Source organism: Geminicoccus sp. (assembly GCF_035556675.1).
Classification (GTDB): domain Bacteria; phylum Pseudomonadota; class Alphaproteobacteria; order Geminicoccales; family Geminicoccaceae; genus Geminicoccus.
In genome coordinates this window covers 1-91,491 of record NZ_DATMFZ010000067.1, presented here as the reverse complement: position 1 = coordinate 91,491, position 91,491 = coordinate 1, and the positions used below count along the sequence as shown (strand labels likewise).

Annotated in this window: 81 protein-coding genes and 2 pseudogenes; 35 read left to right on the top strand and 48 right to left on the bottom strand. The window is 69.1% G+C overall.

All coding sequences use genetic code 11. The annotated features are described in order from the left end of the window. From VNS22_RS05415 to VNS22_RS05360, 12 genes and pseudogenes are all read right to left on the bottom strand, one after another. Positions 1-527, bottom strand: a 527-nt coding sequence (locus tag VNS22_RS05415) for an NAD(P)-binding protein (RefSeq protein ID WP_325730376.1), incomplete at its 3' end; no start/stop codon positions are given. Next, positions 524-2,170, bottom strand: a complete 1,647-nt coding sequence (locus VNS22_RS05410) for a squalene/phytoene synthase family protein (RefSeq protein ID WP_325730374.1) — start codon at positions 2,168-2,170, stop codon at positions 524-526. The genes VNS22_RS05415 and VNS22_RS05410, both read right to left, overlap by 4 nt. Further along, entirely contained in the window at positions 2,167-3,303 is a 1,137-nt protein-coding gene (locus VNS22_RS05405) for a glycosyltransferase (RefSeq protein WP_325730373.1), read from the bottom strand. Before VNS22_RS05405 ends, VNS22_RS05410 begins: the two co-directional genes overlap by 4 nt. Continuing rightward, positions 3,300-4,037 carry a lysophospholipid acyltransferase family protein gene (locus VNS22_RS05400; protein ID WP_349261711.1) on the bottom strand — a complete coding sequence of 246 codons (738 nt, stop codon included), beginning with the start codon at positions 4,035-4,037 and terminating at the stop codon, positions 3,300-3,302. The genes VNS22_RS05405 and VNS22_RS05400 overlap by 4 nt, the downstream gene beginning before the upstream one ends. 50 nt (positions 4,038-4,087) lie before the next feature. Continuing rightward, positions 4,088-5,593 carry a phytoene desaturase family protein gene (locus tag VNS22_RS05395; RefSeq protein WP_325730369.1) on the bottom strand — a complete coding sequence of 502 codons (1,506 nt, stop codon included), beginning with the start codon at positions 5,591-5,593 and terminating at the stop codon, positions 4,088-4,090. Between the two features lie 13 nt (positions 5,594-5,606). Beyond that, a complete protein-coding gene (locus VNS22_RS05390; RefSeq protein WP_325730367.1) occupies positions 5,607-6,020 on the bottom strand; it encodes a DUF2141 domain-containing protein in 414 nt (137 codons plus the stop codon). Next, positions 6,017-7,579: a phytoene desaturase family protein gene (gene crtI, locus VNS22_RS05385; protein ID WP_325730365.1), complete on the bottom strand. Its 1,563-nt coding sequence runs from the start codon at positions 7,577-7,579 to the stop codon at positions 6,017-6,019. The genes VNS22_RS05390 and crtI overlap by 4 nt, the downstream gene beginning before the upstream one ends. Before the next feature lie 256 nt (positions 7,580-7,835). Next, a complete protein-coding gene (locus VNS22_RS05380) occupies positions 7,836-8,984 on the bottom strand; it encodes a sulfotransferase (RefSeq protein ID WP_325730363.1) in 1,149 nt (382 codons plus the stop codon). A 106-nt stretch (positions 8,985-9,090) separates the two neighbouring features. Next, the gene (gene copM, locus VNS22_RS05375) at positions 9,091-9,501 is read right to left on the bottom strand and encodes a CopM family metallochaperone (protein ID WP_414653317.1); all 411 of its coding nucleotides are present in this window, start codon (positions 9,499-9,501) and stop codon (positions 9,091-9,093) included. Between the two features lie 361 nt (positions 9,502-9,862). Beyond that, positions 9,863-10,276, bottom strand: a complete 414-nt coding sequence (gene copM, locus VNS22_RS05370) for a CopM family metallochaperone (protein ID WP_325730359.1) — start codon at positions 10,274-10,276, stop codon at positions 9,863-9,865. A 241-nt stretch (positions 10,277-10,517) separates the two neighbouring features. Next, positions 10,518-11,018 (bottom strand): annotated as a pseudogene (locus VNS22_RS05365) (exopolysaccharide biosynthesis protein); the annotation flags it as partial. 174 nt (positions 11,019-11,192) lie between these two features. Then, positions 11,193-12,107: an NAD(P)/FAD-dependent oxidoreductase gene (locus VNS22_RS05360; RefSeq protein WP_325730357.1), complete on the bottom strand. Its 915-nt coding sequence runs from the start codon at positions 12,105-12,107 to the stop codon at positions 11,193-11,195. Positions 12,108-12,450: 343 nt separating this feature from the next. On the opposite strand from VNS22_RS05360, the gene VNS22_RS05355 reads away from it, so the two are divergent. After that, positions 12,451-13,188 (top strand): DUF4336 domain-containing protein, encoded by a 738-nt coding sequence (locus VNS22_RS05355; RefSeq protein ID WP_325730355.1) that lies wholly within the window; start codon positions 12,451-12,453, stop codon positions 13,186-13,188. 10 nt (positions 13,189-13,198) lie between these two features. On the opposite strand, the gene VNS22_RS05350 is transcribed toward VNS22_RS05355, so the two are convergent. The 6 genes from VNS22_RS05350 to VNS22_RS05325 are packed head-to-tail and all read right to left on the bottom strand — an operon-like array spanning position 13,199 to position 19,285. Next, positions 13,199-14,335: a Gfo/Idh/MocA family oxidoreductase gene (locus VNS22_RS05350; protein WP_325730353.1), complete on the bottom strand. Its 1,137-nt coding sequence runs from the start codon at positions 14,333-14,335 to the stop codon at positions 13,199-13,201. Between the two features lie 4 nt (positions 14,336-14,339). Continuing rightward, positions 14,340-15,086, bottom strand: coding sequence for a sugar phosphate isomerase/epimerase (locus VNS22_RS05345; RefSeq protein WP_325730351.1), 747 nt, complete (start codon positions 15,084-15,086; stop codon positions 14,340-14,342). Between the two features lie 32 nt (positions 15,087-15,118). Then, positions 15,119-16,198 carry an ABC transporter ATP-binding protein gene (locus VNS22_RS05340; protein ID WP_325730350.1) on the bottom strand — a complete coding sequence of 360 codons (1,080 nt, stop codon included), beginning with the start codon at positions 16,196-16,198 and terminating at the stop codon, positions 15,119-15,121. A gap of 5 nt (positions 16,199-16,203) precedes the next feature. Continuing rightward, entirely contained in the window at positions 16,204-17,088 is an 885-nt protein-coding gene (locus VNS22_RS05335; protein ID WP_414653320.1) for a carbohydrate ABC transporter permease, read from the bottom strand. 8 nt (positions 17,089-17,096) lie between these two features. Then, positions 17,097-18,044 carry a sugar ABC transporter permease gene (locus VNS22_RS05330; RefSeq protein ID WP_325730346.1) on the bottom strand — a complete coding sequence of 316 codons (948 nt, stop codon included), beginning with the start codon at positions 18,042-18,044 and terminating at the stop codon, positions 17,097-17,099. 5 nt (positions 18,045-18,049) lie between these two features. Further along, complete coding sequence (locus tag VNS22_RS05325) at positions 18,050-19,285, bottom strand: ABC transporter substrate-binding protein (protein WP_325730345.1); 1,236 nt, start codon at positions 19,283-19,285, stop codon at positions 18,050-18,052. 91 nt (positions 19,286-19,376) lie between these two features. On the opposite strand from VNS22_RS05325, the gene VNS22_RS05320 reads away from it, so the two are divergent. Beyond that, positions 19,377-20,477: a LacI family DNA-binding transcriptional regulator gene (locus tag VNS22_RS05320; protein ID WP_325730344.1), complete on the top strand. Its 1,101-nt coding sequence runs from the start codon at positions 19,377-19,379 to the stop codon at positions 20,475-20,477. Positions 20,478-20,481: 4 nt separating this feature from the next. Here the strand turns inward: VNS22_RS05320 and treY are convergent, their stop codons facing one another. Genes treY through glgX form a run of 3 tightly spaced genes read right to left on the bottom strand, consistent with a single transcriptional unit; the run spans position 20,482 to position 27,323 of the window. Beyond that, a complete protein-coding gene (gene treY, locus VNS22_RS05315) occupies positions 20,482-23,262 on the bottom strand; it encodes a malto-oligosyltrehalose synthase (RefSeq protein WP_325730343.1) in 2,781 nt (926 codons plus the stop codon). Between the two features lie 15 nt (positions 23,263-23,277). Continuing rightward, positions 23,278-25,080, bottom strand: a complete 1,803-nt coding sequence (gene treZ / locus VNS22_RS05310; protein WP_325730341.1) for a malto-oligosyltrehalose trehalohydrolase — start codon at positions 25,078-25,080, stop codon at positions 23,278-23,280. A gap of 2 nt (positions 25,081-25,082) precedes the next feature. Next, positions 25,083-27,323 carry a glycogen debranching protein GlgX gene (glgX, locus tag VNS22_RS05305; RefSeq protein WP_414653319.1) on the bottom strand — a complete coding sequence of 747 codons (2,241 nt, stop codon included), beginning with the start codon at positions 27,321-27,323 and terminating at the stop codon, positions 25,083-25,085. 163 nt (positions 27,324-27,486) lie between these two features. Here glgX and VNS22_RS05300 point away from each other — a divergent pair, with 163 nt between their 5' ends. From VNS22_RS05300 to VNS22_RS05290, 3 genes are read left to right on the top strand one after another with little or no spacing between them, the layout of a single operon-like run. Next, on the top strand, positions 27,487-28,395 hold the full coding sequence (locus tag VNS22_RS05300) for a DnaJ C-terminal domain-containing protein (protein ID WP_325730338.1): 909 nt from the start codon (positions 27,487-27,489) through the stop codon (positions 28,393-28,395). Further along, positions 28,395-28,727 (top strand): hypothetical protein, encoded by a 333-nt coding sequence (locus VNS22_RS05295; RefSeq protein ID WP_325730336.1) that lies wholly within the window; start codon positions 28,395-28,397, stop codon positions 28,725-28,727. The genes VNS22_RS05300 and VNS22_RS05295 overlap by 1 nt, the downstream gene beginning before the upstream one ends. 21 nt (positions 28,728-28,748) lie before the next feature. Beyond that, positions 28,749-29,711, top strand: a complete 963-nt coding sequence (locus VNS22_RS05290) for a glutathione S-transferase family protein (RefSeq protein WP_325730334.1) — start codon at positions 28,749-28,751, stop codon at positions 29,709-29,711. A gap of 3 nt (positions 29,712-29,714) precedes the next feature. Here the strand turns inward: VNS22_RS05290 and VNS22_RS05285 are convergent, their stop codons facing one another. Together VNS22_RS05285 and VNS22_RS05280 are read right to left on the bottom strand one after the other, a co-directional pair. Continuing rightward, positions 29,715-31,049: a HAMP domain-containing sensor histidine kinase gene (locus VNS22_RS05285; RefSeq protein WP_325730332.1), complete on the bottom strand. Its 1,335-nt coding sequence runs from the start codon at positions 31,047-31,049 to the stop codon at positions 29,715-29,717. Next, positions 31,046-31,729, bottom strand: a complete 684-nt coding sequence (locus VNS22_RS05280) for a response regulator transcription factor (protein ID WP_325730330.1) — start codon at positions 31,727-31,729, stop codon at positions 31,046-31,048. Before VNS22_RS05280 ends, VNS22_RS05285 begins: the two co-directional genes overlap by 4 nt. A 117-nt stretch (positions 31,730-31,846) precedes the next feature. Here VNS22_RS05280 and VNS22_RS05275 point away from each other — a divergent pair, with 117 nt between their 5' ends. The 4 genes from VNS22_RS05275 to VNS22_RS05260 all read left to right on the top strand — a co-directional run bounded on the left by VNS22_RS05275 (position 31,847) and on the right by VNS22_RS05260 (position 36,639). Further along, on the top strand, positions 31,847-33,835 hold the full coding sequence (locus VNS22_RS05275) for an LTA synthase family protein (protein WP_325730328.1): 1,989 nt from the start codon (positions 31,847-31,849) through the stop codon (positions 33,833-33,835). Further along, positions 33,832-34,548 carry a phosphatase PAP2 family protein gene (locus tag VNS22_RS05270; RefSeq protein ID WP_325730327.1) on the top strand — a complete coding sequence of 239 codons (717 nt, stop codon included), beginning with the start codon at positions 33,832-33,834 and terminating at the stop codon, positions 34,546-34,548. Before VNS22_RS05275 ends, VNS22_RS05270 begins: the two co-directional genes overlap by 4 nt. Continuing rightward, positions 34,545-35,450, top strand: a complete 906-nt coding sequence (locus VNS22_RS05265) for a diacylglycerol/lipid kinase family protein (RefSeq protein ID WP_325730326.1) — start codon at positions 34,545-34,547, stop codon at positions 35,448-35,450. The genes VNS22_RS05270 and VNS22_RS05265 overlap by 4 nt, the downstream gene beginning before the upstream one ends. A 76-nt stretch (positions 35,451-35,526) precedes the next feature. Beyond that, positions 35,527-36,639: an endonuclease/exonuclease/phosphatase family protein gene (locus VNS22_RS05260; RefSeq protein WP_325730325.1), complete on the top strand. Its 1,113-nt coding sequence runs from the start codon at positions 35,527-35,529 to the stop codon at positions 36,637-36,639. 27 nt (positions 36,640-36,666) lie between these two features. On the opposite strand, the gene VNS22_RS05255 is transcribed toward VNS22_RS05260, so the two are convergent. Then, positions 36,667-37,701, bottom strand: a complete 1,035-nt coding sequence (locus tag VNS22_RS05255) for a sulfate ABC transporter substrate-binding protein (protein WP_325730323.1) — start codon at positions 37,699-37,701, stop codon at positions 36,667-36,669. Positions 37,702-37,975: 274 nt separating this feature from the next. Here VNS22_RS05255 and VNS22_RS05250 point away from each other — a divergent pair, with 274 nt between their 5' ends. After that, positions 37,976-38,425 (top strand): Rrf2 family transcriptional regulator, encoded by a 450-nt coding sequence (locus tag VNS22_RS05250; RefSeq protein WP_325730321.1) that lies wholly within the window; start codon positions 37,976-37,978, stop codon positions 38,423-38,425. 187 nt (positions 38,426-38,612) lie between these two features. Next, on the top strand, positions 38,613-40,028 hold the full coding sequence (locus tag VNS22_RS05245) for an FAD/NAD(P)-binding protein (protein ID WP_325730319.1): 1,416 nt from the start codon (positions 38,613-38,615) through the stop codon (positions 40,026-40,028). A 4-nt stretch (positions 40,029-40,032) separates the two neighbouring features. Here VNS22_RS05245 and VNS22_RS05240 read toward each other — a convergent pair whose 3' ends face one another. Genes VNS22_RS05240 through VNS22_RS05230 form a run of 3 tightly spaced genes read right to left on the bottom strand, consistent with a single transcriptional unit; the run spans position 40,033 to position 43,416 of the window. Then, positions 40,033-42,759, bottom strand: a complete 2,727-nt coding sequence (locus VNS22_RS05240; protein WP_325730317.1) for a sensor histidine kinase — start codon at positions 42,757-42,759, stop codon at positions 40,033-40,035. Continuing rightward, positions 42,756-43,034: a hypothetical protein gene (locus tag VNS22_RS05235; protein ID WP_325730315.1), complete on the bottom strand. Its 279-nt coding sequence runs from the start codon at positions 43,032-43,034 to the stop codon at positions 42,756-42,758. Before VNS22_RS05235 ends, VNS22_RS05240 begins: the two co-directional genes overlap by 4 nt. Beyond that, entirely contained in the window at positions 43,024-43,416 is a 393-nt protein-coding gene (locus tag VNS22_RS05230; protein ID WP_325730312.1) for a response regulator, read from the bottom strand. The genes VNS22_RS05235 and VNS22_RS05230 overlap by 11 nt, the downstream gene beginning before the upstream one ends. Positions 43,417-43,586: 170 nt before the next feature. Between VNS22_RS05230 and ettA the strand changes: the two genes are divergently transcribed. Next, positions 43,587-45,269, top strand: a complete 1,683-nt coding sequence (gene ettA / locus VNS22_RS05225) for an energy-dependent translational throttle protein EttA (RefSeq protein WP_325730310.1) — start codon at positions 43,587-43,589, stop codon at positions 45,267-45,269. A gap of 28 nt (positions 45,270-45,297) precedes the next feature. Here the strand turns inward: ettA and VNS22_RS05220 are convergent, their stop codons facing one another. From VNS22_RS05220 to VNS22_RS05210, 3 genes are read right to left on the bottom strand one after another with little or no spacing between them, the layout of a single operon-like run. Next, complete coding sequence (locus VNS22_RS05220; protein ID WP_325730308.1) at positions 45,298-46,047, bottom strand: trypsin-like serine peptidase; 750 nt, start codon at positions 46,045-46,047, stop codon at positions 45,298-45,300. After that, positions 46,044-46,544, bottom strand: a complete 501-nt coding sequence (locus VNS22_RS05215) for a DinB family protein (protein ID WP_325730306.1) — start codon at positions 46,542-46,544, stop codon at positions 46,044-46,046. Before VNS22_RS05215 ends, VNS22_RS05220 begins: the two co-directional genes overlap by 4 nt. Before the next feature lie 46 nt (positions 46,545-46,590). Further along, a complete protein-coding gene (locus VNS22_RS05210) occupies positions 46,591-47,919 on the bottom strand; it encodes a PLP-dependent aminotransferase family protein (RefSeq protein WP_325730304.1) in 1,329 nt (442 codons plus the stop codon). Between the two features lie 171 nt (positions 47,920-48,090). Between VNS22_RS05210 and VNS22_RS05205 the strand changes: the two genes are divergently transcribed. From VNS22_RS05205 to VNS22_RS05190, 4 genes are read left to right on the top strand one after another with little or no spacing between them, the layout of a single operon-like run. Further along, positions 48,091-48,654: a class I SAM-dependent methyltransferase gene (locus VNS22_RS05205; RefSeq protein WP_325730303.1), complete on the top strand. Its 564-nt coding sequence runs from the start codon at positions 48,091-48,093 to the stop codon at positions 48,652-48,654. A gap of 50 nt (positions 48,655-48,704) precedes the next feature. Beyond that, positions 48,705-49,544, top strand: a complete 840-nt coding sequence (locus tag VNS22_RS05200) for an MBL fold metallo-hydrolase (protein WP_325730301.1) — start codon at positions 48,705-48,707, stop codon at positions 49,542-49,544. Continuing rightward, positions 49,541-50,341 (top strand): class I SAM-dependent methyltransferase, encoded by an 801-nt coding sequence (locus VNS22_RS05195; RefSeq protein WP_325730299.1) that lies wholly within the window; start codon positions 49,541-49,543, stop codon positions 50,339-50,341. The genes VNS22_RS05200 and VNS22_RS05195 overlap by 4 nt, the downstream gene beginning before the upstream one ends. A gap of 13 nt (positions 50,342-50,354) precedes the next feature. Next, the gene (locus tag VNS22_RS05190; RefSeq protein WP_325730297.1) at positions 50,355-51,002 is read left to right on the top strand and encodes a DedA family protein; all 648 of its coding nucleotides are present in this window, start codon (positions 50,355-50,357) and stop codon (positions 51,000-51,002) included. Positions 51,003-51,013: 11 nt separating this feature from the next. Here VNS22_RS05190 and VNS22_RS05185 read toward each other — a convergent pair whose 3' ends face one another. The 7 genes from VNS22_RS05185 to VNS22_RS05155 all read right to left on the bottom strand — a co-directional run bounded on the left by VNS22_RS05185 (position 51,014) and on the right by VNS22_RS05155 (position 57,840). After that, on the bottom strand, positions 51,014-51,802 hold the full coding sequence (locus VNS22_RS05185; protein ID WP_325730295.1) for an SDR family NAD(P)-dependent oxidoreductase: 789 nt from the start codon (positions 51,800-51,802) through the stop codon (positions 51,014-51,016). A 242-nt stretch (positions 51,803-52,044) separates the two neighbouring features. Then, positions 52,045-52,431: a RidA family protein gene (locus VNS22_RS05180; protein ID WP_325730293.1), complete on the bottom strand. Its 387-nt coding sequence runs from the start codon at positions 52,429-52,431 to the stop codon at positions 52,045-52,047. 295 nt (positions 52,432-52,726) lie between these two features. Next, positions 52,727-53,167, bottom strand: coding sequence for a hypothetical protein (locus tag VNS22_RS05175; RefSeq protein WP_325730289.1), 441 nt, complete (start codon positions 53,165-53,167; stop codon positions 52,727-52,729). A gap of 216 nt (positions 53,168-53,383) precedes the next feature. Continuing rightward, a complete protein-coding gene (locus VNS22_RS05170; RefSeq protein WP_325730287.1) occupies positions 53,384-54,325 on the bottom strand; it encodes an ABC transporter permease in 942 nt (313 codons plus the stop codon). Then, a complete protein-coding gene (locus VNS22_RS05165; RefSeq protein ID WP_349261710.1) occupies positions 54,322-55,368 on the bottom strand; it encodes an ABC transporter permease in 1,047 nt (348 codons plus the stop codon). Before VNS22_RS05165 ends, VNS22_RS05170 begins: the two co-directional genes overlap by 4 nt. After that, entirely contained in the window at positions 55,349-56,869 is a 1,521-nt protein-coding gene (locus VNS22_RS05160) for an ABC transporter ATP-binding protein (RefSeq protein ID WP_325730283.1), read from the bottom strand. Before VNS22_RS05160 ends, VNS22_RS05165 begins: the two co-directional genes overlap by 20 nt. Then, a complete protein-coding gene (locus tag VNS22_RS05155) occupies positions 56,866-57,840 on the bottom strand; it encodes a BMP family protein (protein WP_325730281.1) in 975 nt (324 codons plus the stop codon). The genes VNS22_RS05160 and VNS22_RS05155 overlap by 4 nt, the downstream gene beginning before the upstream one ends. A 274-nt stretch (positions 57,841-58,114) precedes the next feature. Between VNS22_RS05155 and VNS22_RS05150 the strand changes: the two genes are divergently transcribed. Then, complete coding sequence (locus tag VNS22_RS05150; protein WP_325730279.1) at positions 58,115-60,937, top strand: S53 family peptidase; 2,823 nt, start codon at positions 58,115-58,117, stop codon at positions 60,935-60,937. Between the two features lie 18 nt (positions 60,938-60,955). Here the strand turns inward: VNS22_RS05150 and VNS22_RS05145 are convergent, their stop codons facing one another. Together VNS22_RS05145 and VNS22_RS05140 are read right to left on the bottom strand one after the other, a co-directional pair. Further along, entirely contained in the window at positions 60,956-62,509 is a 1,554-nt protein-coding gene (locus tag VNS22_RS05145) for a M10 family metallopeptidase (protein WP_325730277.1), read from the bottom strand. A gap of 121 nt (positions 62,510-62,630) precedes the next feature. Then, entirely contained in the window at positions 62,631-63,620 is a 990-nt protein-coding gene (locus VNS22_RS05140) for a CAP domain-containing protein (RefSeq protein WP_325730275.1), read from the bottom strand. A 722-nt stretch (positions 63,621-64,342) separates the two neighbouring features. On the opposite strand from VNS22_RS05140, the gene VNS22_RS05135 reads away from it, so the two are divergent. The 6 genes from VNS22_RS05135 to VNS22_RS05110 all read left to right on the top strand — a co-directional run bounded on the left by VNS22_RS05135 (position 64,343) and on the right by VNS22_RS05110 (position 70,408). Further along, positions 64,343-65,440: a sugar ABC transporter substrate-binding protein gene (locus VNS22_RS05135; RefSeq protein WP_325730273.1), complete on the top strand. Its 1,098-nt coding sequence runs from the start codon at positions 64,343-64,345 to the stop codon at positions 65,438-65,440. A 75-nt stretch (positions 65,441-65,515) separates the two neighbouring features. After that, a complete protein-coding gene (locus VNS22_RS05130) occupies positions 65,516-66,499 on the top strand; it encodes an ABC transporter permease (protein WP_325730271.1) in 984 nt (327 codons plus the stop codon). Next, positions 66,496-68,022, top strand: coding sequence for a sugar ABC transporter ATP-binding protein (locus tag VNS22_RS05125; protein WP_325730269.1), 1,527 nt, complete (start codon positions 66,496-66,498; stop codon positions 68,020-68,022). Before VNS22_RS05130 ends, VNS22_RS05125 begins: the two co-directional genes overlap by 4 nt. 16 nt (positions 68,023-68,038) lie before the next feature. Further along, positions 68,039-68,989 carry an ABC transporter permease gene (locus tag VNS22_RS05120; RefSeq protein WP_325730267.1) on the top strand — a complete coding sequence of 317 codons (951 nt, stop codon included), beginning with the start codon at positions 68,039-68,041 and terminating at the stop codon, positions 68,987-68,989. Positions 68,990-69,128: 139 nt separating this feature from the next. After that, entirely contained in the window at positions 69,129-70,019 is an 891-nt protein-coding gene (locus VNS22_RS05115; protein ID WP_325730265.1) for a cation diffusion facilitator family transporter, read from the top strand. A gap of 17 nt (positions 70,020-70,036) precedes the next feature. Further along, positions 70,037-70,408: a hypothetical protein gene (locus tag VNS22_RS05110; protein ID WP_325730263.1), complete on the top strand. Its 372-nt coding sequence runs from the start codon at positions 70,037-70,039 to the stop codon at positions 70,406-70,408. A gap of 16 nt (positions 70,409-70,424) precedes the next feature. Here the strand turns inward: VNS22_RS05110 and VNS22_RS05105 are convergent, their stop codons facing one another. Next, complete coding sequence (locus VNS22_RS05105; RefSeq protein WP_325730262.1) at positions 70,425-71,123, bottom strand: TetR/AcrR family transcriptional regulator; 699 nt, start codon at positions 71,121-71,123, stop codon at positions 70,425-70,427. A gap of 168 nt (positions 71,124-71,291) precedes the next feature. Here VNS22_RS05105 and VNS22_RS05100 point away from each other — a divergent pair, with 168 nt between their 5' ends. The 6 genes from VNS22_RS05100 (at position 71,292) to VNS22_RS05075 (ending at position 77,959) form a co-directional block, all read left to right on the top strand. Next, positions 71,292-72,155 (top strand): sugar phosphate isomerase/epimerase family protein, encoded by an 864-nt coding sequence (locus VNS22_RS05100; protein ID WP_325730260.1) that lies wholly within the window; start codon positions 71,292-71,294, stop codon positions 72,153-72,155. Between the two features lie 196 nt (positions 72,156-72,351). Then, positions 72,352-73,407: an aldo/keto reductase gene (locus VNS22_RS05095; RefSeq protein ID WP_325730259.1), complete on the top strand. Its 1,056-nt coding sequence runs from the start codon at positions 72,352-72,354 to the stop codon at positions 73,405-73,407. A gap of 384 nt (positions 73,408-73,791) precedes the next feature. Then, the gene (locus VNS22_RS05090; RefSeq protein ID WP_325730257.1) at positions 73,792-74,601 is read left to right on the top strand and encodes a carbohydrate ABC transporter permease; all 810 of its coding nucleotides are present in this window, start codon (positions 73,792-73,794) and stop codon (positions 74,599-74,601) included. A gap of 24 nt (positions 74,602-74,625) precedes the next feature. Continuing rightward, a complete protein-coding gene (locus tag VNS22_RS05085) occupies positions 74,626-75,897 on the top strand; it encodes a sugar ABC transporter substrate-binding protein (RefSeq protein WP_325730255.1) in 1,272 nt (423 codons plus the stop codon). A 106-nt stretch (positions 75,898-76,003) separates the two neighbouring features. Further along, complete coding sequence (locus tag VNS22_RS05080) at positions 76,004-76,885, top strand: sugar ABC transporter permease (protein WP_325730253.1); 882 nt, start codon at positions 76,004-76,006, stop codon at positions 76,883-76,885. Positions 76,886-76,888: 3 nt separating this feature from the next. Then, positions 76,889-77,959 carry a sn-glycerol-3-phosphate ABC transporter ATP-binding protein UgpC gene (locus VNS22_RS05075; RefSeq protein ID WP_325730251.1) on the top strand — a complete coding sequence of 357 codons (1,071 nt, stop codon included), beginning with the start codon at positions 76,889-76,891 and terminating at the stop codon, positions 77,957-77,959. A 12-nt stretch (positions 77,960-77,971) separates the two neighbouring features. Here the strand turns inward: VNS22_RS05075 and VNS22_RS05070 are convergent, their stop codons facing one another. Both VNS22_RS05070 and VNS22_RS05065 read right to left on the bottom strand, forming a co-directional pair. Beyond that, entirely contained in the window at positions 77,972-78,745 is a 774-nt protein-coding gene (locus tag VNS22_RS05070) for a 3-ketoacyl-ACP reductase (protein WP_325730249.1), read from the bottom strand. Then, complete coding sequence (locus tag VNS22_RS05065; protein ID WP_325730246.1) at positions 78,742-79,884, bottom strand: acyl-CoA dehydrogenase family protein; 1,143 nt, start codon at positions 79,882-79,884, stop codon at positions 78,742-78,744. Before VNS22_RS05065 ends, VNS22_RS05070 begins: the two co-directional genes overlap by 4 nt. A 152-nt stretch (positions 79,885-80,036) precedes the next feature. Here VNS22_RS05065 and VNS22_RS05060 point away from each other — a divergent pair, with 152 nt between their 5' ends. The 3 genes from VNS22_RS05060 to VNS22_RS05050 all read left to right on the top strand — a co-directional run bounded on the left by VNS22_RS05060 (position 80,037) and on the right by VNS22_RS05050 (position 84,729). After that, the gene (locus VNS22_RS05060; RefSeq protein WP_325730244.1) at positions 80,037-81,209 is read left to right on the top strand and encodes a benzoate/H(+) symporter BenE family transporter; all 1,173 of its coding nucleotides are present in this window, start codon (positions 80,037-80,039) and stop codon (positions 81,207-81,209) included. Between the two features lie 341 nt (positions 81,210-81,550). Then, complete coding sequence (locus VNS22_RS05055) at positions 81,551-83,089, top strand: acyl CoA:acetate/3-ketoacid CoA transferase (RefSeq protein ID WP_325730243.1); 1,539 nt, start codon at positions 81,551-81,553, stop codon at positions 83,087-83,089. A gap of 38 nt (positions 83,090-83,127) precedes the next feature. Beyond that, positions 83,128-84,729, top strand: coding sequence for a GMC family oxidoreductase (locus tag VNS22_RS05050; RefSeq protein ID WP_325730241.1), 1,602 nt, complete (start codon positions 83,128-83,130; stop codon positions 84,727-84,729). Here the strand turns inward: VNS22_RS05050 and VNS22_RS05045 are convergent. After that, positions 84,668-85,438, bottom strand: a complete 771-nt coding sequence (locus VNS22_RS05045; protein WP_325730239.1) for an HAD family hydrolase — start codon at positions 85,436-85,438, stop codon at positions 84,668-84,670. The genes VNS22_RS05050 and VNS22_RS05045 overlap by 62 nt on opposite strands. Beyond that, positions 85,435-86,616, bottom strand: a complete 1,182-nt coding sequence (locus VNS22_RS05040) for an MFS transporter (protein ID WP_325730237.1) — start codon at positions 86,614-86,616, stop codon at positions 85,435-85,437. Before VNS22_RS05040 ends, VNS22_RS05045 begins: the two co-directional genes overlap by 4 nt. A gap of 339 nt (positions 86,617-86,955) precedes the next feature. On the opposite strand from VNS22_RS05040, the gene VNS22_RS05035 reads away from it, so the two are divergent. From VNS22_RS05035 to VNS22_RS05025, 3 genes are all read left to right on the top strand, one after another. Continuing rightward, positions 86,956-87,870: a hypothetical protein gene (locus VNS22_RS05035; protein WP_325730236.1), complete on the top strand. Its 915-nt coding sequence runs from the start codon at positions 86,956-86,958 to the stop codon at positions 87,868-87,870. Between the two features lie 73 nt (positions 87,871-87,943). Further along, positions 87,944-88,516, top strand: coding sequence for a helix-turn-helix transcriptional regulator (locus VNS22_RS05030; RefSeq protein ID WP_414653318.1), 573 nt, complete (start codon positions 87,944-87,946; stop codon positions 88,514-88,516). A gap of 84 nt (positions 88,517-88,600) precedes the next feature. Next, positions 88,601-88,921, top strand: a complete 321-nt coding sequence (locus VNS22_RS05025) for a Dabb family protein (protein WP_325730232.1) — start codon at positions 88,601-88,603, stop codon at positions 88,919-88,921. Between the two features lie 15 nt (positions 88,922-88,936). On the opposite strand, the gene VNS22_RS05020 is transcribed toward VNS22_RS05025, so the two are convergent. From VNS22_RS05020 to VNS22_RS05005, 4 genes and pseudogenes are all read right to left on the bottom strand, one after another. After that, complete coding sequence (locus VNS22_RS05020; protein WP_349261709.1) at positions 88,937-89,371, bottom strand: DUF488 domain-containing protein; 435 nt, start codon at positions 89,369-89,371, stop codon at positions 88,937-88,939. A 100-nt stretch (positions 89,372-89,471) separates the two neighbouring features. Continuing rightward, positions 89,472-90,296, bottom strand: coding sequence for a carbohydrate ABC transporter permease (locus VNS22_RS05015; protein ID WP_325730228.1), 825 nt, complete (start codon positions 90,294-90,296; stop codon positions 89,472-89,474). Further along, the gene (locus tag VNS22_RS05010; protein WP_325730226.1) at positions 90,293-91,228 is read right to left on the bottom strand and encodes a sugar ABC transporter permease; all 936 of its coding nucleotides are present in this window, start codon (positions 91,226-91,228) and stop codon (positions 90,293-90,295) included. Before VNS22_RS05010 ends, VNS22_RS05015 begins: the two co-directional genes overlap by 4 nt. Next, positions 91,225-91,491 (bottom strand): annotated as a pseudogene (locus VNS22_RS05005) (sugar ABC transporter substrate-binding protein); the annotation flags it as partial. The gene VNS22_RS05010 and the pseudogene VNS22_RS05005, both read right to left, overlap by 4 nt.

The window sequence follows — 91,491 nt, the reverse complement described above, 5'->3', positions numbered from 1 at the left end:
CGCCGCAGCACCCTGCTGAGCAGGGCCGCGGAGGCGGCAGTGCCTGGCGTGTTCAGCACCGCCACCGCCATCAGGTCGAGCAGCCGGGCCAAGCCCGGCGCGTCGCCGGCAGCGGCTGCGACCGACCGGCGGCCCGGAAGTGTCGCGATCCGGGCAAGGCGCAGCAGGTCGCGCGGTGCTAGACCTGCCGGCCGGCTCTTGGGGCGCAGCCACGACCAGGACGCCAAGGTCACCCGGTCGAGCCGGCCGCTTTCCAGATCGAGCACCGGCAGGCCGTCCGGCTCGGGCTCGACCCAGCATTCGGTCGCGCCCACGGCGGCGAGCAGCCGGAGCGTTGCCCGGTTGGCGCTCAGGAGGACATGGGTGCCGTTGTCGTGACGGAGATTGCCCCGCCGCACCGTCCGGCAGCGCCCGCCCGGCTGTGGTGCCGCCTCGTGCACGACCGGCCGCCAGCCGGCGCGCATGGCCAGGACCGCGGTGGCCAGCCCGCTGATCCCGCCGCCCACCACGTGCAGCCGCCCGCTCATGCCGGCACCTGGGTCGCCAGCCAGGCGAGCCTCGCCTTCTCGGCCATGCGCAGGCAGGGCCGCGGCGCGTGCGGCTGCCAGCCGGTCCGGCGCATCCGATCCAGGAGCGGCCGGTAGCTCCACATCATCAGCAGGGCTGGCCGCAGCACCTGCCGGTCCTGGCCTTCCAGCAGCCGGTCGGCCTGCGCGAACGCCTGGACCGCCTCCGCCGCCAGCTCCGCCCAGGCGCGGGCGAAGCCCGGTGCCGCAATGATCGCCTGGGCCTCCGCTTCGGCCACGTCCAGCCGCGCCAGCCGGGTCCCCGGCAGGTAGACCCGGTCGCGCGCCGCGTCCTCGCGGACGTCGCGCAGGATGTTGACCAGCTGCAGGGCGCGGGCCAGGGCCAGGGCGAACGGGTCGGCTGCCGGGGCGCCGAAGATCCTCACCGACAGGATGCCCACCGAGCCCGCCACGGCCCGCCAGTAGAAGGCCAGCTCCTCCTCCGTGCCGATCCGCAGCCGGTCCACCGCATCGATCGACAGCCCGTCCAGCAGGAGGCGCAGCTCGGCCTCCGGCAGGTCGAAGCGGCGCACGGCCAGCGCCAGCTCGCGGCCCACCGGGGTCGTGGGCGTGCCGCCCAGCCGGTCGAGCTCGCGGCGCCAGCCATCCAGGAAGCGCTGCCGTTCGGCCGCGGGTGCGGCACCGTCCGCCAGGTCGTCGGCCAGCCGGCAGAAGGCATAGACCGCGTGCATCGCCCGGCGCCGCTCGCCCTCGAGCATGCGGATGCCGAAGCGGAACGAGCTGCCCGAGCGGCGCACGATGTCGGCAGTGACCTGGGCATCGGTGCGGTCGGAGGCGAGTGCCGCCGGCAGGATCCGGCAGAGCCGGTCGGTCCGGGTCAGGCGCACCCGGCCCAGCGCCGGGTCGGCCAGGCGCAGCCGCCGGGTCAGGGCATGGCCGGCCGCGAGCGTCAGCCGCGCCTGCACTCGCAGCCGCCGGCTCCCCAGGCGGGAGGGCAGGCAGGCCGCCTCGTCCAGCAAGGACTCCACCTGGTCGAGCGCAGCATCCAGCACCGCACGGCGCGGCGGATGCGGCCGCCTGTCGAAGAAGCGGTGCTCGCCGCCGGCGGCTTCCAGCCAAGGCAGCGGCAGGTAGACTCGCCCGAGCAGCACGCGGTCGTCCGCCAGGTCCTGGAGATGATTCAGGATCTGCAGGGCGGTGCACAGTGCGTCGGCGGGCGGATCGGCGGGCGGGCCTTCCCCGTGCAGGCGCAGGAGGAAGCGGCCGACCGGCACCGCGGACAGCCGGCAATAGGCCAGCAGCTCGTCCCAGTCCCGGTAACGGTGCTGGCGGACGTCCTGGACGAAGGCCTGGAGCAGCTGGCGGGCCTCGGCGGGCCCGGTGCCATGGCGGTGCCCGACGTCGTGCAGGGCGGCGACCAGCGGGTCGGTCGTCCGCGGGTCGTCCAGCCGGTCCGAGAGCTGCGCCAGGATCTGCAGCCGGTCCGTGGCCGGCAGGTGCGGCGCGTCGGCAATGTCGTCGGCTTGGCGCACGAACCGGTAAAAGCTCAGGACCGCGCGGCGCAGCGAGGGTGCGAGTGCCAGCGAGGCCACCGGGAACTCCTCGCTTGCGGCGGTCTTGGCCGGCGGCAAGGCGATGCTCATGGTGCCGCCCCGCTCGGATAGCTGCGCCCCTTCCAGCCGACCTGGCGGCCGGTGCCGCCCCGGATCAGCGCGTCCCACTGGATCGCCAGCGCCACGAGCACGGTGAGCGGGTGCAGCGGCACGCTCGCCAGAGGCTCGCGCGCCAGGAAGGTCACGGCCAGGCGCATGCCCAGCGAGAGGAGCAGCGCCAGCAGGGCGGGCACCGGCGAGCCCCATCCCAGCAGGGCCAGCACCAGGAGCAGCCAGGGCAGCACATGGCCGCCCAGCAGCAGGAACGTCCAGATCGGCAGCGCCGCCGGGGTCGCCATGCCTTCCCGCGCGTTCTTGACGAAGCCCTCCCAGGCGGAACGCAGGCCGTCATACATCCGGCAGGTCGCGAGCGGGGCGCCGTCGATCAGGTCGGTGGCAATGCCGCGGCGGCGCAGGTGCCGGGCGAGCTGCAGCCCGTCATGGCGGCTCCAGCGTACCGCGGCATGGCCGCCGGCCCGCTGGTAGGCGCTGCGCTCGAACAAGAGGAGCTGGCCGCAGGCGGCCGCAAGCGAGGGATCGGTCGGCTTGCGCCGCATCATCGGCACCGGCAGGTAGCCGTGGATCAGCAGGTTGATCATCGGCACGGTCAGGAGCTCGCCCAGCGTCGCCATGAGCTGGCGCGGCACGCCACTGACCAGGCCCATCCCATGGCGGCGGGCATGGTCGGCCAGGACCAGGGCAGCGTCCGGCGCCAGCCGGACATCCGCGTCCACGAACAGGAGCCAGTCGCCTGATGCCTGCTCGGAGAGGCGCTGGCAGACATGGGCCTTGCCGCCCCAGCCGGCCGGCAGTGGCGGTGCCTGGAGCAGGCGCACCCGCGGATCGCGCCCGGCATGGTCGCGCACGATCGCGGCCGTGCTATCGGTCGAGCCGTCGTCCATCACCAGGATCTCCAGCCGGACTCCCTGGCTGGCCCGGGCCGCATCCAGCGCCGGCCCGATATTGGCCGCCTCGTCGCGGGCCGGGATCAGGATCGAGACATGGAGCGGCGCTGGATCGGCCGAAACCGGTACTGGGCGCCGCGCCAATGCCCAGCGGTTGACCAGGCAGAGCACCGCCGGCAGGGCGGCGAGCAGCACGGCTAGCCAGCCCGCTACGGTCATGGCCGCTGCTCCAGATGGCCCGGCTGGAACCGCTCGCCATGGAGCCGCGCGCGCAGGCGGCGCCAGAGATCATAGACTCCGCCCACCCCCTGGCGCCCCTCGACCAGTGCGCGGAACCGTTCGCGCTCGCGGCTGATCGCATCGGCGGCGAGCTGGTCCATGGTGGTGCCCAGCGCCTGCTCCAGCCGCGCCAGCCGCTCGGGCCTGGTCAGCGTGGCGAGCTCGGCGGCGGCAAGCGGCGGGCCGAACGCCACCAGCGCCTCCGCCCCGCGCTCGCTCCAGAAGCAGTAGTCGATCGCCAGCGGCACGAAGATCGCGTCCGCGGCATGCTCGGGCAGGTGCGCGATGCCCGGCCGCAATGCCAGGGGCCGGGCGCGCACGTCCTGGAAGCTGCCCTGCGCGGTGATCCACAAGGCATGTTCCGGCTGGGCCAGGATCGCGCGGGCCCGGCGCAGGAACTCGACCGCACCCCGCCGGCTTTCCAGGTCCAGGCCGAACGCGCCGATCCGGGCGAAGAACCGGTACTTTTCGAGCATCGCCGCGTCGATCGGCGCAAACGAGGCGTAGCCGGGCAGCACGGTGCGGGCCAGGACGATATAGAGCACCGCATCCCACCAGGAGGGGTGGTTGCTGTAGATCACCAAAGGCCGGCCGTCCGCGACGAGTTCGCCCCAGCGCGCCACCCGCAGCGCGTTCAGGTGCCGCCCCAGATAGGCGGTGAACTGCCGCGCCATGACCCCCCAGAGGAAGGGCGAGCGCCGGGGCAGGTCCTGGGCGGGAGCCGTCACGGCGCCCGGCCCCTGGCGTCGCTGTCCAGCGCGTCCGCGGCGATCCAGCCGGACATCATCACCATCGGCATGCCGGGGCCCGGATGGGCGGCCCCGCCGGCGAGATAGAGGCCCTGGACCTGCCGGCTGCGATTGCCGGGCTTGAAGGCGCCCAGGAACTTGCCGTGGCTCGCCAGCCCGTAAATGGCGCCGTTCAGCACCTTGTAGCGGTCGTGAATGTCCTGCGGGGTCAGGTGCCGCTCGACCACGATCCGCTCCTCCAGCCCGGCCATTCCGGCAGTGCGCTCGAGCTTGTCGAGGATCACCTTCCGGTAGGACGGGAACATCTCCCGCCAGTCCTGGCCGGGCCGCAGATAGGGCGTATGCACCAGGACATAGAGCGCCTCGCCGCCCGGCGGCGCCACGCCCGGCTCGGTGACGGCGGGGGCCGCCAGATAGCAGGTGGGGTCCGGTGCCGGCCGCCCCTGCCGGTAGATATGATCGAACTCCTCCTCGGGGTCGCGGGAGAAGACGAAGTCGTGGTGGGCCAGCTGCTCGTAGCGCCGGTCCAGGCCCAGATAGAGCACCACGCCCGAGCAGGCCGGCTCGAACCCCTTGCGCGCGTAGTGCCTAGCCGCCTGCCCGCCCACCAGCTCCTGGTAGGTGCGAATCGCGTCCATGTTGGATACCACCGCGTCGACCGGCTCCACGCCGCCGGCCGTGCCGACCCCCCGCACCCGGCCACCGTGGATGTCCAGCCCAGTTACTTCCTCACCCAGCCGGAACCGGCAGCCGAGCGAGGCCGCGAGTTCCTGCAGGGCGGTCGCCACGGCCCTTGTGCCGCCCATCGGGTACCAGACTCCGTCGGCTGCCTGCATGTGCCCGATCGCGCACAGCACCGCCGGCGCGCCATAGGGCGAGGAGCCGACATACTGGGTGAAATGGTCCAGCATCTGGGCCAGGCGCTCGTCCTTGACCTTGCCGCGGATGGTGCCGGCGACCGACTGGCCCATGCGCAGAGCCAGGACGTCGCGCAGGGTGGCGGGGTTCAGGTTCTCCTTGAAGTTCATCGTGTCGAACAGGTCTTCCACCGACTTCCAGAAGAAGAACCGCTCGGAGATCCCATGGAGGTTGGCGGCCAGGTCCTGGAAGGCGCGGTAGCCGCGCCCGGCCGAGGTGCCGGGCGCGAACGCGTCCATGGTGGCGGCCATGGCGCCCACGTCCTCAAGGAGGTCGATCCGGCTGCCGTCGTCGAAGAAGCAGCGCCATTGCGGGTCGAGCCGCACCAGCTCCAGATGATCGGCCAGCTTTCGCCCGGCCTCGGCGAAGATCCGCTCCAGCACCCGGGGCACGGTCAGGATGGTCGGCCCCATGTCGAAGCGGAAGCCGCCTTCCTCCAGCAGCGCCGCCTTGCCGCCCGCCCAGTCGTTCTTGTCGAACAGCACGACCTCGTGGCCCCTGGCGCCCAGCACGCAGGCTGCCGCCAGTCCACCCAGTCCGCCGCCGATCACCGCAACCTTCATCACCCGTCCCCGCCTAGCCGCCGAACAGAGGCCTGACCCTGATCTCGATCGTCCGATCGCCCGACAGCTCGAACAACGCCCCGGAGAAGCTCGGGGGTGCGATGCGGCCGACATCATTGCTGAAGCCATAGGGCTCGGTCGGCAGGCCCAGCCCGTTGCGGTTGAGCTCGCCGCTGCCGTCCAGGTCCTGGTAGACCGCCACCGCATAGCTGCCGGGCGCGAGGTCCAGGAACTGCACGTCCCTGCCCGGTACCACCGCGGCCTTGCTCGCCCCATGGGGGCAGCCCTGCTCGTCGAAGCTCCGGTTGCAGACCGCGATCCGGAGCATGCCCTCCGCCTTCACCACGCCCGTGATCCGCACGGTGAGCGTGGCGGCGGAAGCGGGTGCGGCTGCCAGCAGCAGCGCCATGGCCAGGATCGCCCTCATGCCGCCACCTCCACCCGCTCGTCCGCAGCATCGGCCAGCGGCGCCTCGTCCAGGATCGGCAGGTCGCGGTGATCGATGCCCAGATCCTCGAGGAGCAGGCGCACGCTGATCCGGGCACCCTCGAAGATCACTGGCAGGCCGCTGCCGGGGTGGGTCCCGCCGCCCACCAGATAGGTGCCGGGCGCGAACCGGTTGTGCGGCCTGAACCACAGCATCTGGCGCAGGTCGTGGGCGAGGTTGAAGGTGGCGCCCCGCCCGACCCGGAACTCGTCCTGCCAGTCGTTCGGCGTCACCACCCGCTCGAAGCGGATGCGCCGCTCCAGATCGTCCAGGCCCAGATGGCGCAGCCGCTCCAGCACGAGCCGGCGGTAGCGGGGCAGCTCGGCCTGCCAGTCGATCTTGGCCCGCAGGTTGGGCACCGGCACCAGCACGTAGAGGCTGGCATGGCCGGGCGGCGCCATGCCGCTATCGGTGAAGCCGGCATGCTGGACATAGATGGAGGGCTGCGGCGGCAGGATGCCCTGCTCGATCTCCCGGATGTTCTGCCGGTAGTCCTTCGCCAGGAGGATGGTGTGGTGGTCCAGGTCCGGCACCTCCCCCTCGATCCCCAGATAGAACATCAGGGTGGAGCAGGAGAGCCTGGCCCGATCGATCCGGCGATCGCCCCAGCGCCGCCGCACCGGTTCGGGCACCAGTTGCGCGATCGCGCCCACGAAGTCGGCGCCGATCACCACCGCGTCGACCTCGTCGCGGCTGCCGCCGGCATGGACCGCCTGCGGCCGGCCGCCCGCATAGTCGATCCGCTCCACCTCCGTGCCGAGCCGGATCCGGACCCCCAGCCGCCGCGCCAGCATGGCCATCGCCTCGGACACCGCGCCGCAGCCGCCCATCGGGTGGAACACGCCATGCTCGTGCTCGAGAAAGCTCAGGATGGTGAACAGACTCGGGCAGCGGAACGGCGACATGCCGAGATACTTGCTCTGGAATGAGAAGGCGAGCCGGACCCGGGGGTCGGTGAAGTGGCGACGCAAATCGCGGTCCACTGAGGTGAACGGGCGCAACCGGCCGAGCGAGGCCAGCACATCCGGGCGCAGATAGTCGGTGATCCGGGTGAACGGGTTCTCCAGCACTGGCCGGAAGGCGGCGAGCTTTTGCCGGTTGTCGGCAAGAAACCCGGCAACCCTCGGCCCGTCGGCCGGCGACAGGGCGGCGATGTCCCGGGCCAGGCGCTCGGGCGACGCGGAGGCGGCCAGCTCGCCGCCGCCCTCGAACACCAGCCGGTAGAGCGGATCCAGCCGGCGCAGCTCGACCATCCGGTCGAGGTCGGCGCCGCAACTGGCGAAGATCTCCCGCAGGATCCGGGGATAGAGGAAGAAGGTCGGGCCCAGGTCGAAGCGATAGCCGCCGGGTGCGGTGATCGTGCGGGTGCGCCCGCCGACCTGTCCTGCGCGCTCGTACAGGGTCACGCGGAGGCCCGCCCGGGCCAGCAGCAGGGCAGCGGCGAGGCCGCCCGGCCCGGCGCCGATCACACCGACATGCACTGCGCTCCTCGCCGGCATGATTTCCTGTCCCCCGCCATACCCTGGACCCGAGCCGGCCTTCCACGCGAAGGCGCCCGTACCGGCCGGCCCGCCTGGAAGTCACCACTTGATCAGGCGAACTAATTCACCGATGCCGAACGGCAAGCACTAGGGATTAATTATTTTTCTGATGCCGAGAGATGGCATGCGCCCAAAGCAATGCCTCACCACTGTAGTTAAGCGCACGCTGAACACTTGATCAACCACAGTCATACGTGCGCTGCCGGGCCTTGGATCACCGCTGCGTGGCGGCCGGCTCCATCCGGCTGCCCCAGCGCTCGATGAACGGCCGCCAGCGCCGGCGGACCAGGGTGATCTCGTCCGCCGGGAGCCGGTGCTCTGCCTTGCGATAGCTGGCCACCGCCCGCAGATGGGCCTGGAACTTCGGCAGCCCGTCCGCGAAGCCCGGCAGGTTCAGTTCGGTGAAGATGCGCTCCAGCTGGCCCAGCGGGTCGCGCTCGACATCCTCGAAGCGCACGGTGCAGCCAAGGCCCGGCGGCAGGGCCGCGAAGTCCTGCAGCAGCCGGCCCATGAGGGCCGGATAGGTTTCCAGCACCAGCGCCTCGACATCGATCTCGGCCTCCTGGATCGCCAGCTCGCGGAACAAGGTCCGGAACATCCGCACCGCCGACGCGTAGACGGTGAGCGGATCGCGGTGGACATGGATGAACCGGGCATCCGGCCAGATCGAGCGGATCAGTGCTATCCGGGCGCTGTGCGCCGGGTTGCGCACCAGGAGCGGCCGCCGCCCCTGCTGGACGGTCATCTTGACCAGGTAACGCTCGAGCGTGGCGGCGAAGCGGCGCAGCCCGTCCGGCCCGGCGCCATCGAGGAACAGGCCGGGCGCCAGCCAGTCCCCCGCCCGGCGGGGGAAGTACACGCCGTGATAGAACGACCAGGGCGACAGGTTGGCGATCGCGAGCTCGTCCTCCTGCGGCAGGTCCGGGGCCAGCGGCACCCGGTCGATCAGCCGGGTCTCGGGATAGAACTGCTCGATGAACGGCCGCACCAGCCGCGCCAGGCCAAGCGCTTCCTGGGGCAGCCCGACCGCGATCGGCGGCAGGATGCCGAAGCCGTCATGCCGGCTCAGCAGGTTACTCAGATGGGTCGTGCCGCTGCGCCAGTAGCCCACCACGAATATTGGGGCCGGCAGCGACTCCCTGGCTGGCAGCCGGCGTGCCGCGGCGGCTTCGGCGAGGGTGAAGGGCAGCCGGCCGATGGCGGTGGCCAGGGCCAGGGCCGGGACGTGCCAGCGCCCGGGCGGGATTGGCCCCGCCTTGGCCAGGAGCCCCGCCAGGACCCGCAGATCCGCACCTGCCAGCGGGTGGAACACCCGGTGCGCCCTGCCCCGCCCGCGCGATGCCGGTGCCGGCAGCCATCCCATCGCTTCTCCACCATGCCGCAGCCGGCCGGGGTCGGCCCTCCAGGCCTTGAGAGGTAGCTCGATGCCGCGGCCGTGCCAGGGCCGCCGGTGCCGGCGGCGAATTCTGCTATGGAGCCGCGGGCTGGCGGGCCAGCCAGTCCTTCAGGACGGCGATCTCCCCCTCCTGGGCGGCGATGATCTCCTCGGCCAGCTTCCGCAGCTCCGGATCCTTGCCGTATTGGAGCTGCACCCTGGCCATGTCGATCGCCCCCTCGTGGTGCGGGATCATCGCCTGCGCGAACAGCACGTCGGCATCGGTGCCGGGCGGCAGCATCATGGCGGCGTGCATCTTCTCGTTCGCCGCTTCCATGGCCGCGCGCGCGGGGCTGGTGGCGCCGCTCGACGCCTCAGAGCCGGTATCGGCGCTCGGCACCGCCTGCTCGGGCACATGGCCCTCATGCACCGCTTCCTGGGCGATGGAAGGCGCGGCCAGGCAGGCGGCCAGCGCCGCGCCCAACAAGAACCTGCAGGATCGCATCTTCGTCTCCGTGGCAGGATTGGTAGATGACCGGAGACGAGGCAGCACATGGCGAGGTTCCCCGACAAGCGGATACTGCGCGTGTGCCGACGGGTCGAACGGCGGGTCTGGGCCCAGCGGCATCCGGTCGATCAGCCGGATCTTAGGCATAGAACTGCTCGAAGAACGGCCGCACCAGCCCGGCGCCTTCCTGGGCGGCAGCGTGGCCGGCGGCGGCTTCGGCTAGGGTGAAGTGCAGCCGGCCGACGGCAGTCGCCAGCGCCTAGGCGGGATCGGCCCGGTCCTGGCCAGGAGCCCGCCAGCAGGTGGAATACCTGGCGCGCCCTGCCCCCACCCGCGCGACGCCGGCAGCAGCCCCTGGCTATGGTGCTGCCGGCTGACGCGCCAGCCAGTCCTTCAGCGCGTCGATCTCCCCCTCCTGAGCGGCGATGATCTCCTCGGCCAACTCACGCATCTCGGGATCATTTCCGTGCTGGAGCTGGGCCCTGGCCATGTCGACGGCCCCCTCGTGGTGCGGGAGCATCGCCTGGGCGAACAGCACGTCCGCATCGGTGCCGGGCCGCAGCGTCATCTCGCTGTGCATCCTGTGGCTGGCAGCCAGATAGGCCTCGCGCGCCATGCCGTCTGCGCCATCGCCAGGGGCCGAGGCGTTCCTGGCGCTCGGGATGGCCTGCCTGGGCAGATGGCCCTCATCCACCGCGTCCTGTGTAAAGGCCACAGGGGCCACCAGCAGCACACCCAGTGCCGCAGCAATGGTGAAGTCGCAAGATCGCATCTTCGTCCCCCCTTGCTTGGTGGGCGGATGGTGAGCTTGGGCTGCGGTGCCAGCGGCATGCTTGGCCCAGACTCCCAACTTCAGCCCGAAGGGCATGGTGATGCAAGATATTACTTATGAACAAAGGTTGATGTTTTACAGGATATTGCACTTCAACATTCGGCAGAGCCTGTCGACCAATCTCTGATCCTGGACGAGCGCCCTCGCCGACTTGCATCTGTTACGCAGCAGTGGGCGCCTGCTACACCACCTGTGTCAGCCCGAAGATCCCGCCGCCGACCACCACCGCCAGCCCCAGCAGGACCAGCAGCCCGTCGCCGACCAGCAGCGCCATGCCGAACAGGGCGATCGCCGCCATCGGGAAGGTGCTGGCGAACGGGATCAGTTCCAGACCAGGCACGGTCAGCGACAGGAGGATGCAGAGCAGGGCGATGATCCGGACCCAGATGCCGCGGGTCATGAAGGTCAGCCGCCCGTGGAACAGCCGGTCGGCCCAGCCGGCGAGCCTGCGCATCTTGTCGGTGGCCTTCTCCAGCCGCTCGCCCTGCACGCTGCGCCGGCCGAGAAAGCCCGGGATCCACAGATGGTCGCGCCCGAGCAGCATCTGGACGGCGACGATCACGATCAGCAGGGCGATCACCGTGGGCAGGCCCGGGATGCCGCCGATCGGCGACATCTCCAGCAACGCCGGGACCAGCAGGAACGGCCCGTAGCTGCGCTGGCCGACCGCCTCCTTCATCTCGTCGACGGATACCTAGTCCTGCGCCTGGCCCTTCTCGGCCAGCGCGTCCAGGACGTCGCCCAGGCTGCGCGCTTCGGTTGTGCCGCTCAAGTCCGCTTCCATGGCTGGGGTGACGGGTGCCGGCGCCCGGCGGTCGCTCGACCTGCCGCAGGCCGACCAGTTCTGCCGGAGACGCTAGCTGCCGTCGTTCGCCGGCCGCAGCGGCAGGCTGTTCTGGATCGCCGTGGCCGCGATCGCGGCCTGGCCGGTCGCCACGCTGATCTGCGCCAGCCCCTGGACCACGTCGCCCGCCGCATAGAGGCCGGGCACGCTGGTCTGCTGGTGCGCGTCGACCAGGAGCGCGCCATCCGCATCGTGTGCCGCGCCCAGGGCCACCGCCAGTTCCGAACGCGCACGCAGGCCGAGCGCCACGTAGAGCGAATCGAACCGGTGCGTCCCGCCGCCCGTCGTCCGCACGACGAAGCAGTCGCCATCCAGCACCAGTTCGGCGGCGGGGGCCTCGATGATGTCGATGCCGGCATCCTCCAGCGTGCGGCGCTCGTCCTCGGGCAGGTCCCAGGGCTCCTGGAGCGTGAGCAGGCTGAGGTCGGCCGTGTAGCTGCGCAGGAGCAGCGCTTCGCGGATCCGGCACTTGCCGGATCCGGCAAGGGCGATGCGTCGGCCGGTGATCTCGAACGCGTCGCAGATCGGGCAGTAGCGCAAGAGGCCCTGCGCCACCGCCTGATCCAGGTGGGAGAGATCGAGTGGCGGCGGGATGTCGTCCGTGCCGGTCGCCAGCAGCACCGTCGCCGCCTCGTGCCGGCTGCCGTCGTCCAGCCATGCCACGAAGCCGCCGCCGGGCTTCGCGTCCAGCCGCTCGATCCGCCCGACGACCAGTTCCGCCCCGTAGCGCTGCGCCTGCCGGCGCATCCGCGCCAAAAGCTCGGTGCCGGGGATCCCGTCGGGAAAGCCCGGATGATTGTGCGACACCGGAATCCAGGCGGCGCGACTCGCACCGGTATCGACGAGCAGGCAGCGCCGGCGAAAGCGGGCCAGATAGATCGCGGCGGTCAGCCCCGCCGGGCCGCCGCCGATGATCAGGCAATCCATGAACCAACCAATGCCGTGTCCGATGCCAGAAGGCCTCTCAACGGGAGGCGGCGCCCGAGCGTTCCATGGAACGGCGTGACTGGACTGGCGGTTCTCAGAAGAGGAACGGCATGGAGAGCACGATGAGCAACCATGATCGCCAGCCCGAACCACGACAGAGGCCTGCACCCGATCGGCCGGCGGACCGGCGCACGGAGCGAGGAACCGTCCTGGACGGGCGGGAGGGCCGCGATGACATGCTGCCCGCCAGCGAGCAGGAAGACGGTCGCTCCGACGAGCGCAGCCATGGCTTCCTGGAGCGCGGCCTCTCGATCCTGCCGCCCGGCTGACCGCCGCACCCGCCATGGCCAGCCCGGTCACCTACCCGCCCCTCGACCAGCTCAAGCCGGTGGCGGACGGGGTCTGGATCGTCGACAGCGGCCCGCACCGGGCGCTGGGCATGCCCATGCCGGTCCGGATGACCGTGCTGCGCCTGGCGAACGGCGACCTGATCCTCCATTCCCCGACCCGCTACCACCAGCCGCTCCGGCGCCAGCTGGAGGAGGTCGGCCGGATCCGGCACCTCCTGGCGCCGAACATCGCGCACTGGTCCTATCTCCAGACCTGGCAGCGGGAATGCCCCGGCACGGTGACCTGGGCGGCGCCGGGGCTGCGGGACCGCCGGCAGGTCCGGCAATCCGGCCTGCGGATCGACCACGACCTGTCCGGGCGGGCGCCGCCGGAATGGGCGGACGAGATCGAGCAGGTGGTCGTCCCGGGCGGCGGCGGCTTTACGGAAGTAGCGCTGTTCCACCGCAGGAGCCGCACCTTGCTCCTGACCGACCTGGTCGTGAACGTGGAAGCGGAGAAGCTGCCTGCCCTGATGCGGCTGGGCACGCATCTGGTCGGCAGTGCCGCCCCGGACGGGCAGGCGCCCATCTATCTGCGCCTGGTGATCAACATGAAGCGGAGCCAGGCGGCCCCGGCGGCACGCCGCCTGATCGACCTGGCGCCGGAACGGGTGATCTTCAGCCACGGGCGCTGGTTCGAGCGGGACGGCACGCTGGCGCTGGCCCGCTCGCTGCGCTGGCTGACCCGCTGAGCGCGCTCGCTCAGGCGAGCAACCCGGCTGCCTCCTCTTCACTCAACGCCGCCGGCCGCTCGCAGCGATCCTCGATTGTAATCACCCGGCCCTGCTCACTGGCGGCAAGCAGCCCCTCCATCACCGCGGTGACATGGAGGCCGAGCCCGCCCGCCAGCCGCGGCGTGCGGCCCTGGCGGACCGCCTGGGCGAACTCGGCCACGCCCAGGCCGCGGTCATTGGCGTGGATCGGCGCGTCGAACGGATAGTTGACCTTGCCGAACACCCGCTCCTGCGTCGGCAGCTCCCGCCAGCCATCTTCGCGCGTGCCGAGCTCCACGACCCCGCCCATGAAGTTCGGGTCGGGCACCCTGAGCGATGCCCTGGTGCCGTAGAGCTCGATCGGCCGGTGGCCATGCGCCGCCACGTCCCAGCTCGCGCCGAACATGACCTTGGCGCCACTGGCGAAGTCGAGCAGCCCCATGACCGTGGTCGCGACCTCCGGGCGGATGGTCTGCCCCTGCATCGGCCCCGGTGCGGTCACCACCCGCTCGGCGATTCCGGTCCCGGCCAGGGCCGCCACCCGCTCGACCGGCCCCAGGAGCTGGACGAGCTGGGTGACGTAATAGGGGCCCATGTCGAACACTGGGCCGCCACCTGGCTGGAAATAGAAACCCGGCGACGGGTGCCAGTGCTCCATGCCGCGCGACAGCACGAAGGCGGTGCCGGCGGTGATCGTGCCGACCTCGCCACCGTCGACCAGCTCCCGGGCCAGCTGGCCGCCCGGTCCCAGGATCGTGTCGGGGGCGACCGCCAGATGCAGCCCCTTGCGCCGGGCGAGTTCCGTCAGCTCGCGCGCACCGGCCAGCGAGGTCGCCAGCGGCTTCTCGCTATAGACATGCCTGCCGGCCTCCAGTGCCGCGCCGGACACTTCCACATGAGCGTTCGGAATGGTCAGGTTCAGGACGATGTCGACCTCGTCCGCACCGAACAGCTCCGGCACGCTGAGCACGCGCAGCCCGTACTTGCTCGCTAGGGCCTGGGCGATCTCCGGGCGGAGATCGGCGCAGGCGCGGATCTCGATGTCGGCGAAGCGCGGCGCATTGCGGCAGTAGATGTCGGCGATCGTGCCGCAGCCGACGATGCCGACGCCCATCTTCCTCGTCATCGGCTCACCAGCTCCGCATGGTGGCGAGCGAGCGCCGGGCAAAGCGCATCCCGTCGCTCGGCCTGTCGTGCTCGGCGATCCAGTGCTTCGTGCCGGCCTGCTTCAGCGCCGGGACGATCAGCCCCCAGTCCAGCATGCCATGGCCGACATCGGCCCAGCCGTCCTCGCCATTGTCCGGATCGGGATCGATGTCCTTGACGTGCGCGGCGACGATCCGCTCGCCATGGCGCCGGATCCATTCGGTCGGGTCCTCCCCGCCCCGGGTCACCCAGGCCACGTCGCACTCCCAGAGCACGTCGTCGGAGGCGGCGAGCAGATGCTCCATCGGCCGGCTGCCGTCGGGAAGTTGCGCCATCTCGAAATCATGGTTGTGCCAGGCCAGGCCCAGGCCCGCCGACTTCAGCCGGGTGGCGTAGCCGGCTACCTCGGCGCCGATCCGCATCCAGCCCGGCGTGTCGCTCGGCCGATCGCCCGGCTGGAGGAACGGGATCACCACCGTTTCCAGCCGCAGCGCCTGCGCGATCCGCAGGACACCGTCCAGGCCAGCGCGGAACCGGTCGATCCCCACATGGGCGGTGGGCGAGGTCAGGCCCGCGGCGGTGATCGCGTCCGCCAGCCCGGCGACGTCCTCCATCAGGGCGCCGTACGGCTCGACCTTCCGGTAGCCGAGTTCGGCCAGCTCGGCGATCCGTGCCGCCATCGGCGGAAATTCGCGGAGCGAATAGAGCTGCAGTCCGGGTGCGATGGTCATGGCGTCTTCCAGAAAGGAAAGATGGGGGCCGGTCAGAGCCGGTGACCGTCCTTGCGGTCGAACAGGGAGATCCGGTCCTGCGGCAGGCCGAGCGCCAGCCTGCTGCCCGCCGTGACCCGCGTGTCGCTGCCGGTGCGCACCGCCAGGAGATCCGGGCCAGAGCGGACCCACACCAGCGTGTCCGCACCCATGGGCTCAGTCATTTCGACGGTGAACCCGTCCCAGTCGCCCGTATCCGCCGGCTGCAGATGCTCCGGGCGGATGCCGAGCGTCACCTCCTGCCCCGGCTGCGGCTGCCCGTCGAAGGCATAGCCGTCCAGGCGCAGCACATGGCTGTCCGTGGCAAAGCGCCAGCCGTCGGGGCCGTCCGGCAGCAGCCGGCCGTCCACGAAGTTCATGCGCGGGCTGCCGACGAAGCCGGCGACGAACCGGTTGGCCGGGCGGTGGTAGATCTCGTGCGGGGTGGCGAGCTGCTGGATCTTCAGGTCCTTCATCACCGCGATCCGGTCCGCCAGCGTCAGCGCCTCGATCTGGTCGTGGGTGACGTAGATCATGGTCGAGCCCAGCTGCTGGTGCAGCCGCTTGATCTCGACCCGCAGCTCGTTGCGCAGCTGGGCATCCAGGTTGGAGAGCGGCTCGTCGAACAGGAACACCTCCGCGTCGCGCACGAGTGCCCGGCCGATCGCGACGCGCTGGCGCTGCCCGCCGGAGAGCTGGTCGGGCCGGCGGTCGAGCAGGTGGTCGATCTGCAGCATGGTGGCAGCCTTGGTCACCCGCCGCGCGATCTCGTCCTTGGGCGTGCCAGCCATGCGCAGGCCGAACGACAGGTTGTTGCGCACGCTCATGCGCGGGTAGAGCGCATAGGACTGGAACACCATGGCGATGCCCCGGTCCTTCGGCTCCTCCCAGGTGACGTTGCGCCCGCCGATCCAGATCTGCCCGGTCTCCACCTCGAGCAGTCCGGCGATCGCATTGAGCAGGGTGGACTTGCCGCAGCCCGACGGGCCCAGGAGGACCAGGAACTCGCCCTCCTGGATGTCGAGGTCGAGATGGTCGAACACGGTCAGGCTGTGGAACGCCACCGAGATGTCGCGAAGCGAGACTTCGGCCATCAGCCCTACCCCTTCACCGCACCGGCGGCGATGCCGCGCACGAACCAGCGTCCGGACAGGAAATAGACGGCGAGCGGCACCAGGGCGGTCAGGATGGTCGCCGCCATGTCGACATTGTAGGCGCGCTCGCCCTGGGTCGAGTTGACGATGTTGTTGAGCTGGACGGTCATGGGCAGGTTCTCCCGGCCGGCGAAGGTCAGGCCGAAGATGAAGTCGTTCCAGATGCCGGTGACCTGCAGGATCGTGGCCACGACGATGATCGGCGCGGACATGGGCAGGAGGACATGGGTGAAGATCGTCCAGAACCCGCCGCCGTCGATTCGCGCGGCGTTGAACAGTTCCACCGGCAGCGACGCGTAGAAGTTGCGGAACAGGAGCGTCATGATCGGCATGCCGAACACGACATGGACGATCACGATGCAGGCCAGCGAGTTGTAGATGCCGGCCTGGGAGAACAGCCGGACCAGCGGGTAGAGGAACACCTGGTAGGGGATGAAGGCGCCGGCCAGCAGGATGCCGAACAGGAGGTTGGCCCCCCGCACCCGCCAGAACGACAGGGCATAGCCGTTCACCGCACCGGCCAGGATCGACAGGACCAGAGACGGGATCAGGATCCGCACCGAGTTCCAGAAGCCCACGCTGATGCCGTTGCATTCCAGCCCAGTGCAGGCCTCGGACCAGGCCCTGATCCAGGGCTCGACCGTGAACTCTGCCGGCAGCGCCAGGATGTTGCCCTCCCAGACCTCGGCCATGGGCTTGAGCGAGGTGGTGACCATGATCCAGAGCGGCAGGAGGAAGAAGGCGGCCGAGGTCAGGAGGAAGGCATAGATCCCGATCCGGGCGATGCCGACCCGGCGGGGCCGCCGGCCGCTCGGCATGTCGGCCATCATGGGCGCGGTCATGGGCGCCTCCCCGTCTCGCGGACGTAGCGGGCGTAGATCCAGGGCGCCAGGATCGCCACCACCGTGACCAGCATCATGGTGGCAGCCGCAGTCGCCAGACCGATATTGTTGCGCTCGAACAGGTGGTCCATGACGAACTTGGCGGGGACTTCCGAGGCGATGCCCGGCCCGCCCCGGGTCATGGCGACCACCAGGTCGTAGAGCTTCACCACCTGGACCGCGAGCAGCACGGTGGCGGTGACCACCATCGGCCCGATCAGCGGCAGGGCGATCGAAAGATAGACGCGCCAGGCCGGGATGCCGTCGACCCTGGCGGCCTTCCACAGGTCCTCGTCCACCCCGCGCAGCCCCGCCAGCAGGATCGCCATGACCAGGCCCGAGGCCTGCCAGATCCCGGCGATCACCAGCGTGTAGATCACCATCTGCTGGTTCACGATCCAGTCGAAGGTGAAGCCGGCAAAGCCCAGGTCACGCACCAGCTTCTGCAGGCCCAGCGTCGGGTTGAGGAACCACTGCCAGGCCAGCCCGGTGACCACGAGCGACATGGCGTGCGGGAACAGGAACACGGTGCGCAGCACCCCTTCGGCCCGCACCCGCTGGTCGATGAACACCGCCAGGAGGAAGCCGAACACCAGGCAGCCGCCGATGAACAGCACGCCGAAGATGCCGATATTGATCGCCGAGACCAGGAAGCGGTCGTTGGCGAACAGCCGCCCGTACTGCTGCAGGCCCGCCCAGTCCTGCACCGGCAGGAGCTTGGAGCTGGAGAAGGACAGGCGCACCGTCCACAGCATGCAGCCGAGATAGACGACGATCACCACCGCCGTGAGCGGCAGTAGCGCCAGCTTCGCACCCAGTTGGCGGCGCCACCGGGCGGGCCGAGCCTCCGCCCGGCCTCCCAGTGCGTGGGCCGAGGCCGCAGCCGGGCTGCGGGCCGTCACCATGGTGGTCAGCCCGCCGCCTGCATGGCGCCGATGAACTGTTCGACGAACTGGTCGGTGGTCATGCCCTGGTTGTTCCAGAACTGGGTGATCACGTCGTCCAGGGCGCCGGACAGGTCGGGGCTGATCAGGAAGTCGGTGGTGGGAACCTGCCGGGCCGGGTCCTTCAATGCTGCCGCCCCTTTCTGGGCGCAGGCATCCATGCCCGAGACGTCGACGTCGAGCCGGGACGGCACCGAGCCCTTGATCGTGTTGAAGGCGATCTGGGTCTCGGGCGCGAACATGACCTCGGCCAGGGTGGCCTGGGTCTCGTTGGCGCTGGCGGCATCGTCCACCACCGGGAAGACGAACACGTCGCCGCCCATCAGGTACCCTCCCTGGCCGACGATGGCGCAGCCATAGTCCTGGCCGGCGACCTGGCCGGCCGCGGTGAACTCGCCCTTGGCCCAGTCGCCGATCACCTGCATCCCGGCCTTGCCGGTCAGCACCATGGCCGTCGCATCGTTCCAGTTGCGGCCGGGGCTGCCGGCATCGGTCAGGCCCTGGAGCTGCTTGAACAGGTCGGCGACCTTGCGGAACCCGTCGCTGCGCACCGCCTCCTGGTCGCCGTCGCGATAGATCCGGTAGTAGAGATCGGTGCCGGCGTCGCCGACCAGCATGGCGTTGAACAGGCTGCGCTCCTGCCAGGGCTGGCCGCCCTGGGCCAGGCCGATCAGGCCGGCCTCCTTCAGCTTCTCGCCGGCCGCCGCCACCTCCGCCCAGCTGGTGGGCTCAGCCAGCCCATGCTCGTCGAACAGCTTCTTGTTGTACCAGAGCCAGTTGATCCCGTGGATGTTCACCGGGATCGCATAGACCTTGCCGTCACGGGTGATCGCCTCGGTCAGTGCGGGCGGCAGCACGTCCTGCCACTTGCCCTCGGCTGCCACCGCATCCAGGTCGGCCAGGAGCCCGTTGGCGACCAGCTCGTCGAACTGCTTGCCGGTATTGAACTGCATGGCAGTCGGCGGATTGCCGCCGACGATCCGGTTGATCCCGGCGGTGCGCGCGGCCTGGCCGCCGGCGATGGCGCTGTCGACCCAGGTGCCGCCGGCCTCGGTGAACTTGTCGGCGAACACCTTCACGGCAGCACTCTCGCCGCCCGAGGTCCACCAGTGCAGTACCTCGGCACGCATCTCGGCCCGGGCCGTGAGCGGTGCAGCCGCCAGCATTGCAGTGGCCAGGCAGGCCAAGCGGAACATACGCATGGTTCGACCTCCCGATCGTTATGACGTTCCCATCATGCAATCGTTTGCATCATCGTTTGACAAGCCCTTTTTCTGTGTCCAAGAAAAATTCATGAGTATCGACGACAGCACGGGTGCGGGCGACGCTGTGAAATCTGCCGACGTGCAGCCTGCCGCCAGACGGCGGGTGACCAAGATCGAGGACGTGGCGGCACTGGTGGGGGTCTCGGCCTCCACGGTCAGCCGGGCCCTGGCGCGGCCGGAGCGGGTCCTGCCGGAAACCCGGGCGCGCATCCTGGAGGCGGTCCGGCTGACCGGCTACACACCCAACCCGGCCGCCCGCACGCTGCGCGCTGCGCGCTCGATGAACGTGCTGGTGGTGCTCTCCTCGCCCAGTCATGGCGAGTCGATGGTCAGCGCCTTCTTCAACGAGCTGCTGATGGCGGTCGACCTGACGCTGTCCGACGCGGGTTATGGCGTGCTGCTGGGCAACCTCTACCAGAGTGCGGAGCGCGAGGAGCGCGTGGTCAACCTGGTGGCGGCCGGCCAGGTGGACGGCGTGCTCCTGATGCTGAGCCGCATGCCCAAGGCGTCGGGGCGCAGCCTTGCCGAATCCGGCGTGCCGATGGTGAGCGTCACCACGCCCGCGGCCCCCGACCTGCCGCTGGTCGCGATCAACGAGGAAGCCGCGGCCGCCGCGGTGGCGCGCCATCTCCTGGCGCTGGGCCATCGCCGGTTCGGCTATCTCGGTGGGCCGGCGAACCACGCGATCGAGCAGCATCGCTGCGCCGGCTTCATGGCGACGCTCGCCGAGGCCGGGATCAGTGCCGATTCGGTGGTGCGCTACCCCGGCGACTTCCGGGTGAGCTCCGGGCGGCGCGCGGGCCAGGCCTTCGTCGCCGACCCCGCGCGGCCCAGCGCAGTGTTCGCGATCAGCGACGAGATGGCGATCGGCTTCATGAAGGAGGTGCGGCAGGGCGGGCTGTCCGTCCCGGCCGACCTGTCGCTGGTCGGCTTCGACGGCATCCCGTTCGCGGAATTCTGCGAGCCGCCGCTCACCACGGTGCGCCAACCGCGCGAGCTGATCGGGCGGGGTGCCGCCGAGCTGCTGGTGGCGCTGATGCAGGGCACGGAGCTCGCCGCAGAGCAGCGCTCCGTCCGCTTCGAGGCGGAGCTGTGGCTGGGCGGCACGACCGCACCGCCCAGGACCTGACCAGTCAGCCCGGCGACGCGGCCAGGACCGCCACCGGCAGCCGTCCGAGCAGCTCCGACAGGTCCGCCTCCCCGCCCTGGACCTCCACCTGCCGGCCGGTCAGCAGGCAGCGCAGCCTGGTGCCGTCGGCCAGGTCCAGCTCGCTGACGCCTGCCTGCCGCACCGGGCCACGCCCCGGGAAGCGGGCCGCCGCCACCAGCAATACCTCCCCCTCGTGCCGGCGCAGGAAGGCCACCACGCGTTCGCCGTCCGTGCCGGTGGCGGGAAGACCCCGGTAGCTGCCGGCCGCGTACAGGTCCGGACGCCGCTGCCGGTCGCTCAGGAGCAGATGGATCGCCGCCAGCTTGAAGCTGCCGTCCTGCCAGTCTTCCAGCAGAAGCGGCAGGGTACCGGCCTGGTCCGCCTGCAGCATGGCGGTCACCTCTTCCAGCCGACGGGCGCGCAGGCCGTAGTCGACCGGTCGGCGGTTGTCCGGGTCGACCATGCTGAGGTCCCACAGGTCCGTGCCCTGGTAGATGTCGGGCATGCCGGGCGAGGTCAGCTTCAGCACGGTCTGGATCAGGGAGTTGCTGGCGCCCAGGGCTGCGACCTTCTGCGCGAACGGCCGGAACGCATCGAGGAAGGCGGCCGAAGCCGAGGGGTCTAGCGCGTCGTCGACAAAGCCCAGCATCGCCGCCTCATACGGCTCGTCCGGGTCCCCCCAGGTGGAATGGACCTTCGCCTCCCGCAGAGACTTTGTGATCACCTCCTTCAGCCGCGTGGCGAAGCCGGCCATGGCCTCGGTATCGATCGGCCCCTCCAGCAGCTCGATCGGCCAGGCACCCACCAGGAGCTGGTAGAACAGGTACTCGTCGTTGCGGTCCGGCGGCGCCTTGCCTTCCACGTCGCCGCGCCTGGCGCGCAGGATCCGGCTCCAGCTGCCGACCTGCCGCTGCCACTCCTCGGGCAGCTCGGACAGGACGACCAGCCGCGCACGAGTGTCCTCGCCGCGCTTGGTGTCGTGGGTGGCGCTCGACAGCATCGCCTGCGGCCAGCGCTCCGCCCGCTGCTGATTGGCGCGATGGAAGGTGGCCGGCGGTATGCCGAACCGGTCCGGATGACCGCCCACCTCGTTCAGCGCCACGAAGCGGTTGAAGCGGTAGAAGGCGGTGTCCTCCAGCCCCTTGGCCATCACCGGCCCGCTGAGCTGCTGGAACTTCATCGCACAGCGCCTTGCCGCATAGCGGCTGAAGCCGCTGCCGGGTGCGGCCACCAGCCGGCCGGACAGGAGCCCGTCCAGGAAGTCGAACACGCTGTCGTCCAGATCGGAGCGATGACGGCGCGCCTGGGCCAGTGCCCAGGCGAGGTCGCGCTGGTCCTCCTCGGAGAAGTCGCCGTCCAGGCTCAGATAGTTGCGGTAGACCGGGAAGCAGGCGATCGTCTCGCCGATGGCCTGCTCAAGGATGTTCTGGGTGAAGTCGGCGGTGCGCCGGTTCTGCCGGGCGACCCTGGCGGCATCACGGGCCAGGACCTTCAACTCGCTGCCCATCTCGGTCTGCATGATCCGCAGCTTGCAGAGCCGGACGATGTCATGGAACGGCGTGTCGATCCCGGTGAAGCCGGTATAGAAGGCGGAGAATGGCTCCTCGCCCGCCGGGTCGACCAGCACGCCGGTGAGCAGGTTCAGATACTCGTAGCCGGTGGTGCCCTCGATCGGCCAGTCCTCGCGCAGGCTCTCATGCTGCGAGAGGATCTTCTCGACCACGAGGTAGAAGGAACGCCCTTCCTCGCCCTTGAACGCCTTGCGCCGCAGCCGCTCCAGATACTGGCGCGGGTCGAACAGCCCATCGACATGATCGATCCGCAGCCCGTCCAGCACGCCCTCGCGCATGAGGCGGAACACCAGCTCGTGGGCATGGCCGAACAGGTCGGGCAGCTCCATACGCAGCCCGGCCAGGCTGTTGATGTTGAAGAAGCGGCGGTAGTTGATGTCGTCGCCGGCCACCCGGTAGTGGGCGACCCGCCAGTGCTGGTCCTGGATCAGCGCATCCAGCGCGTTCCAGCTGTCCGGCTCGCCCGGCCGTCCGTTCAGCCGCGACACGGCGGCATGGACCGCTGCGCGCAGCTCGACATTGTCGCGCACGAGCTCGGCCAGGTCGCGCTTCAGCCGCTCGGCGCGGCGCACGACCTGCGGGCGCCATTCGGTGGCGAAGCTGAAGGCGTCGGCAATCTCCTCCAGGTCCGGATGGGCCCGGGCCAGGATCCGGTTGTAGTGCAGCGGGCAGATCGGCAGGGCATGGGTGTCGTAGGCCCAGACGGCGAAGCTGCCTTCCGCCTCGTCGAACTTCAGGACGAGCTTGCCCGCGTCCAGCTCCACACCGTACTGGTCGCCCAGGAAAGGCACCAGCAGCTTGCCCTGCAGGTAGTCCTGGTTCGGGCTCCAGTCGATGTCGAACCAGCCAGCATAGTCGGAATCCGCACCCCAGGCGAGCACGTCCAGCCAGAACGGGTTGCGCGAGCCGCCCACCCCCATGTGGTTCGGCACGAAGTCGAGGATCAGCCCCAGCCCGTTGTCCCGCAGCGTCCGGCACATCGCCTCGAAGTCGACGGTGGTGCCGAGTTCCGGGTTCAGCTCGTTATGGTCGATGATGTCATAGCCATGGGAGCTACCCCGGCGCGCCTTGAGGAAGGGCGAGGCATAGACATGGCTGACCCCGAGCCTCGCCAGGTAGGGGGCGAGCGCCGCTGCGTCGCGAAAGCCGAACTCGGGGTGGAACTGCAGGCGGTAGGTGGCGCCCAGGGTCATGCGTCGGTGGCTTTCCTATGGGGCCGGCGGCCGGTGGGTCCAACGGACAGCCCACGGCCCAAACTCGTTCTGCGCAACAGCACCCTCCTGCCAGAAGGGTGCCGCATCGTCGAAAGGGAAGCCCGGCTCCGGCCGGTCCTTCAGGTTCGCCGCCAGCTCCAGCCGGCCGCCGCCCTCGATCTGCCAGACCACCTGCACGGCCAGCTCGCCCACTTCCCGGGCTTCGCCGCCCCGCCCGATCCGGGGCAGGAGCGGCACCACCGTGGCATGGCGGGCCGCCAGCAGCCGGCGATACCAGGCCAGCATCTCGGCATGGGCCGGCTCGGCCAGTGCCGGCCAGTCGAGCTTGGCGGACTCGAAGGTCGCGAGCGAGGTCGGATCCGGGATGGTCCGGCGGATCGCCTCGTCGGCGAATTGCGGGAAGCGGGCGAACTCGCGCAGCCGCCCTTCCCGCACCGCCTTGCTGAGATCCTCGTCGAAGTCGCAGAAGAACGGGAACGGCCGGCCGGTCGCCCATTCCTCGCCCATGAACAGCATCGGGATCTGCGGCAGGAGGTGACACACCGCCGTCACCGCCTTCAGCGCCGGCAGGCTGGCGACGGTGCCCAGCCGGTCGCCGAACGCCCGGTTGCCGATCTGGTCGTGGTTCTGCACGAAGGCCACGAAGCAGGTAGGCGGCAGGTGGGCACTGGGCTCGCCGCGGGCGCGCTCGCGATAACCCATCATCCCCCCCTGGAAGGCGAAGCCCTCCGCGATCGCCCGGGCGAGCATCGAGGTGTCCCCCAGATACTCCGCATAATAGGCGTCACCCTCACCGGTGGCGGCGGTGTGCAGGACGTGATGGAGGTCGTCGTTCCACTGCGCGACCCGGTCGCCCAATCGGCTGGCCTCGTTCTCCTCGTTCTCCAGGATCAGGTGGACGTGCCGGTCGGGAAAGCTCTCCGCCACCCGCCTGGCCAACTCGTCCAACAGGTGCTCGTCGCTGTCGTCGATGATCGCATGGACCGCGTCCAGGCGCAGTCCGTCCAGGTGGAACTCCTCCAGCCAGTAGAGCGCGTTGTGCACGACGAAGTCGCGCACCGGCCGGCTGTGCTTCCCGTCATAGTTGATCGCGGCTCCCCAGGGCGTGTGGTGCCGCTCGGTGAAGAAGCCCGGCGCATAGGTCGAGAGGTAGTTACCGTCCGGGCCGAAATGGTTGTAGACCACGTCCAGCAATACCATCAGGCCCCTGGCATGGGCCGCCTCGACCAGGCGCTTGAGGTCATCCGGATGGCCATAGCTGGCGTCGGGCGCATAGAGATAGGCGCCGTCATAGCCCCAGTTGCGCCCGCCCGGGAAATCGCCGATCGGCATCAGCTCGATCGCGGTCACCCCCAGCTCGATCAGATGGTCCAGGCGATCGATCGCGGCCAGAAACGTGCCCTGCTCGGTGAAGCTGCCGACATGCAGCTCGTAGATCACCGCCTCGTGCCAGGGCCGCCCGCGCCAGCCACCGTCGGCCCAGCGGTGGCTTCCGGGGTCGATCACCTGGCTGGCCCCATGCACGTCGTCCGGCTGGTAGCGCGAGGCCGGGTCCGGCACGTGCAGCCCGTCCGGCAGCACGAAGCGGTAGCTCGTGCCAGCACCCGCCGCAGTCACCAGCTCGTGCCAGCCGTCCGCTCCGGCCGCCATCGGCACCGGCGCCCCCTCGTCCAGGACCAGCTCGATCCGCTGGTGCGCCGGAGCCCACAGGCGGAACCGCACCCGCCCATCATCCTGCAGCTCGGCGCCGTGCGGCATCCGGTGGATGCGCTGCCGGCTAGGTTCCGTTCGGGTCATGCTCAGGCCTGATCCAACTGGAAGGCGAACAGGAGCAGCGAACGCCCGGTCACCCCGTAGACATCGCCCGTGGTGTAGGTGCGCTCCTCGGGAAGCTCGTCCAGGTTGGTGTCGACCAGCAGCTCCCAGCTGTCGCCGCCAGCACAGGCCGGCAGGGTGAACTCCACCAGGTCGTGATAGCCGTTGAACACGATCAGCAGGGAGGCGTCCTCGCCGCGCTTCTTCAGGCCGGTCGCGCGCGCCCTTCCGTCCACCATCATGCCGAAGCACCTGGTGTTGCCATTCTCCCAGTCCTCGGCCTGCATCTCCGAGCCATTGGCGTTGATCCAGGTGACGTCCCTGACGTCCAGCTCCTCGTCATAGTGCCCGGTCAGGAAGCGGTTGCGGCGCAGGATCGGGTAGTCGCGGCGCAGCCTGGTCAGCCTCTGGACGAACTTGATCAGCTTCTTGCCGCGATCGTCGATGTTCCAGTCGACCCAGCTGATCTCGTTGTCCTGGCAGTAGGCATTGTTGTTGCCCTGCTGGGTCCGGGCGAACTCGTCGCCGGCCAGCAGCATGGGCGTGCCCTGGGAAAGCAGCAGCGTGGCCAGGAAGTTGCGCATCTGCCGCTCGCGCAGCGCGTTGATGTCGGGGTCCTCGGTCGGCCCCTCCTCGCCGCAGTTCCAGGAACGGTTGTGCGAGTGGCCGTCGTTGTTGTCCTCGCCGTTCGCCTCGTTGTGCTTGTCGTTGTAGGAGACCATGTCGTTCAGGGTGAAGCCGTCATGGGCGGTGATGAAGTTCACGCTGGCCCAGGGACGCCGCCCCTGATGGTCGAACATGTCGCGGGACGCGCACAAGCGCGGCGCCAGCTCGGTCGCGGCCGCCTCGCCCCGCCAGAAGTCGCGCACCGTGTCGCGGAACTGGTCGTTCCACTCCGCCCAGCCCGGCGGGAAGCCGCCGACCTGATAGCCGCCCGGCCCGCAGTCCCAGGGCTCCGCGATCAGCTTCACGGTGGAGAGCAGCGGATCCTGGCTGCAGGCCTTGAGAAAGCCGCTCTGGTTGTCGAACCCGTTGGGCTCGCGCGCGAGGATGGTGCCGAGATCGAAGCGGAACCCGTCGACATGGATCTCCTGCACCCAGTAGCGCAGGGAATCGGTAACCATCTGCAAGACGCGCGGATGGCTCAGGTTGACGGTGTTCCCGGTGCCGGTGTCGTTGATGTAGTAGCGCTTCTGGTCGGGCAGCAGCCGGTAGTAGCTGGCGTTGTCGATGCCCTTGAACGACAGGGTCGGGCCCTTCTCGTTGCCCTCGGCGGTGTGGTTGTAGACCACGTCCAGGATGACCTCGAGGCCTGCCTCGTGGCAGCGGGCCACCATTTCCTTGACCTCGCGCAGCGTCTGCTCGTCCTCCCACGCATAGCGCGGGTCCGGCGCGAAGAAGCCGATCGAGTTGTAGCCCCAGTAGTTCCTGAGCCCCTTGTCGATCAGGTAGCTGTCATCCAGGAACACGTGGATCGGCAGGAGCTCGATCGAGGTGACGCCCAGCGACTTCAGGTAGTCCAGCACCTTGCGTGTGCCGAACCCGGCATAGGTGCCGCGCAATTTCCGCGGCACGTCGGGATGGAGCTTGGTGAAGCCCTTGACGTGGGTCTCGTAGATGACCGTGCGGTCCCAGGGCACGTATTGCCGCTGCGGCTCGCCCTTCCAGTCGAAGTTCGGGTCGACCACCACGCATTTGGGCACGAAGGGTGCGCTGTCGCGCTCGTCGAAGGTCAGGTCGTCGCCGGTCTCCATCTGGTAGCCGAAGCAGGCCGGGTCCCACTTGAGCTCGCCGGAATAGCCCCGCGCATAAGGGTCGAGGAGTAGCTTGTTCGGATTGAACCGGTGGCCCGCCTCCGGCTCGTACGGCCCGTGCACCCGGTAGCCGTAGAGGTCGCCCGGGCGCACGTCCGGCAGATAGCCGTGGAAGATCTGGTCGGTATATTCCGGAAGCTCGAACCGCTCGGTCTCCTTGCCGGCGGCATCGAACAGGCAGAGCTCCACCTTGCTCGCATGGGCGGAGAAGAGCGCGAAGTTGACGCCCTTGCCATCCCAGGTGGCGCCTTTGGGAAACGGCAGACCTTCCTTGATCCTGGCGCCCTTGCTCAATGCCGTTCTCCTGAAGAATGTTCGTCGCGCGCGATGCCCCGTCTGCGTCGGTCCCGCCGTGCCGCAGACTCCGGCTCCTGACAGGCGCCGCACATGCGCCGGCCCCGTCACGACCATCTCGTGCAGGTGCGGCATCTGAACCAGTCGCAACGAAGCCGGTTCCAAGCCCGGATGCAGGTGCCCCCGGCATGATCACGGACTTGCAAGACTGCCTACAAAACGCCACTCGAACTGAAGGCAGCGTGGCACGATCAGCATCGAGGAGGCGCGGTCTCAGCCGATGAACCCATACCAGGCACTGGGCGTGGCGAAGGACGCCAGCCAGGACGACATCCGCAAGGCCTATCGCAAGCTTGCCAAGGAGCTGCATCCCGACCTCAATCCCGGCAACCGGCAGGCGGAGGAGCGGTTCAAGGAGGTCTCGAGTGCCTATGATCTGCTGAGCGATCCGGACAAGCGCGCGCGCTTCGACCGGGGCGAGATCGATGCCAGCGGCATGGAGCGGCCGCAGCAGCGCAGCTACCGTCACTATGCCGAAGCCGATCCCGGCGGGCGCTATGGCGGCCATGGCGGCTTCGAGGACATGGACGACCTGGGCAGCGTCTTTGCCGATCTGTTCGGCCAGGGCGGCCGCGCCGGCGCCGGCTTCCGGGCGCGCGGACGCGACGCCCATTACCGACTGGACATCGCCTTTCTGGACGCGGTGAACGGTGGCCGGCAGCGCATCACCCTGCCGGGCGGCCAATCGCTCGACGTCACCATCCCGCCCGGCATGCGTGACGGCGGCATCCTGCGCCTGGCCGGCAAGGGCGAGCCCGGGATCGGCGGCGGCCCGCCCGGCGACGCGCTGATCGAGGTGAGCGTGCGCCCTCACCCCATCTTCCGGCTGGAGGGCAACGACATCGTCATGGAGCTGCCGATCACGCTCGACGAGGCGGTGCTGGGTGGCAAGGTGGAGGTGCCGACCGTCACCGGGCGGGTCAACGTGACCGTGCCGAAGGGGGCCAGCACCGGCGACGTGCTGCGCCTGCGCGGCAAGGGCATGGCGGCGGGCGGTGTCACCGGCGACCAGCGGATCGTCCTCAAGGTGGTGCTGCCCAAGCCGGTCGACGACGAGCTGGCCGCCTTCATGGAGAAGTGGCGGGCCACGCATCGCTATGATCCGCGCAGCGATCTTGGGAGGTCATGATGCGGCTCACCGAAGAGGAGGTGCTGGCCGAGGTCCGGGAGGTCGGAATCGTCCGCCTCAGGCTGTGGGTCGAGCGCGGCTGGGTCGTGCCGAACCGCGACCTCTCGGGCCCGACCTTCGACGAGCTCGACGTCGCCCGCATCCGGCTGGTCTGCCAGCTCTGCGACGAGCTGGCGGTCGAGGAGGACAGCCTGCCGGTCGTCCTCTCGCTGGTCGACCAGCTCTACGCCGCGCGGCGCGACCTCAGGGCCCTGGCGCGCGCGGTGCTCCAGGAACCGGAGGAGGTCCGCAGCCGTATCCACCAGAACTACCGCGCGGCACTCGAACCGTAGCCGCCAGGAAGGCAGGAGAAGATGGGTCAGCTGGTCGACGGGTTCTGGAAGGACCAGTGGTATGACACCGCCAGCACCGGCGGCGAGTTCCGGCGCGAGAACGCCTCGTTCCGCAACTGGGTGACCGCCGACGGCTCGCCCGGGCCCAGCGGCGAGGGCGGCTTCCAGGCAAAGCCCGGCCGCTACCATCTCTATGTCTCCTATGCCTGCCCCTGGGCGCACCGCACCCTGATCCTGCGCTCGCTCAAGGGGCTGGACGAGCTGATCGGCCTGTCGGTGACCCACTGGCGGATGGGCGAGAACGGCTGGACGTTCGAGCCGGGCGAAGGGGTGGTGCCGGACCCGCTCCAGAACGCCCGCTACCTGCACGAGCTCTATACCCGGGCCGACCCGCACTTCACCGGCCGGGTCACCGTGCCGGTCCTGTGGGACAGGCAGCGCAACACGATCGTCAGCAACGAATCATCCGAGATCATCCGCATGTTCAACCGCGCCTTCGACGGCGTGGGTGCGAAGCCCGGCGACTACCTGCCGGCGGAGCTGGAGGCGGAGATCGACCGGCTGAACGAGCGGATCTACCCGAACGTCAACAACGGCGTGTACCGGGCGGGCTTCGCCACCTCGCAGCGCGCCTATGACGAGGCGGTGGGGCCGCTGTTCGAGACGCTGGACTGGCTGGAGGAGCGGCTGGCGGACCGGCCCTACTTGTGCGGCGAGCGCCTGACCGAGGCGGACATCCGCCTGTTCCCGACCCTGTTCCGCTTCGACACGATCTATGTCGGGCACTTCAAGTGCAACATCCGCCGGTTGGTCGAGTATCCGCGGCTCTGGGCCTACACACGGCGGCTCTACCAGATGGCGGAGATCCGCCGGACCACCAACCTGACCCACGCCAAGCGCCACTATTACGAGAGCCACCGGACCATCAACCCGACCGGGATCGTCCCGCGTGGGCCGGAGCTGGATTTCGACGCGCCGGTGTGAGCCTCAGTGCCCGGCCGGGCGCAACCGGACGGACACTCGGCAGCCTGGCCCAGGCGACAGCCGGATCCGCCCGCCATGGCGCTCGACCACCCGGCGCACGATCGCCAGGCCCAGCCCGGCGCCCGCTGAAGCCGGGTCCCCCTTGCGGTAACGCTCGAACGCGGCGGCGCCCAGGCCGGGCGGGAGACCCGGCCCCTGATCCGCCACCTCCAGGAGCGGTCCCTCCCCCTCACCGGCGACCCGCACGGTCACGGTGCCGGTACCATGGGCCAGGCCGTTCTCGACCAGATTGCGGACCAGCTCGCGCAGCTCGTCCGGATCGCCCAGCGCCATTACCCGGTCAGGTGCCTCGACCTCGATGGTGCGTCCGGCCACCTCGGCGAGCGGCAGGAGCGAGGCCGCCACCTCGCGGCCGATCCTGGCGAGGTTGACGGTCGCCAGCGCGCCCTCCTCCCGCCCCTCCTGGCGAGCCAGCGTCAGCATCTGCTGTACCAGGCGGCGCATATGCCCCGTCTCCCGCTCGATCGCCACCCAATCGGCCGTGCCGTCCAGCCGGGCCTGCTGGAGGCGCAGCGAGAGGGCGGCCAGCGGCGTGCGCAACTCGTGGGCGGCATCGGCGGTCAGTTGGCGCACCGCCTCATAGCCCGCGGTTAGCCGGTCCAGCGCGTCGTTGGCGGCAGCCACCAGGGGCAGGATCTCGTCGGGCAGCCCCTCGGCCGGGATCCGGCTGTGCAGGCGCTCCGGCCCGACCAGGGCCGCCGCCTGCGAGGCGCGCAGCAGCGGCCGGAGGCTCCAGCCGACCACCAGCCAGATCGCCAGCATGGACAGGAGCGCGAAGGGCAGCAGGGTATAGAACAGGAACTCAACCGCCTCCTCGGACAGGACGCGCACCACGCCGGGGCTGTCGAGATCCGCCCGCGCCACCTGGAGGATCCCGCCATCCGCGGTGGGTACGGCGAGGAAGCCGATGTCCCGCCCGTCCACATGCGCGCGCTGCATCGATCCGAACGGCAGGCCGAAGGGCGGCGGCAGCGTGACCAGGAGGTTCGGTGATCGGCCGACCTGCCGGCCCGCTGCATCGTAAAGGCTCCAGTGGACCAGTGAATCCGGCTGCGCATAGGCAACTGCCCATTCCGGCGGCAGCGCGTCGGCCGCGATCCTGGCGCCGGCCTGCGCTTCCAGCGTGACCTCCGCCTGCAGCCGCAGGGCGTTGCGCAGCAACTCGCCCCGCATCTCGGCCACCTCGATCCAGTAGAACAGCGAGGCGCCCCCCAGCCCCAGCAGGAAGGCGAACAGCATGACCAGCGCCAGGCGGCGGCGCAGGCTGAAGCCGCTCATGTGCCCTCGTCGGCGGTCAGGCGATAGCCGATGCCGCGCCTGGTCTCGATCCGCACCCCGCACTGCGCCGCTTCCAGCTTGCGGCGCAGCCGGGAAACCAGCGCCTCCAGCGCATTGGGTGTGACCGCCTCCTCCAGCCCGTAGAGCCGTTCTTCCAGCAGGTCGCGTACGACCACCCGGCCATCCGCGCGCAGCAGCTGGTCCAGGAGTGCCAGCTCGCGGCGCTGCAGCGCGAGCGGCACATCGTCCACACTAGCCTCGCGCCGCGCCCGGTCCAGGCGCAGACGGCCGAGGCTCAGCAGCTCCATCCTGCGGTCGCCCGGCCGGCGCAGGACCGCGCGCAGCCGCGCCTCCAGCTCCATCAGGTCGAAGGGCTTGACCAGATAGTCGTCCGCCCCGGCGTCCAGCCCGCGAACCCGCTCGGGCACGGCGTCGCGCGCGGTGACGATCAGCGCCGGCAGCGCGGAGCCGGCCAGGGTACGGATCCGGACCAGGAGATCCAGCCCGTCCATGTCCGGAAGGCCGAGGTCCAGGATCAGGGCGTCGTACCCGACCACCTCCACGGCCGCCAGCGCGTCCTGGCCGCCCGCAAACGCGTCCACGACGAAGCCCCGCCCCGTCAGGTGATCGCGGATCACCTCGCGCAAGGTCGGATGATCTTCGACGAGGAGGATTCTCATGCCATCGATCACGCTCGGAGGGCCAGCCGCACCCTCATGGCACGGCGTCAGGTTCCGGTCAGCCAGGGAGCCGATCAGTGCAGCGGATTTCACGTTCGCCTGGGGTGCAAGCTCGCGATGACGGTCTCCTTCGATGCGCGCGCAGGCGGCATCACCCTGTTCCGGCGCTCGCTCGCCGCCGAGACGCGCCTTTGGCTGACCTGCTTGGCCCTGTTCCTGTCGCTCGCCAGCCTGGTGCGGGTGGTGCTGGTGGTTTGGGTCCATGTGGAAGGCGAGCCCGGGCATGACGGCGCCCTGCTGGCTGCGCTGTTCTCTGGGGTCGGCCAGGACCTGGCGGTGGGCTTGTGGCTCACGCTCCCCCTGTTCTTGGCCTTCCTCCTGCTGCAGCCGCTGTTCCGCCGCCGGTTCGGCCGCTCCCTCGCCCACCTGCTGGGCTATGCGCTGGTGACCGCGCTGGTGTTCGGCGCAGTGGCCGAGCTGTTCTTCTGGAACGAGTTCGACAGCCGCTTCAACGGCATCGCGGTCAACTACCTGATCTTTCCCAAGGAAGTGGTCGGCAATATCGGCGAGAGCTTCGACCTGTCGCTCTACCTGCCGCTGGTGCTGGCCGCAGGCGGCTGCCTCTACCTCCTGGTCCGCCCGGCCCTGGCGGCGGCGATCGCAACCCCCCTTTCCGGCCGCCGCCGACTGGCCCTGGCCGGCATCGGCGCCCTGGCCCTGTTGCTGCCGCTGCCGGTCCTGCGACACGGCCCGGTGGTGCTCGGTCATGACCGTGAGGTGGCCCAGGTGGCAGACAACGGGCTGCGTAGCCTGGTCCAGGCCTTCCTGACCAACGACACCGACTATGACGGCCTTTATCCAACCATCGACGAGCGCACCGCGGTGCGGACGCTGCAGGCTGCGGTGGCGCAGGACAACACCCGCTTCCTCCGCCCGGGCGATCCCGGCCCGACGGGCGGCCGCAGCCTCTGGCGCCATGTCGATAACGGCAATCGGCCGAAGCGGCCCAACATCGTGCTGGTGATCGAGGAGAGCTTCGGCAGCACCTATCTGGATGGGCTCGACAACCGCCGGGCCTACCCGGTCTCCCCGGAGCTCGCCCGGCTGGCCCAGGACGGCCTGCTGTTCACCAACATCTACGCCACGGGCGACCGGACGGTACGGGGCCTGGAGGCGCTACTCACCAGCTTCACCCCGATCCCGGGCATCTCCACCGCGCGGCGCTCGGGCTCGGAAGGCATGAACTCCCTGCCCTTCCTCCTGAAGCAGCACGGCTACCATACCTCGTTCCTCTATGCCGGCCAGGCCGAGTTCGACAACATGGGGCATTTCTGGTCGACTACGGGGTTCGACGAGGTGCTGGACCAGAGCGACATCGCCGATCAGGGCTTCTCGACGGTCTGGGGCGTGGCGGACGAGTATCTGTTCACCGAGGCGCTCCGCCGCCTGGACCAGAGCACCGCCAGTAATCAGCCCGTGTTCATGGGCATGCTGACCGTCTCCAACCATCGCCCATATACCTTTCCCGAGGGCCAGCTACGTGTCGACCCGGCCATGGGTGCGAAGGAGAACGCCGCGCATTACGCGGCCTGGGCGTTCACCGACTTCATCGAGCGCGCGCGAAGCCATCCCTGGTTCAAGGACACGGTGTTCGTGTTCGTCGGCGACCATGGCCCGCGGGTGGCGGGTGCGGCCCAGGTGCCGGTGGAACGGTTCCGGGTGCCCCTGCTGTTCTACGCGCCGGACCTGGTGGCACCCGGGCGCGACGCCACGCTGGGATCGAGCCTGGACATGGCGCCCACCCTGCTGGGCCTGCTCGGCTGGAGCTATGACAGCCCGTTCTTCGGCCTCGACCTGCGCCACGTCCCACCGGGCGAAGGCCGGGTGGCAATGGCGCACAACTATTCGGTGGCCTATGGCCGGCACGGCCAACTCGTGGTGCTGGGTCCGCAGCAGGACCTGACCGGCTATCGCCTGACCTCCGGCCCCGAGCCGCTGGGCAAGGCAGTGCCGCCCGACCCGGCTCTCGCGACCGAGGCGATCGCCGTGACCCAGACCGCGCACCGCATGTTCTACGGCCACCAATATCACGAGCTCGGGCGATGACCGGCGCGACAGCGACGGCCAGGCCGACCCCGTGGCCGGCCTGGCTGCGGCCGGCCCTGCCGCCCGTCCTGCTCCTGCTCTTGGCCCTGGTGCTGAGCTGGTCGCCCCTGGACGCCGCTCTGCAGCAGACCTTCTACGATCCGGCGGCCGGCTGGCTGGTGGACGCGAAAGCTTCCTGGCCGCGCCGCCTGTTCTATGACGGTCCGAAGCTAGCGCTGGTCGTGATGGGCGCGGTGCTGGGCCTGCTGCTCCTCCTGGGTTTCTGGGAACGCCGCCTGCGCGGTTTCCGGCGCGAGCTGGTCTTCCTGCTCCTCTGCCTGGCACTGGTACCGACCGCGGCGAACCGGCTGAAGCAGGTCACCGACGTTTATTGCCCGAGCCAGACGACCGAGTTCGGCGGGCGCTATCGCCACGTGCCGCCGTTCGGCACTCATCCGGAAGCCGTGCGCCCACCGGGCCGCTGCTTCCCGGCGGGCCATGCCTCAGGCGGCTTCGCCCTGCTGGCGCTGGGCTGGCTGTCCGGCCGGCCCAGCTGGCGGATCGCCGGCCTAGGTGTCGGCCTTGCCGTCGGCAGCGCAATGGCGGCATACCAGATGGCGAAGGGTGCCCATTTCCTGAGCCACAGCCTGGCCACGCTGGCGCTCGCCTGGCTGATGATCGCCATGCTCGCTGCCCGGTTCGGATTGCCCCGTCGCGAGGAGCCGCCGCCATGACCCTGGCCGCTACCGCTGCCCTGGAGCGGGTCATGCGGGTGCAGATCATCCAGAATCCCACGGCCGGCCGGCGGCGCAATGCCAAGGTGACGGCGCTGGCCGAAGCCCTGGAGTCCATGGGCATCGCCGTGACGGTCCGGCTGACCGGGACTGCCGGCGATGCCGAGCATCTGGCCCGGCAGGCAGCCGAAAGCGATGACCGTCCGGACGTGCTGGTGGCTGCCGGCGGCGATGGCACGGTCAACGAGGTCGCCAACGGGCTGCTCGGCAGCGACCTGCCGCTCGCCATCCTGCCGACCGGCACGGTCAACGTGCTGGCGCGCGAGCTCGGCATCGGCGGCTCGACCGAGGAGGTCGCGCGCATGGTGGCGGCCGGCGGCTATGCCCAGGTCTGGCCGGGCCTGGCGAACGGGCGCGCCTTTCTCCTCATGGCCGGGATCGGCTTCGACGCGGCGGTGGTGGCGGCCGTCTCGCCCGCGGCCAAGCGCCGGCTGGGCCAGCTCGCCTACCTGCTGGCGGCTGCGAGACTGTGGTGGCGCTGGCAGCCAGTCCATCACGAGCTGCAGGTCGACGGGGTCCGGCACCGGGCCGTCTCGGCAATCGCGGCGCGCTGCCGGCTTTATGGCGGATCGTTCGTCTGTGCCGCAGGTGCCAGGCTCGACGAGCCGCACCTGCATCTGGTGCTGTTCGAGCGATCTGGCCGGCTGGCGGCCCTGGGCTATGCGCTGGCGCTGGCGACCGGCCAGCTCCATCGCTGGCCGGGCGTGCGCCACCTGCGGACGGCAGGCTGGGAGCTGGTGACGGCGGACCATCTCCAGCTGGACGGCGACCCGGTGGCCGCAACCGCGCTGAGCCTCGCGGTCTCGCCCCAGCCGCTGCGGATCATCTGCACCGTCCACTGAACCATGAGGGCGCAGTGGTGTTCTGTTGTCATGCCGGATAGGCATGAAGGACAAACTGCGGAGGCGGTATCGCACGATGGCATGGCTGGACTGGCTCGTGCGGACGCTGGCACTCGTGCCGATCGCGCTGACGGTGCTGCCGCTCTGGCGCACCCCGAAATGGTGGGTGCGGGTGTGGGACTATCCGCGCCTGCAGCTCGCCGTATGGCTGGCGGTCATGGCAGTGGCCGAGCTCGTGCTGCTGGAGCTAGCACCGGCGGGTGTCGTGATCCTGGTGGCCACGCTTGCCTGCCTCGCCTGGCAGCTCGCCCAGATCTGGCGCTACACGCGGCTGGCGCCCCGGCAGGTGCAGGACGCGGTGGCGGACGGCTCCGACCGGATGGTCAGCGTCCTGATCGCCAACATCCTGCAGACCAACCGTGAGGCCGGGCGGTTCCTCGCCGAAGTCCGCCGGCACGACCCGGACCTGGTGCTGGTGGTCGAGACCGACCGCTGGTGGCAGGAGCAGCTGGCCCCGCTGGAGCCCGGCTATCCGCACCGGGTGCTGCATCCCTTGGACAACACCTACGGCATGCTGCTCTATTCCCGCCTGCCGCTGTCCGAGGTGACGGTCCAGGACCGGGTCTCGCAGGACATCCCGTCGATCTCCGCCAAGCTCCGGCTGCCCTCCGGTCAGCTCGTGAACCTGCACTGCGTCCATCCGGAGCCGCCGCAGGTCGACAACGACGTGGAGCAGCGCGACGCCGAGCTCCTGCTGGTGGCCGAGCAGGTGGCACAGGACCGCGGCCCCACCATCGTCTGCGGCGACCTGAACGATGTCGCCTGGTCGCACACGACCAGGCTGTTCCAGCGGATCAGCGGACTGCTGGACCCGCGGGTCGGGCGGGGTCTCTACCCCACCTTCCACGCCGACTACTGGTTCGCCCGCTGGCCGCTCGACCACCTGTTCCACGACACCTGCTTCCGCCTGGTCGAGCTGCGGGTGCTGGGCCATGTCGGCTCGGACCATTTCCCCGTGCTGGTCCGCCTGCGCTTCGATCCGGACGCCGAGCAGGCGCAGGCCCCGGCGCAGGACGAGCCGTCAGCGGCCGATCACGAGGAGGCCAGGGAGAGCATCGCGGAGGGCTTTGCCGCGGAGCGGGAGGAGCAGGCGGAACAGGCGGCGCGGCCGAGTCCCGGAGGCGCATGAGCGCCCGGCCGCCGCCGCGGGGGCGGTTCAGCCGCCCCCGTAAATGCGGTCGAACACGCCGCCATTGCCGAAATGCTCGGGCTGCGCCTTGGCCCAGCCGCCGAACGCCTCGTCGATGGTGACCAGCTGCAGTTCGGGGAAACGCGCGATGTCCTCGGGTGCTGCATGGCGCGGCTCGCGGGGGCGATAGTAGTTCTTGGCAGCGATCCGCTGGCCGTCGGGCGCATAGAGATAGTTCAGGTAGGCCTCGGCCACCTTGCGCGTGCCCTTGGCGTCCACCACCCCGTCCACCACCGCGACCGGCGGCTCGGCCAGGATGCTGAGCGTGGGCACCACGATCTCGAACTTGTCGGCGCCGAACTCGGCGAGCGACAGGAACGCCTCGTTCTCCCAGGCGAGCAGCACGTCGCCCTGCCGGCGCTGGGCGAAGGTCGTGGTGGAGCCGCGCGCCCCGGTATCCAGGACCGGCACGTGCCGGAACAGTTCGGCCACGAACTGCTCCGCCTTGGCGGCGTCGCCACCCGGCTGCCGCTCCGCCCAGGCCCAGGCGGCCAGGTAGTTCCAGCGCGCCCCGCCGGAGGTCTTGGGATTGGGGGTGATGACCTGGACGTCGTCCTTGATCAGGTCGCCCCAGTCCTTCAGCCCCTTGGGGTTGCCCTTGCGCACCAGGAACACGATGGTCGAGGTGTAGGGCGTGCTGTTGTAGGGCAGGCGCTGTTGCCAGTCCTTGGCGATCATGCCGCCATGCTCGGCGATCGCATCGATGTCGCTGGCCAGCGCCAGGGTGACGACATCGGCATCCAGCCCGTCGATCACCGCCCGCGCCTGCTTGCCGGAGCCGCCATGGGAGGCGCGCACCGTGACCTCCTCGCCGGTCTGCTCCTGCCAGGCCTTGGCGAAGGCCTGGTTGAACTCCTGGTAGAGCTCGCGCGTGGGATCGTAGGAAACGTTGAGGATCTCGGTGGCGGCCCGGGCGGACCGGACCGTGGCGAACGGCGCCAGCAGGGCTGCACCCCCGGCCACCAGCGCGCTCGTCGCGTGACGCCGGCTGAGCTTGGTCATCTCGCCTCTCCTTTTGCCGCGCGGGCCCCCTTGGCCGCGCGGCCTGTTCCAGCAAGGGGCCGCCTGCCGCTCCGTACCGCGCCAGCCCCTCCGCCCGCCGAAGCTGATATAGCTAATCATTTTTGTCAACAATACCTGCGGCCATGCCACTATCCGACTGCAGCGCACACCCCATGCGCCTGTGTCGGGTGTCCAACCATTGATGTGTGGATGGCATTCGAGTTACTTGACCGAAATTATGGTTTTGGCGGCAAGCCGCCGTTCTGGAACGAGCGTGCTCACCAACAAGGGCAAGTATGGCCTGAAGGCCATGGTCCATCTGGCGAAGTTGCCGGAAGGAAAGTCAACCCAGGCAGCCGAGATCGCGGAAGCGAACGGAATTCCCAAGGCCTTCCTGGACACCATCCTGCTGGACCTGCGCAAGGCCGGCTTCGTGCGCAGCAAGAAGGGCCCGGGCGGCGGCTTCATGCTGGCCCGCCCCGCTTCCGAGATCCGCATGGGTTACGTGGTGCGCACCTTGGATGGGCCGATCGCGCCGATCCCGTGCGCCCGACGCAAGGGCAACCAGCCCTGCGACGACTGCCGGGACGTCGAGACCTGCTCAGTGCGTATCCTGATGCAGAGCGTGCGCGATGCGATGGCCGAGGTCCTGGACCGGACCACGCTGGCGCAGATGCGCGACCGGGTAGGCCCGGCGGAGACGGCGGAGGATTTCGCAATCTGACCGAAGCGGGCGCGCGCGCCGGCACCCCTGGCCACGATCGCACGCAAAAATACTCTATAATTTTTATCAATTTTATCTCATGCTGTGCTCCGCAACGACCATGCCGATGGAGCCGCGAGGGAAGGTGCGATCCGCTCTCGCCCCACCATCCAGGCGATAACAGGGAGCACCAGCCATGGGACGGCGAATGGCAGCCCGGAGCGGCGCTGGCCGCACCGTCGCGGTGATCGGCGGCGGCTTCAGCGGCACGATCTGTGCGATCCATCTCCTGCAGCATCTTCAGGGCAACGACCGGGTAGTCCTGATCGAGCGGGAGCGGCAGCTCGGCCGCGGCGTGGCGTTCGCCACGGCCGAGCCCAGCCATCTCCTGAACGTGCGCGCCGAGAACATGAGCGCCTTTCCGGACGAGCCCGAGCACCTGCTGCGCTGGCTCGATCGCCTGCCGGCGGACGAGCGCGCGCAGGGCGCCAAGGAGGGCCCGGCTGGCACCTTCGTCCAGCGCGGGCTCTATGGCCGCTATGTGCGCGACCAGCTCGCCGCCGTGCTGCGTGCCGGCCGGCATGCCGACCGGCTCACCATCCTGAACGACCAGGCGACCCGGCTGGTGCGCCACGGCACGAGCTGGCACCTGGCAACCCGGAATGGGCGGTCGCTGGAAACCGACATCGCCGTGCTGGCGACCGGCAACTTCCCGCCAGCGCCCCTGCCCTATGCCGGCTGCGTGGACAATCCCTGGCAACCGGAGGCGGTGGAGGAGATCGACCGGGACCACCCGGTGCTGCTGCTGGGCAGCGGCCTGACCATGATCGACGTGGTGCTGCGGCTGGTCGACCGCGGCTTTCGCAGCACCATCCATGTCCTGTCCCGGCGCGGGCTCCTGCCGCGCACCCATGCGCCGGCACCTTCCTATGCCGACCTTCTTCTCGATGCGGAGGACCGCCGCTCCCTGGTGAGTCTGACCCGCGCGGTGCGCCGCGAGATCACCCGGGCCCAGGTGGCGGGCTTTGGCTGGCGGTCGGTGATCGACGCGCTGCGCCCGCACAGCCAGCTCCTGTGGCAGGAGCTGAGCCCCGCCGACCGGCGCCGCTTCGTGCGCCACCTGCGGCCCTGGTGGGATGTCCACCGCCACCGCGCGGCCCCCGAGGTCGCAGAGCGGATCCACCGGCTGCAGGCCGAGGGCCAGCTCGTGCTCCATGCCGGCCGGCTGGAGGCGCTCGAACCGTCCGGCCCCTGGTCCTGCGGGGCGTTGGCCACCTACCGGCCGCGCGGCACCACGGCGAGCCTCGCCCTGGAAGTGCAGCGGGTGATCAACTGCACCGGCACCGCCGTCGATCTGGCCGCCGTGGACGACCCGCTGATCCGCCAGCTACTTACATCGGGCACGGTGCGGGCGGACGGAGCCAGGCTCGGCCTGGACTGCACCACCAGCAGCATGATGATCGACGCTGCCGGCCAGGTCGTGCCGGGGCTGTTCGGGGTCGGGCCGGTGGTGCGCGGCGCGTTCTGGGAGATCACCTCCGTGCCGGACATCCGTAGCCAGGCGGTCGAGGTGGCGCGGCTGATCGGCCGCTCCCTGGCCGGCACGGTGCCGGCCGCCGCCTGACCGGCTACTCGGCGGCGTCGGCCGCGTCGACCGGCGACTTCGCGATCTTGAGCGTGGCGACGAAGGCGGCACCGCCCAGCCGGGATGCCTCCACCCGGAGGGTGCCGCCGAACGCCTCCACGATCTGCCGGCTGATCGACAGGCCGAGGCCAGTGCCCTCGGGCTTGGCGGTCAGCCGGTCCCCCAGCTGGATGAACTTGCCGAAGATCGCCTCGCGCTCCGCCGGCGGCACGCCCGGCCCGTCGTCCTCCACCCGCAGCTCGACCTGATCGATCACCTCCTTGGTCACGACCTGGATCCGGCCTTTGCCCACCGCGACGAACTTGCAGGCATTGCTGATCAGGTTGATCAGCACCTGCTCCAGCCGGTCCCGCTCGGCCTGCACGGCGAGGTCCGCCCGGCCGAGGTCCAGGGTGAGGCTGATCTTGCGCTCGTCGAGCAGCGGCATGACGCTGTCCACCGCCTCGCGCACCACCCCCCCCAGCGGCACGGCCGCGGTGCGCCACTGCATTCGCCCGGATTCGATCTTGGACAGGTCCAGGATGTCGTTGATGAGCCGGGTCAGGCGCTCGGTCTCGCGGGTCACCACACCCAGGAAGTTCTCGCGCTCCTCGTCGGTGAGGTCGGGGTTGTCGCGCACGATCTCGGAAAAGGCGCGGATCGAGGTGAGCGGCGTGCGCAGCTCGTGGCTGACCGTCGCCATGAAATCGTCCTTCAACCGGTCGACCTCGCGCAGGCGCCGGTTGGCCTCGCGCAGTTCCTGGGTCGCCCGCTCGAGCTCGCTCGACTTGCGCTCCAGCTCACGTGAGTAGCGGATGAGCTGGGAGGTCTCGTCCAGAATCTCCATGACGCTGCGCGTGCCGATGCTCTCGCTCTTGACCATCGAGCCGATCAGCGCCCGCGCCGAGGCCGACCCGACGGCTCGGGCCAGCTGGCGCTCCGCCGTCTGCACCAGCCGGGCATCGGCACGGCCGTCCAGCGGCAGGCGCACGCCTAAGCGGCGGGCATCCGCCGCGAACAGCTCGGCGGTCCGCTCCGGCCCCACGAACCGCTGGAGCATGTCGCGCAGCTCGCGGATCCGCACCTCGCCACGCCACATCCGGGTGGCGTCGGCCCGTGACCACACATCGACGAACATCTCGGCCTGGGTGCGGTCCAGCCCGGTCGAATGGCCGAGCAGCGAGCCCAGCACCAGCCCCAGCAGGTTGAGCAGAAGCGTCCAGAAGATCGCATGACCGGTGGGAGACAGGCCCTCAAAGCCCAGCAGGCTGTGCGGGCTGAGCAGCTCGATGCCGAACGGGCCGTGAGTCAGCACCTCCTCGCCACCGAACTCAGCCATGACGAAGGCCGGCAGGAGCAGCGTGTAGCACCAGACCGCGAAACTCAGGCACAGCCCGGTCAGGGCGCCGATCCAGTTCGCGTCGCGCCAGTACATCCCGATCAGGATGGGTGGCCCGAACTGGGCAGCCGCAACCAGGCTGAACATGCCGAACTCGACGAAGGTCAGCTGGGCACCGACCAGGCGGAAGAACAGATAGCCCGCCAGCACGATCAGGACGATGGCCACCCGGCGGATCAGGAGCAGGAGCCGGCTCGGATCGGCCGAGGCGGCCACGCTGAGCCAGCCGGTGCGCAGGAGGAGTGGCAGGACCAGGTCGTTGCTCACCATCGTCGCCAGCGCGATGGTCTCCACCACCACCATGGCCGCGGCCGCCGACAGCCCGCCCAGGAACACCGCCACCACGAGAGCGTAGGCGCCGTGGTCGAGTGGCAGCTGCAGGATGGCCAGGTCGGGTACCGGCACCTGGTGGAGGATGCCTGCCAGCGCCATCGGCATGATGAACATCAAAAAGAGCAGGAAATAGGCGGGCAATGCCCAGGACGCCCGGGTCAGATGGCCGGGATCCTGGTTCTCGATCACGGCCACCTGGAACTGGCGGGGCAGGAACATGAAGCCGAGCCCGGCGGCGAGGATCATGAGGAGCCAGTCCGTGCCGGACATGCCGGTACCGTCGAAGGTCAGCAGCCGGTCGAGCCCCGCCGCCTCGACCCTGCCGGCGAGATCGGCTGGTCCGGCGTAGAGACCGAACACCACGTAGCCGCCTAAGGCCAGCAGCACCACGAGCTTCACCACGCTCTCGAACGCCACTGCCAGCACCATGCCCTGGTGCCGCTCGGTGGCGTCGACCTGGCGGGTGCCGAACAGGATGGTGAATGCCGCCAGGCCCAGCGCGACATAGAGTGCCGTATCGTTGGCCAGAGACGCCCCCTCGCCGTGCACGCTGCCCCGGCTCAGGAGGTTGATCGAGGCGGCGACACTCTTGAGCTGCACCGCGATGGCCGGGGCGACCCCGATCAGCGCGATGCAGCTCACCACGATGCCGAGCTTGGAGCGCTTGCCATAGCGCGCCGCCAGGAAGTCGGCGATCGAGGTGATGTTGTAGGCCCTGGCGATCCTCAGAATCTTGTAGAGGATCAACGGGCTCAGGAACATCGCGACCATTGGGCCGAGGAAGATCGGCAGGAAGGCCAGCCCCTCTTCCATGGCTATGCCGACACCGCCGTAATAGCTCGCGGTGGTGCAGTACACGCCCAGGCTCAGCGTATAGATCCAGGGCCCGCCCAGGCGTCGGCCGTGCCGCGCGGCCCGGTCGCCGAACGCGGCGATCGCGAACAGGCAGGCGAGATAGGCCAGCGCCAGGAGCGGGACGAACATCATCTGGCCGATCATGCCGGCGGCTCCGTCGTCCGGTCGGTGGCAGCGGGCTCGGGCGCCCGCTCGGCCGTCCTGGCGATTCCGGCGATGGCGGCCAGCAGGACGAGGCCGATCCAGGCTGGCAGCCACCCCGGCGCCAGCCGGTCCACCAGCTCGAACACCGTCGGTGTCAGCAGGAGGAAGGTGACGATGGCGATCGCGACCATCTGCCGTCCGGCCCGCTGGGTGCGGGTCGCCCGGGCCAGCGGGTCATGACGGGACGGCCGGTAGCGCAAGGGTTCAGGCCACACCCAGGAGGGCGCGCACCTGCTCGACCAGCACCCGCGTCGAGAAGGGTTTGGACACGTACTCGTCGGCACCCAGCGCCAGGCCGCGCGCACGCTCGGCTTCCCGCCCCCGTGCCGTCAGCATCACGATCCGCGTGCGGTCCCAGCGCCTGTCCTGGCGGATGCGCTCGCATACGGCATAGCCGTCGAACTCCGGCATCATCACGTCCAGGAGGAGCAGGTCGGGCGGCTCGCGCTCCAGCGCGTCCAGCGCTTCGCGGCCATTGCGCGCGGTCTCCACCTGAAAGCCGGCCTTGCGCAGCAGGAATTCGAGCGACATCACGATGTTGGGCTCGTCATCCACCACCAGGATGCGCTTCTCCTCAGCCGTCGCCCGGGCTGTCATCGGCTTTGGTCCCTTGCAGTCGGTATGGCTTCTTCCCCCAACCTAGAATGCGAACAAGCCACAGCGAACTAGCGGAAGCGCTTCACCTTCCGCCCTGCGTCACCACATGGTAGACGGCGCACGCGTTCGTCCATTTCCCCTTTCAGTGCGTTTCTCAACCGGAGTGGTGCATGGCATCCTACCAATACGTCTACGTGATGCGGAATCTCTCGAAGATCTTTCCAGGCGGCAAGAAGATCCTCGAGAATGTCACGTTGGCGTTCCTGCCGGGTGCGAAGATCGGCGTGCTCGGCGTCAACGGTGCCGGCAAGTCGACCCTGCTGCGCATCATGGCGGGGATCGACCAGGACGTGAACGGCGACGCGATGATCGCCGAAGGGGCCAAGGTCGGTTACCTCGCCCAGGAGCCGCAGCTCGATCCGGACAAGAACGTCCTGGACAACGTGTTGATGGGCGTGGGCGAGACCAAGGCACTGCTCGACCGGTTCGACGCAGTCTCGGCGCGCTTTGCCGAGGAGCTTTCCGATGACGAGATGAACGAGGTGCTGGCCGAGCAGGGCGAGCTCCAGGAGAAGATCGACGCGGTAGACGGCTGGAACCTCCAGCGCACCGTGGACATCGCCATGGACGCCTTGCGCTGCCCGCCGGGCGACGCGGACGTCACCAAGCTGTCCGGCGGCGAGCGGCGCCGCGTCGCGCTGTGCCGCCTGCTGCTGAGCCAGCCCGACCTCCTGCTGCTCGACGAGCCCACCAACCATCTGGACGCCGAATCGGTGGCCTGGCTGGAGCGGTTCCTGCAGGAATACAAGGGTACTGTCGTGGCGATCACCCACGACCGCTACTTCCTGGACAATGTTGCCGGCTGGATCCTGGAGCTGGACCGCGGCCGCGGCATCCCGTTCCAGGGCAACTACTCGGGCTGGCTCGAGCAGAAGCGCAAGCGGCTGGAGCAGGAGGAGCGCGAGGACGTCGCGCGCCAGAAGACCCTGGCCCGCGAGGCCGAGTGGATCGGCCAGAGCCCGAAGGCCCGCCAGGCCAAGCAGAAGGCGCGCATCACCGCGTATGAGGAGCTGCTGCGCCAGGCCAGCGAGGCGGTGCCGGGCACCGCGCAGATCATGATCCCGCCAGGTCCCCGCCTGGGCGGCGTGGTGATCGAGGCGGACGGCATCAGCAAGGGCTTCGGCGACCGGCTGCTGATCGACAATTTGTCGTTCAGCCTGCCGCCCGGCGGCATTGTCGGGATCATCGGCCCGAACGGTGCAGGCAAGACCACGCTGTTCCGGATGATGGTGGGCGCGGAGCAGCCCGATTCCGGCACCATCCGGATCGGCGAGACCGTCAAGCTCGGCTATGTCGACCAGAGCCGCGACGCGCTCGACCCGAACAAGTCCGTCTGGGAGGAGATTGCCGGCGGGCTGGACGTGATCGAGTTCGGCAAGCGCACCATGAACAGCCGCGCCTATGTGGCGGCGTTCAACTTCAAGGGCGGCGACCAGCAGAAGAAGGTCGGCGTGCTCTCGGGCGGCGAGCGCAACCGCGTGCACATGGCCAAGCTGCTCAACAGCGGCGCCAACGTGCTGCTGCTCGACGAGCCGACCAACGATCTCGACGTCGACACGCTGCGGGCCCTCGAGGACGCGCTCCTGGACTTCGCCGGCTGTGCGGTGGTGATCAGCCACGATCGCTGGTTCCTGGACCGGATCTGCACGCACATCATGGCGTTCGAGGGCGACAGCCAGGTCGTCTGGTTCGAGGGCAATTACGGCGAGTACGAGGCCGATCGGAAGAAGCGGCTTGGCCACGACGCCGACCAGCCGCACCGGATCAAGTACAAGCCGCTCAAGGCCGCCTGACGCGGCGCAGCAGTCCCGCGGAGTGGGTTCAGGGGCCGGTGGCGCTGCCCAGCAGGGCCGCCGGCTCGATCCGCCGCTCCAGGAGCGCCGCAACGCCGACCGGCCGGCCATCCAGGTCGCCCGTGCCGACCTGGATGCCGACCAGCACCGTTCCCGCTTGTGTCTCGGCCAGCACCGCAGCACCCGCCACGGCGGCACTGGCCGTGCAGTCGTGCAGGACCACCTGCGGCTGGCCGCGCACCTCCTGGATGCGACAGCCATCAGCCAGGGTCGCCACGTAGGGGCGCTGGCTCGTATAGGCGACGAGGCTCAGGAGGCTGCCCGGCCGCAGCGCCGCCCGCTCGGCGGGCGAGGCCAGCTCCACCGGCTGCACCCCCGGATCACCAGGGCTCCCTTCGCCCAGCTCCAGCACCGCCCAGTCTCGTGCCGGATCCTCCGGCGTACCGTCCGGCAGGAAGGCGAGGCCGGGTGCCGGCCGGAAGCCGATGACCCGAGCATGGCCCTTGCGGTTCGACCGGTGCGGCGCCAGCTCGACCACGATCCGGTCCGCCCCGTACCAGGCGGACGCACCGTCGCGCAGGCAGTGCGCCGCCGTCACCGCCTGGTGCGCGCCGATCAGCGTGGCAGTGCAGAAGCCCCCGCCCCGCACGTTCACCCGGCCGACCGCGAAGCCGGGCCAGCCGTCGACCGACGGCCGCTCGGCGGCCAGAGCGTTTCGGCCCGGCAGGAGCAGGAAGACCAGCAGGAGCGGCACGACGGCAAGCCGCGCCCGGTTCACGCCATCTCCTGGTAGACGAAGTAGATCAGGTCCAGGGACGGCGGTGGCGTGCTGGTCTGGCTCATCTGGTCGTGGACCTGGCCGCGGTGGTGTGCCTGATGATTGAACAGGTGCATCCAGCACAGCAAGCCCGGTACCCGCCGCTCGGTCGGGCTGGTCATCATCCGATAGGCGATGATGCCGTCGAGCCGTTCCTGCGTGAACGCGTGGGTCGCCTGGATGATCTCCTCGTCCAACGCCTCCCGCGCGGCCTGCAGCGGACCGAGCTGCGGGAACGGCTGGTCGTCCACAAGCTGGCCGCCATGCGGGCGGCCCATGAGCCGGTCGAGCCAGATCCGGTCCGTCACCAGCAGGTGGTTGAGGGTCCCGCTGATCGAGCGGAAGAAGGCGGGCCGGGTCTTCCCGAATTCGCCCGGTTCGAGCGCGGCACAGGCCGCATAGAGCCGGCGATTCGCCCAATGATTATAGCGCCCCATGCGCTGAAGGTGATCCAGCATCGCACCGCCTCCCTGGCTTTTCGGCGAACGGCTCCCGCCACCAGCGCTAGCGGAGCGCTGCCCCGGCCACCAGTGAGCCCGCCCCGGCCGAAGCTGAGCCAGCCTCACCAGACTGCCGTCCCGCCACCTCGGTCACCAGCGCCATCAGGCTGCGCATACCCCGGTCGATGGTAGCCTCGTCGGCCAGCGAGAAGCTGAGCCTGAGCGTGTTCGCGCCGCCGCCGTCGAAGAAGAAGGCGCCGCCCGGCACATAGGCGACCTTGGCCTCCTCGATCGCCCGCGGCAGCAGTGCCCGGGCATCGATCCCGGCCGGCAGCTCGACCCAGACGAACAGGCCGCCATCCGGCCGGCTCCAGCGCGTGCCGGCAGGGGCGGAGCTCGCCAGTGCCGCCAGCATCGCGTCGCGGCGGCGGCGATAGGCATCGCGGAGCACCGGCAGCCGGTCGGCAAGACATGCACGGGCCACGTCGCCGATCACCGCCTGGTCGAGCGTGCCGCTGTGCAGGTCGGCCGCCTGCTTGATCAGCACGAGCTTCTCGATCACGGCACGCGGCCCGACGATCCAGCCCACGCGACAGCCCGGGGCCAGGGTCTTGGAGAAGGTACCGCAATAGACGCTGCGCGCGCCCTCGATCCCGCCACCCAGCTCGCAGGCCAGTGCCGTGATCGGGGGGACAGGGTCGCCCGCATAACGCAGCTGGCGGTAGGCGGCATCCTCCACCACCAGGGCACCCGTGCCCTGGGCCAGCTCCAGGAGCCGGCGGCGCTGCGCCAGGTCCAGCGTCTCCCCGCTGGGGTTGGCGAAGTCCGGCACGACATAGAGAAGCTTCGGCCGCCCGCCATGCGCCCTGGCGCTGTCCAGGTAGTGCGCCGGGGTGGCGTTGCCCCCGTCCAGGCGGAGCCGCTCGTAATGAGGCTCGTAGGCCGAGAATGCCTGGAGTGCCCCCAGATAGGTCGGTGCCGTGGCGATCACCGTGTCGCCCGGCGACAACATCAGCTTGCCGATGAAGTCCAGCGCCTGCTGGGCGCCGGTGGTGATCAGCACGTTCTCGGGCGTACAGGCCACGCCCTGCTCCGCCATGTGCGCCACGATCCACTCACGCAGCGCCGGATCGCCCTCGCTGAGCGAATATTGCAGGCCCCTGGCGCGGCGAGCCGGATCGGCGAACAGTTGGGCATAGGCCTGCGCGAACTGGTCCGCCGGGAACAGTGCCGGGTCGGGGATGCCGCCCGCGAAGGAGATGATGTCGGGCCTCGCCAGGATCTTGAGCAGCTCGCGGATCTCCGAGGCTACCATTCCGCCGGCCCGGCTGGCGAACTGGGCGGCCCAGGGCTGGGCAGCGTGGTCGGACGAGGCGGTGGGGATCGCGAGCATGCTATGAATCAATCCGGTTCATTACGGAGAATGTTATCATAACGCAGCCTTGCTCAGCGGTCGATAGGGTAACATTGATCATGATAGTATCGATACATTAGGTGACGAATGCCCCGCTCCGGCGGTATCGTCCTGTTCTGCGCACTGGACAGGACCGGCCGGATCAGGCTCTTGGGCAGGGACGAGGACCGTTACGGAGTGCTCTCCCTGACCCGGCTGGACAGCTTCATCCGGCGCCTGATCGCGCAACGCGCCTGTCTGGACGCCGCGGTCGAGCTGGTGGCCGGCCGGCCCGGCAGCGTACTGGAGCTGGGGCTCGGCAACGGGCGCAGCTACGACCATCTGCGTGCCCGGCTGCCGGAGCGGCGGATCGTCGTGGTCGAGCGCGATCCCAGGCCCCACCCCGCCTGCATGCCGTGCCCGCAGGACCTGGTGATCGGCACGTTCGAGACGGTGCTGCCTCGGGCCGCGGCGCTGCTGCCCCATGACCTGGTCCTGGTCCATGCCGACATCGGCACGGGCGATCCGGTGCGCAATGCCTGCCTGGCCCGGGAAGTCGCCCGGCACCTGGCGGGCTTCCTGCCGCAGGACTGCATCATTGTCGGCGATCAGCACCTGCCGGCACGGCGGCTCCTGCCCCTGCCCCTACCGGAGGGCGTAGAGCCGGGCCGCTATTATCTATATCGCGTGACAAGCGCGGACGTGGACCACATCATGCTCGAGCCGGAAGGCTGAGCAGCGCGATGGCGCAGCCCGGACATACCCGGTCGTCAACGGCGAGGAACATGGGGCAGCCGTCGTCATTCTCGGTACGCTTTTGGGGTGTGCGCGGCACTGTTCCCGTCCCTGGCCCCTCGACGCTGCGCTATGGCGGCAACACGCCCTGCGTGGAGATGCGCTGCGGCGACCAGCAACTGATCTTCGACGCCGGCACTGGCATCCGGGCACTCGGCCGCCAGGTCATGGCCGAATGCCGGGGCTGCTCCGCCCATGTGTTCCTGAGCCATACCCATGTCGACCACATCAACGGCTTCGCCTTCTTCAAGCCGGCCTATCACAGCGGCAACCGGCTGAAGCTCTGGAACGGCCATCTGCTCCGGCAGGGCCGCCGGCTGCACGAGGTGGTCGGCAGCCTGATGCAGCGCCCGTTCTTCCCGGTTCCCTTCGACATCATGCACGCCCAGATCGGCTTCGAGGACTTCAACGCCGGCGACACGCTGGAGCCGGTGCCGGGCGTGCGGATGCGCACCCACTTCCTGCCGCACCCGGGTGGCGCCACCGGCTACCGGGTCGAGTATGGCGGCAGAGCCGCCTGCTACGTCACTGACCTGGAGCACACGGAGGGCCGGCTGGACGAGGACGTGTTGCGCCTGATCGACGGTGCCGACCTCGTCATCTACGACGCGACCTTCACCGACGAGGAATATGTCAACTATCGGGGCTGGGGCCACTCGACCTGGCAGGAGGGCGTGCGCCTGTGCCGGGCCGCGGGTGCCAGGCGCCTGGTGACCTTTCATCATGAGCCCGATCATTGCGATGCCTTCCTGGATGGGATCGCCGTCCAGCTCGAGGCCGCCATGCCGGGCTCGGTGGTGGCCAGCGAAGGCCTGGTCATCGAGCTGTGAGCGCGCTGCCCTCTCCGGAGCGCCCGGGTTTCTTCATCCCCTACCGGCACGCCGATTCGGTCCGCCCCTGCGCCTATCCGGCACTCCTGCCGATCTTCCAGGCCGCCGAGCCCGTGATGCTGGCGGAACTGGCCCGTGCCGAGCGCCATGCCCCGCGACTTCATGAACTGAACGGCCCCCCGCCCCGGCCCCGCTTCGACCAGGAATGGTTCCCACGCCTGGACGCGGCCCGCACCTATGCCGCAGTCCGCGACCACCGGCCCGGCCGGATCGTCGAGATCGGCAGCGGCCACTCCACCCGCTTTATAGCGCAGGCCATGGCCGATGGCGGCCATGCCGGCGAGCTGCACTGCATCGACCCCGAGCCCCGCGCCGACATCCGCGCCCTGCCACTGGTTCATCATCCCTGCCGCTTCGAGGAGATCGAGGTCGCGGAGATCGCCGCCCTGCTGGGACCAGGCGACCTGCTGTTCGTCGATTCCAGCCACCTCCTGGTTCCCGGTGGCGATGTCGACCGGATCGTCAACGACCTGCTACCCCGGCTGCCGGCCGGCGTGCTGCTGCACGTCCACGACATCTTCCTGCCCGACCCCTATCCCGAGCACTGGGCTTGGCGGGGTTATGCCGAGCAGAGCCTGATCGCTGCCCTGCTCCATGGCGGCGGCTGGCACCTGCTCTGGTCGAGCCACTGGCTGGCCACCCGCCAGTGCCAGCGCGTCGCAGCGGGCCCGCTGGCGGCCCTGGAGTTGCGGGACGGCGTGCCCGAAACCTCCCTGTGGCTGGTCCGCAGGACCTGAACGGCGGGCGGGCATGTTCGAGACACTGTCCGGCCCCTGGCTGCCCCAGCTGATCCAGGCCCATGGCCTGTGGATGCTGTTCGCGCTCGTGGCGCTGGAGAGCATGGGCGTGCCCTTGCCGGGCGAGGCGGCGCTGATCGGCGCTGCCGTGTATGCGGGATCGGCCGGAGAGTTGGGCATCGCCAGCGTGATCGGCGCGGCCGCCGCGGGGGCGATCGCCGGCGACAATCTGGGCTACCTGATCGGCCGCCGCATCGGATTGCCCCTGCTCCGCCGCTACGGCCGGCATATCGGGCTGACCCCGGAACGGCTGAAGCTCGGCCAGTACCTGTTCTCCCGCCATGGCGGCAAGATCGTGTTCTTCGGCCGATTCGTCGCCTTCCTGCGTGCGTTCGCGGCCGTACTGGCCGGCGCCAACCGGATGGCCTGGCCGCGCTTCCTGCTCGCCAACGCGCTCGGTGCCTCATGCTGGGCCACCCTGTTCGGCCTTGGCGCCTACCAGTTCGGCGAGGAGATCCACCGCGTGGCTGGCCCTGCTGCCGTAGTGGTGCTGGTGGCAGCCCTGGCCTTCCTCCTGCTGGGCGCGCACCTGTTGCGCCGGCGCGAGCAGGAATGGACCGTCCGGGCACTGGCGGAGCTTCCAGACGAACCACCCGGCTGACCGACGGGCCGCTACGTCCTGCCTGAGCCCGGCTCGGCCATCTTGCGGTGCATCTCCGCCAGCACGCCGGAAGGCGTGACGTTGGCGATGGCCGTCTGCAGCTTGTTCTTCCAGCCGCTGACCACGTCGCCCTCGCCCTGCATCATCGCGTCGAAGCCGATCTTCGCGACGGTGGCCGGATCGTCCTTCGGGGCTTGGCCGAGCTTGGTGTCGAGCAGGCCGGCGCGCTCGAAGAAATCGGTGTCGGTCGGGCCCGGCATCAGGCAGGTAACCGTCACCCCGCTGTCCTTCAGCTCGGTGCGCAGGGCGAAGGAGAAGGAATCCAGGAAGGCCTTGGAGCCATTGTAGATGGCTTGGTAGGCGCCCGGCATGAAGCCGGCGATCGACCCGGTGATCAGGATCCGCCCCTCGCCCCTGGCCCGCATGTCCCGGCCGACCTTCTGGATCAGATAGAGCGTGCCGGTCACGTTCGTGTCGATCACATGCCGGACCTGGCTGAACTCCTGGTCCAGGAAGCCTCCGGCCAGTCCCCGCCCGGCATTGGCCAGAAGTGCCGCCACTGGCCGGCCGGCAATGGCGTTGCAAAGCCGGTCCACGCCGTCGATCGTGGCGAGATCCGCCTGCACGGCCTGCACCTGCACGTCCAGCTTGCGCAGCTCGGCGGCCGCCGCATCGATCGCCGGCTCGTCGGCGGCGATCAGCAGGTCGAACCCACCCTCCGCACAGCACCGGGCCAGCTCGCGGCCGATGCCGGTGGACGCTCCAGTGACGATTGCCAGGGGACGGGTCGAGGTGGCCATGTCCATATGCTCCTGCCGGCGTCTGCGCGACCAACCCGCCGTCCCGCGGCCGGTTCCATGGCATGCCGGCCGACGACCTGCACCTCCCAGGCTCGGGCCTCGGCATCGCAGCCGCGCCAGATGTGGTCGCCGTACTGCGAAACGAACCCGAGCGCACACTGCCCGGTGCTGCACAACGAACCCGGCAACAGGCCAGCTCGATGGAGCACCATGCCGGCCGCGACGTCCCCATGCCCCGACGCTTACGCCGCCGCGATCGCCTCGACCTCGACCATGAAGTCGGGCCGTGCCAGGGCCTGGACGAACAGGAGGGTGGAGGCCGGGGCCGGCTCGGCGACCCAGGCATCGCGCACCGCCATGTATGCCGCCCGGTCGCCCGGATCGAGCAGGTACGCGGTGAGCCGGACCAGATGGCTGCGGTCCATGCCGCCCTCTTTCAGCAGGCACTCGATATTGGCGAACAGCTGCTCGGTCTGCCGGGTGATCCCGCTCGGCACCGAGCCGTCCGGGCAGATGCCGACCTGGCCGGACAGGAACAGCAGGCGGTCGGTCCCGCTGACCGCCATGCCGTGATGGTAGCGTCCATGGGGTGGAAACACCCCGGCCGCGCCGGTGAGCGCCTTGCGCATGGTCTTTCTGCCCGCTCGTTGTCTGCCTCCGTAAGCGGACGCTAGCGGTATGGATCCGCGCTGGCGAGACGCCCGCCCCCTCTTGCCGCAGGCCCGGCACCACAACCACTGGGCGAGCAGATGATGAAATTCGAAATTGATGGCCTTAATCGTAATTCTACTATTGCGCGATCATCGGCTTCCGGTTATATCTTGTGTCGTCGCAGGGTTTCTACCCGATGACACCCGACTTGAGGCGTTTCCTCCCACTCAGGGGCCGTGCGAAAGCACGGCCCTCTTTTCTTGCCTCCCGTCCTCAGAAGGGCTGGCTGGCGCCTGGAACGGCGACGTCGAACGGCTGGCGGGACACCAGGCGCTCGGACAGGCAACGCAGGAAGTGCTGGGTGATCTGGTAGGTACCCTTGAGCGGCACGTCCCAGAAGCCCTCGTTGCCGGTCAGGAAGCGCACCTGCATGTGGCCGCCCAGCGAGAAGCGATCGATCAGGCCGGCCGCCTGCTCCGGCACGAGGTTGCCTTCGATCATGGTGGGCTGGTCGGTCGGCACGAACGGCAGTTCCAGCACCGGTCGGCCGTCCACCACGAAGCCGACATTGATCCTGGCCCCCTCCGGCACCGCCCAGCCTTCCTTGGTGAGATGGATGAAGGCGTCGCGGTCACTGTCCACCTTGATGAGGAGGCCCATCCCGTTGCTGAACTGGGAGATGCCGCACAGGCTGCGGCCATCCCCATCGCTCACGTAGTACGCCTGCCACGGCCCCACCTCGGCGAGATCCGTTATCTCGGCCCCGGCCGGTCTCGCCAGCAGAGCTGCAGCAAGCAGAACGGACGCGCTTGGCCACCTCATCATCAGCCTCATCCAATATCCACCAGGAAAATGCCGTCACCCTCAGGACGGGCAATCTAGCATCTTCCGGTGAAGCTCAGATGAAAGACGGCTGGATGAAGTACGCCGCTACCGCTCGCCCGGCCGGTAAGGCTGCATGAGCGCCTGCGGTACCCGCGCCCGGCGCGAAACCAGCACCAACGCACCGATTGAAAGCAGATAGGGCATCATGAGGAAGAGCTGGTAAGGCACGCCCAGAACCAGCGGTTGAAGCCGCAGCTGGAAGGCGTCGAACATGCCGTAGAGCAGCGCGCCGAGCAGCGCCTTGCCCGGCTGCCAGGACGCGAACACCACGAGCGCGATGCACACCCAGCCGCGTCCCTGGATCATGGAGAAGTAGAAGCTGTCGAACGCCGCCGTGGTCAGGAAGGCTCCACCGATCGCCATGAGCGCGCTGCCGGCGACCACGGCGCCCGTGCGCAGGCCGAACACGCTCACCCCCTGCGCCTCGCAGGCCTCCGGGCTCTCGCCCGCCATGCGCACCGCCAGGCCCAGCGGCGTGCGCCACAGGATCCAGGCCACCAGGATCACCGCCAGCAGCGCCAGCCAGGTGAGCGCGGTGTGCTGGAAGAAGGCCGGCCCCAGCCAGGGCAGGTCGCTCAGCACCGGCAGGTGCACCGGTGCGAACGGGGTGATCTTCGGCGGCGAGCCAGAGGCCGGGACGTAGAGCCGGTAGAGGTAGGAGGACAGGCTGGTGGCGAACAGGGTGATGCCGAGCCCGGTCACGTGCTGGGACAGGCCGAGCCGCACCGTGAGTCCCGCATGGAGCAGCCCGATCGCACCGCCGGCGACGGCGGCGGCCGCGATGCCCAGCCAGAGCGGGGCGCCCAGATGCACGGCGAGCCAGCCGGTCATCGCACCGGCCGTCATGATCCCCTCAATGCCGAGGTTGAGCACGCCCGAGCGCTCGCCGATCAGGGCGCCCAGCGTGCCGAAGATCAGTGGCGTCGCCAGGCGCAGTGCCGCGGCCCAGAACGAGGCGGCCAGGACGATGTCCCAGAACTCGGTCATCGACGCACCCGGTACTCGGTGAGGAACAGGGCCACCAGCATGGTGAGCAGTGCCGTCGCCACGATCACGTCGGCGATGAAGGACGGCACACCGTGGGCTCGGGCCATGGCGTCCGCGCCCACGAACACCGCAGCCACGAAGATCGCGGCCGGGACCACGCCCAGCGGGTTCAGGCTCGCCAGCATCGCGACGATCACCCCGGCCGTGCCGAAGCCGGGCGACAGGTCGGTGGTGACATAGCCCTTGAGCCCGGTGACCTCGACCGCGCCCGCGAGTCCGGCCAGCGCGCCGGACAGCATGGCCGTCAGCAGCAGCACCCGCCCGACCGGGATCCCGGCATGGCGTGCTGCCGGCGTCCCCAGGCCCACCGCCCGGGCCGAGAGGCCGAACACGGTGCGGGCATTCAGGAAGGCGATCGCCAGTGCCGCCAGCAGGGCCAGGGCGAAGCCCAGATGGAGGCGGGTGCGCGCCAGGAGCTGCGGCAGGAGGCCGGCTTCGGTCACCGGCACCGATTGCGGCCAGCCGAACGCCAGCGGATCCTTCATCGGCCCTTCGATCAGGAGCGAGACCAGCAGGATCGCCACGAAGTTCAGGAGCAGGGTGGTCACTACCTCGTCCACGCCCAGGCGCAGCTTGAGCAGGGCCGGACCCAGGAGGAACAGGGCACCTGCCAGCGCACCGGCCAGGAGGAGGAGCGGCACCAGCAGGGCGGGCGGCAGGCCCCACTCGCCCGAGCCGAGGGCCGCCACCGCGATGGCGCCGAGATAGAACTGGCCCTCCAGGCCGATGTTCCAGAACCGTGCCCGGAACGCCACCGCGGCGGCCAGGCCGGTCAGGATCAGCGGCGTGGCGCGGGTCAGCGTCTCGGTGATGCCGAGCCGGCTGCCCAGCGCCTCCTGGAACAGGGTGGCATAGGCGGCGAGCACCGGCGCGCCTGCCAGGCCGATCAGCAGGCTGCACAGGACGAGCGCGGTCGCGATAGCCGCCAGCGGTGCCGCCACCAGCAACAGGCGCGGCGTCCGCTCACGCCGCTCGAGGCGCATCGCCATCCTCCCCTGCCATCATCAGGCCGAGCCGTGCCTCGCTCGCCGCCTCGATCGGCAGCGGGGCCGACAGGCGGCCCTTGAAGATCACCTGGACCCGGTCGGCCAGGCGGAAGATCTCGTCCAGGTCCTCGGAGATGAGCAACACCCCTGCCCCGTTGCCGCGCGCTTCCAGCAGGCGCCGGTGGATCTCGGCCACCGCCCCCTCGTCCAGCCCCCGGGTCGGCTGGCTGGCGACGATCAGCCTGGGCTGCTCCACGAGGTTCCGCCCGAGGATCAGCTTCTGCATGTTGCCGCCGGACAGGAGCCGGGTGCGGGTCGTGGGCTCGGCACCGCGAATGTCGAACGTCCGGATCAGGCCCGCGGCGTGGTCGAGGGCGGCCTGGCGGCGCAGCAGGCCCAGCCGCGAGAAGCGCCGGTCGCGGATCCGCTCCAGCACCGCGTTCTCGTAGAGACTCAGGTCGCCGACCACGCCTTCGTGGTGGCGGTCCTCGGGGATGTGGGCGAGCCCGGCGGCGGTGAGGCCCGCATGGTCCAAGCGTGCCACCGGCCGGCCCAGGAGCTCGATCCGTCCGGCCGGCTGCGGCGCGGTGCCGGCGAACAGCCGGGACAGCGCGTCCTGGCCGTTGCCGGCCACGCCCACGATGCCCAGCACCTCGCGCTCGCGCAGATCCAGCGCAATGTCGTCCAGCAGGCGGCGTCCGCCGGCCTCGACCCGCACCTTGTCCAGCCGCAGCAGGCTCTGGCCGGGCTCGAGCGGCACCCTGGAAGCATGGACGACCCGCCGGCCCACCATCAGCTCGGCCAGTTCGGCGCGCGAGGCGCCGGCGGCCGGCCGCTCCGCCACCAGCTTGCCACCGCGCAGGACGGCCACCCGGTCGGCATGGGCCACGACCTCGTGCAGCTTGTGGCTGATGAAGATCAGGCTCAGCCCCTGGCTGGCCATGCCGCGCAGGGTAGAGAACAGCCGCTCCGATTCCTGCGGGGTCAGCACCGCGGTGGGCTCGTCCAGGATCAGGATGCGAGCGTCGCGGTAGAGCGACTTCAGGATCTCGACGCGCTGGCGCTCGCCGACCGACAGCTCGCCGATCCGCCGGTCCGGATCGACCGGCAGCCCGAACCGCTCCGCCAGCTCGACCAGGCGGCGCCTGGCAGCACCACGCCGGCTGCGCCAGGCGGTCAGCTTCTCGGTACCGATCGTGACATTGTCCAGCACGCTCAGGTTGCTGGCCAGCGTGAAGTGCTGGTGGACCATGCCGATCCCGGCGGCGATCGCGGCCTTGGGATCACCCGGGGGCAGGACCTGGCCGAACGCCCTGACCGTCCCGGCATCGGCCACGTAGTGGCCAAACAGGATGCTCATGAGCGTGGTCTTGCCAGCCCCGTTCTCGCCGAGCAGCGCCAGCACCTCGCCCTGGCCGAGCGTCAGGTCGATCCCGTCATTGGCGAGGAGCGTGCCGAACCGCTTGGTGATCCCCGTCAGTTCGAGGACCGGGCTCACGTCGGCTGCGAATCGTCGATCTCGACCTCGAACGCGCCGGACTTGATCTCGGCGCGCACCTGCTCCATCGCCGCCACCGCGTCGGCCGGCACCATCTGCGGGTCGAACGAGACGTCGTTGCCGCCAAAGCGCATGAAGCTGAACTGGCTGTAGTCCTTGCCGGCAGGCGTGCCGGCCTTCACGTCGGCGACCGCGGCACCCAGGATCGGGTCGAAGATCCAAAGGGCGTTGGCGAACACCGTGCCCGGATAGCGCGGCGAGTAGTCGAGCAGCGAGCCCACCGCCAGCACGCCCCGCTCCTTGGCGGCATCGGCCGTGCCGATCCGCTCGCCGAACAGGACATCCGCACCGGCATCGATCTGGGCCATGCCCGCTTCCTTGGCCTTGGGCGGGTCGAAGAAGGTGCCGATGAACTGGACCAGGAACTTCGCATCCGGCCGGACCCGCGCCACCCCGGCACGGAACGCGTTGATCAGCCGGTTGATCTCCGGGATCGGGTAGCCGCCCACCGCACCATACGTATTTGTCTTCGACACGGCCGCCGCGAGCATGCCGCACAGATAGGCCGCCTCGTGGTTCCAGGTGCCGAACACGCCGAGATTGGGCTCCTGCGCCTTCAGGGACGAACCCATCAGGAAGCTGGTCTCCGGATAGTCCCTGGCCGCTTGGCGCGCCTCGCGCTCGACCCCGTAGATCTCGCCCACGACCAGCTTCGCACCCTGCTCGGCATACTGGCGCATCGCCCGGACATAGTCGGTGTTGGCGACCGATTCGCTGAACACGTACTCGATCGTACCGGCCTCGTTCGCGTTCACCAGCGCCTCGTGCAGCCGGGAATTCCAGGCGTTCTCGACCGGCACGGTATGGATGCCCGCGACCTTCAGCCGCTCCTGGGCCAGGGCCGGGCGGACTAGGTTCAGGGCGGGGATGAGGGCCGACGCGGCCACGAGGTTGCGGCGGGAGATCGACATGGTTCCTCCGGGGCAGGCTGCGCGAGTTCAGCGACGTAGCCGGCCAATCTGTCAAGGTGGCAGCGCAGGGCGATCCGGGCTATCGCAGCGCCGCTCTTCGGAGGCCCGTGCCGCAGCTGTCGGGCCTTTCAACCGGGGTCGAGGAAGACATCCCTCGAAATCGTTAAGGTTTGGTGACGGAGACGGCCGTGCCTTGATCGGACAACCAGACGAAGCTTGATTGCGGCCGCACGAATTACAATTGCTTCCCTGTTGAAGATCCGAGGACGTGGCATTGGCGACCATCGAGAACTCCACCTATCTCGACCTGACCTCCTATCGTGCCACCGACAAGACCACTGTCGCCGAGGTCTTCGATCTCGATGCTTCCGCGATCGAGCAGGCGGCAGCCGACACCACCGTACGGGTGGCGCTGACGCTGGAACGGACCGAGGATCCCTCACCACTGCTCGCCGCCGACTGGGCAACCCGGCAAGCGACGCTCGCCGAAATGAAGGCGGACGGCTCGCTCTGGTCCAGCTTCGGGGCCGATCCCGCGAGCCATGCCGGGGTGGCGGCGGAGCTTTCGGCAGCCGGCTACCGGCTGCTCGACGTCCAGGACGGCTATGTGGCGTCGGCCGAATCGCGGACGGTCTGGGTCGAGCTCGATGCAAAGCAGTTCAACGAGCTGTTCGGGACCCCACTGATGGTGGCGGATGCCGACGACCCGGCCAGCTCCTTCCTGTTCTGGAACGGCCATCTTTCCCTGCCGGACGATCTGGCCGGCGCAGTCGAGGGCGTCTGGTTCGACTTCGGTGCCCCGGATGGCGCCAACGGCCTGGTGACCGGCGAGGTCGAGCTGCCCGATGGCGCGCAGAGCATCGGCAACGGCACGGGCGCCATCCAGAGCCGCTCGCCTGCCGAGATCGCCGAGCTGTTCCACTTCCCCATCACGGACGAGGACGTCGAGACTGGTCGGATCGGCCTGATCGAGCCTGGAATCGGCTCGGCCATGCCCGAGGATTCGGTGATCAGCTTCCAGGAGGGGCTGGACAATTACCGCCAGGAAATCGGGCTGGACGGGGCCGGGCGGTACTACGTGGTCAACGCGGCCCAGCAGGCCTGGGACCCGGACTTCGCGACCGAGCGCTCGCTGGATGTCGGGGTGGTCGCGGGTGCGGCGCCGAACAGCGAAATCGGGCTCTATGCCGGCAGCGGCCCGAACGGTACCGTGTTCACCGCCTACCAGAGCGCCATCTGGGACGAGCAGCACGACCCGGGCGTGCTGTCGTCCTCGTTCAGCGACTTCTCGATGCCCTCGCCCGACTCGCCGTTCGCAGCGGCCTACCAGGAACTGTTCGTCGATGCGGCGCTGCGCGGTCAGTCAGTGTTCATAGCACTCGGCGACGGTGGTTCCGGCGGCCTGATCGCGAACGGACTGACCAATGTCGAATCGATCAGCTCCAGCCCCTATGCCGTGGCGGTCGGCGGGACCTCGTTCAGCACGAACGCAGCGGCCGAAGCCGACGACACGCTGCAGGACTTGATGGCTCGCGCCGAGGACGGCGATCTGGATCTGCTGCAGCTCCTGGTGGCTGGCGGCCTGCAGGAACTGCCGGGGGTTGCCCCAGACACGGCCAAGCTCGTCGAGACCGTATGGAACGAGTATTTCCGCTCGGGCGACGTATTGCTGCCGGGCTATGATTCCAACGCGGCCACGGCCGGCGGCGTCGACCCGAACCAGCCCACGCCCTGGTACCAGGAAGCGTTCGGGCTGACGCCGACCGCATCGGACCCGCTCGCCGAGACCGGCCGCGGCGTGCCGGACGTGGCGGCACCCGCCGGCGGCAACCTCTTCTACTTCACCCCTGCCGACGATCTGCAGAGCTTCGACAATCTGGGCGGCGGCACCAGCGCGTCCGCACCATTCTGGGCAGCGCTCGGCGCCCAGATCAATGCCGTGTTCGAGGACCAGGGCCTGCCGCGCCTGGGCTACATGAACGACCTGCTCTACGTCGCCGCCACGGTGGCGCCGGGCGCCTTCAACGACATCCAGCTCGGCAACAACACCTCCAGCCATGTCGACGGTCCGCCGGCCGACGACTTCTCGACCGATGCGCTGGTGCCGACCGGGTTCGGCTATGAGGCAGGGCCCGGCTACGACCTGGTGAGCGGCCTGGGCTCGCCCAACGGGCTGCTCCTGACCCGCGCACTCACCACTATCGCGCACAGCCAGTCCGGCCCGGCACTGCCGGGGGTGATGGACCTGGACAATGGCCGCAGTGCCGTGGACCAGTCCCTCCTACTGCAGCCTTCGCTGGCCACAGGGGCGGATCTGGAGCTTCAGGGCGGCGGAGACGGCTACCGCTGGAATGGCGCGCCCGGCTCGCCGCATGCCTGGAGCAGCCAGTTCGCCCAGCAGGCGATGCAGGGCGACTTCTCCGCCGATCTCGTCCGGCTGTTCGACGAGGCGAGCCAGGGGCCGGCACTCCAGTTCGATGCCAGGCAGGGCGACGAGCTCCAGGTCGGCATCGGGGGCGAGGACGCAGCCATGTTCCGCGAGTCGCTCTCGAACCACTATGGCTTCGTCGACTACACCACGGCCGATCTGGACAGCGCGCTGCGGGTCGCCCGCTCGGTCGCGGTGGCGGAGACGGCGGGCGATGCCGACGGCCAGGAGGCGATCGTGCGCGTCCGCCAGAACGGCAAGCTGGAATCCTCCCTGCTGTTCTACGAGGTCGACGACCTGCTCGGCACAATCGACGGCCTGGCGCCGGGCGATGCCGGCTACGCCGAGGCGAGCCTCTCCCGCGGCTACGAGACCGGCTCCGGCGAGCGCTGGATCAGCGGCCCAGGCTTTGGCGAATATCTCGAGACCAGCATCCTGGACGTGGACGACGGCGACCTGATCGCCATGCGCCTGAGCAACAAGCAGGGCGATTTCTGGGGTTTTGCCCAGGCGAACGAGCCGGAGGACGGCCAGCAGGTGGCGCATCTGTGGAACTATGGCCTGAACACCTGGGGCTGGGAGGACATGCGGGGCGGCGACTTCGACTATAACGACATCGTCGTCCAGCTCGACTTCGTCAGCACGAGCGGCCGGGCACTGGTCGCCTGACCAGCCCGGACCCTGCGCTCACGTGGTGAACCAGTCCGCCCGCACACCCGTCGCCCCCACCAGTAGCACGTCATGACCGTTGGCCAGGGCGAACGAGGTGTTGCCGGCGCTGGTGGTCGCCGCCGCTAGGAACTGGCCGACACTGTAGCCGCCGCGCAGGAGGATCTGGTCGATGCCGGCCTGGAAGTCGGTGATCCGGTCGCTGCCGCCGGCGTCCGGCTCCAGGACGAATCGGTCGCGCCCGGTCCCGCCGGTCAGCACGTCGTCGCCGGCGCCGCCATTCAGCAGGTCGTCGTCGGCACCGCCGCCCAGCCGGTCATTGCCGGCGCCGCCCGCCAGGATGTCGTTGGCAGCACCACCATGGGCGACATCGTCGCCCGCACCGCCGCCCAGCCGGTCCCGGCCGTCCCCGCCGAACAGCTGGTCATTGCCGACGCCGCCATCCAGCACGTCGGCGAGGCTGCCGCCGTTGAGCAGGTCGGCGCCGGCTTCGCCGAACAGCTGGTCGCTGCCGCCCAAGCCCAGCAGCCGGTCGTCACCCCCATTGCCGAGCAGCACGTCCGCGCCGTCGAACCCGGCCAGGGTGTTGTCAGCCCCGTTGCCGGTGATGCGGTCGTTGCCGCTGCCGCCATTGGCGTTCTCGATGACCGTGCCGAACGCCGTGCGCAGCGAGCGTGGCAGTTCCGCGTAGTCGCCGTCCGGACCCCACCAGGAATATTCCCACCCGACCAGGCTCCAGGCACCCTGGCGCAGGTCGACCTGCACGTTGCGCACTTGATTGCTCAGGTCGAGCAGATCGGTGCCGCCATCGTCCACCAGCGTGGTCAGCATCGATGGATCCTGCTCGAACCGGTACACGTCGTTGCCGGTGGCATGGGCGCGGACACCGTAGAGGAAGCGCAGCGCATCGACGTCATAGGCCGACAGCCCGTCCGGAAACACGAACGGCCAGCTCCCGCTCGCCGGAGCATCGCCCGGAAAGATGCGGTAGCTCATCAGCGTGCCGCCCAGCCAGTCCTCGCCGAGCGCCATGTTCCTGCTGCCCTCATGGGGGTGCTTCAGGCCCAGCGCGTGGCCGATTTCGTGCAAGACAGTCATGTAATCGCTGCCGCCCGGCAGGAGGTCCTCGCTGGGCGTGCCGAACCACCAGGGCAGCCAGATGTCGCCCGCGGCTGGGCTCTCATGGGGCAGGAAGCTGTAGGCCCCGCCGGCACTGGCCGACTGGGCGAAGCGCAGGACGCCCACGCTCGCAGCACCGTCCGCGACCGGCACGAACCGGACGTCGGCGATCTGCTCCACCTGGTCGAGTGCGGCGCGGATCGCGGCGCGCTGCGCGCTGCGCATCGTCACCACGTTGGCGGCATCGACGCTGCCATCATACTCCGACGACCAGGTGGAGCCGGGTCCGGCGAAGCTGTAGCTGATCACCAGCCCGTTGCCGGCCGCCTCCGTGCCGAGCCTGGTCCCGCCCAGAAGTGCGCTGCGCACCCGCTCGGCCGGATCGACTTGGTCGAGGATGAAGGTGAACGGGGTGGAAGCCCCAGGATGCACCGCGCCGAGCGTCTGAGCCATGACCGAACCTATCGGCAGAAGGTCCTCTGGACCGGATATCTGCCCGAGATCCTGCCACCTGTCCCGTCGCGCGAATACATCCTACATGTCACAACCCTGAGGTTAATATCGGCGCTGCAGCTCATCGGTTCGTGCGCATGCGGCCAAGCACCGCCACCGCCGTCTTGCCACCGCTGCCATCGGCCTTCGCTGCAAGGCCCAGATGGGTCATGTCCGGGCTCAGCAGTGCCTGGCCGGTTTGCGCACTCTCCAGCCACTGGCGGCTGAACCAGTCGGCATCCGCGGCATCGAGGCCTGCCCCGCAGCCGCCGCAGCCGGCCGAAATGGCGAACAGGGCCACCCAGCGCTCCCGTTCCTCCGCCGGCAGCGCCGTGCCCAGGTCATCCGCCGGCATGGCGGATCCGGCCTCGGGCTCGGGCAGGATCGCTTTGCCCACGTCGTCCAGCACGCCGCTTGCGGCCAAGGCGGGCAGTCCGCGCTCAGCCCGGGCAGCGTTCACCAGCTCGAGCACCAGTTCCCCGGCTTCGTCCTGCGATACCGGCCGGGCCGGCTGGCCCTCTGCCTGCCCCGGCGAACGGCCGGGCCCGGAGAAGGTCTGCACGGCCACCAGCCGGTCACCCGCCACGGCAATGCCGTAGCCGAACTGATCGAGTTCGGGCGTAAGGAGGTTCTCCCGATGCCCCGGGCTGTTCATCCACCCTTCCTGCAGCGCCTCGATGCGGACCGCATCGATCTCGGCCGGGCAGCCGATGCATTGGCCAAGGTTCTCGGCGACCACCCGTCCCGCCGGGCCGCCATGTTCCCGGTAGCGGTCCTGGACGGTGCGCCCATCAGGCGAGTCGTGCGCAAAATAATCGCGTGCCAGCATGTCCCGCGCATGTGCCTGGGCAGCCCTGTTCAGGGATTCCGCCAGTTCCAGCGGCTCCAGGCCATGTTCCTCCCGGTCCGCGTTCGCCGCGACCAGTGCCTGCTCCCGCAGGGCCGGGAGATTGTCGGGGTCGGCGGCCAGGGCCGGTGCTATGCCCAGCAGCAGGAGGGCCATGGCCATGCAGCCCACCGCCCGCCAGCGCCGCGCCTGCTCGGGGAACGGCCACAAGGAGTTACGGATCACCGGGCGGCCCGGCCGGTGCCGCCGGCAGCACGAACAGCACCACCATGCTCCGCCTGCATGCCGTCATCGTGCCTCTTCCCCGGTGGCTGCCCTTGCTGCGAGCAACACCGGCGTCATGTGCCGGTTCCAGGGCCTGGCCGGCCGGCACGGCCTGCGGCCCACCGGCATGGCTTGCTCGCCCGGCGCCTGCGACCAGTATTGGCCCAGTTCCTGGGTCCTGCCGCCCTCCCCGCCCAATAGCCCTCTTCCTGCATCCGCTGGCCAATAACCTGCAGATTGTCGCGGCACTACTGCACCTGGACAGGGCGGTCCGCCGTCTGCTGGTTCACTGCTCCATCCGTGTGTGCGAGAGCAATGCCAGCCGAAACCGCAGCCACCAGAGGGTGACAGAGATATCAGTCAAGCACATATTTACAAACTTCTCTCTAAGATAAGAGTTTTACTCGTAAATCTTTGTCAATACCTACGAATTACAAAACAAAAATGCTTACATATTTTCGAATTTTTCTCCATTTGTGCGGCCCCGCACTGGCTTATGGCGGCATAATTACTGTGGGCCCGAGATCTTTTCGCCAAGCGGCGCCCGCGGGCAGATCCGCGGCGGGCAGCGCGGTGGCCAGCGGGTGATGGCGGCGCCTTCCCGCTTGCGCCACAAGTAACCAACCGGTTATGTAGCTTCACCGCTTGCGGTCATGACAGAACGAATCAGGGAGGCGAGACCAATGGAATCGCTCGGGAGCATTTTCGAACGGGCCAAGCTGGAGCGGCGCCGGCTGCTCCTCACCTCGCTGGCGGGCCTGGGTGCCGCCGGCATGACCGGTCTCGCCGGCAGGCGGGCCTTCGGCCAGGACCAGCCGCAGCTCGCCAACTCGCTGCGCTCGCTCACCAACCCCTACCATGCCTCGTTCGCCAAGGGCGGCGAGATGTTCGCCCAGTCGGTGGGCGCGCCCTACGAGGTGCTGGTCACCGAGGGCAACAGCGAGAAGGGCATCGCCGACGTCCGAGCACTGCTCGCCAAGTCCGGCGGCAACCTGGCACTGTGCATCGACCCGAACGACACGCCGGACACTCGCGTGATCGTCGAGGCCTGCGCCAAGGCCGGGGCGTCCGTGGTGACGATCTGGAACAAACCCGCCGACCTGCATCCCTGGGACTTCGACCCGAGCTACGTCGCCCATATCAGCTTCGACGGCGCGCCTTACGGCAAGCAGATGGCGGAGACGCTGATCGAGAAGATGGGCGGCTCGGGTGGCATCGTGGCGCTGGGCGGCATCTTCAACAACACACCCGCCATCGAGCGCAAGCAGGGCCTGGACGAGGCGCTGGCCGCCAATCCCAATGTCCAGCTCCTGGACTTCCAGGTGGCCGACTGGCTCGAGACCAAGTCCTTCGAGATCACCCAGGCCTGGCTGACCAGGTTCGGCTCGGACATCAAGGGCATCTGGGCCGCCAATGACGGCATGGCGCTGGGTGCGATCGAGGCACTGCGCGCCGAGGGCCTGGCCGGCGAGATTCCGGTCACCGGCATCGACGGCATCCGGCAGGCGGTCGACGCGGTGAAGTCCGGCGAGATGGTCGGCACGGTCGATTGGGATCCGATCTGGGTCGGCGGCATGGGCCTCTCGATCGCGTACCACGCCCACACCAAGAAGATCGACATCGCCAAGGAGCCGCATCTGCACCGCGAGTTCTACGGGACCGGCGTGCCGATCACCTACAAGAACGTCGACGAGTACATCGCGAACTACATCGACAAGACCCCGACGATCGACTGGAACGATCTGTGGGGCCGGGTGTCCGGCCAGATCCGCGCCGGCTGAGTCCATCCTTCGCCGGCGGTAGTCCCGCCGGCGAAGGCCCTCCTGTTCCGCCACAGATCAGGTAGCGAACCCTAGATGGCCGCCTCCGCTATTCGACTGCCGCCCGCCTCGCGGATCGAAAGACTGCGCGCGTTCACCCCGGTGATCGTGCTGGTGGTGGTCTTCGCCGTGATCGGGGCGATCGCGCCCGCCTTTTTGTCGATCGACAATCTCGTGCGGATCATGAACGCCTCGGCGATCCCGCTCTGCCTGGCGCTGGGTGCCACCTTCATCATCCTGATGGGCTCGATCGACCTGTCGGTCGAGGGCGTGGTGGCCATGGGTGCCGTGGTGACGGCGCTGCTGGTGGCCAATGGCGCCAATGCGAACGATCTGGGCTTTCTCGCCGTTCCGCTCGTGCTGCTGATGGGAGCGGCGTTCGGCTTCGTGAACGGCATCGTCCATGTGAAGCTGCAGATCCCCTCCTTCATGGTGACGCTCGGCATGAGCTTCATCGCGATCGGCATCGCGACCGTGATGCTGGCCGGCGAGCGGGTGCGGATCACCGACACCACCTTCCGCGAGCTGGCGCTCGGCCGGGTGCTGGGCATCCCGATGGGGGTATGGATCGCGCTCGCGGCGGCGCTGGTGGCCTATGTGATCCAGACCCGCACCCGGCTGGGTCGCTGGATCTTCGCGGTGGGCGGCGGCGAGGACATCCTGCGCCTGACCTCCGTGCCGGTCGGCCGCGTGCGGATCCTGGCCTTCACCCTGGCCGGCGTCTTCTACGGCCTGGGCGGCATCCTATCGGCCGCGCAGCTCGGCCAGGGCCATGCGCTCATGGGCCAGGGCCGGCTGTTCACCACCATCACCGCGGTCGTGGTCGGCGGGACCTCGCTGATGGGCGGCCAGGGCGGCGTGCAGAACACGCTGGTGGGCGTGCTGATCGTGGTGGGCCTGGCCAACGGCATGGTGCTGATGGGCGTGCCCCCCTATGTCCAGACCGGCGTGCAGGGCGTGCTGATCATCGCCGCGGTGGCACTCGCGGTCGACCGCAGCCGGGCGAGGATCATCAAATGAGCACGAACGGCCGGACGGTGGCGCTGGAGCTGGTGGGCGTCGACAAGCGCTTCCCGGGCGTCCACGCCCTCAAGGATGTCAGCCTGGAGGTCCGTCCGGGCGAAGTGGTCGGGTTGATCGGCGAGAACGGTGCCGGCAAGTCGACGCTCATGAAGATCCTGTCCGGCGTGTACCAGCCGGACGGTGGCGAGATTCGCCACGACGGCAAGAAGGTCGTGCTGCGCAGCCCGATCGACGCGGCTGCCACCGGCATCGGCATGGTCCATCAGGAGCAGTCGCTGCTGACCAACCTGACGGTCGCGGAGAACATCTGGCTGGGCAAGGAGAAGCCGTTCCTCAAAGGCCGGCTGATCGACCACAAGGCCATGGCCGCGGCGGCGCGCCGCCAGCTCGAGAAGGTCCAGCTCGACATCGACCCCACGGTCGTCACCGAGAAGCTGAGCTTCGCCCAGCGGCAGATGGTCGAACTCGCCAAGGTGCTGACCCTCGAGGAGGAGATCGAAGGCCATCTGGTGATCATGCTGGACGAGCCGACATCGGTGCTGGAGCAGGCCGAGATCGACATCCTGTTCGCCCGGGTGCGGGCCCTGCGCGACCGCGCCTCCTTCGTGTTCGTCAGCCACCGGCTCGACGAGATCCTGGACCTGTCGGACCGGGTCTACGTGATGAAGGACGGGGCGGTGGTGGCCGAGATGCCATCCGCCGACGCCGACACCGAGAAGCTCCATTCCCTGATGGTCGGCCGCTCCCGCAATGCCGAGTACTACAAGGAGAGCCGGCAGAAGCCCTACCGGCCCGAGGTGGTGATGGCGGCGAGCGGCCTGACGCTCGCCGGCGCCTACGAGGACGTCGATTTCGAGCTGCACGCGGGCGAGGTGCTGGGCATTGCCGGCGTGATCGGTTCCGGTCGCGAGGAACTGGCCCGCACGCTGGGTGGACTGGCCCCGGCGACCGGCGGCACGCTCACCGTGTTCGGCCGGCCAGCCCGGCTGGCCACTCCCGGCGAAGCCGTGGCGCTCGGCATCGGCTACGTGCCGCGCGAGCGGCGGGTCGAGGGGATCGTGGGCTTTTTGCCGGTAGTGGCCAACATCACGCTCGGCAATCTGCGCGCGGTCACCAAGGGTGGGCTGATCGACCATGCCAAGGAGCGTTCGGTCGCCGAAACCTGGGTCAAGCGCCTGGCGATCAAGACGCCGACCATCCGCACCCTGGTGATGAATCTGTCGGGCGGCAACCAGCAGAAGGTGGTGCTGGCCAAGTGGATCAATGCCGGGGCCAGGATCATCGTGCTGGACCACCCGACCCGCGGGCTGGACGTCGGCGCCAAGGAGGAGGTCTACGAACTGGTGCGCTCCATCACCGCGGAAGGCGTGGCCGTGATCCTGACCTCGGACACGCTGGAGGAGACCATCGGCCTGTCGCACCGGATCATCGTGATGAAGGACAAGCGGGTGACCGAACGGTTTGAGGCCATGCCGGGCGGCAAGCCCGACCAGCTCGACCTGATCCGGCACATGGTCTGAAGGGAGTGACCGGCCGATGAATCCCGCTGCCGCCGCCCGCCTGCGCGACGTGGCCCCCATCCTCACCCTGATCCTGCTGGTGCTGGTGGTCGGCATCGGCAGCCGGGGCTTCCTGTCACCCGAGACCCTGCTGGTCCTGGCCGCCGACACCTCGACCCTGTTCATCATGGCCGCCGGCATCACCTTCGTGATCCTCCTGGGCGGCATCGACCTCTCGGTGCAGGCGGTTGCCAGCATGAGCAGCGTGGTCATGGCCCTGCTCCTGCCGAGCCTGGGCTATGGCGCCTTTCCGGCGGCCCTGGCCGCCGGCGCCCTGCTGGGCCTGGCCAACGGAATGGCGTTCACCCGGCTGCGCGTGCCCTCCTTCATCAGCTCGCTGGCCGTGGGCGGCATCGCCACCGCACTGGCCCTGGCTTTCTCGGGCACGCGCTCGATCCCGATCAGCGAGGAACTGCGGCATGCCTATCTCTGGTGGATCACCGGCCGCATGCTGGGCATTCCCGCCGAGATCTGGCTGGGCCTGATCGTGCTGGCCATCTGCCTGTTTGCGGAGCGCTACACCCTGTTCGGCCGCTGGAGCCTGGCGGTGGGTGCCGGCGAGCCGGCGGCGGTCGCGTCGGGCGTGCCGGTGGCGCTGGTCAAGCTCCTGGCATGCGTCGCCTCGGCCACGCTCGCCGCCTTTGCCGGCATGGTGCTGGGCGGCCGGCTGGTTGCAGGCTCCCCGACGCTCGCCAACGAATTCCTGCTTCCTGCCGTGGCCGCGGTGGTGGTGGGCGGCACCGCGCTCACCGGCGGGGTAGGCAGCGTCTGGCGCACCCTGATCGGCGCGCTGATCGTCTCGGTCGTGCGGGTCGGCATGACCTTCCTGGGGGTGGACGTGTTCGTCCAGCAGATCGTGCTCGGCATCGTCCTGATCCTGGCGGTCTGGATCACGATCGACCGTGCGAAGATCCCGATCGTGAAGTGACCCGATCACGAGGTGAGTTGAGGCAAGGCTAACAAGGTTGCGGTTGTCGCTTTAGGCGGCTCTGGCTATTGGCGGCCTACACCTGTGGCTGCGCATCCCAACCGCGCCGCCGCAACAAGCCACCTCGGACATTTCGTCAATGGATCGGCCGCTCAGGCTTGCGCTCGGGAGCATCGCCATTGGCGTGATCGTTCTCGGGCTGAAGTATTACGCCTACGTCATCACCGGGAGCGTCGCGCTCTATTCCGACGCGCTGGAGAGCATCATCAACGTCGCCACGGCGATCGCCGCGTTCTTCGCGGTGCGCCTGGCGGCAGTGCCGCCCGACGCCAACCATCCTTATGGCCATTACAAGGCCGAGTATCTCTCCGCCGTGCTGGAAGGCGTGCTCGTCATCCTCGCTGCCCTGTCGATTCTGCGCGAGGCCTATGCCGGCTGGCTCGCACCCGCCCCGCTGGACGCACCCTGGCGGGGCCTGCTGGTCAACGGCCTCGCCACCGTGGTCAACGCGGTCTGGTGCTCGATCCTGTTCCGCTACGGGCGCCGCTGGCGCTCGCCGGCCCTGGTCGCCGACGCGCGGCATCTTTGGACCGACGTGATCAGCTCGGCCGGCGTGATCCTGGGTGTGGCACTGGTGCCGCTCACCGGCTGGGCGCGGCTGGACTCGGTGCTGGCGGCCCTGGTCGCCCTGAACATCCTGTGGGCCGGCTGGCGGCTGATGCGGGAATCGATCGGCGGGCTGATGGACGAGACCGTATCGCCACAGACGCTCGCCCATGTGCGCGAGGTGATCTCGCAGCATGCGGAGGGCGCGCTGGAGGCGCACGACCTGCGCACCCGCCATGCCGGGCGGATGATCTTCCTCCAGTTCCATCTGGTGGTGCCCGGCTCCATGACGGTATCCGAATCACATGCCTTGTGTGACCGGATCGAGGCGGCGCTGCGCGACGGCCTGAAGGATATCGTCATCGATATTCATGTGGAGCCGGAGGAAAAGGCGAAGCATCCTGGCGGCGTCCCGGTGCTTTGACCTCGAGGAGATCCGGGTTGCCCGCCCGTCGTCGTCCGCGTGCCCGTGCCCTGGCCTGCGCTGGTCTGATGCTGGCTTTGGCCGGCTGCAGCCTGGCTGCCCTCAACGAGCCGCTCAACTTTGCGACGGCCTGCCAGACCGACACGGCGCTCAGCATGGCGCAGCGCTCCAGCGCCGGCGAGGGCGTGGTCGATCCGATCCTCGGCAGGGTCGCCGAGCTGGTGGTGCTGAAGGATGCCGGCCGGACCACCGCCTATACGCGGGCGCGCGACAAGCTGCTGGCCGAGCATGAAAGCATGACCGCCGCACAGATCGACGAGGCGGTCGACTCCAAGGTCAAGGAGATCCGGGAGGCCCGGGCTCGCGCCACCGGCAAGGCGACCTGCTGACCGGCGGCTCCTTGCCTCAAGGCCGGCGCAGGTAGCTCAGGATCGTGTCGATCATCGCCTGGCGCCGCTTCTCCATCTCCGGTTCGGCACCCAGGTCGATCCCGTAGATCACCGAGAGCGTCCAGCGGTTGTTGAGATAGTAGAAGCCCAGCGCCGCGATCGAGATGTAGAGCTGGTTTGGGTCGATCCCCTCCCGGAACACGCCCTGGCGCACGCCGCGCTCCAGCAATTCGCCGATCAACGCCACGAAGGGCGAGTGCATTTCGCGGATCTTCTTGCTGCGTTTGAGGTAGCGCGCCTGGTGGATGTTCTCCGTCACAATCAGGCGCAGGAGCTCTGGATTCTGCCGGTAGTAGTTCCAGGTGAACTCGATCAGGGCCACGAATGCGTCCTCGGGCTCACGTCCGGCCAGATCGACCAGCCGCTCGGCCCGGCGCAGGTCGCCATAGGCCTCCTCCAGCACGGCGAGGTAGAGTTCCTCCTTGCTCTTGAAATAGTGGTAGATCATCCGCTTGTTGATCTTGGCCCTGGTCGCGATCGCGTCGACCCGCGCCCCCGCCAGCCCCTTTCGGGCGAACTCGCTCTTGGCGGCGGCCAGGATCCGGGCACTGGTCAGCTTGGGATCGCGCAGGCGCAGCGCCTTCACGGATCGCCCTTCGCTCTTGCCCTTGCTCCGGCTCACCGTGGCCGGTTCGGCCTCGCTGGTGCGCGTCATGCGCCGTCTTCCTCGCTTCCATGGCCGCGGTTCGCATGATCCCGCCCTGCCCAAGCCTAGCAACTCGCCGCGCGGCGGTCTTGTACGAACGAACCAGTCCGTTACCTTGTCGGTCAGGATGGCCGGCCGGACGCGCCGGCACGACCCCTGATGGAGGCACGACCAGGCATGGCCACCACGCCCGCGCGGCGCTGCAGGTTGGCGCTCAACACCGCCACGCTGGGCTTCAGGCACACGCTGCCCGAGATCGTGGAGGCGGCCGCCAGCCGCGGCATCTCGGGCATCGCACCCTGGCGGCGTGAGCTGGCGGACACCCCGCCGGCCGAGGTCCGTCGCCGCTTCGAGGATGCCGGCCTCACCGTCACCTGCCTGTGCCGGGGCTCGTACCTGACCTTCGCCTCGGAGCAGCAGCGCACCGCCATCCTGGAGGACAACCGCCGGGCGATCGACGAGGCGGCGGCACTGGGAGCCCCCGTGCTGTGCATGGTGGTGGGCGGGCTGCCCGAGGGGATGCACGACTTGGCCTCGGCACGGCGGCAGGTCACCGAGCAGCTCGCCGCCCTTCTGCCCCATGCCCGGGCGCACGGGGTACGGTTGGCCCTGGAGCCTTTGCACCCGATGTACGCGGCCGACCGCTCCTGCGTCTCGACCCTGGCGCAGGCGCTGGACATCTGCGACCAGGTCGGGCCGGAGCTGGGGGTGATGATCGACGCCTATCATCTGTGGTGGGACCCGGACTTCGCGGCCGGGCTCGCCCGTGCGGGCGCCGACCGACTGCTGGGCTGGCAGATCTGTGACTGGCGGGTGCCAACCCGCGATCTGCTGCAGGACCGGGCGATGATCGGCGACGGAGTCATCGATCTGGCCCGGATGCACCGGGAGGTGGCCGCGGCCGGCTGGCGGGGCATGGTCGAGGTCGAGATCTTCTCGGCCCTCGACTGGGACCAGCGGCCGATGGCGGAAACACTGGACGTGCTGTGCGCCCGCTTCGACCGGCTGGCCCTCCCCGAGCCGGCCGACCTGCTGCCATGACGGCGCCGCCGTCCAGCCCGCGCGGCCACGGCTTCAGGCGACCAGGATTTCCGCTCATGACGGACGGTCAGGCGCGCACCTGCCGCCAGATCGGCTGACGGCAGGGCCGCCCGACGACGGTGGTGGCACGAAGCCGGATGATCGGGCTAGATCGGTCTGCCGGTGCCAGCCGGACCATCCAGGGAAGTCGCGCCTCATGCAGTATCGCCAGCTCGGCCGGTCCGGCCTTCGCGTCTCCGTCCTGACCCTCGGCACCATGACCTTCGGCGGCGCCGGCAACTTCGCCAAGACGGGAACGACCGACGCCGCGGGTGCACGCCGCCTGATCGACCTCTGCCTCGATGCCGGGGTAAATCTCTTCGATACCGCCGACGTCTATTCCAGGGGCCAGTCCGAGGAGATCCTGGGACAGGCGCTGCAGGGCCGGCGCGACCGGGTGCTCCTGACCACCAAGGCGCGCTTCGCGATGGGCGACGGTCCCAACGACGCCGGCTCCTCGCGCCAGCACCTGATCCAGGCCTGCGAGGCGAGCCTGAGGCGCCTCGGCACCGACTATCTCGACCTCTACCAGCTCCACGAATGGGACGGGCAGACCCCGGTAGACGAGACCCTGCGCGCCCTGGACGACCTCGTCCGTGCCGGCAAGGTGCGCTATGTCGGCGTGTCGAACTTCTCCGGCTGGCACCTCATGAAGATGCTGGCCGCTGCCGATACCGGTCATCTGGTCCGGCCGGTCAGCCAGCAGATCCACTACACGCTGCAGGCGCGCGAGGCCGAGTACGAGCTGGTGCCGATCGCGGTGGATCAGGGCGTGGGCATCCTGGTCTGGAGCCCGCTGGCGGGCGGCCTCCTGTCCGGCAAGTACCGGCGCGGCCAGGCGATGCCGGAAGGGACGCGCCATCTGGCCAACTGGGGCGAACCCCCGGTCCATGACCAGGATCGGCTCTACGACATCGTCGACATGCTGGTGGAGCTCGCCGACGCGCGGGGCGTGCCGCCGGCCCAGCTAGCGCTGGCCTGGCTGCTGGGTCGGCCGGGCGTCGCCTCGCTGGTGATCGGCGCACGCGACGAGGCGCAGCTTCTGGCCAACCTCGCGGCGGCCGATCTGGAGCTCGACGCGGAGGAACGCCGCCGCCTGGACGAGGTGAGTGCGGTTCCCCTGCCCTACCCCTACTGGCACCAGGCCAAGACCGCCAAGGACCGCCTATCGCCCGCCGACCTGGCGCTGCTGGCGCCACACCTGCCCGGCTGACCGCGGCATCCGGGATCAGTGCGTCCAGCCCGCCGCCCCGTTCTTCCCGAGCTTCCCTGGCGTGGCCGGGAGCATGGAGGGTCGGACGCAAGATCATGGAATGCGCTGACGGCATCGTCCGGTCGCACTTGCACAATGCGCCCGATCATCAGGCAGAACCGGCCGGCGCGGCAGGACGTCCGTCATCACGCCGCCAGCACGGTGCGTATCCGGTAAAGCAGCTTGGCAGCAGGCCGGCCGCCATGCCATGACGTATTGGCAAGCCGGTCATCGAATGTGGTGTTCCCGGCAGCCAGCGGGGGCTGGATCCGTGCGCGCGCTTCTCGTCCATTACGGCCGCCGGGCGACCGGATGCGTTGTGGCCTGCGGCCAAGGGGGCAGCGCATGCGCTGGCTGAGGCGGGCGGCCCCGCACCTGGTCCTGATCCCGTTCTCGCTGGCGGTGGTTCTGCCGCTGCTCTGGCTCTTGCGGGTCAGCCTCACCGACCGGCGCACCGCCTATCAGATCCCGCCGGAATGGAGCACGCCGCATCTCGGCAACTATGTCGAGATCTTCACGGCCTACCCGTTCGCGACCTGGTTCTGGAACAGTCTGAGCGTGGCGCTGCTCTCGACGGCGATCGCCCTGCCGCTCGCGACCATGCTGGCCTTCGCGTTCGCCCGCTACAACAGCGGCGGCGCACCGCTGCGCCTCTCGATCCTGGCGAGCCAGATGCTGCCGCCGATCGTGATGGTGCTGCCTTTGTTCGCGGTGTTCCTCGGTGCCGGCCTCCTGAACAGCCGTACCGCCGTGGTCATCGCCCATGTCGGCATGAACCTGCCCTTCCTGGCCTGGATGATGATCGCCTTCTTCGAGGGCGAGGTCCGCCAGCTCGAGGAGGCGGCACGGGTCGAGGGTGCCACGCGCTTCCAGGCCTTCTGGAAGGTGGCGGTGCCGGTGGCGGCCCCGGGCCTGCTGGCAGCCGCCCTGCTGGCCTTCATCATGTCCTGGAACGAGTTCCTGTTCGCCCTGATCCTGACCGGCAAGCGCACCGCCACGCTGCCGGTCGGGTTGTCCACGCTCGACACCCATCGCGGGGTCGAGATCGCCCTGCTGGCCGCCGCCAACATGGTGGCGATCCTTCCGGTCTTCCTGATGATGCCGTTCCTGCGGCGCTATCTGATCAAGGGTTTGTCGCTTGGCGCATTGAAGTAATCACGAGTTTCGGGGGAGCCCATAATGAAGAAGTTCCTGCTCGCGACCAGCATCCTGGTTGCCTCCGCGGTCGGTGCGGAGGCGCAGACCATCAACATCCTGATGGAAAGCGTGCCGGACACCCGCTACGTCCAGGAGATGCTGCCGGAGTTCAAGGAGAAGACCGGCATCGACGTGCAGCTCGAGGTGGTGAACTACGCCGAGATGCACACCAAGCTGGTCCCGCAGCTGGTCGCACCCGAGGGCTCCTACGACGTCATCATCGTCGACTTCTACTGGGTCGGCGAGTTCGTGAAGGCCGGCTGGCTGCAGCCGCTCGACGAGCGGATCAAGGCGGACAACTTCCCGGTCGACAACTATATCACCTCGATCATGGACCTGACCGGCAAGGTCGACGGCACCACGCTGATGCTGCCGTTCTACAACTATGCCATGGGGCTGACCTACCGGAAGGACCTGCTGGAGGACCCCAAGCACCAGGAGGCGTTCAAGGCCAAATATGGCCGGGAGCTGAAGGTGCCGACCGAGTGGCCGGAATATCTGGACCAGGTGAAGTACTTCTCCGAGGATGCCGGGATCGAGGGCTTCAAGGGCGTGGTCAACCAGGGCCAGCGCCCTGACCCGATCTCGATGGAGTGGTCGAACTACCTGTTCGCCAATGGTGGCCGCTACTACGATCCGGAGACTTGGCAGCCGACTCTGGCCACGCCCGAGGGTATCGCGGCGCTGACCCAGTACCGCGACAGCATCCAGAAATACGGCCCGATCGGTGCGGCCAACTTCAGCTTCGACGACGCCTTCAACGTCGCGGCGCAGGGCAAGGCCTACTCGTATCTGACCTTCAACATGTTCCGCCCGGTTTATGACGATCCGGCCAGCTCGCAGGTGGTCGGCAAGATGGAGATCGCCCCGGTGCCGGGCGGCGGGATGAACGGCTCCTGGGGCTGGGCGATCCCGAAGTCCTCGCCCGATCCGGATGCGGCCTGGGAGTTCATCAAGTTCATCGAGAGCCCGGAGATCGCCAAGAAGCGTGCCCTGCTGGGCGGTGCCGCCACCCAGAAGCAGATCTACGAAGACCCGGAGCTGATCGAGAAGTACTCCTATTACCCGCAGCTGGGCGAGCTGCTGGCCTATGCCCAGAACTTCCCGGTCTTCACCTATACGCCCGAATTCGTGGATGTGCTCGGCCGCGAGCTGAGCCTGGCGGTGGCCGACGGCAAGGACCCGAAGGAGGCGCTGGAGCAGGTGGACAAGGACTTCGCCGAGCTCCTGCGCAAGGACGGCAAGCTGCAGTGACTTCCCTGGGAGCTGCCGCCGATGAGGGGGCAGCTCCCGTGTTCCTGTCCGGCCCGCCCCGCGGCGGGCGGTCATCCCTGGCCCCAGCCCGAAGACAAGACCGTTCATGACCGCCGCGATCGCGCAGCGTGACCGCTGGTTCGGCTTCGCCATGACCCTGCCGGGCCTGTTCGCCCTGGTTCTGGTCGTGCTGTTCCCGATCCTGTTCACGCTCTGGACCAGCACTTCCGACTTCACCCTGCTGAAGCCGTCCAACGACGCCTTCCTCGGCCTCTCCCACTATACCCAGGCCTTCGCCACGCCCGAGTTCCGCCACGCCCTGTCGGTGACCCTGGCCTTCGTGGTGGCAGTGGTGACCCTGGAATTCCTCGTGGGGTTCGCGGTGGCGCTCGCCCTCGACAAGGTCGAGCACGGCAAGGCCGTCTATTACGTGATCCTGCTGTTCCCGCTGCTGATGAACCCGGTCGTGGTCGGCCTCATCTGGAAGATGTTTCTCCACCCCACGCTCGGCATCGTCAACTACGTGCTGAGCCTGGTGGGGATAGCACCGGTGGATTGGTTGGGCGTGCCGGACAACGCCTTCTGGACGGTGGTGGCGGTCGACATCTGGCACCAGGTCTCGTTCATGATCGTCCTGCTCCTGGCCGGCCTCGCGGCCCTGCCCAAGGAGCCCTACGAGGCGGCACGGCTGGAAGGGGCCGGTACGATCCGCTGCTTCTTCTGGATCACCCTGCCCCTGATGCGCCCGGTGATCGTGGTGACGCTGCTGATCCGGCTGATCTTCGCGGTGAAGACCTACGACATCATCTACATCATGACCCGCGGCGGCCCCGGACAGGCCACCGAGCTGGTCAGCTACTACATCTACCGCCGCGCCTTTGTCGGCCTGGACGTGTCCCAGGCCAGCGCCATGGCGGTCATCCTGCTCCTGGTGGTCCTGGCACTCACCGCCTGGCTCCACCGCTACATGCGCTCTTTGGCCCAATAGAACATGACCGAGATCCGCCTCGCCAACGTCACCAAGACCTATGCCGGCGGCCAGACCGCCGTGGACGGGGTCGACCTCACCATCCATGACGGCGAATTCTTCGTCCTGCTGGGCCCCTCGGGTTGCGGCAAGTCGACCACGCTGCGCATGATCGCCGGACTGGAGCCGATCTCGTCCGGCGATCTGTTCATCGGCGAGCGCCGGATGAACGAGGTCGACCCCAAGGACCGCGACCTGGCCTTCGTCTTCCAGAACTATGCCCTGTTCCCGCACCTGACCGTGAAGGGCAACCTGACCTTCGGCATGAAGCTGCGCGGCGTCCCGGCGTCGGAGCAGGAGCGGCGGCTGGCCGAGGTCACAGCCATGCTGGGCCTGGCCCCCTATCTGGACCGCAAGCCCGGCCAGCTCTCGGGCGGCCAGCGCCAGCGCGTGGCGCTTGGCCGAGCACTCCTGCGCGACCCGGTGGCCTTCCTGCTCGACGAGCCGCTCTCCAACCTGGACGCCAAGCTGCGCGCGCAGATGCGCACCGAGCTGGTCAAGCTGCACCGCCGGGTCGGCCGCACCATCATCCACGTCACCCACGACCAGATCGAGGCCATGACCATGGCTGATCGGATCTGCATCATGCATGACGGCAAGGTCGCCCAGGTCGGGGCACCGATGGAGGTCTACCGCAACCCGGCCGACACGTTCGTCGCGACCTTCACCGGCAGCCCACCCATGAACCTGGTGCCGGGCCGGCTGGAGAATGGCGCGGTGCATTTCGCTGGCGCCAGCCTGCCGCTCGATGCCAAGGCCGCTGCCGGCGAGGTGACGGCCGGGTTCCGTCCGGAGGATCTGAGCCTGGCCGCCCTGCCGGACCGGGTGGAGATCCAGACGAGCGTGGTCGCGGTCGAGACGCTGGGCGCCGACGCCATCCTGGTGGTGAGCCTCGCCGGTGGGCAGGAGATCGAGATGCGGGTCCCGGCCGACACCCGGCTGGAGCCCGGCAGCCCGGTATCGGTCCATCTCGACCCCGACCGGCTGCGCCTGTTCGACCGGCAGACCGGCAAAGCGATCGTCCGGGCCCGCTGAGGCGGTGCGTACTCAGAACCGCTTCATCGTGAGCCCGCCATCCACCGCGATCGCCTGACCGACCGTGTAGGGCAGATCGCCGGAGGCCAGGGTCGCGATGCAGCGCCCGACCTCCTCCGCCTCGCCCCAGCGCGGCATGGGCGCGCCGTCCTGGGCGAAGAAGGCGTCGTACTTGGCGGTCGAGGGGGCGGTCATCGGGGTGCGGATGATGCCCGGACGGATCTCGTAGACGCCGATCCCGTGCGGGGCCAGGCGGGCAGCGAACAGCCGGGTGACCATGCTCGCCGCGGCCTTGCTGACACAGTATTCACTCCGGTTGATCGAGATAGCCTCCGCGTTGCTGGAGGTCGTGACCACGATCGAGCGGTGGCGGTCTGGCAAGCTGTCGCTCGCCAGCAGATGGCGGGCGAAATGCTGCAGGAGGAAGAACAGGCCACGGGTATTGACCGCCATGCAGCGGTCGAAGCTCTCCACGCCGACGTCGAGCAGGTCGCCCCGGACCATGACCGACACGCCGGCATTGGCTATCAGGCAGTCCAGGCGGCCGAATGCCTGCAGTGCCTCGGCGAGCAGGGCCGGCTGGCCTGCCAGGTCGGCGACGTCGCCATGCACCACCCGGGCCTGCGCACCGGCGGCCGTCACCGCCTGAAGAGCCTCGTCGGTGTCGTCGGCTCGGGTTCGTTCGTGCAAAACGATGTCGAAGCCGCGGCCGGCCAGTGCCACGGCGGCAGCCTTGCCGATGCCACGACCGGAGCCCGTGACCCAGGCGACGGGGCGGGTGGTCACGAGGCGTTTCCCTTCAGGAGCTCGCGAGCGATGATGGTGCGCTGGATCTGGTTGGTGCCCTCGTAGATCTGGCAGATCTTGGCGTCCCGGTAGAGCCGCTCCACCTCGTAGCCCTTCACGTAGCCGGTCCCGCCGAACACCTGCACCGCGTCGGCCGAGCGGGCTACCGCCACGTCACCGGCCATGCATTTGGCCATCGAGCAGGCCATGTTGGCGCCGGGATCGCCGTTCTCCAGCTTCACCGCGGCGTCCCAGGTCAGCAGGCGCGCGGCCTGGATGTCCTTGGCCATGTCGGCGAGCAGCCATTGCAGGCCCTGGAACTCGGCGATCGGCTGGCCGAACTGGCGGCGCTGCTTCGCCTGAGCCAGTGCTGCCTCCAGCCCGGCCTGGGCGATGCCCACTGCCAGGGCCGCGATGCCGACCCGGCCCTTCTCCAGCACGCTCATCATGATGTGGAAGCCGCGACCTTCCGGGCCCAGCAGCGCATCCTCGGGCAGTTCCACCCCGTCGAAATGCAGGGCACCCACGGGCGAGCCGCGCTGACCCATCTTGTGCTCCTTCGCCCCACGCGAGAAGCCGGGGCTGGCGGCGTCCACGATGAAGATGCTCATGCCCCGGTGACCGGCCGCCTTGTCGGTGCGCGCCAGGACCACGGCGAAGTCGCAGACCGGGGCGTTGTGGATCCAGAGCTTGCCGCCATCCAGCCGCCAGCCGCCCGGTACCCGGGTCGCTGTGGTGCGGATCCCCGACACGTCGGTGCCCGCATCCGCCTCGGTGATCGCATAGGCCGGGCGCAGCTCGGCGCGCAGGGCCGGACCCAGCCAGCGCTGACGCTGAGCGTCGGTGCCGTAGCGGGTGAACAGCGTGCCGATCAGTTCCAGCAGGCCGCACTGGTCGGCCACCGAAGCATAGCCCTTGGACAGCTCCTCCATCACCACGGCGTAGGAGAGCACGTCCATCCCCGCCCCGCCCAGCTCCGCCGGCACGGTGATGCCGAACAGGCCGAGCTCGGCCATCTGCCGGTAGATCTCGGCAGGGAAGCGCTCGGTCTCGTCCAGCTCAGCAGCGACCGGGCGGATCACCTCGGTGGCGAAGCGGCGCACCGCGTCCTGCACCTCGCGATGTTGCTCACCCAGCATGACCGCCTCCCCGGCTCGTTCGCAAAGTAAGTAACCGGTTGGTTATCTGCCCCGAACCGGCCGCGCATGCAAGCCGGCAGCGGATTGCCGGATCGCGTCCGCCGACGCAAAAATCCGTGGAACAGCAGGTATGGAGCGACGCCGAAACGATGATGACCGCCGAGACTTCCCGGGCCAGCCTGCTGCAACCAGTCACGGCCGGCCTGCTCGCCGCGATCGTGGGCTTCGGCAGTTCCTTCCCGATCGTGCTCCAGGGCCTGGCCGCGGCGGGTGCCAGCCCGGCGGAGGCCGCGTCCGGCCTGATCGCGCTCTCGGTCGTGATGGGGCTGCTCGGCATCCTGCTCAGCCTGCGCACGAGCATGCCGATCTCGGTCGCCTGGTCGACGCCCGGTGCGGCGCTCCTGGTTTCGACCGGTATTCCGGAGGGCGGGTACGCCGCCGCGGTCGGCGCGTTCCTGGTGGCGGCCCTGCTGGTCGTGCTGGCGGGAGTTTGGCGCGGCTTCGGCCGGGCGGTGGCGGCCATCCCGGCCTCGCTCGCCAATGCCATGCTCGCCGGCGTACTGCTCGACCTCTGCCTGGCGCCGGTACGTGCGGTCGGCGCCATGCCCGCCCTGGCCCTGCCGATCGTGCTGGTCTGGGCACTGGCCTGGCGCTTTGCCCGGCTCTGGGCCGTGCCGCTGGCAGTCCTGGTGACGGCCGTCATCGTGCTGATCTGGACACCCGTTCCGGAGGGGGCCTTGGCCGACATCCTGCCCCGCCCAGTCCTGGTCATGCCCGTCCTGTCGCTGGATGCGGTGGTGGGCATCGCCCTACCCATGTTCCTGGTCACCATGGCGTCGCAGAACGTGCCGGGCCTGGCCGTGCTGCGGGCCAATGGCTACCAGCCGGACGTCCAGCCGATCTTCGTGACCAGCGGGCTCGCCAGCATGGTCACCGGGCTGTTCGGCGGCCATCTGGTGAACCTCGCCGCGATCACGGCGGCCCTGTGCGCCGGGCCGGAGGCGCATCCCGATCCGGGCCGGCGCTGGGTCGCCGCCGTGACCAACGGTGCGGGCTACGTGCTGCTCGGCCTGTTCGCCGGGTTCGCCGCGGCCTTCATCGCCGCCTCGCCGCCTCTGCTGATCCAAGCCGTGGCGGGCCTGGCCCTGCTGGGTGCCCTGGGCAGCGCATTGTCCGGTGCGCTCGCCAAGGAGAGTGAGCGGCTGCCGGCGATCATGACCTTCGTGATCACCGCGTCCGGCGTTTCGTTCTTCGGCATTGGCGGTGCGTTCTGGGGCCTGGTGGGCGGAGGTGCCATGCTGGCGCTGGCGCGGACCGGCCGGTGAACGGGTGAGCGTCGCCACCGACCTGGAACCGAAGCCGAGTACCCGGTGATCGAGCTGCGAGATGGCCGGGTATTCCGCGGCTTCTTCGAGATCGGCAGCCTGCTTCGGCCGGGCCAGCAGCCACCGGTACAATGGCAGCCCGAGAGTCCCCACGGGCGAGACCTTCACCCCGAAGGGGGGACGGACGGTGCGAAGCGTCGACCGGAGAACGCATCCACGTCACCTGATGCCCCATCCGGCGGTCCCGCACTGATGCCGCCAGCACTCGCCCCCTTGCCGCCGCAACAACAAGTATGTAACTAGTTAGTGCAATAATGACGGCCGCACTCAGGGAGCCGGGCTTGGACAAGCGGATCGATGCCGACGCGGTGGCGGCCACGATCGAGGACGGGGCCACCATTCTCCTGGCCAGCAATGGCGGCGGGATGCTCGAGGCCGACTTCGTCTATGCGGCGATCGAGCAGCGCTTTCTGACCACGGGCCACCCGCGCGACCTGACCCTGGTCCACGCGCTCGGGATCGGTGACGGCAAGGAACGAGGCCTGAACCGGTTCGCGCATGAGGGCATGGTCGCCCGGGTGATCGGTGGGCACTGGTCCTGGTCGCCAAGGATGCAGGCGCTGGCCGAGGCCGAGCTGATCGAGGCCTTCGTGCTGCCGGCCGGCTGCATCGCGCTGCGCAACCGCGAGGTCGGTGCCGGGCGGCCCGGGCTGATCACCCATGTGGGCCTGGGCACGTTCGCCGACCCCAGGCTGGGCGGCGGGGCCGCCAACGAGCGGGCCAGGCGCTCGGGCACCCGGCTGGTCGAGCTGATCGAGATCGGCGGCGAGGAGAAGCTGCGCTACCTGCCGTTCCGCGCCGATCTCGCCATCGTCGGCGGCTCGGTCGCCGATCCCGCCGGCAATGTCAGCTTCGTCCACGAGGCGGCCGACCTGGATGCGCTGGCTGCGGTCACCGCCGCCCATGCCGGCGGCGGCCGGGTGATCGTCCAGGTGGGCGAACTGGTCCCGCGCCATGCCCTGCCGGCCCGCCAGGTCGCCCTGCCCGGCATCCTGGTCGACCATGTGGTCCACTGCCCGGACCAGCAACAGTCCTATATCGGGAAGTTCGACCCCGCGATGAGCGGCGAGGTCCCGCGCCCCGATGGCGAGCCGCCGCTCGACGAGCCGGTCGAGTTCGGGCCGCGCCTGATCATCGCGCGCCGTGCTGCCGAGGAGATCCGGGCCGGCGCCTCGGTCAATTTCGGCTACGGCATCCCGGGCGCCATTCCCGGCGTGCTGCGCCAGAAGGGCCTGATGCAGACGCTCTGGGTCACTGTGGAACAGGGCATCCACAATGGCGACCTCTATGACGGCTTCATGTTCGGGGCCGCCCGCTATCCGGAAGCGATCGTCAGCTCGACCCGGCAATTCGACTTCTATTCGGGCGGCGGCATCGATGTCGGCTTTCTCGGCATGGGCGAGATGGACCGGGACGGCAACGTCAATGTCAGCCGACTGGGCAGCCGCATCGTGGGCCCGGGCGGCTTCGTCGACATTAGCCAGAACGCCAAGGAAGTGGTGTTCTGCGGCACGTTCGACGCCAAGGGCACCAGCTATCGCCACGAGCCCGGCCGGCTGGTGCTGGAGGCGCCGGGCCAGGTGCGCAAGCTGGTCGAGCAGGTCCGGGAGGTCACCTTCTCCGGCCATTACGGGCGGGTGCGCGGGCAGGAGGTCCTCTACGTCACGGAGCGCGCGGTGTTCCGGCTCGCACCCGACGCGATCGAGCTGGTCGAGGTGGCGCCCGGGATCGACCCGAAGGCGGACGTGATCGAGCAGATGGGCTTCGTCCCGCAGGTCGCGAACCCGTTGCGCACCATGCCTCCAGCCCTGTTCAGCTGAACGGGCGACCAGCGCAGCAACCAGGGAGAACCGGGAAAGTGCGGAGCTACGACTATGTCATCGTCGGCGGCGGCAGTGCCGGCTGCGTGCTGGCGGCCAGGCTGTCGGAGCTGCCCGACATCCGCGTGCTCCTCTTGGAAGCCGGCCCGCCGGACCGCGACCCCTACATCCACATGCCGGTGGGCTTCGGCAAGATGACCGGCGGCGGGCTGACCTGGGGCTATGCGACGGCGCCGCAGAAGCACTGCAACAACCGGGAGATCCCCTACGCCCAGGGCCGGGTGATCGGCGGCTCCAGCTCGATCAACGCGCAGATCTACACGCGCGGCGTGCCGGCCGACTATGACCGCTGGGCCTTCGAGGAAGGCTGCCCCGGCTGGTCGTTCGCCGAGATCAGGCACCTGTTCCTGCGCGCGGAGGACAACGACACGTTCGCCGGCGAGTGGCACGGCATCGGCGGGCCCTTGGGCGTGTCCCAGCTCCAGCCGCATCCGCTGACCCGCGCCTTCGTCCAGGCCTGCCAGCAGGCGGGCATCCCCTACAACCCGGACTTCAACGGCAAGGCGCAGGCCGGCAGCGGCGTCTACCAGACCACGATCCGGCACGGGAAGCGCTGCTCCGCCGCGGTGGGCTATCTCCATCCGGTGCGTGGCCGCCCCAACCTGGACGTCATGACCGACTGCCGGATCACGAAAATCCTGGTCGAGCATGGCCGGGCGGTGGGCGTGCGCTTCCTCCACTTCAACAACGAGCAGGAGGTACGGGCCGAGCGCGAGGTGCTGCTCTGTGCCGGTGCCATCGGCTCGCCCAAGCTTTTGATGCTCTCGGGAATTGGTCCTGCCGACGAACTGCGCCGGCACGGGATCGAGCTGGTCCACGACCTGCCGGGCGTTGGGCAGAACCTCCACGACCATTACGGCACCGACGTCATCTACGAGCTGCACGACCAGGTCAGCCTGGACCGCTACAAGAAGTGGCACTGGATGATGTGGGCCGGGCTCGAATACAAGCTGTTCGGCAAAGGGCCGGTCGCCTCCAACATCGTGGAAGGCGGGGCCTTCTGGTTCGCCGAGCCCGATGCGCCGACCCCGGACATGCAGTTCCACTTCCTGATCGGGGCGGGCGTGGAGGCAGGGGTGGCGGCAGTGCCGTCGGGTGCCGGCGTGACCATGAACAATTACTGCCTGCGCCCGCGCTCGCGCGGCAGCGTCACCCTGCGCTCGGCCGATCCCATGGCCCCGCCGGTGATCGATCCGAACTACCTGGCCGAGCCCTACGACCTGAAGGTCTCGATCGCTGGTCTCAAGAAGATGCGCGAGATCATGGCGCAGCCGGCCTTCGCCAGGCTGATCAAGCGCGCCCACCACCCCGCCGAGCTGAAGGACGACCGGGAGGCGGAGGCGTTCCTGCGCCGCTCCGGCCGCACCTCCTACCACCCGGTCGGCACCTGCCGGATGGGCCAGGACGAGCGGGCAGTGGTCGATCCGGAGCTGCGGCTGCGCGGCATCGACGGCCTGCGCGTGTGCGACGCCTCGATCATGCCGAGCATGATCGGCTCCAACACCAACGCGCCCACCATCATGATCGGCGAGAAGGCGGCGGACCTGATCCGGGGCAACCGGCGCCAGACAGCCGCCTGAGCACGTCCGGCAGCTCGCGGAGCGAGCCGAGCGTCAGGAAGCGGGCGCCCTGCGGGTCGGCCACCTGCTCGTGCGCCCAGGTCAGGTGGTAGGGGATGTGGCAGGCGAGCCCGCCCAGCTCCGCCACCGGCAGGACGTCGGAGCGCAGCGAGTTGCCGGCCATGGCGAACTCCTCCGGCGCCACGCCGTGGCGGATGAGCAGGCGGCGATAGGCGTGGCTGTCCTTCTCCGACAGGATCTCGATCCGGTCGAACTGTTCGGCCAGGCCGGATCGGGCGATCTTGCTCTCCTGGTCGAACAGGTCGCCCTTGGTGACCAGCCAGAGTTCGCAGCCGGCCTGGCGCAGCTCCCCGATGACCTCGGCGGCCCCGTCGATCAGTTCCACGGGATGATCCAGCATCGCCCGGCCGAAGCGCAGGAGTTCGGCGATGTCGCCGGCCGGGATCCGGCCCTCGGTCGCCTCGATCGCGGTCTCCACCATGGACAGGACGAAGCCCTTGATGCCGTAGCCGTAGGTCTTGAGGTTGCGCCGCTCGGTTGCGAGCAGCCAGGCGTCGATCCGCTCGGCCGGCAGGTCGACATGGCGCAGCAGCAGGGCACGGAACCGCTCGTGCGAGGTCACGAACATGGTCTCGTTGTGCCAGAGCGTGTCGTCGCCATCGAGCGCCACCACGCGCGGCCGCACCTGCAGCCGGTCCGCCATGCTCATGGGCATCCCTCCAGCAATCGCTGACCGGTGCCCGGCATCGCCGGGTGCAGCGCCGCCCGCATCAGGACGAGGCAGGCCAGCGAGGCGACGCAGCCGGCGAGTGCCGCACCTTGCCACCCCCACCATGCCACCAGCAGGGCGTAGCTCGGCGGGCCCAGCAGCGAGCCGCTGGCCCCGAACTGGGTGAGCAGGCCGCTGGCGCCGGTGAGCCCTGCCCTGCCCGCGACCTTCGGCAGCAGTGCGAAGGCCAGGCCGGGAAAGATCCCGGAGACGGCATTGAGCAGGATCGCCAGCGTGGCCGCGACCGCCAGCCCCGGTTCTGGCCGGAACAGGAGGAACAGGAGGGCTGCGGGCAGGAGGAGGGCCAGCGCCAGGAGTGGACCGGTGCCGGATCGCTGCCGCCGGCGGTGCCACGCGGCGACGATGCTGCCGGCCAGCGTCGCGAACGAGGCGAGGCCGGTCACGAGGCCGGCGAGCCCAGTGCCGGCCCCCGTCTGCTCGACCAGAAAGCTCGGCAGCAGCGCCAGCATGCCGACCTCGAACAGGGCATAGCAGCCAAAGGCAGCCGAAAGCGCCCAGGCGCGCGGCGGCGGCAGCCGGCGGCGTGCCGCCCGCGGCAGCGTCGCCGGCTCCACCGGTGCCGGAACTGCCCAGGTGGTGAGGCAGGCAATGCCGGCGGTCGCCGCAATCGCCATCAGCGAGGCCCGCCAGGACCAAAGCTCGGCGAGCAGCCCGGCCGACATGGCACCCAGCGCCACGCCCACCGGCACGAAGCTGCTCCACAAGGCGAGCGCGCTGTCCCGGTCCGCCTCGCGGGCACTGTGGAAGATCAGGACCGGGGCCGCCACCACGATCGCGAGGTAGCCGACGCTCTCCAGAGCACGCCAGGCGAGCAGTCCGTCCGAACTGGTGCTGAGCCCCTGGCCGAGCCCAGCCAGCGTCAGGAGCGCCAGCCCCGCCACCAGGCTCCGGCGCAGCCCCAGCCTGGCGACGATCCGGCCGGCCGCCAGGCCCAGGAGGGCCCCGGCCAGTTCCAGGAGGGAGATCACCAGCGCCACCGACGACAGGTGAAGGTCCAGCGCCTGACTAATCGGCGTCGCCAGGCTCGACAGCTTGCCGAGCTGCGCTGCCGCCAGCACCCCCACCGCATAGAACCACCCGATCCGCAGCCAGGTCATCGTCACCGCATCCAGCCTCGGCCACTCCCGGCCCTGCCCAGGGCCGGCTTGGCACGGACGCGGCCGCGGCGCAGCGCATAAGTTATGCGCAGCCCCATGCCTGGGATCGTTCACCGAGAGGTGGCAGTGCCGGGATCGGGCATCAGCACAGTTTTTCTGGCAATACTGAAGTGCAACGAATACTGCTGTACTGGTCATAGGAATTTGCTAAGCACCGCTGCCCCACGCGAGGAGGCCGGTTTCGCCGGTATCCCGAACATTATTGCCGGCATTTTCCCCGATTCAGCTGTTTCACCGCTCGGACGGCGAAACGATCATAGCAAAGGGACACTCGGCTTCATGGTCCGGTCCAGATTTTCCCTGCTGCTGGCGGCCATCGCCACCATCGGCGTAAGTATGTTCGCCCAAGGTGCGCCCGCCGCCGCGGCCAAGAGCTTTCCGGTCTACTACGCGCTGAAGTTCAACCAGACGGTCACGGGCTTCGAGCAGTGCGGCCTGAAGCCGATGCCGATCGTCTATCCTGGCGCCCTGTTCAAGGGGGGCAGGCTTGGCGAGACTCCGGACTATGCGCAGTTGCGCAAGAAGGGTGCGCCCACCGTCCGCGATGCCGCAGCCAGGACGGCGGACAAGTTCGTGGTGCTGGATGTGGAAGGCAGCTGGGACCTCCTGCCGACCGACAGCGCCGACGCCCTGAAGGGCAAGGCCACGGACTATTACGACCTGCTGTACTTCCTGAAGCAGGAGCTGAAGGCCCTGAAGGCGACGGCGAAGGTCGGCTATTTCCGCGTGGCGCCGCCCGACTTCTACCAGAACCCCTCGCTGCCGGGGCAGCCGAAGACGACCTACGAGCTGGCGACGGCCGCGCTGAAGAAGGTCGGCGACGCATCCGACGCGCTGTTCCCGCAGCTCTACGGCTACGAATCACCTGCCCATTTCCGCAAGTACACGTTTGGCACCGTCGGCACCGCCCGCGCCAACTGGCCGAAGAAGCCGGTCTATCCGTTCATCTGGATGCAGCGCCGTGCTGCCTGGGATGTCAAGGCCGGCCGCTACATCAACGAGATGCTGCCCAAGGGGGCCTTCGCCCTGCAGCTCCAGACGGTGAAGGGCTCGGGCGCCGACGGCGTGGTGATCTGGGGCACGCTCGGCAACGACCAGGCGCGGCTGGACTGGAACAGGAACGCCGACTGGTGGCTGGAGACCAAGGCGTTCCTGAAGAAGCAGGGCGTGGACCTGAAGGGCTGCAAGCTCTAGCCGAGGCCGCAGGCTGAGCTATCCTGGCGCGCGTCGGCCGACCGGTGTTCGGAAGGACAGTCGCATGGATGAAGTGGCGATCCCTTGCCGTGATCCTGCCAGGCTCGGCCGCTCGCTGCGCAGCTGGCGGGCGTTGCGGCGGGTCAAGCAGAGTCACGTGGCGGAATTGCTGGGGGTGACCCAGACGACCGTGTCGCGCTGGGAGAGCGGGCAGCTGGCACCCGATCCGGACGGGCAGCGGGCGATCCGTCGGCTGCTCCAGGCACGGCTGGACAGCGCCGCCGACTTCCAGCTCGCCCGCATGGTCCGCCACTCGACCGCAGCGGTCCATCTGGTCTGCGACCTGACCCACCGGCTGCTGGCGCTCTCCCCGGCGCGGGAGCGCTATTGCCGGGTGCCGGCGACCGACCTGATCGGCACTTCGCTCTGGCCCTGCGCCAGCCCCGGCATCATCGCGGCCGAGGCGAGGCTTTCCGAGCTCGGCTGGTTCGAGCCGGCCGCCCCGGCAGTCGAGCTGCAGACCGGGGCCAACGATGCCGCCCTCATCGAGATCCAGGACAGCCGGCTGCGCTGGGTACGTTTCCAGCTGTCCGACGGCAGCTTCGTCCGGCTCGCGGAGACCCTGGCCTATGGCCGGGCGGCCTGAGCACGGGAACCGCCGAGACGGTTCACCTGCTGATTCGATGGTACTATCGTTCGCGGCAGATGGCCGCTCGGGAAGGTGCACCGCATGATTCGCCATGTCGTCCTGTTCAAGCCGCGCGAGGACCTGCGCAAGGGCGAGCTGCAGAAGATCTTCGACGGCCTGGCTGCCCTGCGCCACGCGATCCCGGGCATGGTCGACTTCCACGGCAGCGAGAACTGCAGCCCGGAGGGCCTCAATCGAGGCTACAGCCACGGCTTCACCATCGACTTCATGGACGTGAAGGCCCGCGACACCTACCTGGTCGACCCGGAGCACAAGGCGCTGGGCGAGCAGCTCACCGCCGCGGCGGATGGCGGCAAGGGCGGGCTGCTGGTGTTCGACATCAACCTGTCCGACGCCCACTAGGCTCCAGCCGGAGCGTCAGGCCAGGAGGTGGTGGGTCGGCAGGCCCAGCTGCTCGGCGATGACCAGCCGATGGCAGTGATGCGGCTGCCGCTCGTAGCAGAGCAGGCAGCAGCGTCGCGTCCCGGCAAGCTCGCGCAGCAACTCGAACTCGTGGACGGCCTCCGGCGTCTCCAGATGCGCCGCAAAGATCCGGCGCATGTCGTCATGGCGGCCACTGCGGGCGGCGTGTCGTCCCTCGGCGGGCGTGCCCAGCGCCCGCAGGTGCAGGTACTCGATGCCGATCGCCGCGACGCCCGAGCGCAGCGCGCTCTTGGAGAAGCCGGCCCGGCGCGAAGCGGAGACCGCCCGGACATCGACCAGCACCTCCACCCCTACCCCCGTCAGCGCATCCAGCACGTCCCGCTGGGCCAGGCCTTCGTAGCCGATGGTGAAGAGGGGTTCAGACAACATCGTGCTCCGAAATGTCAGAAGACGAGATCATTCGGGTAGTGCACGCCACTCATGACCGCACTTCCGGCGCGAGTTCGGGCCGAGCCATCCAAGCAGCGCCTCACCCGCCCTTCACTGCCCCCGCCGTCAACCCGGCCACGATCTGGCGCTGTGCCGCCACGGTCAGCAGCAGGACCGGCAGGGTCACCAGCAGGGCGCCGGCGGCCAGCGGCCCCCAGCTCAGCTGCTCGAACGAGATCATGTTGTAGACCGCGACCGGCAGGGTGCGGGTCTCGCGGCCGGCCAGCACGATGCCGAACACGAAATTGTTCCAGGAGAAGATCACCGCCAGGATGAAGGCCACGGTGATGCCGGGCTTGGCGATCGGCAGGGCCACGTGGCGGAATACCTGCCAGCGCGAGGCGCCGTCGATCACGGCGGCCTCCTCCAGCTCGAGCGGCGTGGTCTCGAAATAGCCGATCATGATCCAGATGATGATCGGCACGGTGATCACCAGGTGGATGATGATCTGCGGCAGGAGCGTGCCCATCAGCCCCAGCCACTGGAAGAGGAGGAAGAGCGGGATCAGGTAGGACAGGCCGGGCGTCATCCGCGCGATCAGCACCACCACCGCCGACTTGGTGGCCTTCATCCGCGCCATGCCGTAGCCGGCCGGCACGCCGACCAGCAGGCCCAGCAGGGTGGCGGAGCCCGTGACCAGCACGCTGTTCAGGAAATAGGTGCCGAAGCGGTTGGACTCGAGCACGGCCGCATAGTTGGCCCAGGCGAAGTTCTCCGGGATCAGGATCGGCGGGTAGGCCGCGTTGTCGATCTCGTATTTGAGCGAGAGCGACAGCATCCAGACGAAGAACAGGACCGCCGGCGAGACGATCATCAGGACCGCGAACCACAGGCCGATCCGGTTCAGGAGCCGCTTGGTCCTCATGCGCCGATCCCGACCTCGGTCCACTGGGTGCGCTTCTTCAGCCAGAGCAGTAGGACCGCCAGGCCGATCACCATGAGGAAGAACACCACCGCGATCGCCGAGCCGTAGCCGATGTCGTAGTAGGCGAACGCCACGCTGTAGAGGTAGAGGTTGATCGTTTCCGACGCGGTGCCGGGCCCGCCCTGGGTGATCGCGTAGATGATGTCGAAGCTCTTGATCGCGTCGATCGAGCGGATGATCGCCGCCACCATGACGAACGGCAGCACCAGCGGCAGGGTGATGTGCCAGAACATCTGCCAGCCGCTGGCCCCGTCGATGAGCGCACTCTCATAGGGCTCGGTCGGAATGGCGGCGAGCCCGCCCAGCACGATCAGCATGACGAGCGGCGTCCACTGCCAGGTCTCGACCAGCACCAGCGAGGGGATCACCGTGGCCGGGTGGAACACCCAGAGCTGCGGCGGGATGCCTACCAGCGAGAGCAGGTAGTTCAGCACGCCCAGCTGCGGGTGGAACATCATCGCCCAGACCAGTGCTATGGCGACCGGGGTCGCCATCATCGGCATGACGAACAAAGCGCGCAGGAAGCCGCGCGCCTTGAAGTTCTGGTGGAACACGATCGCCGAGAACAGGCCCAGCACCACCGGCAGGATCACCGCCAGCGCCGTGAAGTAGAGCGTGTGCCAGAGCGCCTCGTGGAAACGCAGGTCGGTCAGGAGGCGGCCGAAATTGGCCAGGCCCACGAAGCTGCTGCCGCCGCCGATCTGCCACTCGTTCAGGCTCATCCAGATCGTGAACGCCCAGGGGAACACGATCACCGAGGCGACCACGATGAGTGCGGGCAGCACGAACGGCCAGAGCGAGCCCCCGGCCCGCCGGCGGGAAGCCGGGGGCGTGGCGGCGGCAGGCTTTTCCAGGGCCTGGCTGGACGTCATGCCTCGCTCTTGTCGAGCACCGGCTGGAACTGCTGCGTCGCCTGCTTGAGCAGGGCAGCGGGATCACCCTCGGAGAGCAGGGTGGTGAGTGCGGTGCCGAACGTGTCGCGGAACTCGGTGACCGGGATGATGACCGGCAGGCCCAGCTCGCTGACCTCGGCCGACCCGGCCACGCAGTCTACCCATTCGGCCGGCAGGGTAACGCCCTTGCGTACCTCGGGGTCGTTCAGGATCGACTTGCGGAACGGCACGCCGCCGCCGGC

Excerpts from the sequence above, each read along its gene's own strand:
- VNS22_RS05180 (WP_325730293.1), bottom strand. The coding sequence starts at position 52,431 with ATGCGCAAGGCGCTCACCGGCGCGGCCGGGGTGTTTCCACCCCATGGA.
- VNS22_RS05080 (WP_325730253.1), top strand. The coding sequence starts at position 76,004 with ATGACCGCCGCGATCGCGCAGCGTGACCGCTGGTTCGGCTTCGCCATG.
- VNS22_RS05075 (WP_325730251.1), top strand. The coding sequence starts at position 76,889 with ATGACCGAGATCCGCCTCGCCAACGTCACCAAGACCTATGCCGGCGGC.
- VNS22_RS05125 (WP_325730269.1), top strand. The coding sequence starts at position 66,496 with ATGAGCACGAACGGCCGGACGGTGGCGCTGGAGCTGGTGGGCGTCGAC.
- VNS22_RS05400 (WP_349261711.1), bottom strand. The coding sequence starts at position 4,037 with ATGGCGCGGCAGTTCACCGCCTATCTGGGGCGGCACCTGAACGCGCTG.
- treZ (WP_325730341.1), bottom strand. The coding sequence starts at position 25,080 with ATGACCCGAACGGAACCTAGCCGGCAGCGCATCCACCGGATGCCGCAC.
- VNS22_RS05295 (WP_325730336.1), top strand. The coding sequence starts at position 28,395 with ATGCGGCTCACCGAAGAGGAGGTGCTGGCCGAGGTCCGGGAGGTCGGA.
- VNS22_RS05290 (WP_325730334.1), top strand. The coding sequence starts at position 28,749 with ATGGGTCAGCTGGTCGACGGGTTCTGGAAGGACCAGTGGTATGACACC.
- VNS22_RS05360 (WP_325730357.1), bottom strand. The coding sequence starts at position 12,107 with ATGGATTGCCTGATCATCGGCGGCGGCCCGGCGGGGCTGACCGCCGCG.
- VNS22_RS05230 (WP_325730312.1), bottom strand. The coding sequence starts at position 43,416 with ATGACAGCCCGGGCGACGGCTGAGGAGAAGCGCATCCTGGTGGTGGAT.
- VNS22_RS05015 (WP_325730228.1), bottom strand. The coding sequence starts at position 90,296 with ATGAGGACCAAGCGGCTCCTGAACCGGATCGGCCTGTGGTTCGCGGTC.
- VNS22_RS05100 (WP_325730260.1), top strand. The coding sequence starts at position 71,292 with ATGGCCACCACGCCCGCGCGGCGCTGCAGGTTGGCGCTCAACACCGCC.
- crtI (WP_325730365.1), bottom strand. The coding sequence starts at position 7,579 with ATGCCGGCGAGGAGCGCAGTGCATGTCGGTGTGATCGGCGCCGGGCCG.
- VNS22_RS05145 (WP_325730277.1), bottom strand. The coding sequence starts at position 62,509 with ATGGCTCAGACGCTCGGCGCGGTGCATCCTGGGGCTTCCACCCCGTTC.
- VNS22_RS05265 (WP_325730326.1), top strand. The coding sequence starts at position 34,545 with ATGACCCTGGCCGCTACCGCTGCCCTGGAGCGGGTCATGCGGGTGCAG.
- VNS22_RS05035 (WP_325730236.1), top strand. The coding sequence starts at position 86,956 with ATGGTCCGGTCCAGATTTTCCCTGCTGCTGGCGGCCATCGCCACCATC.
- treY (WP_325730343.1), bottom strand. The coding sequence starts at position 23,262 with ATGACCCTGGGCGCCACCTACCGCCTGCAGTTCCACCCCGAGTTCGGC.
- VNS22_RS05270 (WP_325730327.1), top strand. The coding sequence starts at position 33,832 with ATGACCGGCGCGACAGCGACGGCCAGGCCGACCCCGTGGCCGGCCTGG.
- VNS22_RS05245 (WP_325730319.1), top strand. The coding sequence starts at position 38,613 with ATGGCAGCCCGGAGCGGCGCTGGCCGCACCGTCGCGGTGATCGGCGGC.
- copM (WP_325730359.1), bottom strand. The coding sequence starts at position 10,276 with ATGCGATCTTGCGACTTCACCATTGCTGCGGCACTGGGTGTGCTGCTG.
- VNS22_RS05085 (WP_325730255.1), top strand. The coding sequence starts at position 74,626 with ATGAAGAAGTTCCTGCTCGCGACCAGCATCCTGGTTGCCTCCGCGGTC.
- VNS22_RS05280 (WP_325730330.1), bottom strand. The coding sequence starts at position 31,729 with ATGAGAATCCTCCTCGTCGAAGATCATCCGACCTTGCGCGAGGTGATC.
- VNS22_RS05285 (WP_325730332.1), bottom strand. The coding sequence starts at position 31,049 with ATGAGCGGCTTCAGCCTGCGCCGCCGCCTGGCGCTGGTCATGCTGTTC.
- VNS22_RS05215 (WP_325730306.1), bottom strand. The coding sequence starts at position 46,544 with ATGCTGGATCACCTTCAGCGCATGGGGCGCTATAATCATTGGGCGAAT.
- VNS22_RS05020 (WP_349261709.1), bottom strand. The coding sequence starts at position 89,371 with ATGTTGTCTGAACCCCTCTTCACCATCGGCTACGAAGGCCTGGCCCAG.
- VNS22_RS05185 (WP_325730295.1), bottom strand. The coding sequence starts at position 51,802 with ATGGCCACCTCGACCCGTCCCCTGGCAATCGTCACTGGAGCGTCCACC.
- VNS22_RS05210 (WP_325730304.1), bottom strand. The coding sequence starts at position 47,919 with ATGCTCGCGATCCCCACCGCCTCGTCCGACCACGCTGCCCAGCCCTGG.
- VNS22_RS05350 (WP_325730353.1), bottom strand. The coding sequence starts at position 14,335 with ATGACGAGGAAGATGGGCGTCGGCATCGTCGGCTGCGGCACGATCGCC.
- VNS22_RS05155 (WP_325730281.1), bottom strand. The coding sequence starts at position 57,840 with ATGTCGATCTCCCGCCGCAACCTCGTGGCCGCGTCGGCCCTCATCCCC.
- VNS22_RS05115 (WP_325730265.1), top strand. The coding sequence starts at position 69,129 with ATGGATCGGCCGCTCAGGCTTGCGCTCGGGAGCATCGCCATTGGCGTG.
- VNS22_RS05130 (WP_325730271.1), top strand. The coding sequence starts at position 65,516 with ATGGCCGCCTCCGCTATTCGACTGCCGCCCGCCTCGCGGATCGAAAGA.
- VNS22_RS05090 (WP_325730257.1), top strand. The coding sequence starts at position 73,792 with ATGCGCTGGCTGAGGCGGGCGGCCCCGCACCTGGTCCTGATCCCGTTC.
- VNS22_RS05190 (WP_325730297.1), top strand. The coding sequence starts at position 50,355 with ATGTTCGAGACACTGTCCGGCCCCTGGCTGCCCCAGCTGATCCAGGCC.
- VNS22_RS05355 (WP_325730355.1), top strand. The coding sequence starts at position 12,451 with ATGGCCAGCCCGGTCACCTACCCGCCCCTCGACCAGCTCAAGCCGGTG.
- VNS22_RS05105 (WP_325730262.1), bottom strand. The coding sequence starts at position 71,123 with ATGACGCGCACCAGCGAGGCCGAACCGGCCACGGTGAGCCGGAGCAAG.
- VNS22_RS05065 (WP_325730246.1), bottom strand. The coding sequence starts at position 79,884 with ATGCTGGGTGAGCAACATCGCGAGGTGCAGGACGCGGTGCGCCGCTTC.
- VNS22_RS05330 (WP_325730346.1), bottom strand. The coding sequence starts at position 18,044 with ATGGTGACGGCCCGCAGCCCGGCTGCGGCCTCGGCCCACGCACTGGGA.
- copM (WP_414653317.1), bottom strand. The coding sequence starts at position 9,501 with ATGCGATCCTGCAGGTTCTTGTTGGGCGCGGCGCTGGCCGCCTGCCTG.
- VNS22_RS05380 (WP_325730363.1), bottom strand. The coding sequence starts at position 8,984 with ATGGGATGGCTGCCGGCACCGGCATCGCGCGGGCGGGGCAGGGCGCAC.
- VNS22_RS05410 (WP_325730374.1), bottom strand. The coding sequence starts at position 2,170 with ATGAGCATCGCCTTGCCGCCGGCCAAGACCGCCGCAAGCGAGGAGTTC.
- ettA (WP_325730310.1), top strand. The coding sequence starts at position 43,587 with ATGGCATCCTACCAATACGTCTACGTGATGCGGAATCTCTCGAAGATC.
- VNS22_RS05260 (WP_325730325.1), top strand. The coding sequence starts at position 35,527 with ATGGCATGGCTGGACTGGCTCGTGCGGACGCTGGCACTCGTGCCGATC.
- VNS22_RS05240 (WP_325730317.1), bottom strand. The coding sequence starts at position 42,759 with ATGATCGGCCAGATGATGTTCGTCCCGCTCCTGGCGCTGGCCTATCTC.
- VNS22_RS05300 (WP_325730338.1), top strand. The coding sequence starts at position 27,487 with ATGAACCCATACCAGGCACTGGGCGTGGCGAAGGACGCCAGCCAGGAC.
- VNS22_RS05060 (WP_325730244.1), top strand. The coding sequence starts at position 80,037 with ATGACCGCCGAGACTTCCCGGGCCAGCCTGCTGCAACCAGTCACGGCC.
- VNS22_RS05170 (WP_325730287.1), bottom strand. The coding sequence starts at position 54,325 with ATGACCGAGTTCTGGGACATCGTCCTGGCCGCCTCGTTCTGGGCCGCG.
- VNS22_RS05135 (WP_325730273.1), top strand. The coding sequence starts at position 64,343 with ATGGAATCGCTCGGGAGCATTTTCGAACGGGCCAAGCTGGAGCGGCGC.
- VNS22_RS05320 (WP_325730344.1), top strand. The coding sequence starts at position 19,377 with ATGAGTATCGACGACAGCACGGGTGCGGGCGACGCTGTGAAATCTGCC.
- VNS22_RS05040 (WP_325730237.1), bottom strand. The coding sequence starts at position 86,616 with ATGACCTGGCTGCGGATCGGGTGGTTCTATGCGGTGGGGGTGCTGGCG.
- VNS22_RS05340 (WP_325730350.1), bottom strand. The coding sequence starts at position 16,198 with ATGGCCGAAGTCTCGCTTCGCGACATCTCGGTGGCGTTCCACAGCCTG.
- VNS22_RS05120 (WP_325730267.1), top strand. The coding sequence starts at position 68,039 with ATGAATCCCGCTGCCGCCGCCCGCCTGCGCGACGTGGCCCCCATCCTC.
- VNS22_RS05255 (WP_325730323.1), bottom strand. The coding sequence starts at position 37,701 with ATGACCAAGCTCAGCCGGCGTCACGCGACGAGCGCGCTGGTGGCCGGG.
- VNS22_RS05405 (WP_325730373.1), bottom strand. The coding sequence starts at position 3,303 with ATGACCGTAGCGGGCTGGCTAGCCGTGCTGCTCGCCGCCCTGCCGGCG.
- VNS22_RS05335 (WP_414653320.1), bottom strand. The coding sequence starts at position 17,088 with ATGATGGCCGACATGCCGAGCGGCCGGCGGCCCCGCCGGGTCGGCATC.
- glgX (WP_414653319.1), bottom strand. The coding sequence starts at position 27,323 with ATGGTCGTGACGGGGCCGGCGCATGTGCGGCGCCTGTCAGGAGCCGGA.
- VNS22_RS05275 (WP_325730328.1), top strand. The coding sequence starts at position 31,847 with ATGACGGTCTCCTTCGATGCGCGCGCAGGCGGCATCACCCTGTTCCGG.
- VNS22_RS05200 (WP_325730301.1), top strand. The coding sequence starts at position 48,705 with ATGGGGCAGCCGTCGTCATTCTCGGTACGCTTTTGGGGTGTGCGCGGC.
- VNS22_RS05025 (WP_325730232.1), top strand. The coding sequence starts at position 88,601 with ATGATTCGCCATGTCGTCCTGTTCAAGCCGCGCGAGGACCTGCGCAAG.
- VNS22_RS05345 (WP_325730351.1), bottom strand. The coding sequence starts at position 15,086 with ATGACCATCGCACCCGGACTGCAGCTCTATTCGCTCCGCGAATTTCCG.
- VNS22_RS05390 (WP_325730367.1), bottom strand. The coding sequence starts at position 6,020 with ATGAGGGCGATCCTGGCCATGGCGCTGCTGCTGGCAGCCGCACCCGCT.
- VNS22_RS05165 (WP_349261710.1), bottom strand. The coding sequence starts at position 55,368 with ATGCGCCTCGAGCGGCGTGAGCGGACGCCGCGCCTGTTGCTGGTGGCG.
- VNS22_RS05395 (WP_325730369.1), bottom strand. The coding sequence starts at position 5,593 with ATGAAGGTTGCGGTGATCGGCGGCGGACTGGGTGGACTGGCGGCAGCC.
- VNS22_RS05095 (WP_325730259.1), top strand. The coding sequence starts at position 72,352 with ATGCAGTATCGCCAGCTCGGCCGGTCCGGCCTTCGCGTCTCCGTCCTG.
- VNS22_RS05325 (WP_325730345.1), bottom strand. The coding sequence starts at position 19,285 with ATGCGTATGTTCCGCTTGGCCTGCCTGGCCACTGCAATGCTGGCGGCT.
- VNS22_RS05010 (WP_325730226.1), bottom strand. The coding sequence starts at position 91,228 with ATGACGTCCAGCCAGGCCCTGGAAAAGCCTGCCGCCGCCACGCCCCCG.
- VNS22_RS05045 (WP_325730239.1), bottom strand. The coding sequence starts at position 85,438 with ATGAGCATGGCGGACCGGCTGCAGGTGCGGCCGCGCGTGGTGGCGCTC.